The 115,343-nt window shown below is 48.9% G+C and carries 99 protein-coding genes, 1 tRNA gene, 1 pseudogene and 1 riboswitch (2 of these 102 only partly in view); of the genes and pseudogenes, 17 read left to right on the forward strand and 84 right to left on the reverse strand.

Annotated elements, in window-relative coordinates; translation table 11 throughout:
* Positions 1 to 79: 79 nt before the first annotated feature.
* Positions 80 to 1,363, forward strand: a pseudogene (locus tag K331_RS28950) (SpoVR family protein); the annotation flags it as partial.
* 129 nt (positions 1,364 to 1,492) lie between these two features.
* Here the strand turns inward: K331_RS28950 and K331_RS0105215 are convergent.
* The 9 genes from K331_RS0105215 to K331_RS0105255 form a co-directional block, all read right to left on the reverse strand.
* On the reverse strand, positions 1,493 to 2,605 hold the full coding sequence (locus K331_RS0105215) for a glycerol dehydrogenase (RefSeq protein ID WP_028589468.1): 1,113 nt from the start codon (positions 2,603 to 2,605) through the stop codon (positions 1,493 to 1,495).
* A gap of 212 nt (positions 2,606 to 2,817) precedes the next feature.
* Positions 2,818 to 4,029, reverse strand: a complete 1,212-nt coding sequence (locus tag K331_RS0105220; protein WP_028589469.1) for an ABC transporter permease — start codon at positions 4,027 to 4,029, stop codon at positions 2,818 to 2,820.
* Positions 4,026 to 4,748 (reverse strand): ABC transporter ATP-binding protein, encoded by a 723-nt coding sequence (locus K331_RS0105225; protein ID WP_028589470.1) that lies wholly within the window; start codon positions 4,746 to 4,748, stop codon positions 4,026 to 4,028. Before K331_RS0105225 ends, K331_RS0105220 begins: the two co-directional genes overlap by 4 nt.
* Before the next feature lie 2 nt (positions 4,749 to 4,750).
* Positions 4,751 to 6,418: an efflux RND transporter periplasmic adaptor subunit gene (locus K331_RS28955; protein WP_051289643.1), complete on the reverse strand. Its 1,668-nt coding sequence runs from the start codon at positions 6,416 to 6,418 to the stop codon at positions 4,751 to 4,753.
* A 52-nt stretch (positions 6,419 to 6,470) separates the two neighbouring features.
* Positions 6,471 to 7,733: a TolC family protein gene (locus tag K331_RS0105235; RefSeq protein WP_028589471.1), complete on the reverse strand. Its 1,263-nt coding sequence runs from the start codon at positions 7,731 to 7,733 to the stop codon at positions 6,471 to 6,473.
* Positions 7,734 to 7,934: 201 nt separating this feature from the next.
* The gene (locus tag K331_RS0105240; protein ID WP_051289645.1) at positions 7,935 to 9,368 is read right to left on the reverse strand and encodes a HAMP domain-containing sensor histidine kinase; all 1,434 of its coding nucleotides are present in this window, start codon (positions 9,366 to 9,368) and stop codon (positions 7,935 to 7,937) included.
* A gap of 13 nt (positions 9,369 to 9,381) precedes the next feature.
* Positions 9,382 to 10,074, reverse strand: coding sequence for a response regulator transcription factor (locus K331_RS0105245; RefSeq protein ID WP_018887864.1), 693 nt, complete (start codon positions 10,072 to 10,074; stop codon positions 9,382 to 9,384).
* Between the two features lie 108 nt (positions 10,075 to 10,182).
* Positions 10,183 to 11,196 (reverse strand): LacI family DNA-binding transcriptional regulator, encoded by a 1,014-nt coding sequence (locus K331_RS0105250; protein WP_028589473.1) that lies wholly within the window; start codon positions 11,194 to 11,196, stop codon positions 10,183 to 10,185.
* 122 nt (positions 11,197 to 11,318) lie between these two features.
* The gene (locus K331_RS0105255) at positions 11,319 to 13,214 is read right to left on the reverse strand and encodes a PrkA family serine protein kinase (protein ID WP_028589474.1); all 1,896 of its coding nucleotides are present in this window, start codon (positions 13,212 to 13,214) and stop codon (positions 11,319 to 11,321) included.
* Positions 13,215 to 13,420: 206 nt separating this feature from the next.
* Here K331_RS0105255 and K331_RS0105260 point away from each other — a divergent pair, with 206 nt between their 5' ends.
* Entirely contained in the window at positions 13,421 to 14,230 is an 810-nt protein-coding gene (locus tag K331_RS0105260) for a DUF2161 family putative PD-(D/E)XK-type phosphodiesterase (protein WP_028589475.1), read from the forward strand.
* Here the strand turns inward: K331_RS0105260 and K331_RS0105265 are convergent.
* Both K331_RS0105265 and K331_RS0105270 read right to left on the reverse strand, forming a co-directional pair.
* On the reverse strand, positions 14,211 to 15,422 hold the full coding sequence (locus K331_RS0105265; protein ID WP_028589476.1) for an aminotransferase-like domain-containing protein: 1,212 nt from the start codon (positions 15,420 to 15,422) through the stop codon (positions 14,211 to 14,213). The genes K331_RS0105260 and K331_RS0105265 overlap by 20 nt on opposite strands.
* A 160-nt stretch (positions 15,423 to 15,582) precedes the next feature.
* Positions 15,583 to 16,239 (reverse strand): response regulator transcription factor, encoded by a 657-nt coding sequence (locus K331_RS0105270; RefSeq protein WP_028589477.1) that lies wholly within the window; start codon positions 16,237 to 16,239, stop codon positions 15,583 to 15,585.
* Between the two features lie 250 nt (positions 16,240 to 16,489).
* Between K331_RS0105270 and K331_RS0105275 the strand changes: the two genes are divergently transcribed.
* Both K331_RS0105275 and K331_RS0105280 read left to right on the forward strand, forming a co-directional pair.
* Positions 16,490 to 16,900, forward strand: coding sequence for a hypothetical protein (locus K331_RS0105275; RefSeq protein ID WP_028589478.1), 411 nt, complete (start codon positions 16,490 to 16,492; stop codon positions 16,898 to 16,900).
* Positions 16,897 to 17,964, forward strand: coding sequence for a phosphodiester glycosidase family protein (locus K331_RS0105280; protein ID WP_028589479.1), 1,068 nt, complete (start codon positions 16,897 to 16,899; stop codon positions 17,962 to 17,964). Before K331_RS0105275 ends, K331_RS0105280 begins: the two co-directional genes overlap by 4 nt.
* Positions 17,965 to 18,081: 117 nt before the next feature.
* Here K331_RS0105280 and K331_RS0105285 read toward each other — a convergent pair whose 3' ends face one another.
* The 15 genes from K331_RS0105285 to K331_RS28975 all read right to left on the reverse strand — a co-directional run bounded on the left by K331_RS0105285 (position 18,082) and on the right by K331_RS28975 (position 37,050).
* Entirely contained in the window at positions 18,082 to 18,336 is a 255-nt protein-coding gene (locus K331_RS0105285; protein WP_018887856.1) for an AbrB/MazE/SpoVT family DNA-binding domain-containing protein, read from the reverse strand.
* A gap of 265 nt (positions 18,337 to 18,601) precedes the next feature.
* Complete coding sequence (trmL, locus tag K331_RS0105290; RefSeq protein ID WP_018887855.1) at positions 18,602 to 19,066, reverse strand: tRNA (uridine(34)/cytosine(34)/5-carboxymethylaminomethyluridine(34)-2'-O)-methyltransferase TrmL; 465 nt, start codon at positions 19,064 to 19,066, stop codon at positions 18,602 to 18,604.
* A gap of 95 nt (positions 19,067 to 19,161) precedes the next feature.
* Positions 19,162 to 20,253, reverse strand: a complete 1,092-nt coding sequence (gene serC, locus K331_RS0105295; RefSeq protein ID WP_208115244.1) for a 3-phosphoserine/phosphohydroxythreonine transaminase — start codon at positions 20,251 to 20,253, stop codon at positions 19,162 to 19,164.
* 441 nt (positions 20,254 to 20,694) lie between these two features.
* The gene (gene glnA / locus K331_RS0105300) at positions 20,695 to 22,119 is read right to left on the reverse strand and encodes a type I glutamate--ammonia ligase (protein WP_028589481.1); all 1,425 of its coding nucleotides are present in this window, start codon (positions 22,117 to 22,119) and stop codon (positions 20,695 to 20,697) included.
* 243 nt (positions 22,120 to 22,362) lie between these two features.
* Positions 22,363 to 23,427: a 3-deoxy-7-phosphoheptulonate synthase gene (gene aroF, locus K331_RS0105305; RefSeq protein WP_028589482.1), complete on the reverse strand. Its 1,065-nt coding sequence runs from the start codon at positions 23,425 to 23,427 to the stop codon at positions 22,363 to 22,365.
* A gap of 431 nt (positions 23,428 to 23,858) precedes the next feature.
* Positions 23,859 to 24,155 carry a hypothetical protein gene (locus K331_RS0105310; RefSeq protein WP_028589483.1) on the reverse strand — a complete coding sequence of 99 codons (297 nt, stop codon included), beginning with the start codon at positions 24,153 to 24,155 and terminating at the stop codon, positions 23,859 to 23,861.
* A 172-nt stretch (positions 24,156 to 24,327) separates the two neighbouring features.
* Positions 24,328 to 25,884, reverse strand: coding sequence for an ABC-F family ATP-binding cassette domain-containing protein (locus K331_RS0105315; protein ID WP_018887850.1), 1,557 nt, complete (start codon positions 25,882 to 25,884; stop codon positions 24,328 to 24,330).
* Positions 25,885 to 27,208: 1,324 nt separating this feature from the next.
* Positions 27,209 to 28,171 carry a 4-hydroxy-3-methylbut-2-enyl diphosphate reductase gene (locus K331_RS0105320; protein ID WP_025680912.1) on the reverse strand — a complete coding sequence of 321 codons (963 nt, stop codon included), beginning with the start codon at positions 28,169 to 28,171 and terminating at the stop codon, positions 27,209 to 27,211.
* Between the two features lie 179 nt (positions 28,172 to 28,350).
* A complete protein-coding gene (locus K331_RS0105325) occupies positions 28,351 to 29,829 on the reverse strand; it encodes a sensor histidine kinase (protein ID WP_018887848.1) in 1,479 nt (492 codons plus the stop codon).
* A 1-nt stretch (position 29,830) separates the two neighbouring features.
* The gene (locus K331_RS0105330) at positions 29,831 to 30,520 is read right to left on the reverse strand and encodes a response regulator transcription factor (protein ID WP_028589484.1); all 690 of its coding nucleotides are present in this window, start codon (positions 30,518 to 30,520) and stop codon (positions 29,831 to 29,833) included.
* A gap of 116 nt (positions 30,521 to 30,636) precedes the next feature.
* Positions 30,637 to 32,250 carry a S1C family serine protease gene (locus K331_RS28965; protein ID WP_033413718.1) on the reverse strand — a complete coding sequence of 538 codons (1,614 nt, stop codon included), beginning with the start codon at positions 32,248 to 32,250 and terminating at the stop codon, positions 30,637 to 30,639.
* Between the two features lie 214 nt (positions 32,251 to 32,464).
* Positions 32,465 to 32,740 (reverse strand): hypothetical protein, encoded by a 276-nt coding sequence (locus K331_RS0105340; protein ID WP_018887845.1) that lies wholly within the window; start codon positions 32,738 to 32,740, stop codon positions 32,465 to 32,467.
* A gap of 112 nt (positions 32,741 to 32,852) precedes the next feature.
* Positions 32,853 to 33,686 (reverse strand): 3D domain-containing protein, encoded by an 834-nt coding sequence (locus tag K331_RS33020; protein ID WP_318842583.1) that lies wholly within the window; start codon positions 33,684 to 33,686, stop codon positions 32,853 to 32,855.
* 114 nt (positions 33,687 to 33,800) lie between these two features.
* A complete protein-coding gene (gene thrS / locus K331_RS0105350; protein WP_018887843.1) occupies positions 33,801 to 35,738 on the reverse strand; it encodes a threonine--tRNA ligase in 1,938 nt (645 codons plus the stop codon).
* 370 nt (positions 35,739 to 36,108) lie between these two features.
* A complete protein-coding gene (locus K331_RS28975; RefSeq protein ID WP_051289647.1) occupies positions 36,109 to 37,050 on the reverse strand; it encodes a putative sporulation protein YtxC in 942 nt (313 codons plus the stop codon).
* Positions 37,051 to 37,227: 177 nt separating this feature from the next.
* Here K331_RS28975 and K331_RS30905 point away from each other — a divergent pair, with 177 nt between their 5' ends.
* The 4 genes from K331_RS30905 to K331_RS0105375 all read left to right on the forward strand — a co-directional run bounded on the left by K331_RS30905 (position 37,228) and on the right by K331_RS0105375 (position 40,426).
* The gene (locus K331_RS30905; protein WP_051289649.1) at positions 37,228 to 37,590 is read left to right on the forward strand and encodes a hypothetical protein; all 363 of its coding nucleotides are present in this window, start codon (positions 37,228 to 37,230) and stop codon (positions 37,588 to 37,590) included.
* Positions 37,591 to 37,748: 158 nt separating this feature from the next.
* Positions 37,749 to 38,246, forward strand: coding sequence for a cation:proton antiporter regulatory subunit (locus K331_RS0105365; RefSeq protein WP_025680904.1), 498 nt, complete (start codon positions 37,749 to 37,751; stop codon positions 38,244 to 38,246).
* Positions 38,247 to 39,467: a cation:proton antiporter gene (locus K331_RS0105370; protein WP_028589485.1), complete on the forward strand. Its 1,221-nt coding sequence runs from the start codon at positions 38,247 to 38,249 to the stop codon at positions 39,465 to 39,467.
* A 35-nt stretch (positions 39,468 to 39,502) separates the two neighbouring features.
* Positions 39,503 to 40,426: a YitT family protein gene (locus K331_RS0105375; protein WP_051289651.1), complete on the forward strand. Its 924-nt coding sequence runs from the start codon at positions 39,503 to 39,505 to the stop codon at positions 40,424 to 40,426.
* Between the two features lie 298 nt (positions 40,427 to 40,724).
* Here the strand turns inward: K331_RS0105375 and mqnC are convergent, their stop codons facing one another.
* The 4 genes from mqnC to metA form a co-directional block, all read right to left on the reverse strand.
* Positions 40,725 to 41,861: a cyclic dehypoxanthinyl futalosine synthase gene (gene mqnC / locus K331_RS0105380; RefSeq protein ID WP_018887837.1), complete on the reverse strand. Its 1,137-nt coding sequence runs from the start codon at positions 41,859 to 41,861 to the stop codon at positions 40,725 to 40,727.
* 213 nt (positions 41,862 to 42,074) lie between these two features.
* Complete coding sequence (locus K331_RS0105385; RefSeq protein WP_028589487.1) at positions 42,075 to 43,253, reverse strand: aminotransferase class I/II-fold pyridoxal phosphate-dependent enzyme; 1,179 nt, start codon at positions 43,251 to 43,253, stop codon at positions 42,075 to 42,077.
* A complete protein-coding gene (locus K331_RS0105390; protein WP_028589488.1) occupies positions 43,250 to 44,434 on the reverse strand; it encodes an aminotransferase class I/II-fold pyridoxal phosphate-dependent enzyme in 1,185 nt (394 codons plus the stop codon). Before K331_RS0105390 ends, K331_RS0105385 begins: the two co-directional genes overlap by 4 nt.
* 55 nt (positions 44,435 to 44,489) lie before the next feature.
* A complete protein-coding gene (gene metA, locus K331_RS0105395) occupies positions 44,490 to 45,407 on the reverse strand; it encodes a homoserine O-acetyltransferase MetA (protein WP_028589489.1) in 918 nt (305 codons plus the stop codon).
* Positions 45,408 to 45,523: 116 nt separating this feature from the next.
* Positions 45,524 to 45,639, reverse strand: a riboswitch (SAM riboswitch).
* 417 nt (positions 45,640 to 46,056) lie between these two features.
* Here metA and corA point away from each other — a divergent pair.
* A complete protein-coding gene (gene corA / locus K331_RS0105400) occupies positions 46,057 to 46,992 on the forward strand; it encodes a magnesium/cobalt transporter CorA (RefSeq protein WP_018887833.1) in 936 nt (311 codons plus the stop codon).
* 74 nt (positions 46,993 to 47,066) lie between these two features.
* On the opposite strand, the gene K331_RS0105405 is transcribed toward corA, so the two are convergent.
* The 13 genes from K331_RS0105405 to K331_RS0105465 form a co-directional block, all read right to left on the reverse strand.
* Complete coding sequence (locus K331_RS0105405) at positions 47,067 to 48,068, reverse strand: HRDC domain-containing protein (RefSeq protein ID WP_028589490.1); 1,002 nt, start codon at positions 48,066 to 48,068, stop codon at positions 47,067 to 47,069.
* A 152-nt stretch (positions 48,069 to 48,220) separates the two neighbouring features.
* Positions 48,221 to 49,093: an ROK family protein gene (locus K331_RS0105410; protein ID WP_018887831.1), complete on the reverse strand. Its 873-nt coding sequence runs from the start codon at positions 49,091 to 49,093 to the stop codon at positions 48,221 to 48,223.
* Between the two features lies 1 nt (position 49,094).
* On the reverse strand, positions 49,095 to 49,715 hold the full coding sequence (locus K331_RS0105415) for an MOSC domain-containing protein (protein ID WP_051289677.1): 621 nt from the start codon (positions 49,713 to 49,715) through the stop codon (positions 49,095 to 49,097).
* Positions 49,716 to 49,769: 54 nt separating this feature from the next.
* A complete protein-coding gene (locus K331_RS0105420) occupies positions 49,770 to 50,639 on the reverse strand; it encodes a 5'-3' exonuclease (RefSeq protein WP_036634306.1) in 870 nt (289 codons plus the stop codon).
* A gap of 206 nt (positions 50,640 to 50,845) precedes the next feature.
* Positions 50,846 to 51,211, reverse strand: coding sequence for an arsenate reductase family protein (locus tag K331_RS0105425; RefSeq protein ID WP_028589493.1), 366 nt, complete (start codon positions 51,209 to 51,211; stop codon positions 50,846 to 50,848).
* A 52-nt stretch (positions 51,212 to 51,263) separates the two neighbouring features.
* Complete coding sequence (locus K331_RS28985; protein ID WP_051289653.1) at positions 51,264 to 52,268, reverse strand: RluA family pseudouridine synthase; 1,005 nt, start codon at positions 52,266 to 52,268, stop codon at positions 51,264 to 51,266.
* Positions 52,265 to 52,834: a cob(I)yrinic acid a,c-diamide adenosyltransferase gene (locus K331_RS0105435; RefSeq protein ID WP_028589494.1), complete on the reverse strand. Its 570-nt coding sequence runs from the start codon at positions 52,832 to 52,834 to the stop codon at positions 52,265 to 52,267. Before K331_RS0105435 ends, K331_RS28985 begins: the two co-directional genes overlap by 4 nt.
* Before the next feature lie 38 nt (positions 52,835 to 52,872).
* Entirely contained in the window at positions 52,873 to 53,430 is a 558-nt protein-coding gene (locus tag K331_RS0105440) for a hypothetical protein (protein WP_028589495.1), read from the reverse strand.
* A gap of 94 nt (positions 53,431 to 53,524) precedes the next feature.
* Positions 53,525 to 53,749 carry an aspartyl-phosphate phosphatase Spo0E family protein gene (locus tag K331_RS0105445; protein WP_018887824.1) on the reverse strand — a complete coding sequence of 75 codons (225 nt, stop codon included), beginning with the start codon at positions 53,747 to 53,749 and terminating at the stop codon, positions 53,525 to 53,527.
* Positions 53,750 to 53,845: 96 nt separating this feature from the next.
* Positions 53,846 to 55,060, reverse strand: a complete 1,215-nt coding sequence (locus K331_RS0105450; RefSeq protein ID WP_028589496.1) for an aminotransferase class I/II-fold pyridoxal phosphate-dependent enzyme — start codon at positions 55,058 to 55,060, stop codon at positions 53,846 to 53,848.
* A 16-nt stretch (positions 55,061 to 55,076) separates the two neighbouring features.
* Positions 55,077 to 55,577: an Lrp/AsnC family transcriptional regulator gene (locus K331_RS0105455; protein WP_018887822.1), complete on the reverse strand. Its 501-nt coding sequence runs from the start codon at positions 55,575 to 55,577 to the stop codon at positions 55,077 to 55,079.
* A gap of 213 nt (positions 55,578 to 55,790) precedes the next feature.
* Positions 55,791 to 56,180, reverse strand: a complete 390-nt coding sequence (locus K331_RS0105460; protein WP_025680891.1) for a spore coat protein — start codon at positions 56,178 to 56,180, stop codon at positions 55,791 to 55,793.
* A gap of 120 nt (positions 56,181 to 56,300) precedes the next feature.
* A complete protein-coding gene (locus K331_RS0105465; RefSeq protein ID WP_018887820.1) occupies positions 56,301 to 56,534 on the reverse strand; it encodes a hypothetical protein in 234 nt (77 codons plus the stop codon).
* Between the two features lie 268 nt (positions 56,535 to 56,802).
* Between K331_RS0105465 and K331_RS0105470 the strand changes: the two genes are divergently transcribed.
* On the forward strand, positions 56,803 to 58,047 hold the full coding sequence (locus K331_RS0105470; RefSeq protein ID WP_028589497.1) for an NAD(P)/FAD-dependent oxidoreductase: 1,245 nt from the start codon (positions 56,803 to 56,805) through the stop codon (positions 58,045 to 58,047).
* Between the two features lie 26 nt (positions 58,048 to 58,073).
* Here the strand turns inward: K331_RS0105470 and K331_RS0105475 are convergent, their stop codons facing one another.
* The 4 genes from K331_RS0105475 to K331_RS0105490 all read right to left on the reverse strand — a co-directional run bounded on the left by K331_RS0105475 (position 58,074) and on the right by K331_RS0105490 (position 62,931).
* Positions 58,074 to 59,288: an MFS transporter gene (locus tag K331_RS0105475; protein ID WP_028589498.1), complete on the reverse strand. Its 1,215-nt coding sequence runs from the start codon at positions 59,286 to 59,288 to the stop codon at positions 58,074 to 58,076.
* 217 nt (positions 59,289 to 59,505) lie between these two features.
* Complete coding sequence (locus K331_RS0105480; protein WP_028589499.1) at positions 59,506 to 60,048, reverse strand: hypothetical protein; 543 nt, start codon at positions 60,046 to 60,048, stop codon at positions 59,506 to 59,508.
* A gap of 79 nt (positions 60,049 to 60,127) precedes the next feature.
* Positions 60,128 to 60,541, reverse strand: coding sequence for a DUF350 domain-containing protein (locus K331_RS0105485; protein ID WP_025680887.1), 414 nt, complete (start codon positions 60,539 to 60,541; stop codon positions 60,128 to 60,130).
* A 26-nt stretch (positions 60,542 to 60,567) separates the two neighbouring features.
* Positions 60,568 to 62,931, reverse strand: a complete 2,364-nt coding sequence (locus K331_RS0105490) for an endonuclease MutS2 (RefSeq protein WP_028589500.1) — start codon at positions 62,929 to 62,931, stop codon at positions 60,568 to 60,570.
* A gap of 138 nt (positions 62,932 to 63,069) precedes the next feature.
* Between K331_RS0105490 and K331_RS0105495 the strand changes: the two genes are divergently transcribed.
* Positions 63,070 to 63,429, forward strand: a complete 360-nt coding sequence (locus tag K331_RS0105495; RefSeq protein ID WP_018887814.1) for a phage holin family protein — start codon at positions 63,070 to 63,072, stop codon at positions 63,427 to 63,429.
* A 260-nt stretch (positions 63,430 to 63,689) separates the two neighbouring features.
* Here K331_RS0105495 and zapA read toward each other — a convergent pair whose 3' ends face one another.
* The 9 genes from zapA to K331_RS0105555 all read right to left on the reverse strand — a co-directional run bounded on the left by zapA (position 63,690) and on the right by K331_RS0105555 (position 76,952).
* Positions 63,690 to 65,999 (reverse strand): cell division protein ZapA, encoded by a 2,310-nt coding sequence (gene zapA, locus K331_RS28990; protein WP_036634225.1) that lies wholly within the window; start codon positions 65,997 to 65,999, stop codon positions 63,690 to 63,692.
* A gap of 247 nt (positions 66,000 to 66,246) precedes the next feature.
* A complete protein-coding gene (gene pheT / locus K331_RS0105515) occupies positions 66,247 to 68,694 on the reverse strand; it encodes a phenylalanine--tRNA ligase subunit beta (protein ID WP_028589501.1) in 2,448 nt (815 codons plus the stop codon).
* A gap of 55 nt (positions 68,695 to 68,749) precedes the next feature.
* On the reverse strand, positions 68,750 to 69,784 hold the full coding sequence (gene pheS, locus K331_RS0105520) for a phenylalanine--tRNA ligase subunit alpha (protein WP_028589502.1): 1,035 nt from the start codon (positions 69,782 to 69,784) through the stop codon (positions 68,750 to 68,752).
* A 651-nt stretch (positions 69,785 to 70,435) separates the two neighbouring features.
* Complete coding sequence (abc-f, locus tag K331_RS0105530) at positions 70,436 to 72,301, reverse strand: ribosomal protection-like ABC-F family protein (RefSeq protein ID WP_028589503.1); 1,866 nt, start codon at positions 72,299 to 72,301, stop codon at positions 70,436 to 70,438.
* 430 nt (positions 72,302 to 72,731) lie between these two features.
* A tRNA-Gly gene (locus tag K331_RS0105535) sits at positions 72,732 to 72,802 on the reverse strand.
* Between the two features lie 310 nt (positions 72,803 to 73,112).
* Complete coding sequence (locus K331_RS0105540; protein ID WP_025680883.1) at positions 73,113 to 74,072, reverse strand: aldolase catalytic domain-containing protein; 960 nt, start codon at positions 74,070 to 74,072, stop codon at positions 73,113 to 73,115.
* A 170-nt stretch (positions 74,073 to 74,242) separates the two neighbouring features.
* Entirely contained in the window at positions 74,243 to 75,346 is a 1,104-nt protein-coding gene (locus K331_RS0105545) for an ATP-binding protein (protein ID WP_028589504.1), read from the reverse strand.
* 459 nt (positions 75,347 to 75,805) lie between these two features.
* Positions 75,806 to 76,219, reverse strand: a complete 414-nt coding sequence (locus tag K331_RS0105550; RefSeq protein ID WP_018887806.1) for a hypothetical protein — start codon at positions 76,217 to 76,219, stop codon at positions 75,806 to 75,808.
* Positions 76,220 to 76,415: 196 nt separating this feature from the next.
* Complete coding sequence (locus K331_RS0105555; protein ID WP_018887805.1) at positions 76,416 to 76,952, reverse strand: peroxiredoxin; 537 nt, start codon at positions 76,950 to 76,952, stop codon at positions 76,416 to 76,418.
* Positions 76,953 to 77,262: 310 nt separating this feature from the next.
* Between K331_RS0105555 and K331_RS32430 the strand changes: the two genes are divergently transcribed.
* Positions 77,263 to 77,457 carry a DUF5680 domain-containing protein gene (locus K331_RS32430; RefSeq protein WP_028589505.1) on the forward strand — a complete coding sequence of 65 codons (195 nt, stop codon included), beginning with the start codon at positions 77,263 to 77,265 and terminating at the stop codon, positions 77,455 to 77,457.
* A gap of 99 nt (positions 77,458 to 77,556) precedes the next feature.
* Here K331_RS32430 and leuB read toward each other — a convergent pair whose 3' ends face one another.
* Complete coding sequence (leuB, locus tag K331_RS0105565; RefSeq protein WP_028589506.1) at positions 77,557 to 78,633, reverse strand: 3-isopropylmalate dehydrogenase; 1,077 nt, start codon at positions 78,631 to 78,633, stop codon at positions 77,557 to 77,559.
* A 390-nt stretch (positions 78,634 to 79,023) separates the two neighbouring features.
* Here leuB and K331_RS0105570 point away from each other — a divergent pair, with 390 nt between their 5' ends.
* Together K331_RS0105570 and hcp are read left to right on the forward strand one after the other, a co-directional pair.
* Positions 79,024 to 79,533 (forward strand): Crp/Fnr family transcriptional regulator, encoded by a 510-nt coding sequence (locus K331_RS0105570; RefSeq protein ID WP_018887803.1) that lies wholly within the window; start codon positions 79,024 to 79,026, stop codon positions 79,531 to 79,533.
* A 359-nt stretch (positions 79,534 to 79,892) separates the two neighbouring features.
* Positions 79,893 to 81,581 carry a hydroxylamine reductase gene (hcp, locus tag K331_RS0105575; RefSeq protein WP_208115201.1) on the forward strand — a complete coding sequence of 563 codons (1,689 nt, stop codon included), beginning with the start codon at positions 79,893 to 79,895 and terminating at the stop codon, positions 81,579 to 81,581.
* A gap of 258 nt (positions 81,582 to 81,839) precedes the next feature.
* On the opposite strand, the gene K331_RS0105580 is transcribed toward hcp, so the two are convergent.
* The 16 genes from K331_RS0105580 to ilvB all read right to left on the reverse strand — a co-directional run bounded on the left by K331_RS0105580 (position 81,840) and on the right by ilvB (position 102,475).
* Complete coding sequence (locus tag K331_RS0105580; protein ID WP_028589508.1) at positions 81,840 to 84,131, reverse strand: thiamine pyrophosphate-dependent enzyme; 2,292 nt, start codon at positions 84,129 to 84,131, stop codon at positions 81,840 to 81,842.
* A complete protein-coding gene (locus K331_RS0105585) occupies positions 84,128 to 85,144 on the reverse strand; it encodes a 2-oxoacid:acceptor oxidoreductase family protein (protein ID WP_028589509.1) in 1,017 nt (338 codons plus the stop codon). The genes K331_RS0105580 and K331_RS0105585 overlap by 4 nt, the downstream gene beginning before the upstream one ends.
* Positions 85,145 to 85,575: 431 nt before the next feature.
* Positions 85,576 to 86,589, reverse strand: coding sequence for a GTP 3',8-cyclase MoaA (gene moaA, locus K331_RS0105590; protein ID WP_028589510.1), 1,014 nt, complete (start codon positions 86,587 to 86,589; stop codon positions 85,576 to 85,578).
* An 18-nt stretch (positions 86,590 to 86,607) separates the two neighbouring features.
* Positions 86,608 to 88,113 (reverse strand): nitrate/nitrite transporter, encoded by a 1,506-nt coding sequence (locus K331_RS0105595; protein ID WP_028589511.1) that lies wholly within the window; start codon positions 88,111 to 88,113, stop codon positions 86,608 to 86,610.
* A 522-nt stretch (positions 88,114 to 88,635) separates the two neighbouring features.
* Positions 88,636 to 89,286 carry a response regulator gene (locus K331_RS0105600; protein WP_033413230.1) on the reverse strand — a complete coding sequence of 217 codons (651 nt, stop codon included), beginning with the start codon at positions 89,284 to 89,286 and terminating at the stop codon, positions 88,636 to 88,638.
* Positions 89,286 to 90,362, reverse strand: a complete 1,077-nt coding sequence (locus K331_RS0105605; protein ID WP_028589512.1) for a sensor histidine kinase — start codon at positions 90,360 to 90,362, stop codon at positions 89,286 to 89,288. Before K331_RS0105605 ends, K331_RS0105600 begins: the two co-directional genes overlap by 1 nt.
* Complete coding sequence (locus K331_RS0105610; protein WP_018886432.1) at positions 90,359 to 90,817, reverse strand: GAF domain-containing protein; 459 nt, start codon at positions 90,815 to 90,817, stop codon at positions 90,359 to 90,361. Before K331_RS0105610 ends, K331_RS0105605 begins: the two co-directional genes overlap by 4 nt.
* Positions 90,818 to 90,862: 45 nt before the next feature.
* Positions 90,863 to 91,549: a respiratory nitrate reductase subunit gamma gene (narI, locus tag K331_RS0105615; protein WP_028589513.1), complete on the reverse strand. Its 687-nt coding sequence runs from the start codon at positions 91,547 to 91,549 to the stop codon at positions 90,863 to 90,865.
* Positions 91,546 to 92,112, reverse strand: a complete 567-nt coding sequence (gene narJ, locus K331_RS0105620; protein WP_028589514.1) for a nitrate reductase molybdenum cofactor assembly chaperone — start codon at positions 92,110 to 92,112, stop codon at positions 91,546 to 91,548. The genes narI and narJ overlap by 4 nt, the downstream gene beginning before the upstream one ends.
* Positions 92,105 to 93,706, reverse strand: a complete 1,602-nt coding sequence (gene narH, locus K331_RS0105625) for a nitrate reductase subunit beta (protein WP_028589515.1) — start codon at positions 93,704 to 93,706, stop codon at positions 92,105 to 92,107. The genes narJ and narH overlap by 8 nt, the downstream gene beginning before the upstream one ends.
* The gene (locus K331_RS0105630) at positions 93,696 to 97,370 is read right to left on the reverse strand and encodes a nitrate reductase subunit alpha (RefSeq protein ID WP_028589516.1); all 3,675 of its coding nucleotides are present in this window, start codon (positions 97,368 to 97,370) and stop codon (positions 93,696 to 93,698) included. Before K331_RS0105630 ends, narH begins: the two co-directional genes overlap by 11 nt.
* A 328-nt stretch (positions 97,371 to 97,698) precedes the next feature.
* Positions 97,699 to 98,415 carry a YwiC-like family protein gene (locus K331_RS0105635; RefSeq protein ID WP_028589517.1) on the reverse strand — a complete coding sequence of 239 codons (717 nt, stop codon included), beginning with the start codon at positions 98,413 to 98,415 and terminating at the stop codon, positions 97,699 to 97,701.
* A gap of 24 nt (positions 98,416 to 98,439) precedes the next feature.
* Entirely contained in the window at positions 98,440 to 98,778 is a 339-nt protein-coding gene (locus tag K331_RS0105640; protein ID WP_028589518.1) for a cupin domain-containing protein, read from the reverse strand.
* A gap of 258 nt (positions 98,779 to 99,036) precedes the next feature.
* Complete coding sequence (gene ilvC / locus K331_RS0105645) at positions 99,037 to 100,029, reverse strand: ketol-acid reductoisomerase (RefSeq protein ID WP_025681158.1); 993 nt, start codon at positions 100,027 to 100,029, stop codon at positions 99,037 to 99,039.
* 216 nt (positions 100,030 to 100,245) lie between these two features.
* Entirely contained in the window at positions 100,246 to 100,728 is a 483-nt protein-coding gene (gene ilvN / locus K331_RS0105650; RefSeq protein WP_018886441.1) for an acetolactate synthase small subunit, read from the reverse strand.
* Position 100,729: 1 nt separating this feature from the next.
* A complete protein-coding gene (gene ilvB, locus K331_RS0105655; RefSeq protein WP_025681159.1) occupies positions 100,730 to 102,475 on the reverse strand; it encodes a biosynthetic-type acetolactate synthase large subunit in 1,746 nt (581 codons plus the stop codon).
* Positions 102,476 to 103,144: 669 nt separating this feature from the next.
* Between ilvB and K331_RS0105660 the strand changes: the two genes are divergently transcribed.
* Complete coding sequence (locus tag K331_RS0105660; protein ID WP_028589519.1) at positions 103,145 to 103,588, forward strand: GNAT family N-acetyltransferase; 444 nt, start codon at positions 103,145 to 103,147, stop codon at positions 103,586 to 103,588.
* Position 103,589: 1 nt separating this feature from the next.
* Here the strand turns inward: K331_RS0105660 and K331_RS0105665 are convergent, their stop codons facing one another.
* The 9 genes from K331_RS0105665 to K331_RS0105705 form a co-directional block, all read right to left on the reverse strand.
* Positions 103,590 to 103,940 (reverse strand): hypothetical protein, encoded by a 351-nt coding sequence (locus K331_RS0105665; protein WP_018886444.1) that lies wholly within the window; start codon positions 103,938 to 103,940, stop codon positions 103,590 to 103,592.
* Positions 103,941 to 104,144: 204 nt separating this feature from the next.
* Positions 104,145 to 105,104, reverse strand: coding sequence for an ABC transporter permease (locus K331_RS0105670; protein ID WP_028589520.1), 960 nt, complete (start codon positions 105,102 to 105,104; stop codon positions 104,145 to 104,147).
* A gap of 1 nt (position 105,105) precedes the next feature.
* Entirely contained in the window at positions 105,106 to 106,185 is a 1,080-nt protein-coding gene (locus tag K331_RS0105675; protein ID WP_028589521.1) for an ABC transporter permease, read from the reverse strand.
* On the reverse strand, positions 106,178 to 107,716 hold the full coding sequence (locus K331_RS0105680) for an ABC transporter ATP-binding protein (protein WP_018886447.1): 1,539 nt from the start codon (positions 107,714 to 107,716) through the stop codon (positions 106,178 to 106,180). The genes K331_RS0105675 and K331_RS0105680 overlap by 8 nt, the downstream gene beginning before the upstream one ends.
* Positions 107,717 to 107,853: 137 nt before the next feature.
* The gene (locus tag K331_RS0105685; RefSeq protein WP_018886448.1) at positions 107,854 to 108,891 is read right to left on the reverse strand and encodes a BMP family lipoprotein; all 1,038 of its coding nucleotides are present in this window, start codon (positions 108,889 to 108,891) and stop codon (positions 107,854 to 107,856) included.
* Between the two features lie 476 nt (positions 108,892 to 109,367).
* Positions 109,368 to 109,727: a 50S ribosomal protein L20 gene (rplT, locus tag K331_RS0105690; RefSeq protein ID WP_018886449.1), complete on the reverse strand. Its 360-nt coding sequence runs from the start codon at positions 109,725 to 109,727 to the stop codon at positions 109,368 to 109,370.
* Between the two features lie 56 nt (positions 109,728 to 109,783).
* Positions 109,784 to 109,984, reverse strand: a complete 201-nt coding sequence (gene rpmI / locus K331_RS0105695) for a 50S ribosomal protein L35 (RefSeq protein WP_018886450.1) — start codon at positions 109,982 to 109,984, stop codon at positions 109,784 to 109,786.
* 13 nt (positions 109,985 to 109,997) lie between these two features.
* Positions 109,998 to 110,501, reverse strand: coding sequence for a translation initiation factor IF-3 (gene infC / locus K331_RS0105700; RefSeq protein ID WP_018886451.1), 504 nt, complete (start codon positions 110,499 to 110,501; stop codon positions 109,998 to 110,000).
* A 377-nt stretch (positions 110,502 to 110,878) separates the two neighbouring features.
* On the reverse strand, positions 110,879 to 112,117 hold the full coding sequence (locus K331_RS0105705; RefSeq protein ID WP_028589522.1) for a glycosyltransferase family 2 protein: 1,239 nt from the start codon (positions 112,115 to 112,117) through the stop codon (positions 110,879 to 110,881).
* Positions 112,118 to 113,077: 960 nt separating this feature from the next.
* Here K331_RS0105705 and K331_RS0105710 point away from each other — a divergent pair.
* Positions 113,078 to 113,605 carry a phosphatase PAP2 family protein gene (locus tag K331_RS0105710; protein WP_028589523.1) on the forward strand — a complete coding sequence of 176 codons (528 nt, stop codon included), beginning with the start codon at positions 113,078 to 113,080 and terminating at the stop codon, positions 113,603 to 113,605.
* Positions 113,606 to 113,654: 49 nt separating this feature from the next.
* Positions 113,655 to 114,794, forward strand: coding sequence for a UDP-N-acetylglucosamine--LPS N-acetylglucosamine transferase (locus K331_RS0105715; RefSeq protein WP_028589524.1), 1,140 nt, complete (start codon positions 113,655 to 113,657; stop codon positions 114,792 to 114,794).
* 147 nt (positions 114,795 to 114,941) lie between these two features.
* Here the strand turns inward: K331_RS0105715 and K331_RS0105720 are convergent, their stop codons facing one another.
* A protein-coding gene (locus K331_RS0105720; RefSeq protein ID WP_028589525.1) for a DUF350 domain-containing protein crosses the window boundary here: on the reverse strand, positions 114,942 to 115,343 show its 3' portion. It continues 3 nt past the right edge of the window; only the last 402 of its 405 coding nucleotides appear in the window; its start codon lies beyond the right edge, outside the window; the stop codon is at positions 114,942 to 114,944.
* A protein-coding gene (locus K331_RS0105725; protein WP_028589526.1) for a glutathionylspermidine synthase family protein crosses the window boundary here: on the reverse strand, position 115,343 shows a 1-nt sliver of it. Its footprint extends 1,331 nt past the window's final position; just 1 of its 1,332 coding nucleotides falls inside the window; the start codon falls outside the window, past its right edge; the stop codon is cut by the window's right edge — 1 of its three bases falls inside, at position 115,343. The genes K331_RS0105720 and K331_RS0105725 overlap by 4 nt, the downstream gene beginning before the upstream one ends.

The following is a 115,343-nucleotide window of genomic DNA, read 5'->3' on the forward strand; positions in this document are numbered from 1 at the left end:
GTTAACTATGTCACTCTAACCGGCAAAACTAGTGACCCTAAAATTGATTGGCTTTTAGCTTGATTTTTCTTCATTCAGGTGGTTGTTCGCTAAAAATTTTCAAAAAATGAAAATGCAATACGACCTCGGTCTTAGCAAAATTTATGAGCTAGTCATCAATTCCAATCCTTGCTATGCATTTCTCCTGGAGGGCAATTCCCTAATCCAAAACAAGCTGATTGTCGCTCATGTGCTGGCCCACTGTGATTTTTTCAAAAATAACGCTCGTTTCTCGGCCTCTAACCGCAATATGGTAGATAGCATGTCTGCCACCGCAGAACGGATTAACAGCTATGAGCTGGAGTATGGCAAAGAGACGGTTGAAGCCTTCATTGACGCAGCTCTTGCGATCCAGGAGCATGTGGATCCTCAGCTCATCAAGCCTCGCCATCTGGATAAGCAACGTTATCTGGAGCTGAAGGTGAAGGAGCAGAAGAAGCCCTCACAGGAGGATACCTCCACAGGCCGCTATGATGATCTGTGGAATCTAGACGCCCCCGCTCAATCGCAGCACACTACGGATGACATTCAGGTACATCATTTTCCACCAGAGCCCGAGAAGGATGTCGTGTGGTTCATTCAACAATTCTCCGAAGTGCTGGACGACTGGCAACGGGATATTCTGAGTATGCTGCGCGATGAAATGTTATATTTCTGGCCACAGATGGAGACGAAGATCATGAATGAGGGCTGGGCATCGTACTGGCATCAGCGGATCATTCGCGAATTGGATCTGTCCAGCGATGAGACGGTTGAGTTCGCTATGCTGAATGCATCCGTCGTCCAACCATCCAAACAAAGTCTGAACCCTTATTATTTGGGATTGAAGATCTTCGAGGATATCGAACGTCGTTGGGATCAACCCACCGAGGAGGAGCAGAAGCGGCTGGGACGGCTTCCAGGCGAGGGACGTGCCAAAATCTTCGAAGTACGAGAGGTAGACTCGGATACCTCGTTCATACGCAATTACATGACCAAACAACTGACAGAGGACCTGGACCTGTATGTATTCGAAAAGCGTGGACCCGAGTGGAAGATTACCGACAAATCCTGGGAGCACATCCGTGATCAACTCGTGTACGCCCGTTTGAACGGAGGTTCTCCTTATCTGGTCGTCCATGATGCCGATTATCTGCGTACTGGAGAGCTGGTGCTGAAGCATCAGTATGAAGGCGTGGAGCTCGATCTGAAATATATGGAGCGTACACTTCCCTATGTCTATAAACTCTGGGGACGAACGGTCCATCTGGAGACAGTCGTTGAGGATAAGCGGGCCATGTTCTCCTTTGACGGAAAAAAGCATCATCGCAAGTTCCTGCAATAGTATATCCATATATATACGGTGTGCCATACAACATACAATTTTCAATTACATTTGCATTCAATTATATAGCTACACAACGAGACGGTCTCTCCTGCATCATGCGGAGGACCGTCTTATGGATATATCTATTCAGCGTCCCGTCTTCTTCTTATATGCTGTTGCATACTGATCCGCAGCAAGGATCGCATCCAGCATCCGATCGGCGTCGATCGGGAAGGGAAGATTGTGCGAGGTCTCCCCTTCCTTGGTCGCCGCTTGTGCCACCCGGTACAAGTCCTCATGTGAGGCCTTCTTCAGCTTGATATCCTCCAGGGTGACAGGCAGATCAAGCTGAAGATACAATTCCATATATCGCTCAAGCTCCAGCAAAGGACGTTGCTCCAGTGTCAGCTGTACCAAAGTCCCGAATGCGACCTTTTGTCCATGAGTCATATGATGTATGTCGCCTTCAAGTACCGTAAAGCCATTATGCACCGCATGTGCTCCCGCCAGACCACCGCTCTCGAACCCAATTCCGCTTAGGAGCGTATTCGCCTCGACGACGGCCTCCAGAGCAGGAGTAACTACTTTCCGCTTGACTGATTCATAGGCTAGCACACCATAATCGAAGAGCACTTCTTCACAGCGACGGGCAATCGCTTCGGCAGCAATTGTCGGAAGTCCCCCAGCCATTGTTGTCTTGCGTGCTTCAATCACCGCTCTGGCCTCCACCCAGGTAGCGAGCGCATCGGCAATCCCCGAGGTAAGGAACAACGGTGGTGCTTCGGCAATCACCTTGGTATCCACCAGAATCAGGTCCGGGTTCTTTCGATAAAATGCATAAGATTCGAACTCGCCGTTATCCGAGTAAATAACAGATAAAGCACTGGTAGGCGCATCCGTCGAGGCTGCCGTAGGAACGATCACACAGAGAGCCGCCAGCTCGTCATTGACGGCTTTCGCTGTATCCAGCGTCTTTCCTCCGCCTACGCCAATGACGATATCTACTCCGCTCCCTTTTCCTTGCTCGGTAATACGTTCAATCTCATTGCGGGAGGCCTCTCCCTTGAATTCCGCCCTTACAGCTGCAATTCCCTCCTGCTCCAGACTGTTGACGACCCGATTGCCTGCAATCTCCCATACGACCTCATCTGCAATGACGAGTGCAATGCTGCCGAGGCCCTTGACGTAATGTCCAGTCTTGTCCACAACATTTCTGCCTTGTACATATTTGCCCGGACTGATAAAAATTCGATCCGTCATCATTCACCCTCCAATTTTAGATCTCCTTCATGTATTACCCAATTCCTGACTGTTTTGTACGTAATATTTCTCACAAGGATTGATGCGCTTAGGCTATGGCTCAAGCTATGATTAGGAGTTGCTCAATCCAACTGCAAGTGTGCTATACGTTCACCAGTATACGAAAAAGCACAGTCATTCATGCAAATGAACTGTGCTTCTTGAGGATATAATCATTCATAGCGCAAGGCATCAATCGGTTTGAGCTGAGCCGCCTTCCTGGCCGGGTAGACACCGAAGACAATTCCCACCGCCATGGACGACAGGAAGGAATACAGCATCGGTTCCATAGTCAACTCAATAGATAGACCTGCGAATTTCTCCAGCAGTAGCGCCGTTCCCACTCCGATCGCTACCCCAGACAGTCCTCCAATAATACTGAGAATGACCGACTCCACGAGGAATTGGCGTAAAATATCACCACGCTTCGCCCCAATGGCCTTGCGAATGCCAATTTCCCGTGTGCGCTCCGTGACCGACACGAGCATAATATTCATAATGCCGATTCCTCCGACCACCAGCGAGATAGCAGCAATACCGGACAACAGCGTCGTCATCACGCTAGTCACGCTTTCAGCCGTCTCCAGAATCTGGGACTGGTTCGTAATCGAGAAGTCATTATCATTGCTGGACTTCAGCTCATGCGAGGCGCGCAAGGCCTGCGTAATCTCGTTCTGTGCCTGCGTCATGACCTCAGCAGAGGTGGCTGAAGCATAGATTGTCCTGACATTCGTCATGCCAAGTCGTGCTTTGGCGGTGGAGATGGGAACGATGATTTTGTCATCATTGTTTGTCATCCCCGAGCTTCCTTGACTGGCGAGCACACCTACAATGGTGAACGGCACCCGGTTAATTTTGATCGTCTCACCAATGGGATTGACACCTTCGGAGAAGAGGTTCGTAACGATCTCATTACCGACGACGGCAACATTCTCATGGTTATTGTATTCATAATTATTGAAAAATCGTCCCGATTGCACCGATACACTCCGCACCTCCGGAAAAGCCACGCTTGTTCCCTCTACACTGGTATTATAGTTGCTTGACCCATAGATAACCTGAAAATTGGATGACGCACTGGGCACCGCATCGGATACGGTAGATAGCTCACGTATCACTGATATATCATCTAGCGACAATGTATTGGATGAGCCAAAGCCCATATTAATTCCACCAGAGGATTGCTGACCAGGCGAGATAATCAGCAAATTGCTCCCTAGCCCGTTAATCTGCGAGGTGACGCTTGAACTAGAGCCTTTACCAATGGCAACCATCGCGATGACCGCGCTGACTCCAATGATAATACCAAGCATAGTCAGGAAGGAACGCAGCTTGTTCGACAGGATGCTGCGAACCGAGACACGCATAATCTCCATAATGTTCATAAGCGTCCAGCCTCCGATCCAGCGAGAGTACGATTGACCACGCGGTCGTCAGATACGATCTGCCCGTCACGAAAATGAATGTTCCGCTTCGCATAGGCTGCAATCTCCGGCTCATGCGTAACGATAATCACCGTCTTGCCCTTATCGTTCATTCGTTGGAATATCCCCATAATATCCTCCGTTGTCTTGGTATCCAAGGCCCCTGTAGGCTCATCAGCTAGAATAATCACCGGATCATTGACGATAGCGCGAGCAATGGATACCCGCTGCTGCTGCCCCCCGGATAGCTCGTTAGGCTTGTTATGAAGCCGTTCTCCAAGACCTACGCTCTGTAGCGCTTCAACCGCCCGTGTACGACGTTCTCTAGCCGATATTCCTGCATACATCATTGGCAGCTCTACATTAGCTACTGCTGTAGTACGTGGCAGCAGGTTAAAGCTCTGAAAGACAAAACCGATCTTCTGATTGCGAATGATCGCCAACTCATCATCATGAGCATCCAGAATGGAGTAGCCGTCCAGCAGAAAGCTACCGGAAGTCGGTTTATCGAGGCAACCAATCATATTCATCATCGTTGATTTACCTGAGCCAGACGGACCCATAATGGTGACGAAGTCTCCCTCCTCGATCGACAGATTCACACCGCGCAGGGCATAGATTGCTTGCTCCGCAACCTGATAAGTCTTGATCAGATGATCAATTTGAATAACGGGCTTCATACTCATCGACCTCCCGGAGGACCACTAGGGCCGCCACCAAAGCTGCCGCCACCCATGATGCTCTGCTGTGAGCGGGACGATGACGATGTGGATGAGGAGGAGGAAATCTCCGTCTGGGTCGGGATAGTAATTGTATCGTTCTCCTTCAGGCCAGAGGTAATCTCAACACGATCAGCTGTGTAGAGACCGACCTCTACTGGCTGGAATTGCACCCCACCTGCAGCATTTTGCCGATTAGACTGAACACCACCATTTGACTTATTTACATTGTTACCAGAAGTATTGTTATTTTCAGATGGTGTCGTAGCAGCCGGAGGCTCTGTACTGGACTGATTATCCACACTGCCACCAGACGAGTTACTATTCGATGTGCTTGAGCCAGTGCCCGCAAGCTTCATCACACCGTCTTGATCGCCTCTTGTGATAAGAGCTGTCGAAGGAATGTACAGCACATTGCTATGTGTGCCCAAATCCAGCGTGACATCCATCGACATGCCTGTCTTCAGTAGCCCATTCGTATTCGAGATGGACATCTTCACCTCATAGGTTGTAACACCCGAATCCGTCGTCGCTTCCGGCGCGATTGAGGTCACCTTGCCTTCAAAGCTCTCGTTCGGATAGGTATCAGACTTGAAGGTAGCTGATTGGCCGACCTCTACACTCCCGATATCACTTTCACTAACCGCGGCGCTGACACTCAACTCCTCGCTGTTGGAGTCATTCATTACGATAAATGGCGTAGTTGGGCTAGTACCTACATCCCCATTCACCTGCAAAATAATCCCGTCCCACGGAGCGGTCAACACCAGCTTCTCAAGGTCTGCCTGCTTTTGCTCTACCTGAGTCTGAGCTTGCAGCACAGATGCCTTAGCTGACACCAGACTCGCCGCCTTAGGCGGCTCCAGAGTAGCGTTAAGCTGTGCCAGAGAGGACTGGTAGGAGATCTCAGCCTCCTTGATTGCCTTGTCTACCGATTTCTGCTTATTACTTAGCTCTAACTGGGCATTATCATACTCCTCCTGAGCACTGTCCAGCGAATCCTTTGCTTGATTAAGCTCAGACTCGGCAATGGCATTCGCTTCATATAGGTACGCCTGATCCTCGTACTCCTGTTTAGCGGAATCCAATTTCTTTTTGGCAGAATCTACGGTTCGCTGGGCCGTCTCTACATCGGTTGCGGTACGAGCAGACTCCAGCGTCAGCTCCGCTTTACTGACATTCACGCGCTGCACGGCAATCTCGCTCTCCGAGGCAGTCTCCTGCGCTTGCTCCAGTTGAGCCTGGGCCACCTCCAGACTGGCTTGTGACTCCTTCAGTTGTACCAGCCCATCTGATTGGTCCAGCGTCGCCAGTACCTGACCTTTCTTGACCACGTCGCCGACCTTGACATTCACAGCTGTCAGCTTGGTATCGTCAGCGGATGTAAAGTTCAGATTGACCTCCTTGGTAGCCTCCACGGTCCCCGACAGCTCCAGTGTCTTCGTCACATCACCACGCGCCACCTGCACAGTCTGAGCTGTTGGCACGAACGAGGGTGTGCTTTGCATATTGAAATACAGATAGCCACCTGCTCCCAACGCCACGGCCAGTACCCCAACCGTCCAGATTAATCTTTTGCGACGCTTTTTTCTTAATGCGCCTAACGGATTTGTTATTGATGCTTCACCCATATATGTAACCTCCAATTGTCTTGATGGAACCTAATCAACTAATCAATCCAAGCTAATCAATCCAAGGCGCTTCCAGCACACGCTGCACCTCATCCATCTGCAGTAACAAATCCTGAAACTGTACTTCGAGATTGCTCACGCTTTGCTCTGCCTTCATTACATCAATCCGTGTAACAAGTCCACGCTCCCACTTCTTATTAACAATAGTCAGTGCATTGTGTGCAGCGGTTAGCTTCCCCTGGAGCTGCTCGTACTGCTGCTGTAGATTTTGCTGATTGTAATAGGTGCTCCTGAGCGATTCACCCAGCTCCTTTTTGCTGTTCGTCAGTTCACTATTCGCATCGGCAACAGACATCTTGACTAGCTCATACTCACCGTCACTGGAGTTGAACGAGAAGTAGGTGACATTTAGTTCAGCCAGCTCCACACTTCTCTCCTTCTGCCAGATTGTAGGGTCATAAGAGATGACCTTTTGAATATAGGTCTCGATATCAAGCTTCTCTGGCTCCTGATATGCTGGCGTGTCCGATAGCACAAGCGTCTCATTCAGGCCCATACCCAGCATCGTTAGCAAGCTCTCCCTCTTCTGCTTCAGCGTGTCCTGAGCCTGAGTCAAGCTCTGCTCTGCCTCGATTCTCGACTGGACAGCCTCATCCCGGGCTGCTCCAGAGAGCTTCCCCTTGCTGGCCTTCGCCAGCGCAGCTTGCTCCTCAGCACGGGCAATCTCCAGCGAGGTCTCCGTTGTCTGCAGCGCTCTCTCGGAGGACAGCACACTATAGTAGGCGACTACCGTCTTGTATGCGATCTGATCCTTCACCGTATCGATATTCCTAAGTGCCATCAGATAATTCACATTGGATGAGTTATATTGCTTCCAGGCTGAGCGAGAGGTCGCGCCATCTTCACCAGTCCCTGTCCCTGTCGGGATGTAATCCAGATTATCGGCAGCTGTCTCCAGATTAATTCCGCTGCGCTGATAGCTGCTCAGAGCACTCTTCAGGCTGTAACTATTCGTGATAGCTAGCCCGATCGCTTCATCTAAGGACAAGCCTGAGTCCTGCCCAGCCTCCGTTGCACTGGAGGTGGAGCTTTCAGCACTGGATGTACTTGAAATGTATCCATTTGTGACCGTGTCTCCGATTGCTGCGCCCCGGGTAGCATCGTTAGCCGCTTCAGTCGTCAGATTGGCCGCTTCACTCACTTTTGCCGGGTCAGCGGCTCCTCCCACCAGCTCTGTCTCTGCGTACGCAGCCGGAAGCAGGCTGGCTGAACACACGGTCAACATCAGTACGGCAACAGCTGTGTGTCTCTTCATTTCCTTCACTCCTTCATAACTCTCATCTCTGCTAAATCTAGCGTAGCAATGCAATGTGTCAGGCATGTGTCAAGCAACCCAAAAAAGGGACAACCCGAAGCCACGTAGCGGCCCCGAATGTCCCTGGTTCAAGCATATATAATTCAACATGAAGCTATGCTGCATGTGAGCCTTCCTCACCAAGTGCACTAGTTAAGCTATCTAGTTCCCTTCAAGCCGATGATCCGTCACAGGCAACACCAGTCTGAATACCGTCTCTCCTTGCCCACTTCTCAGAAGCAACAGCTCTCCCCCAAGCGAACGAGCCATCATGCGACTGAAGGGTAGTCCAATACCTAGCCCTCGTACCTTGTGCTTCTTCCCTTCTCCCCGATAGAAACGCTCAAATATAAGAGCCTGCTCCGCTGCAGGAATACCGTTTCCCCAATCCTTGACATCGAGGATGATCTCCTGACCCGTCATCATGATGTCCACCTCTATGCGAGGATTGGCCTCCATATCCCCGCTGGAAGCATCACTGGCTTGGCGGGCGTTATTCAGCAGGTTATACATAATTTGCTGCAGCCGCAATGGATCGGTGCACACCTCCAGTTCCTCCTTATTCGAGCTCAGCGATACCCTGACGCATTTGGCCTCCTGCGTAAGCTCCCATTGACGCAAAATATCCTTCACAAGCTCCTGTAGCTGAACCATCTCCTTATGCACCTTGAAATCCCCTACCGCAAAGGAATTGAACTCCAACAAATCCTCTATCATATGCTGCAAGCGATTCGTCTCATGGCGACAAATATCTAGGAACTCCTTCGCCTCCTCACCGCTGACGACATCCTCCTGCACAGCCTGAATCAAGCCGCTAATGGACGTGACCGGAGTCTTCAGCTCATGAGTAACGCCAGCCAGCAGCTGTGTTCTCATCAGCTCCATCTGCTTCAGGCGCTTCGCCATCTCCTCAAATGCATTCATTAGCTCATAGATTTCCTGTTCCTTCACACCTTTATAGAGATTGAGATCATAATTCCCGGCAACAATCTGCTCTGCCGCATTCACTACAACTCCGATCGGACGGTATAATCTGCGTGTGAGCAGATAGATGACTGCCCAGCCGAGCAGTCCGAGACTGAGTACCAGAATGATCAGCAGATGCACCTGCCAAGGAGCGGTGACCAGCAGCTTTTCAGGCTGTAAAATGATTACCCAGCCCAGCGTACGGTCATTATGCTCAACTTCCTTTTGTACAGCATAGAAGCTTAACCCCGGTCCTGGCCCGATCTGGAAGCTATCCGTCCGATCCGCTCCTCCAGCAAAGCGCTGGAGATGGCTCATAATTTCTCCGTTTACATCGTAATACATACTGCTGGAGATGACCCTCTTATTATCGTCAAGCAGGATGAAGCAGGGCTTGTCCTTGAATGGAATCATCTTCTGCTTGCGTTCCACGATACTGAAGAGATCGTAATCCGGCGCCAGCTTCCCATCTACAACGACCAGTTCGGCCGTATCTGCTGCCAGCAGATCCATGTAATCCAGCTGCTTCTGCTTCTCGTAATACTGCAGCCAGAAGAAAGACAATATACCAATGGTTATGAGCCCGATGCACAGCGTTAGCAGATATCTGGTTGTCCAGTATCGAAGCATCGTTGTTCTCTGATTAGACTTCCTCAACACTGAACTGATACCCCAATCCGCGTAAAGTTTTGATTTCTCCCTCTGCATTTGGCCAACGCTCCAATGTTTTGCGTATTCGCTTCACAGCCAGGTCCACCGCCCGATCACTTCCCTCGTAATCAATGCTCCATACCTGCTCTATCAATTGATTTCTGGTGAAGGTCTGATTCGGATGCTTCGCGAGGAACAGCAGCAGGGACAGATCTCTTGGTGTAAAGTAAAGCTCCTCACCACATAAATGCACAGAATGGGCATTAAAATTAAACATCAGACTCCCGTATGTAATAATCTCTTTGGTCGCCACCTGACTATGGGATCGCCTCAGCACCGTGCGGACCCGAGCAGTTACCTCTTCTCCTATGAACGGCTTCGTAATGTAATCATCCGCTCCAAGGTCGAGTCCCTTCAGCTTGTGATCAATGCTCCCCAAGGCTGTTAGCATAATGACCGGGCAGTTATGTCGCTCACGGATCTTCCCGAGCAGATACCACCCGTCATAATCGGGAAGCATGACATCCAGCAGCACCAATGACGGATGTGTCGTGGATGTGCACTTCATCAATGCCTCCATCCCGGAAAAGGCTTGCTCTACCTGATATCCCGATTTCTCCAGATAAGCCTTCAGCACTCGCGAGATGGCTACCTCATCCTCTACGACCAAAATAACTTCTGACATGCGGTTATATTTCCCCCTTGATTCTTAGCGACCCTAATTCGTAATGTTCCCTTTGTCAGCCGTTCTTGTTGCAATACTAACTGCCACTGCCTTGCTCTCAACCTTTCGCTATCCCAGAAGATGCGCCGGAGCGGCAGTCGTCTCGCGTATCACCAGGTCTGGCGGCTCCAGAGCTGCAGGGGGGCGTGCATCAGGCTGCTCAATCATTCTGATCAGATGCTCAATGCAGCGAATACCAATGTTGTGAATATTTTGATTCACCGTCGTCAGCCCCGGTCTGAACACTTGCGCATAATAGGTATTATCGAACCCTACTACCGAAATATCGGTAGGCACGGACAGACCACGACTCATCAGCTCGTGAATGGCGCCGAAGGCAGCCATGTCCGACACGCATACCAATGCCGTTGGCGGATGAACGATGGTTATTAGCTTGGATGCCGACTGTCTTCCACCATCAAAGGTATAGTCACATTCCTCAATATATTCATCCAGACAAGCAAGTCCACATGCTTGCAATCCCTCCACATATCCCTGTTTTCGCAAATGGGCAACCGCCGTCCCCTGGGACCCGGCAATGTAAGCAATTCTACGATGACCAAGCTCATATAAATGCCGTACCACCATTTGAAGGGCCATTCGACTGTCCGTCATGATCGAGCCTGTGCGCTGTCCAATGACATCCTCATCTACAAACATCACTGGAATATCTGAATCAATAAGATCGGATACACCCTTGTTGTCAGGCTCCGCCCCAAAAATCACCACACCGTCCAGACTTCGGCTACGGCAATGCTCATAAAAGGAATAGGACGGATCTTCAAGCCGGGTGGACAGCTTCATCAGATCATAGCCGCTATGCTCCAGCGCTGTCTTGATACCCTCCAGCAATTCAGAGACGAACGGATTTGTGAACGGTACATTGATCAGCACACCTACATTCCACGAGCGCTTCTTCACGAGTCCACGGGCCATGACATTAGGATGGTAGCGAAGCTCTTCAATGATCTTGTTCACTTTTTTACGAGTCTTGTCACTGACATCTGGATAGCCATTAACCACCTTCGACACGGTCGCGACAGATACGCCCGCCGCCTTGGCCACATCATGAATAGAAGCCATATCATCACTCCATTGCTATGGATACTATGGCTCTCATTATACAGACCAAATAGCATCCCTGCCATACTGCCCTGAAGAGGGAAGTCACCGGGATGCTCAAGGCTAATCTATTCATCTGTCATCTATCTATTCAGCAGACTACCCACATATCGCAGTAGCTCGTTCGCACAGATCGGGCAGTAGCCATGTTCGTCAATCAATCGCTTACTCACTTCATTGATACGTTTGAGCTGATTGGCATCAGGGGTCTTGGTAGAGGTCGTAATCTTGACAATGTCCTTCAGATCTGCGAATAGCTTCTTCTCAATCGCTTCCCGCAGTCGGTCGTGGTTATGATACTCGAACTTGCGTCCCTTTCGAGAGTAGGCAGAGATACGGATCAATATTTCCTCGCGGAAGGCTTTTTTGGCATTTTCCGATACTCCGATCTGCTCCTCAATGGATCTCATCAGTCTTTCGTCCGGGTCCAGCTCCTCATCCGTCAGTGGGTCACGGATTTTGGACCAGTTGCAAAAGGCTTCAATGTTATCGAGATAGTTATCGAACAAGGTACGGGCAGACTCCTCGAAGGAGTACACGAAGGCTTTTTGCACTTCCTTCTTCGCCAGCTCATCATATTCTCGCCGCGCAATGGCGATATAGTTCAGATATCGTTCGCGCTCCTCCTTATTGATAGAGGCATGCTGATCGAGGCCATCCTTGATCGCCCGGAGAATATCGAGAGCATTGATGCATTCCAGATCCTGCTTGATCAGTGCACTGGATATCCGGTTAATGACATAACGTGGATCGACGCCTGACATTCCCTCATCCAGATATTCCGTTTGCATCTCTTTAAGGTCGGCTTCCTTGTAGCCCTCGACCTCTTCACCATCATACATCCGCATTTTCTTGACCAGATCCATTCCCTGCTTCTTACTCTCCTTGAGTCTAGTCAGGATGGAGAATATCGCTGCTGCCCGCAGTGCATGCGGTGCAATATGAATATGTCGCATATCGCTCTGTTGAATCAGCTTGCTATATATCTTCTCTTCCTCAGATACCTTGAGATTATAGGGAATTGGCATGACGATCATGCGAGATTGCAGTGCTTCGTTCTTCTTGTTCCCAATGAAGGATTTGTACTCTGCTTCATTCGTATGGGCAATGATTAGCTCATCTGCACTGATTAACGCAAATCTGCCTGCCTTGAAGTTGCCCTCCTGGGTCAAGGAGAGAAGGTTCCACAGGAATTTCTCATCGCATTTGAGCATCTCCTGAAATTCCATCAGACCACGGTTCGCCTTGTTAAGCTCGCCATCGAAGCGATATGCACGTGGGTCGGATTCTGAGCCATATTCCGTTATAGTAGAGAAGTCGATGCTTCCCGTCAGATCAGCAATATCCTGAGATTTGGGGTCAGATGGACTGAAGGTACCAATACCCACCCTTTGATCCTCCGAGATAAGTACGCGTTTCACACGCACCTTCTCAATATCACCGTCATATTCGGTACGCAGCCGCATTTGGCAGGAAGGGCACAGATTGCCCTCAATTCGAACACCGAGCTCTTTCTCTACTTCCGGGCGCAGCTCATGAGGTATCAAATGCAAAGGCTCCTCATACATCGGGCACCCATCAATAGCATATACAGCTCCTTGATCGGTGCGTGAGAACTGCTCCAGCCCCCGCTTCAGCAAAGTGACCAAGGTCGATTTGCCCCCACTCACAGGTCCCATAAGCAGCAGGATTCTTTTTCGCACATCCAGTCTGCGCGCTGCCGAATGGAAATACTCCTCCACCAGCTTCTCTACAGCCCGGTCCAGACCGAACAGCTCCTGCTCAAAGAATTTGTAACGCTTCTGGCCCCCGGAGGTCTCGACTCCAAAGGATTTGATCATCTCATATACCCTTGCATGAGCAGTCATCGCCGGCGAGGGGTCCTTGCTGAGAATCTCCAGATAATCACGGAAGTTCCCACTCCACGCCAAACGCTCGCTTTCCGCCTGGTACTTCGCAACGCGCTCAAAAATCTTCATAACCTGTACCTCCTATGGCTCCTTAGTAGTAACCTCCGCTCCGAATGGTTAAGGATCGCTTAGTTATGCGTTACAAAAGCGTATTACATAACTATGCAGAATCTAATGGATTATTGACCGCTTTTTTTCGTAGCCGTGTACGAAATCCGGGCTTGAAGACCGTGATATACTATTAGCAGATGGAATCAAAAAGGAGCGGAGTTACCATGGCAGTGCAACGGGAGACAGAGCTATATGCACCGATCAAAGCCTTTTTCGAGGGACGGGGCTATATCATTCGTGGAGAGGTGAACAACTGTGATCTGGTGGGTCTCAGGGAGAATTCGCAGCAGCCGCTGATCGTCGAAATCAAGAAAACCTTTAGCCTGGCGCTTCTCCTTCAGGGGCTACAGCGATTGAAGCTGGGAGGCGAGGTCTATCTGGCTGTGGAGAAAAATCGCAGCAAAAAAGGCGCTGTCAATCAGCGCTGGCAAGAGCTGGCGGAGCTGTGCCGCAAGCTGGGCTTGGGCCTGATTACAGTAACGCTATACAAGACGAAGCCTGCGCTTGTTGAGATCATCTGTACCCCGGCAATCATGCAGGGACAAGGACACACCGCAGCAGCCCCGCGAAAAGGCTCACGTAAGGAGCGGCTCATCCGGGAATTTCAAGCACGTAGTGGAGATTATAATGAAGGTGGGAGTACAAGACGCAAGCTGGTAACTGCCTACAGGGAGAAGGCCTTGCGAGTAGCGTCCATACTTGCTTCCCTGAAGGAGGCTTCGCCCGCCCAGATCGCACGCGCAGGGGCTGCAGCTGACGCTGCCTCTGTACTGCAAAAAAACTATTATGGATGGTTCGAACGCGTAGCTCGAGGCAAATATGTCTTAACAGTAGCGGGGCAGGGTGCATTGGAGGAATATGCGGCTGTACTGGAGGCCCATCAAATAGCTCTGTCGGCATCATGTGCGGCTGAAGCCCCGACCCCATACGTGACAGTTCCAGACGATCGCTCACTCAAGAACGCCGAGCAGTGAACTCCGTAATGGTCTCGCCGATGAGATTCATCCCCATAAGCAATTCCTCTCGTCCGGGATGACTGAAGTTCAGCCGGATAAAGCTATTGCCACTGTTCCCCGCAGTACACAGCGCCCCTGGCATGAAGGCTACACCCTTAGGCATTACAGCCTTCAGCAGGGCAGCACTCTCCAGTCCTTCTGGCAGACGTACCCACATATACATGCCCCCCTCAGGAACATGATAGGTGACCTCTTTCCAAAATGGCCGCTTGAGCAGCTCCAGCATCAGCTTGAGTCGCACACGATATTCGCGGTTCAGCAGCTCCAGATGATCATGCCAGCGGAAGCGATGATCTGTAAGCAAGTGATGCAGCAGTCTTTGATTCATTGAGCTGGATTGCATATCGGCGAGCTGCTTAAGAGCTGACATACCCTCAATTAAAGACGGGTGTCCCGTCACCCAACCTGTACGCAGACCTGGAGCAATGGTCTTGCTGAATGAGCCAATGTACAGCACGTGTCCCCCTCTGCCTTCATCATCAAGAGCTGCCACAGAAGGGGGAATCTGTTCATTCTGATGCAGATGCAGCTCACCATAGGAGTCATCCTCTACCAGCAACACATTGTATTTCTGGCACAGGGACAGAATCTGCTGCCTCTGCTCAAGCGTCCACAGAAAGCCTGTCGGATTCGAAAAGGACGGTGCCGCAATGAACAGCTTGGGGCGATCTGCAGCCATCCGCCTTTCCAGCGCCGCAAGGTCAGTTCCCTGTGCATCAGCCTGCACGGGAATTAGTCTCGCTCCTTGCATGGACAGCACCTGCAATGAACCCGGAGAGCCTGGCTGCTCGATCAGCACGGGGTCTTCTGCATTTACCATAAGCCTAACGACGAGATCGATGGCCTGCTGGGTTCCGGTCGTAAGGAGCACCTGACGAGGATCAACACTCATTCCTTTTCTGGATTTCCACTCCGCAGTAAGCCATTCCCGCAGCGGCAGATAGCCTTCCGGATCACCGTATTGCAATACAGCAGGCCCGGAGGTCAGGACCTCATGGGCCGCCTCATCCAGCAGCTTAACGGGAAAAAGCTCCTGCGCAGGGAGCTCCTCCGCAAGAGAAATAAAAGAATGCCGTCTAGCATGGTCCCGAATGTGACGCAATGGTGATGCCAGCAAGGCAGCCGTACGTGTAGCATAGGAATATTGCATGAAGAACCCCCTCATTTACACCCTAACGGGTATTCTGGTATACCTCATGATGCTCCGGTCCTGGCAGCTGTGAAATGTTCAAAAGCTCCTACAACGTATTCGGTTCGTTATCCAATTATGCGCCTTACCTGCCAGGTTCTATGCAAGGAGGACACTTGTGCTAGGCATATAGTGGCTTGGACTGTCTTACATACAAGGCATATCGCTCAATCGCCTGTGCTCTGCTCGACACACCCAGCTTCGCGTAAATTTTTCTCAAGTAATTGTCTATAGAGCGGCGACTGACCTCGATCTCTACAGCAATCTTATCATATGTAATGCCCTGAACTATACGTTCCATTATAAAAATTTCGGTATCTGTCAATTCATCGAACGGTTCCGGTGACACAAGTTGGGTCATGGGCCAGCTCCCTTGCTGAATCCATTCCAAAGGTACGGATACGACCCCCTCACGCAAACCGTTAATCAAATGAATGAGTTGATTGGTGGAAGCTTGCTTGGAGATCACGCCACTTGCCCCGACCTTCGTCGCTTGCTGAAATAAGTTCAGATCGTAAGCATCTGTCATAATGATAATGTGGCTCTCAGGCGAGACCAACTTGATTTCAGTAATGAAAGGAATGGCGGTTCCCTCCGGCAGCTTATAGTCCATCAAAATGAGCTCGGGCTTGATGCTGCCCGCCAGCTGCTGTGCCTCTGTGCCACTTGATGTCATCCCCCGCACAAGCAGATCCTGCTGATCCTCCAGAATCAGCTTGGTTCCGAGCATGCTTGTCGGATGAATATCAACGATAACCACCTGCCACACTTTTTTCATACTGTTGTACCTCCCGATTATGCGACCAATGTTATGTCCCCCGATCCTTGCTGTATGGATATGTACTGTAGGTTTCTTGTTAGAATTCAGGGGCAATCATTTATAATTCAAGCTTGGAAACTATTACATTTTTGCGATTTAGTATAGGCCCGTGATAGAATGAGAACTGGAAAATTGAACTATAAAGAATCAATTCATACTAGCTGTGGCTAAATGGATTATGAATTGGATTCACCACGGGAGTGATTTCATGCAGAACTCTACAGAACCATCCACAGTTCCGGCATCACGCCGTAGCGAACGGATGAAGAGTCCTTCCGTCAAAGCTTTTCTCATACTCTGGGTTGTGCTGATCGTAGCCGGTATAGCCGCAACCTATCTGTACAGCAATCATCTGAAGCAAGAAATGCTGTTCCAGGTGCAGGGCCATGTGGATCAACAAATGGCAGGCCTGCAGGCGGAATATGAACAAAAGTTTGACGTGATGTCCACAGAAATGGACGAGTTGCAGGGCAAGGTTGATTCGTTGAATGAACTGCTCACGTTCACCAAGGACAATGCGAGCGATAAGACGGACAATAGCAACAAGCTCTATACTCAACTAGCCGAGGTTAAGAAGCAGCTGGACACCCTGCAGAAGAAGATGGACTTATTAAAATGAGAATGGAAGCCAAACAACTTAACCGTCTGATGATGATGACGTTAGCACCGTTTATTGGACTTCTGCTCTTCTTGGTCTTCCTGAATCGTCCGCTTGTCTTCCCAGAGACTAACATTAAGTATGGTCCTGTAGGTGATTGGAGTGCCCAGAGCCAGCATATTATGGGCCAGTTGGACGAAGCTGAGAATACAGCCTCCTATACGGTAACATCCATTCAGAAGACCGCCGAATTGTACAAGCAGACGACACAGACCATGAACAGCATTGCCAAGTCAGCTGCCACGCAGTCAAGCCGACCTGAGACCATATATAATCGACGAATAACTGCCAAGCTAGGCACGCCCTATGAGCGAGTGAACAGTGATCGAATTACTATCGCGCTGTTCAAGGTTAATCCCGGTGCCTACAAGGGCTACGCCATGAAAGTGAAGCTGAAGGATCCTACGGCCATGCAGATGTCCCTAGGTACGGGGACGCCTGGCAGTACAGAGACGACAATGCGAGCCGTCTCCCGCAGTGGAGCCGTGGCCGGCATCAATGCAGGCGGCTTTGCCGATGGCGGGGGCAAGCGGTACCCGCTTAGCACCACCGTAATGAACGGTAAATACGTGAACGGCTTTCAGGCCAGCTTCAAGGATCTAACCTTTATCGGCCTGAGCCAGTCAGGTCGGCTGATTGGTGGTAAATTTACAAATCAAGCTGCACTTGACGGCCTTCAGCCCTCATTTGGAGCGACCTTCGTACCTGTTCTCATTCAGAACGGACAGAAGATTGCCATTCCAGCGAAATGGAAGACGACACCCAAACGTGCACCACGTACTGTCATTGGCAATTATAAGGATGACCAATTGCTGATTATTGTCGTTGATGGCTACAATGAACAGGGCAGCTCCGGAGCCACCTTGGAGGAGCTACAAGCCAAAATGTTCAATCTGGGTGTCCAGAACGCTTACAATCTGGACGGTGGCGGTTCCTCCTCCATGATTCTGAACGGACGGGTTGTGAATAAGCCCTCCGACGGAAGGCTTCGTCCAGTGCCCACACACTTCTTGTTCTTCAAATAACATTACAGTTGAGGGCACATCAGCACTCCTCGAAAGTATGAACAGCGTCTGGAGGAAAGCTAATGTACTATACAAAGAGCATCACGAAATACTCGTGATGCTCTTTATCATGAGCTCTTAAGCATGCTTAGGGAGCTGTGTCATATCGCTCATGCATTGACCGCAAATATAACGATCCTTGAATTCACTAACTTCTTCCATAGAGCCACAGAACACACATTTAGGGCGATAACGCTCCAGAATAATATGATCCCCTTGCACCAGAATCTCTACGGGATCTCCTTCATTCATTTGATATCGTTTTCTTAGGGACTTGGGCAAGACGATTCTTCCCAGCTGATCCACTTTCCGAACTACACCAGCAGGCTTCATTTATTTAGACACCTCTCCTGTTAAGATGATTATACTGATGAATGCTAGGTATAAAGACTCTGTTTATACCTCCATTCAACAATTCGCCGAATTCTTGTCGAATCCTACCCGAATTTGTGATTTCGTGCTTAAATATGCACGTCTATAGCACCATTCAGGTGTGTCATTAACAAAAAACAGCAATACCACATACATATGTTATCGTCCGATAGCCCTAATCTGTTTAGGTTTTATGAAAAATAACTATTGTTCCATACAAGTTTTTTCATATTAAACCGGGAAAATCAAGCTGTCTTAACGCTTCATACACCATTATCGCAGCCGAATTCGACAAATTCAAAGACCTGACATCGTTCGACATCGGCATTCGAACACACCATTCTTTATTGGAAGAAATTAACTCTTGGGGTAGGCCTTTTGTCTCCTTGCCAAATACGAAAAAGTCATGATCGCGATAGCTGAAGTCAGAATACCGCTTCTCCGCCTTCGTCGTTGCATAAAAAAACCTGCCATCAGCATATTTTTGCTGAACCTCAGCAAAGGAATCGTGATATTCCACGTGTACAGCATGCCAGTAGTCCAGCCCTGCTCTCTTCAGTGTCGCATCATCTGTACGAAACCCCAGGGGCCTTACCAGGTGCAGGTGGGCTCCCGTGGCCGCACAGGTGCGTGCAATGTTCCCCGTATTCGCGGGAATTTCCGGTTCTACTAATACAATGTGTAGTGCCATGTTTCATTTCTCCTTTTCGATTTCAAGCAAAAACCTTCCTATGCTACCAGCATAGGAAGGTTATCTTGTGCTGCTATATACTTGTTACATTATACTTAACCATGACGCTTCTGGAAATCACCCATGAAATCAGCCAGAGCACTACAGCTCTCATAAGGAACAGCATTATAGATCGACGCTCTAAGTCCCCCTACGCTGCGATGACCCTTGAGGCCGATGAAGCCTGCCTGCTCGGATTCCTTTGCAAACAGCTTCTCTAGCTCCTCTGTAGCCAATCTGAACGTTACGTTCATCAGAGAGCGGCTCTCCGTATCGGCACAGCCCTTATAGAAGCCACCACTGTTGTCAATCGTCTGATACAGCAAGCCGGCCTTATCACGGTTCTTAGCCTCGATACCAGACAGGCCACCTTCTTCCTCAATCCACTTCACGACCTCATTAACCATATAGACGGAGAAGGATGGCGGTGTATTATAGAGAGAATTATTACTCAGGAACGTACTGTAGCGCAGCATGGTAGGAATATGTTTTGGAGAATCCGCAAGCAGCTCCTCACGAGCAATGACTACCGTTACACCTGAAGGACCGAGATTCTTCTGTGCTCCGGCATATACCATACCGAATTGGGTAATATCCAATGGACGGCAGAAAATGTCACTGGACATGTCCGCAATCAGAGGCACATTGCCTGTACTCGGGTACGATTGGAACTGTACGCCTTCAATAGTCTCATTAGAGGTTACATGCAAGTATGCAGATGACTCTGGCAACTCCAGATTGCTTAGGTTCGGAAGACTCATATAGCTTGATTCCTTTGAGGATGCTGCAACATGTGTCTCTCCTACGAGCTTGGCCTCTTTCAACGCCTTGTCCGCCCAGCTTCCAGTCATCACATAGCTACCAGTCTTGCCTTCGCCCAAGAAGTTCATAGGAATCATGGCGAACTGGGTACTGGCACCACCCTGGAGGAACAGTACCTTGTAGCCTTCCGGATTACCCAAGAGGCGAAGAATACGTTCCTGTGCTTCGTTATGAACAGACTCATACACGGCACCACGATGAGACATCTCCATAATAGACATCCCCGTATTACGAAAATCAACGAACTCGGCTTGGGCGCGTTCCAATACCTTCAGCGGCAATGCCGCAGGTCCCGCATTAAAATTATAGGCTCTCTTGCTCAACAGTACTCCCATCCTCTCTACTGGTTAACATGGATTCTTTAACAGGTCACCCATATCTACACAAGATGCAAATATTATCGCTTATAATAGCAGTATTCCATGGCGTGTTCAAGGGCTTCAAGACCGTTTTGCAAAGTTTTTGTGAAATGCTTCACCACTACATCTGGATACCTCGGTTCCGATTATTTACTTTTCTCAGGGATGCTGACACGTGGCTTGTCAGCTTTGCTCTCCTACTCCGGTTACATCTGATGTCAGATTTAATACCTGACATCAGATGTAACATTAACCATGTGAAAAGCGGCTCCTTCTTACATTCATGTAACGCCCGCTCCCCATACGTTCATTCCTATCTTCGGGTGTGCTTCAAGCTCCTTGCTCCAGGCTCGCTCAAGCAAAAGACCTCCAGAGCTCTGGAGGTCCTGAATTGCTGCAAATATCGTATTAGCAGTCGAAGTAGAGGCTGTACTCGTGTGGATGAACACGGATAGATACAGCTTTTGCTTCAGCACGTTTGAATTGTACGTAGTTATCAATGAATTCCTTCGTAAATACGCCACCTTCAGTCAAGAACTCAAAGTCAGCTTCCAGAGCATCCAACGCTTCATCCAGTGTACCTGGAACGCTGCGGATTTTGCCCTTCTCTGCGTCAGACAGCTCATAGATGTTAGTATCCAGTGGACCATAGCCCAGCTCGATTGGGTTCAGCTTGCGCTTGATTCCATCCAGACCAGCCATCAGCATAGCTGCAAATGCCAGGTAAGGGTTCGCTGTGGAATCCGGCGTACGGAACTCGATACGACAGCCCTTAGGTGTAACAGCTGCTACCGGGATACGAACTGCTGCAGAACGGTTACCTTTGGAGAATACCAGATTAACTGGAGCTTCGTAGCCAGGAACCAGACGCTTGAAGGAGTTCGTACTCGGGTTCGTCAGAGCGATCAATGCAGGAGCATGATACAGGATTCCGCCGATGTAGTGCATTGCTGTCTCACTCAGGTTAGCATAAGCGCCTTTTTCGTAGAACAAAGGTGTGTCGCCATCAAAGATGGATTGGTGAACGTGCATGCCGCTTCCGTTATCACCGAACAGTGGTTTTGGCATGAAAGTTGCTACTTTACCATATTGACGAGCAGTGTTATGAACAATGTATTTGTATACCAACAGGTTATCTGCTGTTTTCTTCAGCGTATCGAAACGGAAGTTGATCTCTGCTTGACCTGCTGTAGCTACTTCATGGTGATGACGCTCGATGCTCAGGCCAGCTTCTTCAAGCAGGCGGCACATTTCGCTACGGATATCTTGTTGAGTATCAACTGGAGCTACTGGTACGTATCCGCCCTTCACGCCAACCTTGAAGCCAAGGTTACCGCCCTCTTCCTTACGGTTCGTATTCCAAGCTGCTTCTTCGGAATCCACGAAGTAGGAGGAGCTGTTCATGCTGCTCTCATAGCGAACATCATCAAAGATGAAGAATTCGGACTCAGGAGCGAAGAACGCTGCCGTACCAACACCTGCAGTCTTCAGGAACGCTTCAGCCTTATCTGCGATTCCGCGTGGGTCACGATCATATTGTTCACCGTCAGGAGTGACGATGTTACACATTACATTCAATGTAGGATGCTGTGTGAACGGGTCAATATAAATGGCTTCTGGATCTGGCATCATAACCATGTCAGATTCCTCGATACCACGATAGCCCGGGATGGAAGAACCGTCGAATGCAACACCATTTACAAATGTTTCCTCATCTACTGCAGTAGCCGGAAGCGAGATGTGATGCACGCGTCCAGACAGATCAACAAAACGGAAGTCTACCCACTCAATATTGTTTTCTTGGATCGTTTTCAATACTTTTTCAACGGACATGTCTTCTTCCTCCCAATTTTCCCGAACATTAAGATTACTTGATGAAAGCAATGTTCATGTGCGATTTTTTTCTTTCCGTCATTATAAATCTCATATGTGACATGGGTCAATACTCATGTCAGGTATTTTTTATCCACATGTCAGATATTCTCACGCTTTATAGTGGGTTCAAAATGCTGAAAAAGCCCGTCATGACGGGCTTTTCGCTGGATTCACGTGAAATACTTTTTCACATTATAACGTTTATGCATTAACGCTTGAAGGAAATGCATTCAGAGGTTGTTTTTGGGTTGAAAAGGTTTTACCGACAATCGGTGCGAGCTGTTCAAGCTGCTGCAGCAGCTCAGCGAATTGATCTGGGAACAAAGATTGGACTCCGTCACCTGTCATAGAATTGTCAGGATCTGTATGCATCTCAATGATCAGACCATCTGCTCCCGCAGCCACAGAAGCCTTTGTCATCGGTGCCACGAGCTCTCTTCTGCCTGTACCATGACTCGGATCGGAAATAACCGGGAGATGGCTCAGCTGTTGCAGGACTGGGATGGCAGACAAATCCAGCGTATTGCGAGTGTAAGATTCGAAAGTACGAATACCACGCTCACAGAGCATAACGTTCGGATTTCCCCCAGCAAGGATGTATTCTGCTGCATTCAGGAATTCGTCGTAAGTAGAACTGAAGCCACGTTTCAATAGAACAGGCTTACCACAGGTTCCAAGCTTGCGGAGTAGATCGAAATTCTGCATATTACGGGTTCCGACCTGCAGAATATCTGCATACTCAGCACAAATATCAACATACTCCGGCGTCATGACCTCCGTAATGGTTAATAGTCCATGCTTCTGGCCTGCTTCAGCCATCATGATGAGTCCCTCGACGCCTGTCCCCTGGAAGCTGTAAGGGCCTGTACGAGGCTTAAAGGCACCACCGCGCAGAATCTGCCCACCAGCAGCCTTCACCAATCTGGCGATCTCATCAATCTGCTCTGCCGTCTCTACCGCACAAGGACCACCCATAACGGCTAGCTCACCACCGCCAATTTCTACATTCTTAATGCGAATAACTGTATTTTCCGGGTGGAAATCCCGACTTGCCAGCTTGTAAGACTTTGAAATCTTAACAACCTTCTCTACACCCTTCATCTGGCGCAAATGCTCAGACAGCTTAGGCTCTACCGCCCCAATCAGACCAATGACTGTGCGGTCCGTACCTCTGGAGACGTGGGCTTGCAGCCCTTCTTTTTCTACCACGCGGACAATATCCTGAATTTGTTCTTCGGCAATAAGCTGATTTGTAATAACGATCATCGTAACATCGCTCCCTTAGTGAATGAAATCTATCATGACTCCATGGCGCTACGCCAACTGTGTAGTTCTGATAATAATCATTGAAGTCTCTCTTACACTGAATATTCTGTGAACACCCAAAATACATCTTGTCAGCTAAATACTTAAGTAGTTGCGAACCAAGCACTTATTGCTTACTCACCCATATGCACTTAGTTACTTACACACCCACACGCTTACACGCTTAGACGCTTGTTCGCTTTTAAGCTTTTAATCACTAAAGTAATTATATGCATTTCTACTACCTTCGTCAACCCTGTAATACGTGTAAGGCATGTAAATGCTTGTAATGATTGTAAGAGGTGTAGCTGTGATTGGCTCTGAGAATGCAACTGCAAAAAAAAAGAGACTGCGCACTGCGCAGCCCTTCTCTTGCCCTATTCATGTAAGCTTCAGCTACCTTTAAGCTCGTTGTCATGATTTCCATCAGGCACAGCAGCGTCGTAGACATCCTCTCCAGGATAATTACGGGTCATTCCTTCATGCTGCTCATGATCCTCATAGTCAAATCGACCCGGCGAGCGTTGGTCCTCACGCCATGGCGTGTTTTTCCCCAGCTTAGCGGAGGGAATGGATGAGCCATATGGTCCTTCGGGAAATTCCTCAAAGGCCAGGTCGTTCCGTTGGGACTCCACGGTAGCCATATCCGGGTAACTGGTCTTATCTTCTTTCTCGAACCCTTTGCTCATGACGGCACCTTCCTTTCCGGCAACAAACCCTTCCTCATACACATCAGGTGAAGCTTCTCATGGAGTAGCTGTCCTTTGGGATGAAAATGGATCTGCTGTCCATGAATAGTGTCCGCCAGGAGAGGTTCTATTTATGCGCTACTTCCAGAGCGTTACGCTCAGGGAGCTTTACTTAGAATACCTTCGTTGTCCAAGATTCGCAGTTCCAAGTGTCTGTAACAACATCCTGGTAGAATTCAGGCTCGTGAGAGATCAGTAGAATGCTTCCTTTATAGGCTTTGAGGGCACGCTTCAGCTCATCCTTGGCATCTACATCCAAATGGTTCGTAGGCTCATCGAGCACCAACAGGTTGGTCTCGTTATTAATGAGCTTGCACAGGCGCACTTTCGCCTTCTCGCCACCACTAAGGACAGCAACCTTGCTCTCGATATGCTTGGTGGTTAGACCGCACTTGGCCAGAGCCGCCCGCACTTCAAACTGGGTAAAGGAAGGGAACTCCTGCCAGATTTCTTCGATACAGGTGTTATAGTTAGCTTCCTTGATCTCCTGCTGGAAATACCCGATCTCCAGATGCTCTCCACGTTGGACAGTGCCTTCCAGTGCCGGAATTTCGCCCAAAATACTCCGCATCAATGTCGTCTTACCGATCCCGTTCGCCCCGACCAGCGCAATCTTCTGTCCGCGCTCCATGCGTAGATCCAGCGGTCTGGACAGCGGCTCGTTGTATCCGATCACCAGTCCATTCGTCTCAAAGATCAGCTTGCCTGAAGTTCTCGCATCCTTGAAATTGAACTGCGGCTTCGGCTTCTCTGCTGCCAGCTCAATAATCTCCATCTTGTCCAGCTTCTTCTGCCTCGACATCGCCATGTTGCGGGTAGCGACACTAGCCTTGTTGCGTGCGACAAAATCCTTCAGGTCTGCGATCTCTTGCTGCTGACGCTTGTAGGCAGACTCCAGCTGCTGCTTCTTCATCTCATATACTTCCTGGAAATGATCGTAATCACCGACGTAACGTGTGAGACTCTGATTTTCCATATGATAGATGAGGTTGATAACACTATTCAGGAACGGAATATCGTGCGAGATCAGAATAAAGGCATTCTCATATTCCTGCAGGTAACGCTTCAGCCATTCAATGTGCTGCTCGTCCAGATAGTTCGTCGGCTCATCCAGCAGCAAAATATCGGGCTTCTCTAGAAGCAGCTTCGCCAGCAGTACCTTCGTGCGCTGTCCACCGCTCAGGTCATGGACATCCTTGTCCAGTCCAATATCCGTCAGACCAAGTCCGCGTGCCGTCTCATCTACCTTCGCGTCGATCAGATAGAAATCCTGATTTGTCAGCGTATCCTGGATCGTGCCCACCTCTTCAAGCAGCTTTTCCAGCTCCTCCGGCGTGACATCCCCCATCTTACCGTACATGTCGTTCATTTCCTGCTCCATATCGAACAAGTACTGGAACGCACCGCGCAGCACGTCACGAATGGATTGCCCCTTACTCAGCACCGCATGCTGATCCAGATAACCTACCCGCATACGCTTGGACCACTCTACCTTGCCTTCATCTGGCTGGAGCTTGCCCGTGATAATGTTCATGAAGGTCGATTTACCTTCGCCATTCGCCCCAATGAGGCCGATGTGCTCACCCTTCAGTAGGCGGAAGGATACGTCATTGAAAATAGCACGGTCACCAAAGCCGTGGCTCAATTTTTCTACATTCAATATGCTCATGCATGACACCTTTTCTGTAAAATTTAAATTTTCGGTATTGCCAATCCTGTATATTATAAGCTTCAAAGCAGGTCTGACTCAATGGGGGATTTGAGGATGGAGGCTGCAATTGCAGAATTCTCGACTGTTCGTGGAGATATGCCATGTTAAAAGGTGAAAATGTAGCTGTTGTGCGGGGAAACGACGTGGAAATGCTATGTGCTTGGAACAGCTGATTGGGAAGGCTACGTGGAGAGAGGCTACGGGCTCGGAGATTTCTTTCGATCGCTGTTAAAGCCTGATTCATTCATATTATATAAAAGAATTAGCGGATTAAATCATGCTTTAAATGCGAGCACTCCGTTTCTACAGAAATCCTCCGACCCTCCGCTACTGCCGTGGCTCAAGTTACTTTAAAAATAGATATCCAAAACTGAGCTGTTTCCAGCTATCTTTTGGTGCGAATGCCAAGCTCACATGATTTCCCTGGGACATTCGCACCTCAGATTTTGTCGAAAGCATGTCGAATGTGAACAATTATTGAACACACCTGCATTTCAGGCTGCATGAAGTCTTCCATTTTAACGGATGTACGGTAAAATAAAAGCTAGACGCAGCGTTTATACTCTGTTTTCCGCTGTTGCACTCTACATGGGTGCGTGGATTGAAATTGGCTGAGCCAGGGCTACGTGCCTAAAGAAATGCAGTTGCACTCTACATGGGTGCGTGGATTGAAATATCTTCAATGTGCAGTCTTCCATCCTTCAACGCAGGTCGCACTCTACATGGGTGCGTGGATTGAAATATTTTTTCGGCGATTTCTTGTGGTGCTCTTTCGACGTCGTACTCTACATGGGTGCGTGGATTGAAATAAATGCAAAAAGGACCTGATAATGAAGCCGGCAGCGGTCGCACTCTACATGGGTGCGTAGATTGAAATAACGTCGATACCTTGTGGTATATATACGATGCAGCAAGTCCCACTTTACATGAGTGTGTGCTGTAAAATGAATTACACAATAATATTAGTCGGTGTCTTTGTGTCTTAGAACCTAACTACAAATGCCAAAAGCCCGCGATCCTGACGGATCACGGGCTTGTTTTTTATGCCACTCATTATTCGAAAGCACGGGACATGCACCCACTATAGCGGAGGGTCGAAGGAATTCTGGAGAAACGAAGTGCTCGCATTTAAAGTTCAATTGCAACTGCTAATGCTCTTAGTAAATAAAAGAAATAGGACTTTAACAGCGATCGGAAGAAGCCTTCGAACCCGCAGCGATCTCCACTAACGAACAATTGGTTTTCATGTTACCCGCTACGCATGTCTGCGCCCCCATTACAATTACGTCGTGCTAGAGGCCTTGCTCTTATTCCGCACAGGCGGCAGAATCTTGCTCTTATCAATGGTACGCTTGATCTCCCAAGTCTCAGGCTTCTCATGATCATACTGCTCCAGATACTGTACTACTTCCTTCGTAATCAGAGTAGGCGTAGACGCTCCAGAGGTCACAGCGACACGCTGGATTCCCTGCAGCCATTCCTGCTTCAGCTCAGTCACATCCGCGACTCGATATGCCTTCACTCCTGCAATCTCCTCCGATACTTGAGCGAGACGGTTGGAGTTGTTGCTGCGCGGATCACCGACCACGATGACCAGTTCAGCCTGACCGGCTTGACCAGCGACGGCTTCCTGCCGAACCTGAGTAGCAAGGCAGATCTCGTTATGCACCTCGGCTATCGGGAATTTCTCCTGTAGCTTGTTCATAATGGCCTTGATATCCCACTGACTCATGGTCGTCTGATTCGTGATGATAATTTTGTCAGCAGACAGCTCCAGCCCGGCGATCTCATCCTCTTTCTCGATCAGATGAACTCGATCTGGCGCAATGCCGATGGCGCCTTCCGGCTCAGGATGCCCTTTTTTGCCGACATAGATAATCTCATAGCCTTCTGCAACCTTCTCGCGAATCAGATCATGCGTCTTGGTCACATCAGGACAAGTGGCATCGACCGTAGTCAGGCCCTTCTCCTTGGCCAATCTTCGTACCTCCGGTGACACACCATGTGCCGTGAAGATGACCGTTCCCTGATCTACTTGCTCCAGAATTTCTAGTCGGTTAGGGCCATCCAGCGTAATGACTCCCTCCTCCTCGAACGAAGAGGTGACATGACTGTTATGAACAATCATACCAAGTATATAAATCGGACGCGGAAGATCAGGATTCTTCGCGGCCTGGCGAGCCATAACCATGGCGTCCACCACACCGTAGCAATATCCGCGCGGCGAAATTTTGACGATCTCCAAGATAGCACCTGCTTTCTGACGGCCTCGTGTATACAGTCTAAGAATGTATAGCGCTATTTCCATAATGGCCGCTCTATGATAATTGCTGCAAGATGAGTCGTAAGCATCCCTTGATCATCATCCACTAGCATACTTCCCTGCATCACATAATTGTGATAGAGCTCACGTCACATTATACCCTATTCGAGCGGGGCCGAAAAGCTGACCGGCAGCCAGATCATAAATGTCGTCCCTTCACCGCGTCGTGTCACGACCTCAACTGAGCCGCTATGCTCATCGATAATCCACTTGGCGATCGACAGTCCCAGCCCTATACCTTCCGTCACTCCTCTAGACTCATCAGCCCGATAAAAGCGATCAAAAATATAAGGAACCTCATTCTTATCCATCCCGATCCCGGTATCGCTAATCCGTAGACCGACCTGCCCCTGATACAATGCCACATCAAGGCTGACTCTGCCCTCCGGCGTATACTTGAATGCATTATCTATGAAGATGAATAGCATTTGCTGCAAATAATCCTTGCTCCCATCCGTATATACACCATTCAGCACAGACAGATCTCCTACACTCCACTCAGCGGTCCGGTCCATATACTGAGCGCGACGTGCAACCTCCTTTACTAGTGGCTCCAGCGCAGTAGGCTGCTTATCAATGACCTGGCCTGTATCAGCTCTGGCAAGCGACAGCATATCACTGACTAGGCGACTCATGCGCTTGCCTTCGTCCGCAATATCATTAATTGCCTCCATCGACAGCTCCATTCGCATATGCTCATCCATGTCCGGTCGGTCGCTTTGCTCGGTGGTCCACATTTTCTGCAAAAATTCAATATTACCGCGGATCGTTGTCAATGGTGTCCGCAGCTCATGAGATGCATCTGCCACGAATCGGCGCTGGGCGGCATAAGAATCCTCCAGCTCTTTATAGAAGCCCTCTGTACGAGCTAACATACTGTTCACCGTTCCGATCAGCTGTCCGATCTCATCGGGTGGACCATCATACTCAATGCGTACACTAAGATCATCGCCAGATTGAATCTGGTTGGCCCCCTTGGTTACATTCACCAGAGGCTTCATGGACTTGGTCGCCAGGAACCAGCCCATGGTCGCTGCTGCAAATAACGCAACCAGTGATCCGTATACAAGCACATTTTCCAGTCTGGTCATCAGTCGATCCTGAGACCCCGTGAATTGAGCGATCTGCAGTAGACCTATCACTTGCTGATCTAGCACAATCGGCCTTTGATAGACCATGAAGGGATTGCTGCCTACGCTCACCTTCGTGAAGCCCTGCTCTTGAATCGCCTGCTCTGGTGTAGCTGGAACTGGCAGCTCCATCTGTAGCTCTACCAGATTGTTCGATTTCTTCAGTACATCAGAGGTATAATTATATATTTGCACATAAAGCTGGCTTCTTTCCACACTGGTACCGGTCAGTCTCAGATCCAGATTCGGCTCGGTTCCATGCAAAATACTGCCAGAGTTAATCGTCAGCTTCAGCTGTTCCCGGATGCGCGGTGTCTGCTCCAGGATCAGATTCTTCACTTCGTTGTAGGTATAGAAATTAACCAGAGCATATATAGCTATACCAAATACAAGTAATACAAAAGCAAGAATACTGGAATACCAGGCGGTTAACCGCCAGCGAATCGACATGCTATGAGTCACCTCTCAAGATGTAGCCAGCCCCACGAATGGTCTGAATAATACGCTTCCCACCATACTCCTCTGTCTTCTGACGCAGCATCGCAATGTACACCTCTAATACATTGGATTCACCGCTGTAATCGTACCCCCAGATTTTATCCATGATAAGATCACGAGATAGCACACGCTTGGGATTTTGCATGAATAAATGCAGCAATTCGAACTCCTTGGCCGTCAACTCCAAGCGATGTCCACCCCGAACCACCTCACGGGAATCCATATCCAGCATCAGATCCTCGAACGTCAGCGCCTGTGCTGCACCCGACTGCTGTTCTGATTTGCGACGCAGTAGTGCTCTTACACGGGCCAGCAGCTCCTCCAGTGCGAAAGGCTTGACCAAATAATCATCGGCCCCTGTATCGAGTCCTTTCACCCGATTCTCTACCTCATCCTTGGCCGTCAGCATCAGGATTGGAACCGTACTCCCTGCTGCCCGAAGTCTTCGGCATACCTCAAAGCCATCAACCTGCGGCATCATGACATCCAGCACCAGTAGGTCTGGCTCCTGCGATAGCATCTGGGTCAAGCCCTCTGCACCATTCGAGGCTGTTGCAACCTCATATCCATCAAAGGCAAGACCACGACGAAGCATGGACACAATTTTATCATCATCATCAATAATCAGTATTCTTGAACGCATCAACGATCGGACTCCTTCTTATCATAAGCTACATCTATTGTAGCAGGTTCATCATAAAAAAACGAAGCAAAGGAGATCCGTTGCCAAAAGCCCCTTTGCTTCGCTTAACTCATGTTTTATGGCTGCTGTGTGCTGCCAGGTGTAGTAGTCTGATTCGTATTAAAATCATTCTTATTGCCGATCTTCACCGGCAAGTCGATCTTCTTACCGAAGCGTTCGATATTCAATGTAATGGTCGATCCTACGGATTGCTTCTGAATAAAGTCGATCAGCTCTTGCGTCGTTGCATACTTCGTTCCATTAGCCCCGATGATGATATCATACGAACGCAGGTCCGCTTGATAGGCGGGTGATCTGTAAATGACCTCTCCCACGACAGAGCCTTCTGTCAGGGAAGTATCCATTTCCTTAGCCACCTCAGGTGTCAGATTCATCAATGTAGCGCCAATGAACGGCACAGGCTCTTTCGGAATCTCCTGATTGTTCTTCAGCTTCTCCACGACGGACTTGATCGTATTGGATGGGATGGCGAAGCCAATACCCTGTGCATCCGCACTAACGGCTACGTTCATGCCAATGACTTGCCCCTGCAAGTTCAAGAGCGGGCCACCAGAGTTACCTGGGTTGATGGAGGCATCTGTCTGTATCAGATTCTTATACTGCGTTGGGCGTCCAGTAGATTGGTCGTTGATCGTAATAGTACGTCCTGTCGCACTAAGAACTCCTGCAGTAACGGAATGCTCGAAGCCCTCGGGATTTCCGATCGCAACCATCCATTCACCTACCTGTGCCTGATCCGAATCACCAAGCTGGACGGTCGGGAAGTTGTCCCCTTCAATCTTCAATACAGCAAGATCCAGGTCAGCACTGCTGCCGAGTACCTTCGCCTCGAAAGGCTTGTTGTTGTTCTCCAGTGTTACTTGTACTACATCTGCTCCATCAATTACGTGATTGTTGGTCAGAATATAGCCTGTTTTATCAAAAATAAAACCTGAGCCAATTCCCAGCGGGGTCAATTGGCCATTGCCAGAGTTGGAGTTATTCTGGCTGTTGCTCCCTCCCTGATCTCCAAAGAAATATTGATAGAGCGGATCATTAAAGTAGGGGCTGCTCTGGCGGCTGCGACCACTGGACTGCTTAACAAGTGTCTCAATCTTCACGACCGCTGGACTGGCTGTCTTCACGACGGATTGTACATCCGCTGCCCCGGCTGGCAATGACGCTGTCACTGCATTGGAGCTGTTGCCATTGTTGCTTGAGCCCGATGACTGCTCCTGCTGAACAGCCGGTGCGAGAGCACTCTTGCCTGTGAACAGATTCGTTACATCTGATGTATACATCAACGCGGTAATGACAAGCGCACCAGCCATGAACGAGAGAAACATCGATTTGAAGGATGAGCCTGATTTAGGTTGCTTACTCTGCTTGAAATTCCAATTCCCTTCTCCACGACCATTACCTTCAGGGCGGCCTTGGCTGGATGAATGGGATGAATCACGATAGCCTAATGGAATCGGCTTGATCGGATCTGGTGGGGTCATCTGAACCTCCTCCCGACGGGGCGCATCTGCCTCGGATGAACCAGAACGCTGATCATTGGAATTCATGGATGAGAACGGACCATATGAATAATAGTAGGAAGAGTCATTTTTTCGCTCATTCGATCCATTCCTCTGATCATCCTGCTCTCCGTACCGGGAATTCGAGTTTTTGTTTTTGTAATCGTCCATCATGTATCTCCTCCTCAACCCTTAGAATCAAGGTGTTTGTTAACTGTTTTTATTTTGTACCTTAAACCTTAATTGCACATTAAAAACATTATAAAAGTTGATAAAAGCTAAAAACCCCCGGTCTATATAGACCGAGGGCTTGCTATTCTTCATATGCACATTGCAAAAGTCAGCTTCGCAATACTAAGCTGTCTTTGCTATCGCGTCCTTGCAATTATTGTTGATTTGTGGAGCCAGATCCGAATTTTTCGTTCGGTGTCTTATAGTTGTCCTGTACTTTTTGGCGCTGGGAACCTTGTACTTTTTTGTTGACGCCAGCAGCTGTATCAGCACCAAATTCTGCATCATACTTTTCATTTGGTGTCTGATAATTGTCTTGCACTTTGTTTTGTTGAGCTTGTTTTACTTTTTGAGCAACCTGTTGCGTGTCCTGACCAAATTCCGTACCTTGTGCACCAAGACCCGCTTTAGACGGCTGTTTGTTGTTCACGATAATTCCTCCTGTATAATGAGTTTGGGAACTTGTCTGTCCCGCACATATTATGTGAAGGCGACTCCTACATTATTCAGGTGATCCCAGCCAGCGTTGCCTATGTGCTTCATTAAAGAGACTCGTCAAGCATGGATTCAGGTATCATCTTGTGCACCTGGATGGCCTTCTTGAATTCCGCCATCATTTGCTCAGTGCAGCGGCCACCTCCCCGCTTGATGATCTGGACCTCGACGTCTTTTTTACCCCATTCCTCATAGACCTGCTTGGTCGTGGCAAAATACAAATCAATCTTGCGCCCTTTGATCGCCGAGCCTGTATCTGCAACAATTCCATAGCCGTATCCCGGAATATACAAAATGCTCCCAAGGGGGAATGTACGTGGATCGGCTGCTATCGTAGACAACGTATTCTTGTCCCTCGTAACCTTTACTCCTGAATAAGTAATGCCATATTGCGGATGATTAGGACGTTTGCCTGTAGATTCGAAGCCAGCCGTATAACCGGTGGCCGTCACCTTCATAGTCGTTATGACCTGCTCTGCAGTTGGTGCCAGAACGGGTACTGAATTAAGCTCCAGGTTATCAGGCTTCCGTATGGTCCTTGCCTCAGGTCGGCGGATTGGCTTACCATGTAGCTCTGTCATCCAGCCTACACCACCGCCTTCGTTTGGATGAAGCATGCTCATCATTCCCTGAGTCAGGCCTCCCCATAGTCCTGCATATGCAGGAGCTGGTGCCTGAAAGTCTTCCCACGACAGGCCTGCTTCCTCCTGCCAATGTGCATGATACGAAGTACTATATGGATCATACTCTACTAAGGCCCCTGAAGACTGAACTTGTAGCGCAGATGGCTGCTCAAAGGCATGGGCCTCCGCTATCGGTAGCATAAACAAAGCCCACAACATAACGACAAAAATCCTTTGCCGCAAAATCACTGATTTCATTCAAAAACCTCCCCTTGTTCCAAAGGTTTTCCAGAAATCAGCCGAAATATACGGCAAAGGATTATATTAACCATCACGCATGTGCAAGTTTAATAGTCTTTTAGTGGCTTGAGACTAGATCGTCTTGGAGTCAATTTGCTCCTTCAGAATAGCAATCAGCTCATCCAGTGGCTTCACGCCAAGGTCACCCTCGCCACGCTTACGTACGGATACGGATTTATCATTCTTCTCATTCTCACCAACTACGAGCATATAAGGAATCTTCTCAAGCTGGGCTTCACGAATCTTGTAGCCAAGCTTCTCATTGCGCAGATCCTCATCCACTGCAACTCCAGCCAGACGCAGCTTGTCAGCCACTTCCTTGGCATAGTCATCATAGTTCGTGGAGACTGGAATAATTTTGGCTTGTACCGGAGACAGCCACAGCGGCAGATTGCCCGCAAAATTCTCCAGCAGGAAGGCAGTAAAGCGCTCCATCGTACCCAGAATACCGCGATGCAGCACGACTGGACGGTGTTTTTGTCCATCCTCGCCTACATACTCCAGCTCGAAGCGCTCTGGCAGCAGGAAGTCGATCTGAACCGTCGAGAGCGTCTCTTCTTTACCAAGTGCCGTCTTGACCTGTACATCTAGCTTCGGACCGTAGAAGGCTGCTTCTCCCTCTGCTTCGAAGAACGGCAATCCTGTCTCTTCAACAACCTCACGCAGCATGCTTTGTGCTGTATTCCACATTTCATCATTATCGAAGTACTTCTCGGTATCCTGTGGGTCACGATAGGACAGGCGGAAGCGATAATCGTGAATGCCGAAATCCTTGTAAGCAATCATGATCAGATCAATTACCCGTTTGAATTCGTCCTTGATCTGATCCAGGCGTACGAAAAGGTGAGCATCATTCAGAGTCATGGCGCGCACCCGATGCAGACCTGTCAGTGCACCGGACATCTCGTAGCGATGCATTGTACCAAGCTCCGCAATACGAATCGGCAGATCACGATAGCTGTGCATCTCACTCTTGTATACCATCATGTGGTGAGGACAGTTCATCGGGCGTAATACCAGCGACTCGTTATCCATCTCCATGACTGGGAACATATCCTCCTGATAATGCTCCCAGTGTCCCGAGGTCTTGTACAGCTCCACATTTCCCAGTACAGGTGTGTATACGTGCTGGTAGCCAAGCTTCTCCTCCAGATCTACGATATAACGCTCCAGCGTCCGGCGCAGCTTGGCGCCGTTCGGCAGCCAGATCGGAAGACCTTGTCCAACAAGCTGTGAGAAATTGAACATGCCGAGCTCTTTCCCCAGCTTACGGTGATCCCGCTTTTTGGCTTCCTCCAGAAAATGCAGATGCTCGTCCAGCTGAGCCTTCTTCACGAACGCAGTTCCATATACCCGTTGTAGCATCTTGTTCTTGCTATCTCCGCGCCAGTAAGCTCCAGCGACATTCATCAGCTTGAATACCTTCAGCTTGCTGGTAGAAGGCACATGGGGTCCGCGGCACAAGTCGACGAACTCACCTTGCTCATACAGGCTAATAATGCTGTCCTCAGGCAGGTCACGAATCAACTCCAGCTTATACGGATCGCCCATTTCGCCGAACAAGGCCAGAGCTTCCTCACGGCTAACTTCCTTACGCACGATTGGCAGATTCTCATTTACGATGCGCTCCATTTCCTTCTCGATCTTCTGCAGATCCTCCGGATTCAGGGAATGCTCAAGGTCCATATCGTAGTAGAAGCCATCCTCAATGACAGGCCCTACCCCTAGATGAACTTCATTTTTACCGAATAATCTTTTCACGGCTTGTGCCAGCAAATGAGCGGTACTGTGGCGAATAACCTCCAGTCCCTCTGGAGCATCCTGAGTCACAATCTCAATCTGTGCTCCCTCTGTCAGCTTGGTGGACAGATCCACCACAATTCCGTTTAGCTTGCCCGCTACAGCGTTCTTACGCAGACCGCTGCTAATGGAAGCGGCCACATCCTCAATACTGCTACCTTCTGCATATTCCCGAACAGAGCCGTCCGGCAAATGAATACTTACTGCCATGTTGTGCTTCCTCCTCATTGTTAATAACAGGTTCGCCCGGGACGCCCGGTTCTTATTTGTATACACACAAAAAACACCCGTCCCGGTATCAAGGGACGAGTGTGTGCTCGTGGTTCCACCCTAATTTGGCTGATTTATGCGTCCAATCCAGTAATTCGCTACTAGACCAGCATGCTGCATTCAGCCCTCAATTGGCATCCTGTAACGGGGACGACTCGTCTGTTCCTAAACATCGGATTAGTCTACAGCCGACTTTCAGAACAGCAGCTATGAAGGGGTCAATCACAGGTGGGCTCGTAAGGAAATTTCAGCCTGAGTTTCCTCTCTCTGGGACGTCCAGTCCATGATTGCTGTCTTCATCATCGCTTTTTCAACAGTTATTATAATTGCCCCATTCCTTTCCGTCAAGATGAAGCTCGTAATCCACGGCGTAGTCCAACCCATCCTTGTGCATATCGGCTTTTTCGTAGATCTCCACCTTATTCTCAAAGATGTTCAGCACCGTCTGAATGATAGCTGCACCCGGCTCGTCTGTATACAGCAGAATTCGGGCAGGCGAGATCGATATCAGGCTGCTGACGATCATCTCTTCCATTCCGATCCCAAGCTCCATCTCCGGAAGCTCCACGACGATATCATGAGCAGGCTCCATGCTCACAGGCTCCATCTTGGCATCAAGTATGGTGAATTGGCTGCCTCCCTGATGAATGACATGCACCAGCGGAATCATGCTTTCCTGGAAAAAGACGAAATACTTGAGTAAGCCCATGAATTCCTCGTACTGACGATCCGCCCAAAATTCTTCCAGTGAAAAGTCCACAAGGTCTTGAAGAGCTAGCTTGTATGCCTGTAGTCGAAAGCGAAGTAATCCCTTAAGATGCAAATCAGCATTCTCTCTCAGGGCAGATTCTACACCTAACATCAAAAAATGATGACGCTTTTGGCTCATTTCGTTCGTATGATGAAGAAGAGACATACAGTGCTGCTCAATCCTTAGGTACTCTTCCTCCTCAAGCCCAGCTTGCTGATTGCGAATCAAGCTTGATACCACAGGTCGCTCCAGCGAGTGCTCCATATAATCAGCAAGCAGGCCCGACAAAGCACGAATGAGGCGGGGCAAGCAGGTTAATGAAGATATGGCTGGGTTCGCACTGCTGCATCTCCATACGGCACTATCCTGATTTCGGTTGTAGGAGAACAGCAACTCCTGACCAGGAATATGTAATTCCTTCAGTCGGCCGCGAATCATTTGGTAAAATTGCTCTGCATCCTCAGGGCCTTGGATATCCGTCCAGATCGAGAAAAGCTCCATATGCTCACCCCTTTCATTTTCTGGTTACAGTATATGGTGAGGAAGTGGCGGTTATACGAGGTAGACTGCTGGAAGAGCGGTTATGAATTGAATAAACCTAAATATTTATGGTAAAGTTAAAGTAAGCGTTCCTAGCTATTTGTCTTTATTTGAATTTTTCACAAAAGGAGGGGGAATATGATGATTCGATGGCGTATATCGTTATTTGTTCTTTTAAGTGTAGTCCTGACCTTGTCATTCCCTGCTCCCTTTACAGCTCAGCATAATGAAACTCAGGAACTTATGGAGGCTACAGATATTTCACGAAATGAGCAGCGCGAGACGCATCAGCGTCCTGTCGTTCGTACACCCTCTCATACAGTGTCCATCATCAAGAATATATCGCAAGCCAGCCCTTTATTTATCATCATGACTTGGTTATGTCTGATTACGATTCCCAGACCTTATTTACCTTTTATTCCGATTATTTCGATTAGGAAAAAGCTTGATTTTCTTCAGCCTATAAAATACACGTCAAAGTTCGTGGCGGCTATGGCATAGCCGTACTTAATTTGTCGGTTCAGGAGCTTGACAGTCGTGTAATACATTACTGAATTCAATGTACCACTTCATTTATTTACTGCTGATATGACGTCAAGTATGGCTTGTTATTCATTGTTACAACAACTTACATCACTCTCTAGGAGGCACATTTTATAATGGATATTCGTGAAACTATTTTGCCCGGAATCGGAATGAAGTATCAGTTGGATGGGGCTAGTGGCGACCGGATTGTCGTGATCATTCACGATGACGGAAGACGAGAGCTGTATCACTTCGAATATGAGGATTTGGAGAAAAGCATCTCCATGATTACACTTGAGGACCAAGAGGCCCGTCACCTTGCAGCCATCATAGGTGGCATGACTTATAAGCCAAAGCAGCTTGAAAGTGTCGAGATGGCCTTTAACGATCTGATTATTGAATGGTATAAAATTGAACCACAATACGCTTCTGCTGGTAAATCGATCGGGGAGCTGAACGTTCGTCAGAACTCTGGTGTATCTGTCATTGTCGTGATGGAGGATCAGAAGACCAAGCACATCAATCCGGGACCGGATACGGTACTGAAAGCCAATTCTACAGTACTTGCGGTGGGCGAGCGGGATCAGCAGAAGCGCTTCAAACAAATTCTTATAAGTGGAGCGGGTGATTGAATGGACCATCTGATATTTGAAGTTGGTCTAGCGCTGGCGTTAATAGCGGCATCCGGTCTGCTCGCTGCCAAGCTGCGCTTCTCTGTAATTCCGTTTTATATCCTCATTGGAATGGCTGTCGGTCCCCATGCCATGCAAATCTGGCACCTTGACTTCAGATTCATTGAAAGCGAGCCCTTCATTGCGTTCATGGGCCGTATAGGTATATTGTTCCTGTTGTTCTATCTTGGATTGGAATTCTCGGTGGGACGTCTGATCAAGTCCGGACGTTCCATCGCCGTTGGCGGTACGATCTACATTGCCATTAACTTTACTCTGGGTCTGGCACTGGGCTTTGTAACAGGGTTCCCTGTTGCTGAAACCCTCGTTATAGCTGGTATTACCACGATTTCCTCCAGTGCGATTGCTGCCAAGGTATTGGTTGACCTTAAACGAACCGCGAATCCTGAGACTGAGATGATTCTAGGTATTATCATGTTCGAGGATGTATTCCTCGCCGTGTATATCTCCATTCTTTCCGGGCTCGTTCTGAGTAATTCCTCATCACTTGGGGGTGTGCTCCTGTCCGCATCGATTGCCCTCGGCTTCATGCTTGCACTGATTATCATTGGACGTAAGGCTGTTCCCCTACTAAATAAAGTCCTGAATATTCGGTCCAATGAATTGTTCTTGCTCGTTATTTTCGGCGCACTCTTCCTCGTGGCAGGCTTCTCTGAGACTATTCATGTTGCAGAAGCTATAGGTGCATTGCTCGTAGGACTCGTACTTGCCGAGACAGAGCATGCCAAGCGAATCGAGCATCTCATTATTCCATTTCGCGATTTCTTCGGTGCTGTGTTCTTCTTCAGCTTCGGACTATCCATTGATCCTCTCTCACTCGGAGGAACCGCCGTTTGGCTTGCCCTTGCAGCTGTAGTCGTTACACTGTTCGGAAACTTTACAGCCGGCATGCTGGCTGGACGAACGGCTGCTCTGTCGCCACTAGCCTCGGCAAACATAGGGTTGACCGTTGTAGCTCGCGGTGAATTCTCGATTATTATGGCGAATCTGGGACGTGAAGGTGGGCTTCTAGCTATTTTGCAGCCATTTGCTGCCATATATGTACTAATCCTTGCCATTATGGCACCAATATTGACCAAACAGTCAAAATCAATATTCAATGTCCTTAATAAAGTATTCCGATTCAAGGATCATCGGCCCAAGCGACAGGAAAGGGCCTGATCAGAACCCATCATATTTAACGGGGAGGTAAGGCTATGAAGCATCCTCCTGGGAAAGACGTCGAAGCTTCGTCGAAGTTCACCTCGTCATCCCTGAATCCGTATCCGTTACTGTATGCTATTGTTGGTGGAATTCTCGCTTCTGTCGGTCTGGAGCTATTCCTGCATCCGAATCAGATTGTAGTAGGCGGGATGACAGGTGTCTCCGCATTAATGTCACATGCTGCAGAAGTGAAGCTTGGATTATTTTTATTACTGTTGAATGTACCTCTTGTTAGTCTGTATCTGTACTTTGTTCGCAAATCCGGACCTTGGTATGCCTTTCCGGGATTGCTTGCCTTTGCAGGAACAGCGCTCCTGCTGGAGCCTGTCCCTGCCTTGAGTGAGCATACGATTATCGCTGCAGTCGTGGGCGGTATCACCCTTGGCTTTGGTGCTGGTCTCGTAGCACGTTCAGGAGGACTGCTGGATGCCTTGGAGTTGCGAGATGCTGAATTCCGTAGCAGCAGCCGGCTGATTATACTACATAAGAGTCTATCTATGGAGCAAATCGCGGCCCTGTTTCAAATTCTCGTACTTTCGGCAGCTGGCCTCATGCTGGGCTGGGAGCAGGCCTTATACTCAGCCGTTGCTTGTCTGGCTGCATTCGAGACGGCCCGATTCATGCTAACTGGTCTCTACCGCCATATGTATGTCAGAACTGCAGCCGCGACTGATACGAAGGCAGTTCTGCAAAGGATGCTGCATCTGGTTCCCGTTCCTGCCATCCCAGCAAGTGAGAAGACGGCTCTGATCCAGGATCAGGAGCAACATAACAGCGAATATGCTGCTTCTGGAGGCGAAAGCAACAATATCGTCTATAGGGTGCATGTTCTGGATTTGCCACGCTTCAGGGCGATGATTCGTGACCTGGACCCAGGTGCGGATATCGTTTTTGTGAGAAAGGCAGAGCGATCATAGCATTTTTACCGGGTGAATCAATTTCATATAACTTTAGCTGCTTCAATCAGAACTAGATATAGATCAAAAAAAGGTTTAATTTTGTATATATCTAGTTACAAAAATCAATGTTGAATGAGTTAAGAAATTGATTTGGGTACAGAATAATAGCTGTTCTTGAGTAATTGTAATGGAAGATTAAGTGAACGGAAGCTTAATATTAGAACACAAAAAAGCTTGTGCAGTAAGATGAATGATGATCGTCATTCTCTTACCTGCACAAGCTTTTTGGTATTATTCAGTCCGAAAGTGGTTTGTATTAATTTTGCATGATAAAGTCGCGTTCTGCCTGCTTCGATCCATCAAACATACGCAGGATGTCATAGCGTGTATTCCGTTGAGCCGGAGTATTACCTGTCTCACGAATGAGTTGCAGTATCGAATCGATGTTCACCTTATAGGTAGCGCCCGCGGCCGATACGACATTCTCCTCAATCATGGTGCTGCCAAAGTCATCACAGCCATAGCGCAACGAGAGCTTGCCGATCTCAGGTCCCATCGTGACCCAAGAGGACTGCAGATGCTTGATATTATCAAGAACAATCCGACTGATTGCTACAGTCTTCAAGTATTCCTCGGGTGTCTGTCTCTCCAGCTTCAGGTTCGTATTATCCGGCTGGAACGTCCACGGGATGAATGCGAGGAAGCCCTCGGAATCGTATTTGTTGGCAATGCACTCATCTTGGGCATCACGTACCCGCATCAGATGCAGCGCGCGCTCCTCCATGGATTCGCCCAAGCCAATAACCATCGTAGCAGTCGTGTTCATGCCAATGCGATGAGCTGTCTTCATCACGTCCATCCAATCTGTCCAGGAGCCCTTCAGTCGGCTGATCTTACGCCGCGTCCGGTCATCGAGAATTTCCGCCCCACCACCTGGCAGCGAATCCAGACCCGCTTCATGAATTTGCCGGATCACCTCTTCCAGTGTCAGGCCGTCCGAGACCTCCTTCATTTTCTGAATCTCAGCCGGAGAGAAGGAGTGCATCGTAATATCCGGGAAACGTTCCTTAATTCGTCTCAGTAGATCCGTGTAATAGCTGAACGGCAAATTGGGGTTCGTTCCCCCTTGCATCAGAATTTCGGTTCCATTCACATCCTGTGTCTCTTGAATCTTCTGGAAGATCAATTCATCTGGCAGTACATATCCCTCGTCCGAGCCTGGACGGCGGTAAAAGGCGCAGAATCGGCAGTATACATCACAGACATTGGTATAGTTAATATTACGGCCAATTACGAAGGTCTTGATCGGGTCTGGATGCATCCGATTCATGATGACATTCGCTGCCTCCCCAATCTTCTCTACCTCATTGGATTCAAATAATGCAATGGTGTCCTCTAGATTCATACGCTCGCCCCGCAGAGCTTTATCTAAGATACGATCAATCGTACTCATTCTTAGGTGCCTCCTATCCTGTATTCCATAACTGAAAAATAAATTAGAACTGTGACGCTATCTACAATGCAACCTATGATATATGAAAACTTTCTTACTATTCTCCATCGTAACACAGGTCGAATGTGAAAAACAGCACCTTATCTAGGTGCTGTCCGAAAATTCATAAAATTAATACTATAAATAAATAAGATTCAAATACGCTCAGCACTACTAACTGAGAGCCTGATCCAGGTCCTTGATCAAATCTTCAATACCCTCCAGCCCCACAGAGAAACGAAGTAATCCATCTGTGATGCCGCGTTCCTTGCGAACCTCTGGAGGCATTGCTGCATGGGACATCATTGTCGGATAGGACAGGATACTCTCTACAGCACCCAGACTGACGGCTACAATCGGTAGCTGTACCTTGTTCAGGACCTGCTTGGCTCGCTCACCGCTACCCACATCAAATGATACTACTGCACCATAGCCGCTCGATTGCCGCTCATGAATGTCCCGGCCCGGATGGTTGGCCAGCCCAGGATAGTACACGGCAGAAATATCTGAGCGCTGACTGAGCCACTCAGCCAGCCTTGCCGTACTCTTCTCACTGTGCACCATCCGCGCTTCCAGCGTCTTCATTCCCCGCATCAGCAGCCAGGATTCCTGTGCTCCCAGTACCGTGCCTAGCCCGTTCTGCAGGCGTTTCAGTTCCTTAGCGAGCTCTTCTGTACGAGCTACAGCGAGTCCTGCCAGCACGTCACTGTGACCTCCCAAGAATTTCGTAGCACTGTGCAGTACAATATCTACACCCAATTCCAGCGGCCGCTGATAGTATGGTGTCATAAACGTATTGTCCAGGAACGTAATGAGTCCATATTCCTTCGCCCAGGCAGTTACTGCCGCAATATCGGTAATCTTGAGCGTCGGGTTGGATGGGGTCTCCATATAGACTGCCTTGGTATTCGGTCGATAGGCGGACTTGACCTGATCCAGATTAGTCATGTCCACGAACGTTGTCTCAATATTCATGCGACTCAGAATCGTGGTCAGCAGTCGGTAAGTACCGCCATAGACGTCCTCTGTCACAATGATATGATCTCCCGCCGAGAGCATCATGAAGGAGCTGGAGATTGCAGCCATACCTGAGGCGTACGCGAAGCCCTGAACACCGCCTTCCAGGAGTGCAATATAGTCCTCCAGTGCCTGACGGGTTGGATTGCCCGAACGGCTGTAATCATGTACTGGCGGATTAAAAATATCATGATGATGAAACGTAGACGCTTGATAGATGGGCACACTCGATGCCCCGGTCGTCTTATCAATCTCGGAGCCAAAATGGAGCAGCTTCGTACCGAAATCCAGTGCTGCGCGATCCTTGCCTGTATTTCTGTTATCCTCTGCCGTCATTCCGCATTCCCCTCCTCAACCTCACGACGCGCGGCCTCCAGTGCCTGCCCCAGATCCTGAATCAGATCATCAGCATGCTCAATACCAACGGAGAAGCGCAGCAAGCGATCATCGACCCCAACAGCCTCACGGATCTCCAATGGAATGTCAGCATGCGTCTGAACTGCTGGATAAGTCATCAAGGATTCCACTCCTCCAAGACTCTCTGCGAAGGCAATCAGGCGAATATGTCTCAGGAGTGGTTCTACATGGCGAGCATCGGTTACTTTAAAGGAGAAGATGCCTGTATTGCCACTGGACTGCTTGGACTGGATATCATGTCCTGGATGATCAGCAAGTCCCGGATGGAATACCTCGGCCACAGCCGGGTGTGTAAGCAGATAATTGGCAATCTTCAGAGAGTTGTACTCATGGCGCTCCATACGAAGAGCGAGGGTCTTCATCCCTTTCATGAGCTGATAAGAATCGCTAGGTGACAGCACCGCGCCAATGGAGTTATGAAGGAAGGCCATTTCCTCGGATAGCTCCTTGCCCTTCGTGACGATCAGGCCTGCCAGTACGTCGTTATGTCCACCCAAATATTTGGTTGCACTGTGAATTACAATGTCTGCTCCCAGCTCTAACGGACGTTGGAAATACGGTGTGAGCAGGGTGTTATCCACGATGGTTAATAGCTCATGCCGCTTCGCCCAGGAGGTGACTCTTTCAATATCTGTAATCATCATCAGCGGATTTGTTGGCGTCTCAATGAATACTGCCTTGGTGTTCTCCCGTCTGGATTGCTCCAGAGCATCGATATCATTCGTATCCACATAGGTTGCTGTTACGCCGAACTTGGACAAGATCCGCTCCAACAAACGATAAGTTCCTCCATACAGATCGAGCGATACAATCAGGTGATCACCTTGTCCGAATAACGAGAATATCGTCTGCAGCGCAGCCATCCCAGAAGCACAGGCAAAGCCAGCATCCCCAGACTCCAGCTGTGCAGCCGCCTCCTCCAATACTTTGCGCGTAGGATTGGTCGTACGAATGTAGTCAAAGCCCGTGCTCTGTCCAAGACGTGGGTGGCGAAATGCGGTAGCTTGGTAGATCGGGAAATTCACCGCTCCTGTCTTCGGGTCGTTAATGGAACCAATTTGTGCCAGCCTGCTCTCGATCTTCAACTCTCTGTCATCCATATGAAATCCTCCTGTCACCTGTATGAATTTTCTATGATTATACTATTTATTCTGGTTAAATCTGAGGTCCGATATCGTATGGAGTCTCTTGGTACACATAATAATTCAACCAGTTGGAGAACAGCAAGTTCGCATGGGCACGCCATACAGACGGTGGTGTGCGGGTCGGATCGTCTTTTGGAAAATAGTTATACGGCAGCTTGACCTCAAGCCCTTTGGCCACATCACGGTCATACTCCCACTTCAAGGACAACGGATCATATTCTGAATGACCCGTCACGAAAATCTGCTTGCCGTCCTTGGTGGCAACGATATATACGCCCGCATCCTCCGAGTAGGACAGTAGCTCCAGTTCTTCAATGGATACAATGTCTTCACGCCGAACCTCGGTGTGCCGGGAATGAGGAGCATAGAACAGCTCGTCGAACCCGCGAAGCAGCTTCACATGGGACTTCTCAACACTATGCGAGAATACGCCGAAGCATTTGTCCTCCAGTGGATACTTAGGAACACCAAAATGATGGTATAGACCCGCCTGTGAAGCCCAACATATGTGCATGGTTGATGTCACATTCGTCTTCGTCCAGTCGAAGATTCGCTGGATTTCATCCCAATAGTTCACATCCTCAAAATCAAGCTGTTCCACCGGAGCCCCTGTAATAATCATGCCGTCAAATCGGGTATTGCGAATCTCATCGAAGGTCTTATAGAACATATCCAGATATTCCTGGGACGTATTCTTCGATACGTGCGATTGAGGGTGAACCAGCGTTACATCTACCTGCAACGGGGTATTACCGATCAATCGCAGCAATTGGGTCTCGGTTGTTTCTTTGGTTGGCATCAAATTGAGTATCGCAATGCGGAGCGGACGAATATCCTGATGGTAAGCTAAGCTTTCGTCCATGACGAAAATGTTCTCTCCTGCCAAAATCTCTTTGGCTGGTAACGTGTCGGGAATCTTGATGGGCATGTGCCCTCTCCTCCTTCGTATAATGAAATTAATCTGAGTTGTGAGCTGCGAGGATTAAAAAAAATGACCCTTCCCAAAGTTTCGAGAAAGGTCATGTTTATACTCCATATACGCCTCTCTCATCTCTCAGACATGTCATCATAATGACATGCTGCAAGAATTAGCACCGTGCGACGTATCGCCGGTTGCCGGGCTTCATCGGGCTAGTCCCTCCACCTGCTCTTGATAAGAAATTGACTTGATTCATGCTTATTCAATTAGTAATGCAATCAGTAATTCAATTACATTCATCATACTTGTTCATAATTATACACATATTGTTCTGTTGTGCAAGAAGAACGTGTGATTTGGCCCTTGAAAGCCGCAGGTGTCGAAGGTTATACTATACAAGTGCTATGGACTAGAGTCCTTGTACACATACTAATTCCAGATGAGGGGTGACATCATAATGGAAGGCGACCCGAGCTCGAACAGGCGGACGAACCTAGATAACTATATAGGAATGAGCCTTGCTTGCCGGAGACGGGATACCTATGCCTGCCCAGGCTTCTTAATTGATGTCGGTGCCCGTATGTAATCTGGTCCATGCATCGCTCATTTCTTATGTGATTGACAACCGCTCGTGGCGGGAACATAAGGAGTGATTACGATGAAAATTCGTTTGGTACAGAACGGGGTCTTTACCCCTATTGATGATATTGCTATGACCGTTACACCACCTGAGGAAGGCTTCTTTTGGATCGATGCAGATGTCGATGATCTGATTGTGCTGCAGCCCCTGTTCTCCATGCATGATCTGGCTGTGGAGGACTGTCTCAGCGAAGAGGAACAGCGCCCCAAAATCGAGATTTACGAGAGCCATTATTTTATTGTTGTAAATAGCATTCGCTTTGATGATGAGGAAATCTTCCTGCGTGCACTCAATATTTTTCTCGGAAGACATTTCATAATTACCGTGACCAAGCAGAAGATCAATGAGCTTCGGATGCTGAAGCCGATTCTATGGGAGCAGGAGGTTCATCAGCCTGACCGTTTCATGTACCTGCTCATTGACTTAATCGTTGATAATTACTTCACGGTCGGTGATCGTATCGAGGTGCGCATCGAGAAGCTGGAGGAAGATATCCTCATGCATACGAAGAAGACGCATCTGAATGAAATCATTGGACTCCGAAGTGAGATTTTGTGGTTGAAGAAGGTACTTGGTCCACAGAAGGAAGTTATCAATACCCTGAATAAACGTGATTTGCGTCTCATTGATGATCAATTACAGAAGTATTTCAGCGACATTTATGAAAATGCGGTAAAAATTTCCGAAACCTTTGAAACCTATCGCGATCTGATGGGCAACCTTCGAGAAGCTTATCAGTCAAGTATTGCGAATCGTGCGAATGAAATCATGCGCGTATTTACAGCCATTACGACGATCTTCATCCCATTAACACTGATTACAGGTATATACGGAATGAACTTCGACAACATGCCTGAGCTGCATACACAGCATGGTTATTATGTAGTGATCGGACTTATGGTGCTCTTAGGAACCATCATGTATCTCATCTTCCGCAAGAAGGACTGGATTTGAAAGAAACGATACAGGACGGACAGCTGCTCTAGCTGAATCCGTCCTTTTTATTTAGCTGATCACGCTTGATTCATTCATTGGCAAGCTACAATCGGTCGGCCGGTTCTCCTGTACCGAATCCGAATCAGACGCAATCGCTCATAACGATCACTATTACGCACCTCAGCATGCTGCTCGGTCCCATATACTTTATGCAGTACGGGCTTGAGGTATTGATCCCCCAGCTCTTCGTAGGCTGACCAGACGGCATGCTGCTCATCCTCAGACATCGGTGTCAGCTCCTGCATGATCAATGGCTCCAGATTACAGCCGTCACGTGCCAGCTCCTCTAGTAAATCCAACAGTTCACGCCGTGGCAAGCCCGTGCTCTGCCCGAGCTTCTCCAGTCCCTGACCATCAGCTATTCCTTGTAGCACGCATCTTCGTTGGTTGAATTGATCCAGCTCCAATTTATATTTAAGCTCCTTCTGCTTGTAGCTCCAATTCGCGAATAGCTGCGGATCCAGTTCCTCCTGAACCCAGTCCAGTGGAAATGATCGCAGCTGCTCCGCACGAGCCGTCAGCTCCAGAATTTCCTTGCCATAGGCCACCAGCTTGCTATCTCCCATCCCTGGTAGCTCTAATAGCTCAGAATCCGTTCTCGGGACAAATGCGCTGATCAATCGTAACAGACGGTTGCCAGCAATCATATAGGGGGCACGCTGATCACGTGCAGATCGGCTACGCCGCCAAGCAACTAGCTCTGCGTATAGCTGTTCATTGCTATGCAGCTCACTGTAACAATACAGCTGCTGAATCGCTTTGACACGTCCGCTACTCTCATCATGCTCATGAAAAACTCCCTCTAACAAAGGTCGATATCCAGCTGACAGCTTCTGCGCAAGCTGATAGCGGTAGATGCATAGCAGCTCCGACCAATTCCCACCTTCATACCAGATTTCGTTTTCTTCCTCTCTCGCATCCTCACTCCAGCCTGTACTCCATAGTCCGTCCTGCTCTCCAATCCAGATCTGGGCGAATGCTTCCGCCTCTTGGCCATCGTCCTTGTGCAGCCTGTTCAAGAATACAATCTCCATGTCGTTCGTTCCTCCTGTTCACACATCAAAATATATACAGATAAGCACAAAAAAAGCACCTCCCCTGCCATTGGCAAGAAAGGTGCTTCCCTTATCATTCCGTGCTGTTCTGTTACTGTAATAATACTCTGTTCATGTCCAATCGTCAAACGTTAGCGTGCAAGATTTGCCAGAGCCAATGCCCCGGCCAGTCCAGCGTTGTCGCCAAGGCCTGGAGGTACGATATATTGATCAATATCCGTAGTCAGTGCTGCATGCTGTACATATCCGTTCAACAGCTCCTGCAGCTTGGTGCGGATGAGCGGGAACAACTGCTCCTGCTTCATCACACCACCACCCATAATAATCTTTTGTGGTGACAAAATAAGTACATAATTCATCAATGCCTGTGCCAGGTAATAGGCTTCCATCTCCCAGGCAGGGTGATCTGCAGACAGTTCCGCTCCCTGCACATTCCAACGTCTGCCAAGCGACGGGCCAGCCGCCAGTCCCTCCAGACAATCCTTATGGTATGGGCAAGTTCCTTCATAGGAGTCATCCGGATGACGGCGCACGACAATATGTCCCATCTCCGGATGTGACAGGCCGTGTAGTATCTTGCCGCCGACTACAGCGCCTACACCGATTCCTGTGCCCACCGTAATGTAGATACAGTTGTCCGTGCCCTTGGCTGCTCCCCAAGTGGACTCACCTAGAGCCGCACCGTTAACATCGGTATCGAAATTCATCGGCACGTCAAAATGCTCCTTCAGCTTGCCGATCAGATTGTAATTTCCCCAATGCGGCTTCGGAGTCGTAGTAATGTAACCATATGTATGACTGCCCACAATCGGGTCGATCGGACCGAAGGAGCCAACACCGATGGCTTCGACTTGTTTTCCCGTAAAATAATCAACGACCAGCTTCATCGTCTCTTCCGGTGTAGTCGTCGGAAAGCTGACCCGTTCCAGTACCTCGCCCTGCTCATTTCCAATTCCACACACAAATTTGGTACCGCCTGCTTCAATGGCTCCCAATACCTTCATTCTATCGTTCCCCTTCCCCTGCTACTCGCTTGTACAATGAATCCTTCCAGCTGCCTGACAAGGCATCCAGCTCCATCAGCGCCCTGGCTTGCTCCAGATCATTCTTCTCCAGGTACTTAATTCGGTTGGCTCTCATCACCGTAAATGGATGCTGAGGCCGATCCAATAGATGTAATGAATCTCCCCGCGCGACCTCGCCTTCCTCCAGCACTCTGAAATAATAACCGGTATACCCGGTTGATTGGAAGCGAAGCGGCAGCTCCTTCCAATCATACCGAGCCGCCAGCTTGAAGCAAGGCTGCCTTGGCTGACTCACCTGTACTACGGCTTGTCCAATACGGAAGATATCTCCAATATACACATCGTCCTCAACGGCTCCTTGAAGAGATAAATTCTCCCCGAAAGCACCGAAGGTGAGCTGTCGCCCCATCTCTTGTTCGAATAAGGCATAGCGGTCGATATCGTAGATACATACAGCCTTATCAGGACCTCCATGGTTAATGAGGTCCGCCTGTCCGTCCCCCGCAAGACCAGTATGGGTCAGCATCACCGGATGCTGTACCGGCTTTTTATAAATACCGCTTAGTATCTGCTTATCACCATACTGCAGCGGTGATGGCATACTCACATTCACCGAGATGACTTTAGCATCAAGCCCAGTCACATGCTCCCCTCCCTATGAGCCTACAGCCACGCCCATCAAGCTGCACAAGCTCTTCATTTCCAACTGTTCGAACTTCTCAAGCACCAGTGCTGGATCAAGCTGAAGTACGCTGCTATCCAGTGAACAAGCAACAGGCACCTCACAGTGAATCCGTGCCAGTGTCCGTGAGAGATGCAGCATCTCCAGATCGCTCTCAATCTTCTTTCGAACCGATGGAGTCAGCTCATCAAGGCGGCTTAACAGGACATCAATCGAACCGAATTCCTGTATTAACTTCAGTGCAGTCTTCTCGCCAATGCCGCGGACGCCAGGATAGTTATCGCTGGTATCACCCATGAGTCCTTTCAGATCAATAATTTGCTGCGGCTGAAGTCCCTTCTCCTCTACCAAGGAATCTGGGGTATAGAGCTTATAGTTGCCATGCCCTTTTTTCATAATAATGACCGACACACGCTCATCCACCAGCTGCAGCAGATCATGATCGCCGGAGAGAACCAGCACGTTCATTTCTTCTTCACGGCTGTAGTGCTTCGCCAAGGTACCAATACAGTCATCGGCTTCATAGCCTGCCGCGCTGATGTTGGGAATACCTAGACTGTCCACCACCTCACGAATCAGACTGAATTGAGGGACCAGGTCCTCTGGTGCCGAAGGTCGGTTGCCCTTGTAAGCTGTGAACTGCTCTCCACGAAAGGTCTGTCCTTCCATATCCCAGCAGCAGACCACATGTGAAGGTTCATAGGTCTGAACCGCATCCCAAAAATAACGTATAAAGCCGTAAACGGCATTCGTAGGCACCCCATCACGGGTTCTGCGGATATAACCGCTTGAGGCTGTCGCGTAATACGCACGAAACAGCAGTGCCATACCATCTACGAGCATTACGGATTGCTGTTGCTTCACTTCTTGTTCCGCTCCTATTCCTGTAATATTTCATCCAAGTATAGCATACCTCGTATAAGAACGGCGTGACTTCCAGTAAATGCACTGGGTAAATGCACTGGGTAAATGCACTCGGCTTGCAGCATATGCATAATCAGGCTAGTCAAGCTGGTCAGCAGGCGACTAGCACAGCCTTATAGCTCGAACTATGCCTTGCTCCATACCTCGGTGAAGGTTTCCTCCTTGAAGCCCACCGTAACCTGATCCCCATCTGTGACGATCGGCCTCTTGATCAGCCTTCCATTGGAGGCAAGCAAGGCCAGCTGCTCTTCCCGGCTCATGCCAGGTAGCTTGTCCTTCAGCTGAAGCTCCTTGTAGACCTCTCCACTCGTGTTGAAGAACTTCTTAAGCTCCAGACCGCTCTTGGCAACGAGCAGGGCTAACTCCTCCACACCTGGTGGTTGGTCAAAAATAGGGCGAAGCTCCAGCTCGTGATCCTGCTCCCTCAACCATTTGACTGCCTTCCGACAGGTCCCGCATTTATCATATTGATAGACGATCAAGTTACTCATAATATCCCTCCAGTTACATTCCATCGCTGATCGGGGCCTTCAACAGACCCACTTAATCTTTGCTATTACTATTACTATTACTATTACTATTACTATTACTATTACTATTACTATTCAAATACCGTTCCAGGCTTGCCATGTCCTCGGGTAACGGTGCCTGGAATACGAGTCGCTCTCGGGTAATCGGATGCTCCAGTACCAGCTTGGAGGCATGCAGTGCATGTCTCTCGATGCGCATGTCCAGAACCTCGAACGCCAAGCTCTCCGGTGAATCGGCAGCCATTGGCCTGTGCTTGTACATCTTGTCTCCGATCAGCGAGCACCCCAAATGCGTCATATGCACTCGAATCTGATGTGTACGACCACTCTCCAGCTTCAGAGATACCTTGCTCGCTGCCGCCCACTGCTGCTCTACCTGATATTTGGTCAGCGCAGGATAGCCTGTTGGCGTCACGATGCGTCGATGCGGCTCCTCCGGATCACGATCAATAGGCCCGTCCAGCATTCCGGTAGGATGCGGCGGGCTGCCATGTACGAACGCTGTATACAGCTTATCTACTGTGCCTGCAATCATCTGCTCCGAGATGTGCTGGTGCACATAAGGATTCTTCGCAATCGCAAGCGCCCCGCTCGTCTCCTGATCAAGCCGATGAACCGGTCTGAAGCGGTAAGCAAGCCCCTGTTCACGCCAGTAGTGAACAATTCCATTAGCCAGTGTCCCCGTGTAGTGACCATGCGTCGGATGCACGATCAGACCCGCAGCCTTGTTCACAACCAGCAAATGCTCATCCTCGTACAAAATGTCGAACGGTATGGGCTCAGGCAAAATGTCCTCCGATACCTCCTGTTCCATCCGAAGCTGAATGAGATCCCCCGTAGATACACGCACACTGATGTATACCCGCTCTCCGTTCAGCATAATCCCCTGCTCCGTCATCTTGAGACGGGAGAGGAGCTTGCGGGATACGCCCATACGCTTCTGTAAAATCGTCTTGAGCAGTAATCCGTTCTCCTCCGGGGATACTATATATTCAATTGGCTTGTAATACAGTGTCATTTTTTTCTCCCGAACACCTTTTTGCTCCGCAAGTACTCCACATCGGGAAAACCAAGCCGTACATTCGCAGTACGCGCTAGTACGAAGAAATAATCGGATAGCCGATTCAGATACATTCTTACAGCCGGATTAATGTCGGTATGCGCTCCAAGTGTAACTGCCCGACGTTCCGCACGGCGACACACTGTTCTGCACACATGCAGCGTCGATGAGAGCTGGCTCCCACCAGGAATAATAAAGCGCTCTACCTTCGGATTCTCCTCCTCACAACGGTCAATCCATTGCTCCAGACGTGCTGCCATTTCGTCCTTCACCTTGTACTTGCTCTCATTCAGCTTGACGAACGCCAGATCAGACCCGCAATCGAACAGCTCCTGCTGGATCTCCTGCAGCTGCTCACGCACATCCTGAAACAACTCGCCTTCAGCAAAGCTAATAGCCTGTCCAACAAAGCTGTTCAATTCGTCTATCGTGCCATAAGCCTCGACGCGGTCATCATCCTTGCGGACTCGTCCTCCGATCACCGAGGTCTGTCCTTCATCACCTGTACGTGTATATACTCCCACTGTCCATCATCTCCTTCAGCACTTATCTCGCATTGCCCTTATTCCACGATAGCCTTTATTACTTTGATTGCTTCATCAATATTGGAGGTTCTAGGCGGAACCGTCACGAACAAATTAGGAGAAGTATACTTTAATTCCTGAAATAACGCCGTCTCTGCTGCCGGAATTCCATACAGATGTGTCTCCTGCACGATATCCTCCACTTCCTTGCCATCCCGGTTCACTGGCTTGAAGACACCGCCTTCAAAAACACCGTTCTTGTACGTATCTGCATCAAAATATTCATCAAGAGGCAGGTTACCACCTTGATTTCCATTTATCTTCATATCCTCTTCCGGTAGAATGAACAGGTCATGCTCACCCGCAACATATTCAATTAACAGCTTTTGCCTGTCATAAATTGGACTCGCAGCAACCTCGATCTTGGTCCCCTCTTCCCCCAGCTTCTCCTGTAGCAACTGCTGCATCTGATCCTGGATCTGGCCAGGGTCTCCTTGATTATCAATAATAAATATGGAGAATGTATCCTCCTTCGCTCCACAGCCTGCCAGCAAAATAATAGCAAATACTCCAAGCACCAACCGCATCATTTTCATCTACTTCCAGCCCTCCCATTCATTCTTTCAATATAGCACAAGTGAAGGGTACAACAAAAGAAGACCCCGAAGGGTCCCCCAATTCAAGCTTAAATCACCCAGAGTGCAATGACTTAAAGCTCTTCTTCACATAATATGATTTCATATATTCATTGATCTTCAGATCCAGCTGACAACTGATCTCGACTACCAAATCAGAAGTAAGTGACTCCTCCTGTTGGAACATCCTCACCATTTCATCGCGCAGGTACAGTATTTCGTCTTCCAGAGAAATGCTGCTTGCGACTGACTTAGGCTGTTGTTGTTCGACGCAAATCAAAAACATTCCTCCTTGAAATGATCTTCCCTTAACGATTACAAATTATAACACATATTCCAAAAATGAAAAGCATATTTTGTAAATTTTTCAAACTTCTTATCCTTCTTTTTTAACTTTATACACAAATTGTCCGATTCGATCGAGTGCCTCGGTCAATTGTGCTACTGAAGTCGCATAGGAGCAGCGAAGGTAGCCTTCTCCACCCAATCCAAATACATTCCCTGGCACGGCAGCCACATTGCCTTCTGCGAGAAGTCTCTGGGCGAATTCATCGGAGCTCAAGCCGGTAGACTGAATACTCGGAAAGACATAGAATGCTCCCTGTGGTTCATGGCAATCCAGACCGATATCCTTTAGCCCTTGCACCATTAATCGACGGCGCTGATTATAGGAATCGACCATGCGCTCCTTCTCCTCTTTACCGTTGCGCAATGCTTCAAGGGCGGCTACCTGTCCCATGGACGAAGCACACATGACGGTATACTGGTGAATTTTCAGCATCGCCGAAATCAGCTCCGGATGTCCGCAGGTGTAGCCCACTCTCCAGCCCGTCATAGCGAAGGCTTTGGAGAAGCCACTCACCAGAATGGTACGATCCTTCATGCCAGGAACAGAGGCAAAGCTCGAATGATTCTGACCATAGGTAAGCTCGGCATAGATTTCATCCGAGATCACAATCAGATCATGCTTCTTCACAACCTCGGCGATCGGCAGCCAATCCTCATAGGTCATCGTTCCTCCAGTCGGATTGCTCGGATAGCACAGAATGAGCACCTTCGAGCGAGGTGTAATCTTGGCCTCCAGCGCTTCAGCCGTCAGCTTGAAGTTATTATCAGCGAACATCTCGATGCCGACTGGCACGCCTCCGCCAATATAAGCAATAGGAGAATAGGAAATATAGCTAGGCTCCGGAATGAGAATCTCATCTCCTGGGGTAATAAGGGCACGAAGAGCCAGATCAATGGCTTCGCTTCCCCCAACCGTCACTATTATCTCATCCTTCGCATCATAGCGTACAGAAAACCGCTCATCCAGATAATCGCTGATCGCCTCGCGCAGCTCTGGTGTCCCCGCATTGGAGGTGTAGCTCGTGAAGCCCCGCTCCAGTGAATATACACACGCTTCCCTTACATGCCATGGCGTAACGAAATCCGGCTCACCGACACCCAGTGTGATAATATTTTTGTTGGTGCCTACGAGATCAAAAAATTTGCGGATGCCTGAAGGCGGGATATCACGGACCTGTGGCGCCAGATAAGAGCTCATTGGTTTGCTATGTGTGACAGATTCCTGCTGCTGTTTGAGAGTCATAAGATATCCTTCTTTCTTATGGTGAAATCTTCAGGCGCTTATCTTCTTCCTTGTCTTCGAAGATAATGCCGTCCTGCTTGTATTTTTTCAATGTGAAATTCGTCTTGGTAGATAGTACTGAATCAATTGGGGAGAGCTTCTCGGACACAAAATTCGCAACCTCACGCAAATTGCGACCCTCAACCTCCACAAGCAGATCATAGGCTCCTGACATTAGATAGACAGATTTCACCTGTGGATACAAATAGATTCGCTCGGCAATTCCTTCGAACCCTCTGCCACGCTCTGGTGTAATTTGAACCTCGATCAAGGCAGTTACCTTCTCGTCATCCACCTTGTCCCAGTTGACTACTGCCGCGTATTTAACAATGACATGCTCATCTTCAAGCTCTTGAATGGCGGATTTGACCTCCTCCTCAGTTGCACCCAGCATGGTTGCAAGCAGTGAAGGGGTCCTTCTCGCATCTTCCTTCAAGAGATCCATAATTCTCAGCTTTAATTCATTCACCTGTGTCATGTATAAGCCTCCACGAAAAGAGATTAATATTCATATTACAATAATTCATTAGCTATGCAAAGCAAGCATTTTCAGAAATCGTATAGAGCAATCACCCGACAACAATAATTAGTAATCATAGATAACAATAATTACAAAGTAAAAAAACCGCCTGCTCCATAAAAAGGATACAGGCGGTCTCAAGTATCACTGCTTCAAAGGCACTACACTCGTTTACATATAATAAGAATTGCTTGTATGGCCGTAGTGCCCCTGTTGCTGAGCTTGACCGTACATGCCACTAGTGGAAGCCTGCTTTTGTTGCATGAATTGCTGGCATTTTTGCTGAGTCTTGTGCGCCTCCTGGATCTGCTTGTCCATCTCCTGACGAAGAGCTTTTCCCCCCAATGTATACATCTGATTTTGCTGCATAAGACGGAAGAGATCTCCTTGTTGACGAAGCGTGGCACCAGTCAGGTCGTTGAATAGCTGACGAACGGTAGGACATGCAGATTCTGTCGTGGCCGTCGTATACTCTCGGGATGTGCGCTTCAGATCGGCCAGAATGGTATACAGCAAATCCTCTTCGGGCATAAATGAATTAGTGTTTTGATTGGAATACATGAACGTGTTCCCTCCTTGATCAATTGTTCGAGCTTAGGGACGAATGACCCTGGGCTGCATGCTGAGTGGATGTCATAAAGCCTAATGAGCCAGGCTGCTGACAGATAGACTCTCGAATCGTTATTGGGGCTGGGTAGGAGCCAGCTGCTGATGCTGATGCAGAGCCTGGATCAGCATGTTCAGGTGCTGCTCATGAGTTCGTGCGAACTGCATGCAGGCTTGCTGAATAGCTGGCTGCTGGCTGGAGGCCGCGGTAGCTGTGCACTGCTTCAACAATAGCTCCTCATTGGAAATGGAATCCATAATGTACTCCAGTTCTTTCGTGGTTAAAGGCTGCATTTGCATGGATTGCATGGTATGTCCTCCTTCATCATGTAGATGCTTGCTGGACCAAGCCGCCTGTATAGCTATACGACAAGTGCCCACCGCACAATCGCTCGGGCAGGCCCAAATCTGATATGTAGTCAGGCAGATCAGTCCAGTAACTTCATCGCTAGTTAGATTGTCCTATACTGCGAATTTTATGACACAACAGAAATAATGACCTTTTTTTGAAAAATACAAAAATGCCAGTATCAGTTCTTGCATCTGTTCTTACGACTTTTTAGAAGGGATGATCGAGATGATCTTAACGAATGGACGTTTATATTGGCCAACAACTGTAGGTAACACCTCGCAGCATTCTCCGTTAACCGAAGATATTAGCTGTGATGTATTAATCATAGGTGGCGGTATGGGCGGCTCGTTGATCTCCCGACTGCTGACAGATCGGCAAGTGGACACCGTGCTGATCGACAAGAGAAAGGTTGCTCACGGGAGCTCCTCTGCTAACACAGGGCTATTACAATACAGCAATGACAAGTCGTTGACTTCATTCATGAACACTTTCGGAGAAGAGAACGGGGTATTATTCTATAAATTGTGCCAGCAGTCGCTGGAGCAGCTGGAGATGCTAAGCCAAAATATCCCGACAGACCCGAAGTTCATTCGACGCAGCAGCTTATATTACGCCAGTACGCCGGAGGATGTGTCCAAGCTGCAGACGGAATATGAGCATCTCAGAGCACATGATTTCCCTGTAGACTACTGGAGTGAGCAAGATATAAGCCAGCGTCTACCCTTCACGAAGCCTGCAGCCTTGTACACGAGCGGGGATGCAGAGGTGAACCCGTTCCGCTTCGCGCTGGGTTTACTTCAATCGGCTGTAGAGAAAGGTCTACGTATATATGAGCATACCGAGGCCAAGCGTTTGGAATTTCTGGAGGATGGTGTTCTCTGTCATACTCCAGACGGACGAATCCGTGCACAGCGGGTTGTCTTCTCTACAGGGTATGAGACACAAGAAATCAAACGGGATGCAGGGGCAGTGCTAGAGAGCTCTTATGCCATTGTTACGAAGCCTGTTGACAATCTGGATGACTGGTATGAACGCTGCCTGATCTGGGAGACGGCCAGGCCCTATTTGTACATGCGTACCACGGTAGACAATCGAATCATTTGCGGAGGCTTGGATGAAGAGGTGCTCATACCTGAGGAACGCGAACGGCGTATCGTTCACCAGCAGCAGGTCTTGCTGGAGCGTCTGCAGGAGCATTTTCCGAGGCTGGAGCTACAGATTGATTACGCATGGGGAGCAGTCTTTGGCACTACACATGATGGCTTGCCTTATATAGGGAGTCATCCTCGTTTTTCTCACTGCTATTTTCTGGAGGGATACGGAGGGAATGGTGCCGTGACAAGTATGATGGCTGCACAGCTGCTTACCGATGAGATCACCGGGACATCACGTCCTGAACTGGATCTCTTCTCGCTGACCCGTACAACCAAGCCATCACCGTACCATAGCGCCCCCATGAGATCTACATAGGGGAATGTGTAACGAGCCTGATGCATTCAAGCATCAGGCTTCGACTGCCAGCCTGCAGACTGCAGCACCGGACGTATGCACAGCCACCCAAAGACTGGAGCTGTTCCAAGGCCAATGAGCAGCCAGATGATCACCTGTGGAGCTTGACTGAGTGACAACACACCGATAAATATCAGTGTACCGACCAAGCGCCCCGTCATCAGGCTCAGCTCACGCAGGACGACCAATTCTACCCGCAGCTTGACATCCTCCCCCGATGCCGCCATGAGATCAAAGCCTAAGGAGATCATGGGGATGATATACAGCGGAATGAACAATGCCGTTCCAGCTCCGGCGAGCAGCAGTATCGTGTAGTTCATTTTCCACAGTAATGGGCACATGACAGCCACCAGCAATACAGCGCCGAGCAGCATTCCCGACGTTCGAAATCGCGGCTTTAGCCATTTGCCGACTGCCCAGAAGCTGAACAGGGATACCGCCGAGGTAATTAACGAGAATTGCCCCAGCTTCCATTCCTGATTCGTGACGACATAGACCATCAGGATGAACAAAAACGAATATACACCTTCACGCACACCCTGTGCGATGAGCCCCAAGGAAAGCCATCTCCAGCTCTTCTCTCCCCGCAAGCGATGAACGGGCTCGAGCCAATGATACGTCCCTTCGACTTTGCGTTTTTTCAAGAAAAAGCTCAGCACGACACCACCTACATAGATACCCAGGGAGATTGTGAAAATCACCCGGTAACCAGCATCATCCGACATTTTGGCTATAATCCATGCTGACAGTAGAGGACCGACAATTCCAGCAAAGGAACCAAGTAGCCCTACCCATCCATTGAATTTATCACGACTATCGCGATCCGTTACCTCGAAATACACCACGTTGAATGCCAGCCAGAACAGCCCGAGTGCAGCACCAAGAACTATCCCCAAAGGCCAGATATAATCGATGGACTTGGGCCCTAGCCACAGGATCACCAGATAGAACAATCCTGACAGCGCCGTACCTAGTCGCAAGGCGTTCATCTTGTTGTGCTCCTTGACCCATTTTCCTGCCAGCCAAAAGGTTAATCCAAGGGCCAGCTGCTGACTGACGGTGAACCAGCCAATCATGATATAATCCTGCTTCGCCTTCCATAGGTACACATTCAAAAAAGTACCAGATAAAGCTCCGGCAAATACAAACAGCCCATTCATGCCAAGCAGCAGAATAGACTGTAAGTTGAGGTTAGTCCTCATATGGTTCCCCCTATCCAATAGCTGCCGCCGTTAGATGCCGCTCCACTTTAAGATACCCCTAATTCAGCAAAACATGTCCTTTCATATCATCAGATTTTTTTTGAAAAATAGCAAAAAACGACAGCTCTCATCATTTTCTGATCGAGCTGCCGCTACATGCTTTAGTGCTTGCAATTGAAGTATTCTTAACCAATCATAGTCCTGTGTCCATCCAATATTACCGGTTGTCTCCTGCCGCAAGATGTTTAATCATGCGTACACGATCATTCTCTGCCAAAGCGTGTTGAATGTGGAAGCAGCTAGTGCACACATAGACATTCATGTGAAAAGGAGGCTGCATAACAGGCTTTCCAAGGGAAGCTGGTATTGCAGGCTTGAAGGTATCCGCAGTTACCTCCTGTGTGCCTGTAAGCAGCATATACTCTCTGCATTGTGGACATTCTGGTACTTCCTCCTGTCCATCCAATGCCTGCTGTACACGATCCTGATAAGCTCCAAGGTCTGTCCCCTCTTCCTGCAGTCTCTGCAGGGTATGTGGAACAGGAACGTTGTACATCCCTTCCTCATCCCAGCCCAGATCGTCATCAGCCGCTTCTGTAACGGCTGCCTGCTCTTCCTCGCCCTCATCTTCATCCAAATGCACACTAATGGTGCGATAACCATCCAATTCATTGTGGCAGTAAGGACATTCCTTCTCTGGCCCAATCTCCTCATCCCATACGATCTCAGTATGGCACCACGGGCATACAGTTGCTTCCATCTTATTGCTCCTCCGTTCTTACGTTCAGCTCAAAGTCATTATCATTTACTCGTGAATCCATTTCACATCTCAAGGGCGATTATACAATGCTGGCACCAATAACGAAGGATAGAGATACCGAAATGAGCATAGCGAATAATCCTACAGCCCGATTATCTTCCTTAATCTCCTTGTCGATCGAGAATACAGGGGTCAGAAATTCAAAAAGGAAGTAGGCAGCCAGCAACAGAAAGAAACCAACCGTTGACCAGATCATGGCATCGTAGACACTTGCTTTGGCAAGGATACTGAATCTGAGTACATTGCATATGCCGAATATTTTCCCTCCAGTCGCCATAGCGACCGCTACATTCCCTTTTCGAATCTCGTCCCAGCATTTATACCGCGTCACCAATTCAAAACAATACAAAAACACAATCAGCTGCAATACCGCTACTGAAAAGTAGCCCAGCATCATCCCCAGCGGGTAAGATAACAATTGATCTATCATCAAATATCGTCGCCCCCGTTCAGCCCAGACTATTTGAGCTCAGCTACGGTAACTCCTGTACCGCCTTCGCCATAATTTCCGATACGGAAAGACTTCACATGCTTATGTCTGCGCAAATAATCCTGAATGCCCGTTCGCAGCACGCCCGTCCCTTTCCCGTGAATAATAAAGACCATTCCGAGGTTCGCCAAAAATGCCTCGTCTATGAAGCGATCAACCTCAATCAAGGCTTCCTCTACGTTTGAACCACGCAGATCCAGCTCACTGCGAACATTCTCATCCCGGGTACGCTTCACACCAGCCGAAGCCCGCTGTGTCTTCTGAGGCTGTTTAGGTGTGTCCAGCAGTTCCAGATCATCCAGGCTAACCTTCATTTTCATGATGCCCAGTTGAACGATGGCTTCCTTCGTACCAGACAGCTCTACAACATGACCTTTCTGGTTAAGGCTATGCACTGCAACCTCATCCCCAGGCTGGATACTTCTGCGGCCTCCACCCTGGCGAACAGCAGATTTCTTCTGGCGTTGCTTGGGAGCTGCCTCCTCAAGCTGCTTGCGGGCCGCGATCAATCGGTGCTCCTTCACTGAAGCCCCTTCCTCTTGAGCCATTCTGCGCAGGTCGCCAATGATCTGCTCCGCTTCCTTCCGCGCCTTCTCAATGACATCTCTGGCTTCGCTCTCGGCTTTGTCCAGCATGCGATCACGCTGTCCCTCAAGCTTCTCCATCTCCTGTTGATAACGGGCCTTGAGCTCTTCATGCTCCTGACGCAAGCGTCTCGCTTCCTCGCGCTCCTGCTCTGCACCAAGGCGATTTTCCTCCAAGGAAGCAATCATATGCTCTACGCGCTGATCCTCTTCTGTCACCTCACCACGAGCATAATCCAGGATACGGGAAGGAAGTCCCAGACGCTCAGCAATGGCAAAGGCGTTGCTTCGACCAGGTACACCTACTAACAAACGATATGTCGGACTCAAGGTAGCAACATCGAACTCCATGCTTGCATTAATTACACCTTCACGATCATAGGCGTAAGCCTTAAGTTCACTGTAGTGCGTGGTCGCGACCATACGGCAGCCTGTTGCATGGATATGCTCCAGAATAGCTACCGCAAGCGCAGAGCCTTCTGCCGGATCGGTTCCAGCACCAACCTCATCAAGCAGCACCAGGCTGCGAGAAGTCATTTGCTTAAGAATACTAATGATATTCGTCATATGACTGGAGAAGGTACTCAGATTCTGTTCAATGCTCTGCTCATCCCCAATGTCCGCATAGATCGCATCGAAGACAGACAGCTGGCTCTCATCCTCTGCCGGGACAAATAGTCCAGACATGGCCATAAGGCTCAGCAGACCAATTGTCTTCAAAGTAACCGTCTTACCACCGGTATTCGGACCAGTCACAATAATTGAAGTAAAGGTATCCCCAAGCTCCACATCGATCGGTACAACCTTCTCGAGCGGAATCAACGGGTGACGTCCTCTGCGAATACGCATACGCCCCTGGTCATTCATGAACGGCAGTGTGGCCTTCATATGACGAGCAAGACGGGCCTTCGCGAACATAAAATCAAGACTTGCCAGCATATCCGCATCATACAACAGCAAATCAGCCTGTTCTCCTACAAGAGCAGTTAGCTTCTGGAGAATGATCTCAATCTCCCGCTCCTCCTGCAGTCGCGTCTCACGAAGCTTGTTATTCATCGCTACAATAGACTCAGGCTCAATGAACAGGGTCGCCCCAGAGCCTGATTGGTCGTGAACGATCCCGCCGAAGTAACCTCGATGCTCGGCTTTGACTGGGATGACAAAACGATCACCACGGATCGTAATAAGCTGATCCTGCAGCATCTTGGACACCGTGGAGGAACGAATCATCGCATCCAGCTTCTCCCTAATCCGGACTTCACCGGATCGAAGCTCACGACGGATTTGTCCCAAGGCGGGGCTTGCTGTATCTAATACATCTGCATGCTCATCAATGCAATTCTTGATGGCATTTTCCAGCGCCTTCTGGTCGGAGAGCTGTTCGCTCACTGCCAGCAATGCGCTAATCGGATGCTCTTCATGAATTGCACTGATATACGAACTGATTCTGCGGCCTGCCTGGACCGTTGTACGAATCCCCAAGAGTTCATGAGGGTTCAAGGTGCCCCCGATCCGTGCTCTCTTAATGGCTGGTGACATGTCCACTACCCCGGTAAATGAAGGGGTTCCCTTCAGACGGTCCACCGCAAAGGCTTCATCCGTCTCCCTTAATAGTGCTTCTATATATTGAACATCTGTAAATGGGCGAAGCTCCTCAGCACGCTGCCTTCCCATCGGTGTCTGTGTGTAGCCCGCGAGTGCGGATAGAATTTTACTGTATTCCATTGTCTGCAATATTTTCGGATTCACATTCATACTCCTTCAACGTTATATCCATATTATAACGAAACCAGCTCTCTTTCGCTATTTGTGTTACTGGACACATAAGATTCGAACATGTGAAACACACTAGATGCTGTATCACAAGAAGACCATAGGAGGTTACACATGAGAATTCTGGGACATATCGTTCGATTTATTGTCGCCGCTCTGGTGCTGATGGTCGTGGGCTGGATCGTACCAGGCTTTAGCGTAGGCGGATTCATGAGCGCTCTAATCCTCGCGATCGTCATAGCGCTTATTGGCTGGATCGTCGAGGCCATGTTCGGCAGACGAGTTAATCCATTCGGTAGAGGCATCGTTGGATTCATCGTCAGCGCTCTAGTGATCTATGTTGCGCAGTTTATCGTCGGAGGCGTGGAAGTCTCCATATTGGGAGCCATTCTTGCTGCCTTGGTCATTGGGATTATCGATCTGTTCATTCCTGTTGCGACTCCCTTTGACGCAGGACGAACCGGTAAGAGCTAGTTCCGGAACATAGCAAGAATAGGATAAAACGACTAGAACATCAAGATCATCAAAATCATCAAGAGAACGACAAGAAAAGCTGCCGACCAAGCATGAAGCTTGACGGCAGCCTTTTTGCTATGCTCTAGCTTGAAGCACTTAAGGAACATACTGCACAGAGAATAATGCAGCCTTCCTTTGCAATCCTGATGGCCTTACCTATGGATATGTAGCTTCATACCCGACAATAGTACCTCTGCAAATGGATTCGTACCTAGGAGCTACTGGTCCTGTTCAATAAGTTCAATCCATTCGTTGTACTCCATTTGGAGCTTGGCATACTCTTCCCGAAGCTGGCGATGCTCCTCTGCAAGCTTCTCGTTCTGCTCCTGCTCCAGCTCCCGCTGCACCTGAAGTAATCTCAACTGGTGGGCTGTAAGCTCATAGCGATCGCCTAGCTCCGACAACTGTAGCTGCAGGGCATCTCTGGAATGGATAGCTTCTTCACGTGTGTTGATCAATTCCATGCGAGCTTTTTCTGCCTTCTCAGCCTCATGCTCCAGTTGCCTCTTATCCTCAGATACCGCAGCTACCTCATGCTGCCAAGCGCTAATCTCCTGCTCCCGCAGCTCCTGTTCCGCCTTCAAGTCATGGATCGTGGACAAATGCTCCTCGCATTTCACCTGCCATTCAATGGCCTCTTCCTCCAGTTGCCCCACTTGTACCTGGTACACGCTGAGTTGCTCTTCCAACTGGGCCATCTGTGTATGCAGTTCGTCCATTTCCCGCTGCTGCACAGTGATGGCTGTCTGAAGCTCATCTTGTGAACGCTGCGAGTCCTCCAGCAGACTAGCCGATCGTTCCATCGCAGAGCGTGCCTTGTCCAGTTCGGCTGCACGTACATCCAGCTCTGCCACTAGCTGCTCATAGCGCTCCTGCTCTTCTTCAAGAAGCTGCTCGCCGGTCTTCAGCTCTTCATTCAGTTGAGCGATTGTCTGTTCAAGCAGTTGCTGTCGTTCTTGCTCCCTCTGGAGCTTCTGTTGCTGGCTCTGCAGCTGCTCCTCTCGCTTCGACACTTCCTCCTGAAGGGCTGTCACCTGCGCTCCGTGCTTCTCAGCCAGCTCCTCTGCAGCTCTCAGCTGCTGCAACAGATCCTGCTGGTCTTGCAGCTGCTCTTCTCGCTTCGACACTTCCCCCTGAAGGGCTGCCACCCGCGCTCCGTGCCGCTCAGCCAGCTCCTCTGCGGCTCTCAGCTGCTGCAACAGATCCTGCTGATCCTGCAGCTGCTCTTCTCGCTTCGACACTTCCCCCTGAAGGGCTGCCACCCGCGCTCCGTGCCGCTCAGCCAGCTCCTCTGCGGCTCTCAGCTGCTGCAACAGATCCTGCTGATCCTGCAGTTGCCCTTCTCGCTCAGACAGCTCTTCCTGAAGAGCTGCAATCTCTGTCTGATACTGCTCGACCTGTTCCTCAGCCAATTTCTTATGCTGCAGCAGCTCTGCCAGCTCGCTTTGCAGCTTGCGGGTGGAGGCATGAGCCTGCTCCAGAAGCTTTTGGATTCGTCGCTGCTCCTCCTCCATCTTCTCCCGTTGCTGATGCAACCCTGCCAGCTCCTGCTCCAGACTGCTGTAGCGTACTTGAAGCTCTTCTCGCTCCTGTACGGATTGTTGCTCTCTTGCCTGTACTTCCTTCAGACTCGACACAAGCTGACTACGCGTCTGCTCGGCTTCTTTAAGCTTCTCCAGAACTCCCTTAAGCTCTTTGGAAAGCTGCTCCTTGTCCCCTTTGACATCCAGTAGCTGATCTCGCAGGTCTTGAAGCTGAGCCTCATAATCACGCGACATCTCCTCCTGAAATGCCTCAGACTCTTCCAAGCGCGCCTGCTCCTGCAGAAGCTGGGCCTGAGCCTGCCTGCTGTCATCCTCCAGCTGCTTGGTCAGCTCCGCGAACTTGGCCTCCCAATCCGCTTGTTGCTGAGCATGCTTGGCTTCGAGCTCGGTACGCAACTGTTCCTTCTCCTTCTGAAGCTGCTTGGCATAGGCCTGCTCTGCCTCATTCAGGCGAGATTTCGTCACTTGCTCTGTCTCTGAACGAATCTTATCAGCTCTGCTCTCCGCATTCGCGACGGCTTTGGTCAGCTCTGCTGTCCGCTGCTCCTGCTGCTTCAAGAGACGCTGTAGCTCCTGCAGTTCCTTGGCAGAACGCTGCTGGGCGTCAGCAAGCTCCTTCTGAAGCTTTTGCTTCTCCTCATTCGTCTGATTGTAGCTACCTTGTAGCGAAGTATTCTTTTCCTGCTGCTCTCCAAGCTGTGTCTGCAGCTGAGCAAGCTCATTTCTTAACTCTGTCCGCTCTTGAGATACACGGTTCAGGTTTTTTTGCACATCATTCAATTGAATAGCCTCTTCGGCCATATGGACAGCAGCCAGTACAGCCAGTCGAGGCGTATCGAGATGTGAATGGGCCTGGGCAACAGTGTGCATGCGATCATTGACATAGCTCGCTACTTGCTTCATATATTCGGTGCTGCTACCGACAAGCTTGTAGGAATTACCATATATTTCAACAGCGACGCGTACGCGCTCCGGTGTATTCACAATAACGCCCTCCTCTGATCTGAATGTAGATTCTATGTTGTATGGTGGTAGTCTATTTAGTAGTTTTTCATAGTGTCTTCTGTGGAAGCACAGTGATGACGTTTTTCTAATTGTACTCGTATCACTACAGGATGCAAATCTCGGTTCGGTTGTACAAAAACACGATTCAAGACTACTTGTAGATGCCAAAAAAGCCACATCGAACCTATGCTTCCTTAAGATTCGATGTGGCCTGGCTTATTTCCTGCTATTTTCTTAACTCTGCTCCAAAACTTTGCTCCAATGCTTCTACGACACGGGCATGGGCTACAGAGATCTCCTCATCGGTCAACGTCCGCTCTTGATGGCGATAACGCAGAGCGATGGCTACGCTCTTCTTATGCTCACCGAGCTTGCTGCCCGTGAAGATATCGAACACTTCCGCATGCTGCAGCAGCTCGCCGCCAGATTCCCGGATCGTCTTCAGCAGATCGCCTGATTCTACAGCTTCATCTATAACAACGGCAACATCTCGTTCAACGGATGGATAACGCGGCAGCTCGTGATAACGAATATTGCGATTCATATGTCTTACGATGGCATCAAGTGCGATCTCGGCCACATAGGTATCTTGAAGATCATGCTTGTGCTGAATCTCCGGATGAAGCTGTCCAAGTGTGCCAATCCATACCTGCTGTCCATCCAGCTCAAGGTATACCGACGCTGCACGTCCCGGGTGATAGCCTTGCGGCTGGTTAGCCACATAACGTGCCTGCTCAGCCAGACCTGCATAGGAGAGGACAGCTTCAAGCGCACCCTTGAGGTCGAAGAAATCAACCGGTTCAGCTGCTGCGTTCCATTGCTTCGTACGGCGACTGCCTGTCAGCAGCAAGCTAAGGACAGGAATTTCCTGAGGCTGCTTGGTCAAGGTCTCCTCACCGCTCAGGAAGACACTTCCGATCTCGAAGAAGGACAGATTCTCCTGCTTGCGGTTGCGGTTATAGACAGCTGCATCAATCATGTGCGGAAGCATGCTGGTACGCAGTACACTGCGCTCTTCGCTCATTGGCATCGCCAAGGCTACAGGGCGAGCACCCTCCAGCCAGGAAGGAAATTGTCCGTTCTGTCCTGGATGGGTAAAGGAATAACTGATCATCTCCTGCCATCCACTGTGCACGAGCAGTTGACGAAGCGCTCTCCGCAGCGACTGGGCTGGTGTCAAGGTGCCTTGTGTTGTAGGTCCTTCGATGGATGTCGTTGGGATATTATCATATCCGTACAAGCGAGCAACCTCTTCAATCAGATCAACATCCAGTGTAATATCACCGCGTCTCGTTGGCACTGCAACCTCCAGCACACCGTGCTCAGCATCACCGCAATCAAAATGCAGGCGCCCAAAGATTGTCTTGACCTCCAGCAGTGACAGCTCCGTACCGAGATAACGATTCAGCTTATCCAGGCTCAGGCAGACAATTCGATTCGCAGTCTGAGCTTCTCCCGCTTCGACAATACCTTGCAGCACAGACCCTTGGGCGTGTCGCTCAATCAAGGCTGCTGCCCGGTTCAGCGCAGGAATGACTGCTCCTGGGTCTACCTCTTTCTCGAACCGCAGGCTTGCTTCTGAACGCAGGCCCAATTGTCGAGAAGTCTTACGAACACTACTGCCACTGAATCTTGCAGATTCCAGCACAATGCTCACTGTAGCCTCGCTGACCTCGGAATTGGCGCCGCCCATCACACCAGCAATTGCAATTGGCTTCGCACCATCAGTTACGAGCAGCATATGTGGCTCAAGCTTGCGCTCTTGATCGTCCAGGGTCACCATGGTCTCGCCAGCATTGGCCAGACGTACCGATATCTCCTTCCCTTCCAGCTTATCTGCATCAAATGCATGCAATGGCTGTCCATACTCCAGCATGACATAGTTGGTAATATCGACAATGTTGTTAATTGGACGAATACCAGCAGCCATCAGGCGATTGCGTAACCACAGCGGAGATGGTCCGATCTTCACTCCCTTGATGACACGAGCTGCATAGTGGGAGCATTGCTCGGATGCCGCGATCGACACCTTCAGCTCCTCGGCAGCAGCTTCAGCTACCTCGGCAAGATCGGCTTGTGGGTTAGGCAAAGTAACATCTCGGCCAAAAATGGCACTGACCTCATAGGCTGCCCCAAGCATGCTCAAGCAATCCGAACGATTCGGTGTCAGATCGAATTCCAACACCTGATCCTCCAGACCGAGCAGCTTGGTGATTGGAGTCCCAATTTCCGTCTCCTCAGGCAAGACCAGAATGCCTTCCTGTTGGTCCTTCGGCAGCAATTTGTCGTTCAGACCCAGCTCCTTCGCTGAGCAGATCATACCTTGTGAAAGCACACCACGCAGCTTTGCTTTTTTGATGTCAAGTCCGCCAGGCAGCTTCGCGCCGACCAGAGCTACAGGAACCTTTTGTCCGGCATCTACATTTTTCGCCCCGCAGACGATCTGCAGCTCCTCCTCCAGTCCTGCATCCACAATACATACATTCAGCTTATCTGCATCCGGGTGCTTTTCCTTACTCTTCACATAGCCAACAACGACACCTGTTACGCCCTTATTACGATTCTCGATCTGGTCAATCTCGATGCCAGAGCGCGTAATACGCTCAGCCAGCTCCTCAGCGGACAGCTGATCGAGCGATATATAGTCAGACAACCATTCTGTTGATACTTTCATTTAGGTACACTTCCTTTTTTCCTGAATTCGAACGTATTGCACTCCGTGCAAGGTACTAGATTCGTGAGAACTGCTTGAGGAATGCCATATCGCTATTATAGAAATGACGGATGTCATCGACACCGTACTTCAGCATGGCAATTCGCTCTACGCCCATACCGAACGCAAATCCACTATATTTCTCTGGATCATAGCCGCCCATCTCCAGTACCTTCGGATGAACCATGCCGCAGCCCAGAATCTCCAGCCAGCCCGTCTGCTTGCAGATCCGACAGCCATTTCCGCCACATTTCACACAGGTCACATCTACCTCAGCACTTGGCTCCGTGAACGGGAAGAAGCTTGGACGCAGACGAATCTGGGTGTCAGCACCGAACATCTCTTGCACGAACTGCAGCAACGTCCCCTTCAGATCGCTCATACGAATATTCTCACCGACCACAATGCCTTCAATCTGGTGGAATTGGAAGGAGTGCGTCGCATCATCATCATCACGGCGATATACTTTACCTGGACAGATCACCTTAACAGGGACTTCTCCACGCATAGACTGCATCGTACGAACCTGCACTGGCGAGGTATGTGTGCGCATCAACAGATCCTCGGTAATATAGAAGGAATCCTGCATATCACGCGCAGGGTGATCCTTTGGCAAATTCAACGCCTCGAAGTTAAAGTAATCCATCTCAACCTCTGGACCTTCAGCAACCTGATAGCCCATACCGAGGAAAATATCTTCGATCTCCGTGATAACTTTGTTCAACGGATGTACCGCGCCTTGTGGCATAATACGACCCGGGAGCGTGACATCGACCTTCTCGGCTTGAAGGCGTTGTTCTGTCTCTGCACGCTGGAATGCCTCCTGCTTGGTATCGATGATACTCTCGATCGCAGCGCGCACATCATTGGCTACCTGACCGATGACTGGACGCTCCTCTGCGCTCAGCGAGCCCATCCCACGCAGGATTTCAGTGAGCGCGCCTTTTTTCCCAAGATACTTCACACGTAATTCATTCAGCACCTGTGGCTCACTAACTTGCTCTAGCTGGGCCAGTGCCTCCAATTTCAAAGCCTCGAGTTTTTCCTTCATTCTGGCTGATGCCTCCTTCTTGAATGCATCGGGCTGTCCCCGATATGCTGCACAATGCAAAAAAGGCCTTCTCTCCCATAAGGGACGAGAAGACCGTGGTACCACCCTTGTTAGATGTCTGAAACACTTGAACACTGCGAGTAGCCATACAGTAGGCTGCACTCCTGCCAAGTGAACTGTGAATCGTTCCATCTCACTTATACACGCGATAACGGGCGTGAAGCGATGTCCCCTAATGATCACTGCATGAGCAGACGATGTTCAAGGAATGGCTCAGGAGCGAATTCAGGCAGCTCTGAACTAAGCAAAGACGCTCTCAATCAATGGCGTCTCCTCCCTGTGCAGCAGAAGCGGCTTACTACTCTCCATCATGGCATGTAATATATTCATGAACCAGTGCCTTTATTATATGAGAACTTGCTTAGCTTGGCAAGCCAAGGGCTCTTCCTGCAGGTCAATAGTCCATCATTCCGGTTCAGCAATGCATGTTAACGCCCGCTGTTGCCCTCGGTGAATCGGATGCATACCTATGATATGCCCTCACTGGTAAATTCAGTTCCGTCGATACGTAGCAAGTTCAATTCCCCCTATATTTTCCTAATTTATATTTCGGTTATTCATTAGGTCATATTCAGGAGGGTTAATAATCTGCTACTCTTGTCTATGCAACTCATTCAAGCGAGCACGAATACGGCGAATCTCCTCCAGTAATTCCGTGCCTTGTGCATCCTCAGCTGATACAGGATCGCGTTGCATAAGCTCCGTCAGTCTCAATTCCAGGCGAAGCTGCTCCTCTTGCGCCTCTCTTCCCGCAGGCTGCCCCGCTCGCACCTGACGGGTCTGCTCCAGTTCATCCATGCCTCCGTCGAACCGCTCGTACTCCTCACCATGCCCCAGCAGGAGGAGACGGGTTGCTGTACGGCGTATCAGCTCGCGGTCATGCGAGACAACCACAAGAGCACCATCATAGCTGCTAAGTGCCTCCTCAATGACCTCACGAGTGTCAATATCAAAATAATTCGTAGGCTCATCCAGGACCAACAGATTGGCTCCGCTAAAATACAAGCGCAAGAAAGCCATACGGCATTTTTCCCCCATGCTCAGATTGCCGATCTGTTGATTCACCTTGTCTCTAGAGAACAAGAAGCATCCAAGAATCGTCCTAGCTTCTGTCACTGTCATGGAGGGTAGCCCCAGGAGACTGTCCAGCAAGGTCTGATCCTCGGGAAGATTCTCAAGCTCCTGTGAGAAGTAACCCATGCGAAGCTGAGGATTCCTACGAATACTCCCAGACTGTGGCTGCAGCTCACCTGTAATCAGTCGCAGCAGCGTCGTCTTGCCTGCCCCATTCGGCCCTAGGACAGCCATTCGATCCCCGCGTAACAGTTGCACGTTAAGCTCGTTGATCACCTGCTTGTCACCAAAGGAGAGACTAATCTGCTCCAAGCTAAGCATATGTTTGGCCTGATATTCGCTGGTCTGCAACTCCATGTTCAGGCGCATCTCTTGCCTCGGCTTCTCAACTCGATTCTCCTCCAGTCGCTCCAGCGCCTTCTGCTTCGCATGATAGCGAGAAATATGCTTGTTCGCCTTAGCCTTGTAGTAGCTACCCATAATCTTCACTTCCACCTGCTGATTCGCAGTTGCATGGGCCCGGTGGAACCATTCCCGATAGGTGCGGATGGATGCCTCTAGCGCAGCCTTGGCCTGCTCCTGCTTGCGATACTCCGTCTCCTGCTCTTTGCGCTCTCTTTCTTTGTGGCTACGGTATTCATCATATCCCCCGGTATATCGAACAACTCCGCTGGCGGACAGCTCGCAGATACCGGTAGCCACTCGATTCAAGAACGTTCTGTCATGTGATACAAACAGCAGCGTCCCCTGATAATCTCGCAGCCACTCCTCCAGCCAGATCAAACCCTCCTGATCCATATGATTCGTCGGCTCATCCAGCACCAACACACGCGGCTTGCGCAGCATCAATGCTGCCAGTCTTACCCGCGTCTTCTGTCCACCACTTAATCGGCCATATTCCCGCTGCCAGGTCTCATTCGGCATGCCAACCCGAGTCAGTAACAGCTCCGCCTGTGTCTCCCAGCTATAGCCCTGCAATTCCACATAGCGCTCCAGCCACTCGCTGTATTCAATGGCCGCTTGCTCAGCTTGTGCACCATCAGCAGTCTCAAGGAGCTGTTCCAACCGCTTCAACGCTGCTCTAGTCTGCCACAGCTCCGTACTCTCCAGCAGCATCCGCTCCAGGACTGTTAACCCCGCAGTAGCTGGTTCATCCTGCTGCTTCATCCAGCCCCATTCCTCCAGGGGCAAGACTCGCTCGACCTGTCCGAGAGTCGCTCCCTCCACGCCCATCAATATTCGCAGCAACGTAGTTTTTCCACAGCCATTGCGGCCGTGCAGCGCCACACGCTCACCTTCGTTAATCTCCATATTTACACTCTCGAATAGCCGTCTGCCATTCCAGTCCTTCGTCAGGCCCTTAACACGCAAGATTGTTGCCATACATGATCTTCCTCTCTGTGATCCTGTTCGACTTCATCCTCAGTATCTATCCACTTGGATGAGACAAACACACGGTAATCTGTACAAAAAAACCGCAGACGGTCTGCGGCTTCAGCAAGAATACAGGTATGGAGCATGAGATACGGAAAAAAAGACGACAAACGGCTATAACAAAAAAAGCCGAACTCCGAAAGCTCGAACCCAGACGACCACTAGCAAGGCTTATAAATAGCCTACTATCCTAGTCATATGAGCTCAAGTTGAAGTAGATCTGCGTCCAATACCGATGTCATGTAGACACACCTGTTCCCTGCAGCTTCACAGCCGCCTGCCTTCATGTGCAGTTGACGGGATACAGATGTAATTACTTCATCGGACGCAGGTACCTACCTTTCTACAGAGTTCAAGCTTTATTTATTGCGCTTGTTAAAGCGGGTGATGGGAATCGAACCCACGCTATTAGCTTGGAAGGCTAAAGTTCTACCATTGAACTACACCCGCATATACGAACTACGTATTGATCATTATAACGCAAATACCATATAAATGCAATTCTGGTCCAAGCCCAAACATCTACACAATCAAATTACGAGCTTACACCCGATTTCTGGCGATGCGAATGACCACCTTTGGCTCATCCCATGCTCGCTCTAAAAGAACAATCCCCTTCGAAACAGACACAAGCCATCACTTAGATGAACATCGCATCCATTCCAAAGGGGTGTAACATATTCGCTTTATTTGTGTTGCCACTATATTTGTGTGCTACTGTACTTGGCTAACGGATCATCAGCCTAATTATGACTTATTATCAGGATTTATCAAAAGATACTTCCGGCGTAGTCAGCGTGTCATAGAAATCGACAGCCTTATCCTTGTCCTTGGATGCACGCAGAGCCATTGCCGAACGCGGATGCTCGTCCAACGTACCTGTAATCATGTAAGGGATAATGTACCCCCACTCTTCCTTTTCGCGCAGCGGGATCATCAGGTTCTCGATGACATCCAGTACTGGACGCAGCTTGTAGTTGGTATGCTTCAGATGGGTCACCAGCAGCTCTGTCGGGCAGTTCCCGGCTGCACGGCCCATGCCGTACACCGAAGCATCCAGCAGCTCCACGCCATTCTCGGCAGCAATCAACGTGTTGGAGAACGCCAATTGAAGGTTGTTATGAGCATGAATTCCTAGACGCTTGTTCGGAAGGTGCTTCTTGAATTTCTCGGTCAGATATACGATGTCCTTATGATCCAGGCTGCCGTAGGAATCTACAATGTACACGACATCAACGACACTATCCTTAATCAGCTCGAATGCTTCGATCAGTTCGTTCTCCATGACATTGGAGAGAGCCATAATGTTAATTGTAGTCTCGTAGCCTCTGGCGTGGAAAATGTTGATCAGATCGATGGCCTTGTCCACATCCTTGATGTAGCAGGCTACGCGAATCAGATCCAGCATGCTTTCGCTGCGCGGCAGGATATCATTCTCATCCACACGTCCGATATCTACCAGTGCGGAGAGCTTGGTGTTCCCCTTCTCTGGCAGAACCTTGCGTAGGAACTCATCGTCGAGGAATCTCCACGGGCCCGCTTTATCTGCACCCTTCAGTAGCTTAGGCGAATTTTTGTAGCCAATTTCCATATAGTCAACACCGGCTTCATTAAGTCCGGCATACAACGCTTGAACGAATTCAACGCTGAAATCCCAGTTGTTGACCAGACCTCCGTCGCGGATCGTACAGTCAACAATTTTGGTATGGTTCGTTTTCATCTGTAAATTATCCCTCCAGGCTAACTATTTCTCCTCATCATACTTGAATCTATATTTAAAAGTAAAGGTATCGAAAGCTAACGCATAAAAAAAGAACCGCACATTCCACAGCACTCGGAAATAACGGTTCTTGCAATCACTTGAGCATTGCTTCTCTCAGGCTATATGTCTTATACCAGTGGCAGTAATATCTTGAAATCCGTGCCTTCACCCCGGGAGCTGTCCACACGAATAAACCCTCCGTGATTTTTGATAATCCGGTAGCTGACAGACAGACCAAGTCCCGTACCACTCTCTTTGGTCGTGAAGAATGGATCGAATAAATGAGACAGTGTATTGTGGTCCATGCCTAATCCATTGTCGGAGATGGAAATCTCGACAAAGCTCCCCTCCTGATGAATGGCGATCTGAATAACACCTTTACGATGGTCCTCAATACCCTCGATAGCATCCATGGCATTTTTGATAATATTCAGGATGACCTGCTTGATCTGCTTCACGTCAATGGAGACTCTCATCACACTGGACGTGTCCTCCAGCGATATTTCACAGCCCTTCATAACCGCTTCACTTTCAGTCAGCATCACAACCTCACGCAGCAGATTTCTGACAGGAACGGCCGTCATTTGCGGTGCGGAGGGCTTGGATGAATTCAAAAACTCGTAAATGATATCGTTCGCGCGGTCAATCTCGGTCAGAATAATCTTAGCATATTCGTCCTTGCCGAGTTGTGTAAGGTGGGGTCTAAGGAGTTGAATAAAGCCGCGGATAGCAGTCAGTGGATTGCGAATCTCGTGGGCTATGGAAGCGGATATTTTGCCTAGCATGGCCAATTTGTCGTTCTGATAAGCGGTCTGCTCGATTTGCTTATAGTCTGACACGTCCTTGACACTAAACAGAAAGTCACCTTCCATCTCATCACCAGCGGTTACAGTAACCAGCCAATGGCGACCACACTCGTCAATCACTTCATGATAGCGTTTTCTATGATGGATAGTATCACGGTAGATTCTCAGTATTTTTTTACGTTTATATCGACCTAGCTTGGGGTGAAGAAGAATTTGCATCAACGTACATCCAATGAGTGACTTTCGCGGGAGTTCGAACAGCTTGGCCATTTGCACATTAATAAATGTCAGTACTCCTTCGCTGTCAAACAGCATTATTCCGCTGTCCAAGTGTTCCAGCACTCTTTCATACTTGTCGGTATTGGGCTGTCTCGGATGGAAAGAGCGTATCGATTGAAGCATACTATCTTGAACTTCGCTGATCATGCCAGGCTTCCCCCTCCTATCGGATTGATAAAAACTGGCCAATAGTGTCGTACACCAACTTGCATCAGATAGTTGTCCTATAAGTAATGATAGTCAACTACAAGCTTTATCGCAACGGGGAAACATGTCGAATGCATGTTTTTTTCCAATTTTTTTCAATGATATTTTTGCACACGTATGCAAAACAGGGCCTTTTTTATGCATAACACAACTTGGCTGCAAAGAACATTCAGTATTCATGCGATAATACCACTCCGAAATACCTGTCATTATAGGAGCAGTAGAACATCTGTTATTTAACTGATATGCATCCCCAACTCTCATAATATGCGCGTCAAATTTCTACAATACGCTTACCAAAAAACTACAATATCTGTAACAAAACAGTGCTGAAGCACGCAAAAGCCCCCGGTTTGCGGGGGCTTGATGATGTTAATGTGTACAGTCCAGTGGAGGCGGTCAGGTGCTTTTGTTGTGCTGAAGCCGAGAGCGTCGTTGGCTCATTACGGCAAGTCTGCGCTTGAGCTCCCTTTCCCATTTCTCATCCTGAATCTGTTTTGCGATTGTTAGTAAATCCAGAGACATGTCAATTTGTTTTTTCACGATTTCCAGTGGATCTTCATTCTCGGTATTGACGCAATTCTCAAAGATAGCCTCTTCTTCTTCCAGCACATAGTCCTGAAAATCAATCTCGTTAGCCCCATCGCCATGGGCATATTCAGCTAAAATTTCATATTCATTCTCAACCCTGTAATGCACTTCGATGCGCTGACAGACCGGACAGAACAATAGAGGAACATTATGAACCTGCGTTCGGTAATGCTTCAGCGTCCCTTTGGTTCCCACCATGCTTGCTCCACAGCAATAACTCATCTGGCGCTCACCCTCCTCTGAACATAACCAGTTCGCTTCCGTAATTTATTCTTCCCTTACCTTATTCGTCTTGCGATTATGAAATTCCTTCCAACTCAAACTTTCTTGTTCATCATAATGTAAGAAATGAAGACAAGCAAACCCCCAAAACCTTGTCAAAGGCATTTGGGGGCTGCATATACATGGACTTTATGAATTACAGATTCTTGTCGCCTGGCTTCCAGTTCATTGGGCACAATCCGCCGGATTGCAGAGCTTGAAGCACACGCAGTGTCTCTTCTACGCTACGACCTACATCGTTGTGGTTAACAACTTGATATTTCAATTCGCCTTCTGGGTCGATGATGAACAGACCGCGCAGAGCAATACCTTCTTCCTCGATCAGGACACCATAGTCTCTAGCTACTTGCTTCGTGATGTCGGAAGCCAGTGGGAAGTTCAGCTTGCCAAGTCCGTTGCTTTCCTTCGGTGTGTTGATCCAAGCTTTGTGGCTGTGCTCAGAGTCTACGCTGACGCCGAGGATTTCAGTGTCCAGAGCTTTGAACTGATCAGCAGCATCGCTAAGAGCTGTGATCTCAGTTGGACATACGAATGTGAAATCAAGCGGGTAGAAGAAGAATACGAGCCATTTGCCACGGTAGTCAGACAGCTTAACCGCTCCAAAGTCCTGTCCATCACCAGATACGGTATTCATTGCAAAATCCGGGGCTGCTTTTCCTACTAATCTTTCCATAGTATAAAATCCTCCTTTGAAGTTATGTGAGCACTGTAGCATGTGCTGCACTAAATGCCAGCTCAGTTCCGTTCATCGGACCGAGTATACTACAAGCCTATTGAAGAAGAAGCAAGTTCTTCTCATTAGCATAATCGTGTAATTTCCTTAGCTGCATAGAAAATGTTATCATCCGTCGAAATCAAAGTCAACATTATACTAGTTACTTTTTTATAATTAATATAATCTACATCTGATCTTCATTTAATCTTCATTAGTCCTTGATTTATAAGGGGTTGACATGGAATTACCACTTCGTTGAAGAGGATCATTGCAGGCTGATGGAGCAACCGTTGCTTCCATTTATAGCTTTCTGCGAGAAGCATTAAGATTCGTTGATGAACACATGATCTATCGTGGCCCACATCATTATGAAGCAGGGCAACTATACATAAAGCATGAATATGAAGGCACGCTAGATTATTTTTACGGTCACGCCACTCAAAACAAACAATCCGGCCTGTGAGGAATGTAGATTCGCTCGCCCAGCCGGACTGCAAGAGTTATGTTTTTATTTCATGCTCGTAAAGAGCAGATATTAATGTAGCCTAGATATCAATGTAGCCTATTTCATTGCTGCTGCAATCAAATCGCCCATCTCACTGGTAGAGAGCGCCTGGCTTCTGTCAGCAGCAATATCGGCTGTACGATGACCCGCATCCAGCACCTCGGCAACCGCCTTCTCGATCGCATCAGCAGCCTTATCGTATCCAAAGGTAAGACGGAACATTAGTGCTACCGACAGGATCGTCGCAATCGGGTTCGCCAGACCTTGTCCAGCAATGTCAGGGGCAGAGCCGTGCACAGGCTCATACAAGCCGAAGCTGCCTTCACCCAGTGATGCAGATGCCAGCATACCAATTGATCCAGTCAGCATAGCTGCCTCATCGCTCAGAATGTCGCCGAACATATTCTCGGTAACGATGACGTCGAAGCTTGACGGTCTACGAAGCAACTGCATCGCACAGTTATCGACGAGTACATGCTCCAGCTCTACGTCTGGATATTCCGGTGCTACACGGATGACTACTTCTCTCCAGAGGCGGGAAGTCTCAAGCACGTTCGCTTTATCGACTGAGGCAAGCTTCTTGCGGCGCTTCTGTGCAATTTCGAAAGCTTGGCGTACGATACGCTCTACTTCTGTTACATTATATACGCAAGTATCTACAGCCTCTTCACCTTGCGCTCCTTCACGTCTGAACTTCTCACCGAAATAGATACCACCTGTCAACTCACGCACGACCATCAGGTCCGTCCCGTCCAGCACTTCTGGCTTCAGGGTCGATGCATCCTTCAGGCAGTCAAAGATAACAGCAGGACGCAGGTTGGAGAAGAGTCCCAGCTCCTTGCGGATACCAAGCAATCCTGTCTCTGGGCGCAGCTCCTTCGAGTTATTATCCCATTTCGGTCCGCCCACAGCACCAAGCAATACCGCATCTGCGCTTTTACACACCTTCAGCGTATCTTCAGGCAGTGGTGTTCCTTTCTCATCAATAGCAATACCTCCGAAGAGTGCATGCTCAGTCTCAAAAGAGTAACCGTACAGCTCCTCCGCACGCTTCAGAATTTTTTCCGCCTCGGCTACCACCTCAGGACCGATTCCATCCCCTGCGATTACCGCAATTTTTTTCACATCAGACATTAGGCTCAGCTCCTCTTGTTCTTGGGTTCACATGTCGAACCACTAACTTATTCCGCATGTCACGCAGTTCTTCCTATACATGTTTGTACCATAGGGTGAAGGATTTGACCAAGACGCACATTCTATGGATTCGATAGGCTTAGCCTATAAGTCATGCTGTCCTTGATTCATTCGACTTTGGACATGTCATAAATAGGATATAAATAGAGGCGAGTGACATCTCGCCCTGTTATCCCCTTACGTTCATAAGGGAAATCCCTAATTCATGCAAGGAGATTTCCCTAACCCTCCATGATATACTGTATCCTATGCTATAATTTGATAAACAAAATAGCTCAACTTTCATCTTTATATCACCACTAAAATCACATCGCTTTTGGAGGTCGTGCCATGATATTGCAAAAAGGGGATACCCTGTTCAGGCAAGGAGAATCGGGGCCACTCTACAAGCTTGTCAAGGGCATGCTCAAGATTGTCCGCGTCCACCAGGATGGCTCTCAGTTCATGGTGAATATCATCGTTCCGGGAGATACGATTCCCCATCATTCGCTGATTAGTCCTCACCCGTATTATGGAACGGCGATCGCCCTTGTTCCCAGTGAGGTAGAGGTTATTGCGACCGACCGCTGGTACAAAGAGTTGGCCGAGGAGCCTGAGCGCTACAAAGATGTTGCCATGGCCTTGCAGAACAGTCTGCGAATGATGCAGAAGCGCATTGATCAATTAACAGAAGTCTCTCCTGCAGCCAAGCTGGAACAGCTTCGGATCTGGATTGAAGGATATATCGCCCCTTCTACGATCAGTGATATTCTTACCCAAGACGAGATTGGCCAGTTCATTGGCCTGCGTCGAGAGACGATTAACAGACTCATGCGCAAGACTCACAAGCAGGCTAAATAACCTTTCTCAGCCCGTTCTTAGACCTCTGGTCCAGGGACGGGCTATTGTCTGTTTTCTATATCTGTTTTCTATATCTGTTTTCTATATCTGTTTTCTATATCTGTTTTCTATTTCTGTTTTCTGTTGCAAGCACTGTTCACGCATGCTACGACTCTAATTTCATCATTTTCATGACAAAATCAACTCACAATTAGCGATTATGGTATTGAATTGGCAAAAAGTGATCCCAGTCACCTGAGAGTAAAGGGCTGTACGATATACTCCGGGTATTGAATGTCTATTACAGCGTCATACAGAGGAATTCAGATTAGACATTCATTCTTATCTGTATGATGTTCAATACTCAGGAGGTAATCGAAATGACAACTAATGTGGCAAAAATGGTATCGGAGCAGCCACCCATGTTCTGCTTTCAATGCCAGGAGACGGCCAAGGGGGTAGGCTGTACCGTAGTCGGCGTCTGTGGCAAGACACAGGATGTTGCCAATCTGCAGGATTTGCTAATCTATCTGCTCAAAGGAATTTCTTGGCTCAGCCTTGATATTTCCTTGCCAGAGGCTCAGGACCGCAAGGTATCTCATTTCGTCATGGATGCTTTGTTCGCCACCATTACTAATGCCAATTTTGATCGAGATGTGTTCATCTCCAAAGTACGTGATGCCTTAGCCCTGCGTAATGAAATCAAGAGCTTACGTGACCAGCAACAGCCTTCCTCTACTGCAAGTAATCTTCCTGATGCTGCAACATGGTACTCAGACAGCGAAGCAGAAATGGATATCAAGGCTCACCAGGTTGGTATCCTTGCTACCAAGAATGAAGATATTCGCTCATTGCGGGAGCTGCTCACCTATGGCCTGAAAGGCATGGCTGCATATGCCTATCATGCATGGCAACTCGGACACGGAAATGATGAGATGGATCATTTCATGCGCAAGGTGCTTGCAGCCACACTCGATGACACCCTGGATGTCCAAGCGCTGATCGCTCTCGTTATGGAGACAGGTAAATACGGTGTCGATGCCATGGCGATGCTGGATGCAGCCAACACGGGAACTTATGGACAGCCTGAGGTGACCAAGGTCAATATCGGTGTCAGAAATAATCCAGGCATTCTTATCAGCGGTCATGATCTGAAGGATCTGGAGCAGTTGCTGGAGCAAACAGAGGGAACAGGAGTCGATGTGTACACACATAGCGAGATGCTTCCTGCCCACTACTATCCAGCCTTCAAAAAATACAATAACTTTGTCGGTAACTACGGCAACGCATGGTGGAAGCAAAACACTGAATTCGATGCCTTCAACGGTCCGATCCTGATGACGACGAATTGTATTGTACCGCCAAAAGCCAGCTATATGGATCGCATCTACACGACAGGGAATACAGGCTTCGCTGGAGTCAAGCATATTCCAGAGGGTGAGAACGGAGCTCCAAAGGATTTCTCGGCTATTATTGCCCAAGCACTTACCTGTCCGCCACCGACAGAACTGGAGACTGGTGAGATTGTAGGCGGATTTGCCCATTCAGCAGTCCTGAACGTCGCTGATCAGATCGTAGATTCCGTCAAGACAGGAGCAATTCGTCGTTTCTTCGTCATGGCAGGCTGCGATGGTCGGATGAAATCACGCAATTACTATACTGACTTCGCAAAGGAACTGCCGCAGGATACGATTATTCTGACAGCTGGATGCGCGAAGTACAAATATAACAAGCTGGACCTTGGAGAGATTAACGGCCTGCCGCGCGTGCTTGATGCCGGACAATGCAACGACTCCTACTCGCTTGCCGTAATCGCTCTGAAGCTGAAGGAAGTTTTCGGCCTGGAGGATATCAATGATCTCCCGATCTCCTATAATATTGCATGGTACGAGCAAAAAGCCGTCATCGTTCTGCTGGCCCTCTTATATCTGGGCGTCAAAAATATTCATCTGGGACCAACACTACCTGCCTTCCTGTCGCCGAATGTAGCGAAGGTATTGGTAGAGAACTTCGGCATTGGCGGCATTACCAGCGTCGAAGAGGATATGAACTTGTTCATGACCGTATAAAACTCACAATATTTATGCCAGCAGCACTGGCATTGCATTGTTGGGCCTCGTTCTCTTACTTGAGAATGGGGCTCTTTTCATTCCCCATACTGGAGGAGCAACAGCTGCCAGAGGTTCAAACGTTCACCGCAGTTGCACGGACCCCAAACACTTAACCTCTTCAGTTCAATCTATACTTTTTCGTTTACTACTACCGCCATGATGCAAAAAGAGGCCCACACCTGGTATCCCAGGAATGGACCTGCTGTACATATTCGATTATAGCAACGGATGCTCGTGCTTAGCCTTCAGAATATCCCATCTGCGCTCGACTTCTCGCTCGAATTCATCCAGAATTCCCTTGTTTTCTTCCTTGAGAAGGTGCTTGGTTTTACCCATATATTTGAGCCATTCTGTGAGAGGCACCTTTTTGTTACGAGCTTCCGGGTTGTACGTAATCGTTGTCTGTCCACGTTCTACCTCGTATAACGGGAAGAAGCAGGAATTTACTGCCGCTCCAACAATACTTTCTCCATCACGATCATTGGACTTCCAGTTCAGTGGGCAGGCGATGAGCAGCTTGCCGTAGGCCATACCTTCATGCGTTGCATACCATTGGGCCTTCGCTGCTTTCTTGACTAGATCCTGTCCAAAGGCCTCGGTACCTGTGAACACATACGGAATATGGGTAGCCGCCATGATCTGTGCTGTATCCTTATGATGGTAGGGCTTGCCCTGCTGAGCTTTACCCACACCGGACGTGCTCGTCATATGGCCTAATGGAGTAGAATAGGACAACTGGGCACCCGTATTCATGTAGCCTTCGTTATCATACTCCAGAATGATCATACGGTGGTTACGTAATGCGGTCCCGATCGCAGACCCCATACCAATATCCATACCGCCGTCCCCAGTCACCATCACGAACGTGAAGTCATCAGGAACGTCTATCTCACCCCGACGTTTTTTCTCCCAAAAAGCCTCCAGCGTACCAGACAAGGTAGCTGCACCGTTCTGGAACAGATTGTGAATGAAGCTCTGCTTGTGAGAGTTATACGGATAGCCTGTTGTTGTAATATAAGCACAGCCTGTCTGGAATAGTGTAACGATATTGCCTTCAATCCCCTTGAAGAACAGCTCCAGACCAGGGAAAATACCGCAGCCCGGACACGCTCCATGACCGGCAGCAATTCGCTTAGGCTTGCCAGTGAGAGACCGAAGTGGTGGAACGCGTACTGACAGCTTGGAGGTCTCTTCATCAACCTTGACTGTGATCAATCCTGAGTTGTAAGTATCTGCTCCCTGCAGCTCCACGGACGATTGCAGCCGATCCTTCTCCAGACCTGGCGTATGCCCATAATAATCAAAAGGCTTGTCTGCATATCCTTGTGCTGCTGCCTCTATTGCAAGCTCATAGAATGCCTCTGCATCCTCTGCATAAAAGTCCTTGCCTCCAAGGCCGAAGATACGGGACAGCACAATTGGCTGCTCGCCACGCAGGTCCTGTAAGGCTGATTTGACCTCGTGCGTCAGGTTACCACCTTTAGCCCCGTAAGAGTCCGCCCGCTCGCCTACCAGCAGCGCTTTGACACCTGATAGTGCCTTCCGTATAGCCTCTGCCGGGAATGGCCGAATCACATTCGGACTAATGACCCCAGCCTTGATGCCGCGACTACGCAACTGATCTGCCACATCCTTGGCAGATTCGGCAGCAGAATTAAGCAGGAACAAGGCTACCTCTGCATCCTCCATCTTGTACAAATCAAGCGTCTCATACGTTCTGCCCGACAATGCAGCATACTCTTGTGCTACCTCTTCGAATACACGCCCGGCATGCTCCATCGCAACCGATTGCTGGTAATGGTTATTCATTAGATCATCACCATTCATGTACGCACCCACTACAATAGGATGCTCTGCATCCAGTACATGGGGTGCTTCAGGGGCTTCACCGACGAATGCTCTTACCACATCGCGCTCTTCGAATATTTGAACTCTGCGCTTCTGATGTGAAGTGAAGAACCCGTCATACGCCACGATGACTGGCAATCGAACATCACTATGCTCTGCGACACGCAGCGCTATGATATTCATATCGTATACGGCCTGTGGAGAACGGGCTGTCAGGATGACCCATCCGGTATTCAGTCCGTAATACAGGTCCGAATGATCACCGCGAATATCCAGCGGTCCGCTTACAGCACGTGTGACCAGATTCATGACCATTGGGAAGCGTGTTCCCGCCTGCACAGGAAGCTGCTCGATCATATAGAGGAATCCGTTCGCGCTCGTCGCATTGAAGACGCGTGCTCCAGCCGCCGCTGCTCCATAGCAGATACCAGCGGAGCCATGCTCTCCATCGGCCGGGATCAGCTTGATATCATGCTCACCGCGGGTCCTCATCACATCGAGATATTGGGCAATCTCAGTCGATGGAGTAATAGGGAAGTATCCCATAATATGATAGTTAATCTGAGCCGCAGCCATCGCAGCCATCTCATTGCCGGATTCAAATACAGTAGTCTGGACAGGCATTTCTGTCCGCTCAGCTGTCTCGGTATGGGTACTCATTGCACGGTCTCCTCCTTCATACGAAATGCAGTACGCTGCGGCACTCGGTGCTGATCAGCAAAGCCAGCATCGTCCAAACGCTCCGTGAGTGCTGCACTCGGGCATACCTCCACGCATTTCAGGCAGCCTTTACAGTATTGATAGTCAATGCCCTGCAGGAACATTTGCAGATTCCCCCGCTTGTCAGGCTGACGATCCCATACGAAGCAAAAGTCAGGACATGCCGTGTCACAAGCTGCGCAGTTGATGCACAGATCCTTATGGAATTCTGGCAGCACGCCTTGTCTTGACCCGCTAAGATCCTTCGTTATGCTATTCGCTATAACATTCAGAATACCGCCAGGCTCTTGCGTCTTATAGCCCAACAATGGCTCAGGGCGAGTATACTCTGCCGCCTCATGCTCTGCTGACCCGATCGTCACGAAGCTGACCTCCTCATAGCCTCGATCGAAAGTACGCAAGTTGGGCTCGACCAGATGTGGCAGCTTCTTCTCAAACGTACGCGTGATAACCGCTCGCATGTCATCCGGATTGAGGAAGCTGCAGATCCGAAACAGTGCACCCAGCATCGCTGTATTGACCTTGGTCCGCTCCTGCATCGCAATGCTGAGTGCATCTACTATAGCCAGCGTTCCGTGTGCCATCTTCAGATCACGGGCCACCTCTGCTGAGTCACGTGCAGAATTAACCAATACGACACCACCTGGACGCAGTCCATTCGTCACATCGACGGTCTTGTACAATGCTTCGTGAAAGATACCTACGACATTAGGCCGTTCAATAGGGCTATGATCTCTGATCTCTACCTCGGGTGCGCAAAAGCGTACAAAGCTTTTGACTGGAGAACCTTTCTTCTCGGAGCCATAGCTGGAAAAGTTAGAGCCGTTCAGACCTGCTCCGTTCACCCCGGCTTCCGCTAGCATTTTACCAGCCAGGTTTGCCCCCAATCCCCCGATGGATTCCAGTCGGATTTCATAAAATCCAAGCTCGTTCGTCTGCGGTAACATTGTCACTACGCGTTCCTCCTGTTCTGTTCTAGTTCCATCCATCTCTTGTGTCAAAGTGTATCACACCCACAATAGAATAATGTGATTGCGGTCACATAACTGAAATGCATATAAGAGCCCCAATCCTCGCCTGGAGAATTGGAGCTCCGACTATGATATGAGTAGTGCTGTGAGTGCCTGAATCATTGCTATCTATCGCTTGAGTTACCATCAGATTGATAGTCACAGCAAGGAAGTTCTCACTGTCCTTTTATGCAAAATATGGATTAGGGCATGTCTCCGTTACTCGTCTATATCATTTCAATACTATGTGTATGACAAATATATGAGCAAATACTATGGCATGCGTCGTTAAGCTTGGGCGATTTAATACCACAACTCGCTCTAGACCAAAGCTATACTCGGTACATTAGAAGACTTATATTAGAGTGCTGGTATCAGCCTCCAATATAGGACATCCCAATCTTGCTACGGGCCGAAGTAATCTCTGAGCGTAGATCGGAATAGCGATCTGTTCGCTGCTGCCAGACAGCAGCTATGGTATCGCTTAATTGCTCGTCTGTAGCTCCGTTCCGCAGCATCGTCTTCACGTCAAAGCCAGCCGAAGCAAACAGACAGGTATAGAGCTGCCCATCAGACGACAGACGTGCCCGGGTACAAGAGGAGCAGAAGGAGGCTGACACTGACGGGATAAAGCCGATCTCTCCTTCACCATCAGCATACCTGTAGCGATTGGCTACCTCTCCAAAATACGCTGGCTCAACCGGAACGAGGTCATAGACAGCACTGAGCTGGTCCAGCATTTGCTGCTTGGTGACCACGCTGTCCATACTCCAGCCGTTGTCATTGCCGACATCCATGAATTCAATCAGCCGCAGCGGAACTCCCAAGGCTTTGAAATATGTCGCCATCGGTAGAATCTGAGCATCATTCACTCCCTTTTGCACGACCATGTTCACCTTAATCTCAAAGCCGACCTCTCTTGCAATTTCGATATTTCGCAGAATTACAGCAGGCTCAATGCCACGTCCGTTAATCTGCCCGAACAAGACGGGGTCCAGTGCATCAAGACTAACGTTCAGGCGCCGCAGGCCTGCATTATAGAGTGGCTCTGCCAGTCTGCCCAGCAGAACACCATTAGTCGTCAAGCCCATATCCTCGACTCCTGAAATAGACAACAGATCTGCCACGAGCTCGGGAAGTCCCCCTCGCAGCAGTGGCTCTCCGCCTGTAAGTCGAATCTTGCTCACGCCCAGCGCTACGAACAGCCTAGCTAACCGTACCAGCTCATCGTTGCTCAGCTGCTGCTCTGGCGGGAGAAAGCTGTGCTTAAGACCATATTTCTCTATAGGCATACAATACGTGCAGCGAAAATTGCAGCGGTCCGTCACCGAAATACGCAAATCATGTAAAGGACGCTGCAGACCGTCCCGAAGCCGATGCCTGTCCATGTCCGCTCCCCCTTGATGTCAGCGGCTGGTTGCCGCCTTTAATGTAATATCACTGAATGTACCAACATAACGTACATCCTGCCCAGCTTCATCCTTGACAGAGCTGATCGTCAGCCACTGGAGGTATTCCTCACCATTTTTGCGACGATTCCAGATCTCCCCGTGCCAGGTACCGTGACTACGGATCTCGTTCCACATGCTGCCATAGAATTCGGCATTCTGCCTGCCAGACTTCAGAATACTAGGCTTGGAGCCCAGCACTTCAGACTCGCTATAGCCAGTCAACTGCACAAATGCGGGGTTAACAGCGACGATCTTGCCATCTGCATCTGTGACCAGCATCCCTTGCCCCGTCGAATTGAACACCTCGGATGCCACATGCAGTCGATCCTGATAATGCAGCCACAGGACCAGCAGCAGACTGACTAGTGCTACCTGAGAGAGCAGCATAAAGCCAATAGAGTATTGTCCTGTGATCCCGTGGATCGCAGCAAGCATAATCGGTGGAAAGAAGCCGCCAAGACCACCCATCATGGACACGATTCCGTTCACGATGCCTGCCTGCTTGTCGAAGACCATAGGTACGAGCTTGAAGATGACACCATTGCCTGTGCCTGCACAGACAGCGATAATGATGCAGCCTACTGAATACAGCAGTAGTGAAGGTGAGAATGCCAGCACTAGTGCCGCAATGGTATATACGGCAAAGGTCCCCATCAGCAGGAACAACGGACGATACCGGTCAGCCAGCCAGCCACCAATAGGACGGAACACGGTCGCTACCGCAATGAAGCCTGCGGTGCGCATACCGGCATCTACCTTTCCAAGTTCAAAATTGTTCACCAGAAAGCTTGGAAGATAGACCGTAAAAGCAACAAAAGAACCAAATGTAATAAAGTAAAAGAGCGAGAACATCCACAGCTTCTCATTTTTATATACGCCGCGAATTTGTTCCATTATCGGTGTCTTGATCTTCTTCTCTTGACGATCACCAAAGAAGAAATTCAGCAAAATGAACACGAGCAGTAACCCAAGGTATAGCTTGACTGTGAGTGACCAGCCGACCTGGGAAGCAATGAGCGGCGCAGCGAAGGTGCTGATGGCTGTACCCATGTTACCCACACCGTAGATACCGTTCACCAGACCTAGCTTCTCACGCGGATAGTACTTGGGCAATGAGGTGACACCGACCGAGAAGACAGCTCCGCCTATACCAAGGAATAGACCACCAATGATTAGATCCGTTACCGTGGTAGCCTCACTTAGATAGTAGACAGGGAATAGCAGCAAAATAAAGCTGATTAGAAAGACTAGCCGAGCTCCGATGAGATTGGCATAATAGCCAAGCGGAATGCGAAGCACCGACCCAAGAATGACAGGAATGGCCGTAATCATGGACAGCTGTCCGGCAGGAATGGTAATGTCCTCTGCAATATAAGGCATCAATGAGGAGATAATCACCCATACCATAAAGCCTGTAACCAGATTCATCGTTTGTAGGGGCAGTTGAATTTTTCTGATCAATTCATTCACCTTTTCTTATGTTTAAGTTGGATTTGTCATACTGCTGCCCCTATTGTATGCTCTTCTCCCTTCCCCCATATATAGGGGAGTCCCCTCTCTATCCCAAGGGAATACCCGAAAAAAGAAGCCTCAATTTGTAGGGAACTACGGGTCAGCGCTGCAGCTCTCCTAGTCTCTATTTAAGGTACTGGCATGGTTGTATACATTGTGTGAATTCTTCACGGATTACCTGAATGCCAAAAAGAGCAGCGATTGCCCACGCGGGACATTCGCTGCTCTATGGAATAATGCCAGAATGTAGCTTAGTATTCAATCATACGGTGGCTTGTACCACATCAGATTCTGCTTACAGAGTATCTATGCTTCTAACCGATGCTACTTCTATTTTTATCGTATTTTTATTTGTATTTTCTATTTCTATTTGTTTTTTCTATTTCTGTCTGTATTTGTATCTGTAAATTCCTTATCCAATATATATATCCAATTTCTAAATTGGTATTTCGGATTCTATCATGTGAAGGCTCAGAATTCCAACAGCTTCTTCTTCAGCACATACTCTAGTAGCTCAGGCCGACTCTTCACATTCAACTTTTCCATGATTCGTGCCTTGTGCGCTTCCACTGTCTTGACGGATATAAATACCTTCTCGGCAATCTCTTTATTGCCATAGCCCTTGGCTATCAAGGGCAATAGCTCTAACTCGCGGTTTGAGAGCAGATCGAACGGGTCCTCTGGTCCAGCAGGTGACTTATCCTTATTGAAGAACTCCCTTACGAGGGAAGTAGCCATTTTCGGATGAATATAAGTACCACCTTTGTGAATCGTACGGATTGCCAGTAGTAGCTCCTCATCGGGGGCATTCTTCAGGACGTAGCCTGACGCACCGTTCTTTAATACATGGAAGAGATAATCCTCATCATCATGCATGGTCAGAATAAGGATCTTCGTCTCAGGAAAATCCTCCTTGATCTTCCCCGTAGCAATGAGTCCGCTCTCCCCTGGAGGCATGCTGAGGTCCATAATCAGAATATCCGGCTTGAACTTGGCGGTGATCTGATATGCCTCCAGGCCATCTGCCGCCGTTCCGATGACCTCCATGTCCTCCTGGAAGTTCAGAATCATGGAGAAGCCACTACGCACAATAGCGTGATCATCGGCAATGACAATACGAATCATGCTTCACTCTCCTCATGTCGCTCTCGGGTGGGAATACTTAGCAGTACCCTTGTGCCCAATCCTTCTCTCGACTGTAGGCTAAAGCTCCCACCAGCCAGCTCGGCACGCTCCTGCATGCCATACAGTCCCATTCCTGTGCCGAGTGGATCAGCAGCTGGATTGAACCCAACTCCGCGATCCTCCACAATAAGCTGAAGCAACTCTCCGGAATCCGTAAGCGTAACTTCAACGTTATCCACTTGAGCATACTTCAAGGCATTGAGCAAAGCCTCCTGGCCTACTCGATATATGACCGTCTCGACCTCACTGGGATACCGCTTCTGGGAGATATCCGATGTGAATTGCACCAATAGCCCGTAGCTCTGCTCCAGACGCTTGATATGCGAGCGAAAGGCTGCCTCCAGCCCCAGATCATCCAGCGCAGGAGGACGCAATTCCACCGACAGGTTCCGGATATCATCCAGCAACCGAGTCATGGAGGCTTCCGTCTGCTTCACCTTCTTGAGCAGCTGGTCATCCTCAGTCATATATTTCAGCACTCGCAGATCAACTACAGCACTCATCAGCTCCTGAGCCACGCTATCGTGTAGCTCTCTAGATATACGCCTGCGTTCGTTCTCCTGCGCTTCAATGACATGCTTCATCATCTTGTTCTGATACAGCTTCTCTTGCGTCTGGTACTGGGTCGCTAGGTCACGAAGCATGAACACCCGAATACCTGCTTCCGAATCTATGGTATGAAAAGATGCGGCGTAAGGGACGACTCCTCTACCGCGGGTCTCCAGATAGACCTGAAATGACGGTAGCTCCTCAGACTCTGGCACTTGAAAATAACAATCCAGACAGGTTCGGAATTCCGTATCGCTCATGTACCCCCGACATGTAGAACATAGCGCACGATGCTGACCCTCATACAGACGCTCCTGGACATCGTCGCCCACAATCGCTTCAGCAGCCGGATTCATGGCGAGTGTTCTGCCACTACGATCGAAGAGCAGAATGGCTTCGGTTGTATTTTCGAACAGCTTGGTAATGATTGGGGTGAGGTCTGCTAATTGGGTCGGTGTCGTCACGGGGATACCTCCTCTATGCCATGGATGTTCTGAAATCCGTGCTGAGCCTGTCTTGTCAACTGCTGTAGCATTATTTCTGTCACGCATCTGTCGTCTCTGAATGCTCCCAAGAGCACACCTTCCACGCGTCCTTCTCTCCATAAAGGAACAGCCACCACGCTTCTTAGCTGTTCGGATTGTACAATAGGATAATTGAACAGACTGTCTGCTTCGGCATATTGCTCCATCGACGGAATCAGAAGAGGCTTTCCCGTCTTGAAGACGATTCCGGCGATGCCTTTACCCGACCGCAAGACAATTCTGCGATACCGTTCATTCCGGTTACCGGATACATAGACCCACCGGATTACATAGTGATATTCCGCTGGCTGAACCATCGCAAGCCCCATGAAATCATAGCCACACTGGGCTCGCGCCTCATCAAGCTCCAACTGGAATGCGGACTTGTTATTCATCGCTCATCTCCTGTGAAAACGGGAAAAGAAGGCTGTGCCTTCTCCCTAGCTTGATTTATGTCTCCTATACAGGATATAACTTCTGCCTACATAATTCAACGGTACGCTCCATACATGCACAAGGCGTGTAAACGGCCAGAAGGCCAGAATACCGAAGCCCATGAGCACGTGCAACTTAAAGGATAAAGGTACATCCGTCATCAAGGATGCATCTGGCTGCAAGTAGAATAGCCCACGGAACCAGATCGAGATCGTCTCCCTATAGTCAAATTCAGGCTGTACTGCGTTCGTAACAAGCGTAGCAAACATTCCCATACATACAATCGTCAGTAGCATAACATTTACAGCCATATCGGAAGCTGAGCTCAGGCGCCGAACATTGCGTACAGTGAAGCGTCGAGCAGTTAGCAGCAGCATTCCCAGCAGCGTGATGGCACCGAACAATCCCCCAATATATACGGCTCCGATATGATACATATGGTCATTGACACCCAGTGCGTGCATCCAAGATTTTGGAATACCAAGACCGGCTACGTGACCAAAGAATACTGGAATGATTCCGATGTGGAACAGCATGCTACCCGCTCTTAGATGCTTTTTCTCAATAAATTCGCTGGATTTAGCCGTCCAATTGAACTGATCCTGCCGATAACGATAGATGTGACCAATTACAAATACGGCCAGACAGAGATAAGGGAAAATTACCCATAATAACTGATTCAACATGGTCATTGTGCAGAAGCCTCCTGTCGAGTACACGCCTTGAGCGTCTCCCGCAGCCCCTTGATCAAGGAAGCATATGGGCTATCTTGTTTAACCAGCTCCTGATGCATGGTATACGTCCCATCCTCTATAATGGCTAGCGGCATACGGAAATTGTCTGCTGCATTCGCATCTCCTCGCCAATCGGCCGCATAAAAGAATTCGCACATGAGCGGCAGGAAATCCGGCAGCTCTTCATCAGGCATTTCCAGTCCGAACATTTCGTATAGCATCTTGAGCTTAGCCAGCATCTGCCCGCGCTCTTTGCCGTCCTCATAATGAGAATAGGTCATGTACAATGTGCATTTCTTATCAAAATCAAAGGTCTCTGAGTAGTGCTCCCTTACTTCATCCAGACTCAATTGACGTATGCGTGCTGCATAGGCCCTGATATGGTCAGCAGCGGGGTGATCCGCTGCTACCGCCTCCTCCGGCAGGTCACCGAGAAAGTCTTGTGCCTCCGGGTACATCAGTTGTCTGGAGAAAAAAGCGAGCACAGGCTTGTATTGATACAACAAATCAAGATCAATCACGCCAAATCCCTCCAAAGAAGTTCTCGTCGAATACGCCTTTCTCCGGCTCCTTCGGCGCTGTCTGTGCTTGGAACAGGCCTGCCGCACCGATGCTGCAACCTGTGCATCCGCCACAGTCCGTGCTACTGGAAGCTGTGCCTCCCATAACGGAATTGAAGCCTGTAGACCCCTGATCACGATAAGGGTCCTCCACATACTGCTCACGGTGAGAAGTAGGGATCACGAAGCGATCCTCGTACTTGGCAATCGCCAGCAAGCGATACATCCGCTCAGTCTGACCTGCAGTCAGGCCGACACGAGTCAGACGCTCCACATCGTAATCAGCACCCGTGTTCAATGCTCTCATATAAGATCGCATCATCGCCATCCGTTGCAGTGCTCCCTTCACCGGCTCGACATCCCCAGCGGTCAGCATGTTAGCCAGGTACTGGATCGGTGTCCGCATCTCGTCAATCGCCGGGAAGATGAGGTCTGGATTCGCGATCGAATCCTTACCCTCGAAATAGTTCATGATCGGGCTCAGCGGCGGTACATACCAGACCATAGGCATGGTGCGGTACTCTGGATGAAGCGGGAAGGCCAGTCGATGCTCAATCGCTAGCTGATAGACTGGCGAGTTCTGCGCTGCTTCAATCCAGTCCTCGGAGATGCCGTCTTTACGAGCCTGAGCGATGACCTCAGGATCATTCGGGTTCAAGAACAGATCACATTGTGCTTCATACAGGTCTTTCTCGTCTTCCATGGAGGCAGCTTCCAGTACACGGTCAGCATCGTAGAGCAGTACACCCAGATAACGAATCCGTCCAGTACATGTCTCGGAGCAGACCGTTGGCAGTCCAGCTTCAATTCTTGGGAAGCAGAATGTACATTTTTCGGCTTTATTTGTCTTCCAGTTGAAGTACACTTTCTTGTATGGGCACCCTGTCATGCAATAGCGCCAGCCGCGGCATGCTTCCTGATCCACCAGAACAATGCCGTCCTCATCCCGTTTATACATCGCTCCTGAAGGGCAGGAGGCTACACAACTCGGATTCAGGCAGTGCTCACACAGTCGAGGTAGATACATCATGAAGGATTGCTCGAAGTTCATTCGAATCTCTTCTTCAATCTTCTGGATGTTCGGGTCCAGCGGGCCCGTCACATGGGCACCAGCCAGATCATCCTCCCAGTTCGGTCCCCACTCCAGGTTCATCTTGTCGCCAGATATGGTGGAATGCGGTCTTGCTGTAGGAAAATGCTTCTGTTCCTTCGCATTGGTCAAGTGCTCATAATTGTATGTCCATGGCTCATAGTAGTCTTTCATCTCAGGCATATCCGGATTGTGGAAGATTTTACCGAGAGCGATCTTAGACAGCTTACTGCCCGACTTGAGCTCCAGCTTGCCTTTGCGCAGCTGCCAGCCCCCTTTATAGACCTCCTGATCCTCCCAGCGCTTCGGATAGCCGATACCAGGCTTGGTCTCTACATTGTTGAACCAGATGTACTCCGCGCCTTCACGGTTCGTCCAGGTCGTCTTGCAGGTAACACTGCACGTATGGCAGCCGATGCATTTATCCAGATTCAGGACCATGCCGATTTGTGCTTTAATCTTCAAGCCAGTTGACCTCCTTCATTTTGCGGACCGCTACATATACATCCCGTTGGTTACCGATCGGGCCGTAATAGTTGAATCCATAGCTGAGTTGTGCGTATCCACCTACCATTTGCGTAGGCTTGAGATGAATCCGGGTTGGTGCATTGTGGCTACCACCACGTGTTTCTGTAATCTCGGAGCCCGGCACATTGATGTGCTTATCCTGGGCATGGTACATGAACATCGTACCGCGCGGCATCCGTGGACTGACTACCGCACGAGCCGTTACTACCCCGTTACGGTTATATACTTCGAGCCAATCATTGTCTGCAATCTGATGCTCGGCAGCATCCTCATCGCTGATCCAGACAGTTGGACCTCCACGGAACAGCGTAAGCATATGCTGGTTATCCTGATAGGTGGAGTGAATATTCCATTTCCCGTGCGGTGTCAGATAACGAAGCACCAGCGTATCCTGTCCACCTTTGACCTCGCGATCTCGTGTACCGAATACCATTGGCGGCAATGTTGGCTTGAACACAGGCAACGACTCACCATATTGCAAGAAAATCTCATGATCTATATAGAAGTGCTGTCTTCCCGTCAATGTTCGGAAAGGAACGAGCCGTTCAATGTTGGTCGTGAATGGCGAATACCGACGTCCCGACTTGTTGGAGCCTGTGAACACAGGCGTTGGTATAACCTCTCGCGGCTGAGCCGTGATTCCTTGGAACGTAATCTTCTCCGCAGCCCGGTCAGCCGAAATATCGCGCAGTGGCACACCATGTTCCTTCTCGGCTTCAATATAAGCCTTCTGTGATACTCGACCATTCGTTGCTGAAGACAGATGCAGGATAGCATCAGCTACTTGACGAGCGTTACGGATACGAGGAAGTCCGTTCTTGATGGAGTCGTCTGAATATACTCCGTTAAGCTGCTTCAATTCCTCGTATTCATCAGCCACCGAGAAGCTTACTCCATGTGCTCCAGCCTTGCCTGTCGTCAGCTTCGGACCGAGGGATATGAATTTGTCATAGACCCGGGTGTAGTCGCGCTCTACAATGCTGAAGTTCGGCATTGTGCGTCCTACTACCGCTTCAGTCTCACCTTTGGCCCAATCCTTCACAAGTCCCATTGGCTGCGAGATTTCACTAATCGAATCATGGCCCAGCGGTGTTGTGACCACATCCTTGTATACACCTGGCAGAGAGGTCTTCGCCATCTCTGAGAATACCTCAGCCAGACGACGATAGATATCCCAGTCCGACTTGGATTCCCACAGCGGATTAATCGCCGGGTTAAATGGATGCACGAATGGATGCATATCCGTCGAGGACAGATCCGTCTTCTCATACCATGTAGCTGCTGGCAGAACGATGTCCGCATACAGCGGAGTTGCTGTCATCCGGAAGTCAAGAGCTACCATAAGGTCGAGCTTTCCTTCCACATCCTCACGCCACACAATCTCCTCTGGCTTCTCCTCTTCATTCGGGCGTGCCAGCAGGGCATCAGATGCACCGAGCAGATGCTTCAGGAAGTATTCCTGTCCCTTGGCGGAGCTGGAGATCAGATTAGAACGCCACACGAAGAGTGAGCGCGGGAAGTTCTCTGGTGCACCAGGGTCTTCCACTGCAAAGCGAGTTCGACGTGAGCGCACTTCCTCTGCTGCATAATCCACAATGTCCTGATCCGTTTTGGCACCTTGCTTCGCAGCTTCCTCAGCGAACAGCAGGCTGTTCTTATTGAATTGAGGGTAGGAAGGCAGCCAACCAAGTCGCGCCGCAAGCACGTTGTAGTCAGCAGGGTGATTATATGTGAGCTCGCCTCCAGTAGGCGATTTTAATGAATCCGTTCCACTTTCCTCATACCGCCATTGCTCTGTAGCAAAATAGTAGAAGGAGGTTGCGTTCTGCAAGCGTGGTGGAGCCTGCCAATCTCTCGCAAAGGCAATCGTAGACCAGCCTTCAATCGGACGTAATTTCTCCTGACCGACATAATGCGCCCAGCCGCCGCCGTTCACACCCTGCGAGGCAGTCAGTACCACCAGGTTCAGTACGGAACGATAAATGGTATCGCTGTTGAACCAGTGATTAATACCAGCTCCCATGATGATCATGGAACGACCTGAGGTATCCAGAGAATTTTGAGCGAATTCACGAGCAATCTGTACGACTACAGATGCCTTCACACTGGTGATTTTTTCTTGCCAAGCCGGTGTGTAATGACTCGTAGCATCATCATAGCCCTTCGCATTCGTCTCATGAGGAATACGTTCTACACCATATTGGCTCATCATCAGGTCATAGACTGTAGCTACATAACGCTCGGTTCCATCCGCTAGTTGGATACGGCGTGCAGGAATGACTCTTCTGAACGTGCCATTACCCTGATTATCAAAATACGGGAATACGATATCCTCCCAGGTCTCACCGTGTCCGGCTACTGTCAGTGCTGGCTTCACAGGAGTGCCATCCTCCCGCTCCAGAATGAGATTCCACGCCTTCCCTGGTTCCCAGCGCTGTCCCATAGTTCCATTAGGGACCATGACTTCTCCGATATGCTCGTCATAAATGACTGGCTTCCAATCCGCATGAGGAGACGTTTCTCCCAGATCACTTGCCCGTAAGAAGCGGCCACCTTTCCATGCATCCTCGTGGGTGTCTAGCAAGATCAGGAACGGCATATCTGTGAATTGTTTGGCGTAATCAAGGAAGAAGGGTTCCTGGCGTTCCTTGTAAAATTCATTCAAAATCACATGTGTCATCGCTTGGGCCACGGCTGCGTCCGTACCTGGATGCGGTGCCAGCCAATTATCTGCGAACTTCACATTCTCAGCTTGGTCAGGCGCGATGGATACAACCTTCGTCCCCTTGTACCGTACCTCAGTCATGAAATGGGCATCTGGCGTACGAGTCAGAGGCACATTGGAGCCCCACATAATCAGGTAACCGGCATTGTACCAGTCCGAGGACTCTGGTACATCCGTCTGCTCGCCCCAGATTTGCGGAGATGCAGGTGGTAGATCCGCATACCAGTCATAGAAGCTAAGCATTTCTCCACCCAGAAGCGAGATAAAGCGTGCACCGGAAGCATAGCTGATCATGGACATGGCTGGAATAGGTGTGAAGCCTGCAATACGGTCAGGTCCATAGGTTCGAATGGTATAAATTAATTGTGCGGCAATAAGCTGCAGGGCGTCGTCCCATTGGACCCGAATGTGCCCGCCTTTACCTCTTGCCTTTTTATATATTTGAGCTTGCTCGGGATTCTCTACAATGCTGGCCCATGCCTCTACAGGGTTACTATGCTTGGAGAGCGCATTTTGCCATAGTCGCCACAGCTTCCCACGCATATAGGGGAATTTCACCCGTAGCGGACTATATTCATACCAGGAGAACGAGGCTCCGCGTGGGCATCCACGAGGCTCAAATTCTGGCATATCCGGTCCACAGGAGGGATAATCAATCTGTTGATTCTCCCAAGTAATGATTCCGTTCTTGACGAATACCTTCCAGCTACAGGAGCCGGTACAGTTGACTCCATGTGTGGTGCGGACGACCTTATCATGAGACCAGCGCTGACGATAGACGTTCTCCCACGCTCTGTCTTTCTCTTCAAGAATGGACCAGTTGTCGGAATAACCTTCGATCGGTCTGAAGAAGTTCAGTTTTCCTTTTCTTTTCATCGGGAAGGACGCTCCTTTGGGCAAAAATGATGAAGTAATATAAGATAGAAGCAATAAAATAGAAGCAAAACGCACTTTCAACTGCAAGCCATATCTTGCAGCAGGTGAATACCTTCATTATGCGTGAGCGTAGCCTCTGTTCCCATTAGGGAATATCCTATTGCCAGCAGGGAATTCCCTCATTGTGGTCAAAATCTGTTGAATATGCTCGACTAAGGGTATGGATTCTTCAAAACGACAAAATACTATGAAACACAAAAACTCCACACCATGTGTAAGAGTAGGTGCGGAGTCTTATTATTTTCACTATAGAGTATACTAAATGCTATCATAGCGGGTAGAACAACACTACGGCGGCAAGCATCATCAGAGTGAAGCACAGTTCTGTAACTCCCGTCATCTTGACGGACAGGCCACGTTTAGGGAACACAGCAGCCCTAATGAGCAGCAGTAGTGCTGGAATGGCCAGCAATGGCGTAATCCAGGCCACACCTAGTATGAACAAGGCATGATATAGCAGTGATACTTTATAGTAGCTAGGGTTATTTTTCTCACGGATCATCGTCTTGACATAGAGCGCAGTACCTACGAAATAACCTGCAGCGACAACGAATAACTCATTCGCCGTATGCCACTCCACGATTCCACCCAGATAAGCTACTGGATAAATGAAGGAGCAGAACATCAGAATGGCAATGATATCGTTCAGCAGCGCCCGCTCATTCTTCGTCTTGGCAAAATAAATATTGGGTATAAAAAACAGCATCAACATCGCGCCGTAGCCGATCAATCTCCATTCATGCCATAGCAAGATGACCGCTAGCGGTAGTATGGCCAAGCTATAGACTAGGACAGGGCCTGCATAGCGTTGACGCTTGCCCGTCTTCACCCACTGCAGAACTGGATAGCTGCACAGATAGACGATCACCCAGCATATCAGTAAGGGAATATGTACAAGTCTCACATTGGAGACGTACAGTCCCAGCAGAAAAGGCAGAAATAGCATCGCCCACGCTCCGTGCTGCTTGGGAAGATAACGATTCATCGGTATCCCCTTTCGTGTGGTTAATTATACATTTTGTGCATATTTAGGACTTGGGATATGGCTTAATACGACATATAAGCTAGCAGGCTTGTCCCCTGTATTGCGGAACAGAAAATTCTCCCCCCCTGACAGCTGCAGTGCATCTCCTTTACCGACTTCTACAGCTACATCATCAGCTACAACCTGACCTTCACCCTCCAGAACGAGAATGCTGACCTCCGCCCCAGGATGTCGATGCGCAGGAAGCTCCTGTCCAGGCAAGAAATTGAGTACAAAGACGAGCTGATCTCCTTGATGCAGTACTCTTTTGGTAAAGCGGTCCTCCCGATACTCTAATACATCAGCAAGTGCTGTTTTGTTCATCACGATAACCTCCAAGTCATAGGATTGTACAAACCGAGTATATCGAGAGAAGGTGCTGGTTTTTGTGATTTCAATCACATTTGACAATGCATTAAGTCGGCTAGCCGAAAAAACTATGCTATGTATTCCAGTGGTTATAATCTGTCCAAATAAATCATGAACAAAGAACGAAGCGGCCTAGATCAAGCAGGCCGCTTCGTGAAGAGATGATGCTATTTAGATCCGATGATGCATTCTAGCTCCCGTTAAGGTCCGTTCTTATTTCTTAGTCCAGTGCATCATTTCACGCAATTGTCCGCCTACGACTTCAAGCGGGTGGTTCGCTTCGTTACGGCGAGTAGCTGTCAGGAAAGCACGACCGGATTGATTTTCAAGGATGAAGTCACGTGCAAATTTACCCTGTTGGATATCGGAGAGCACTTCTTTCATCGCTTTCTTCGTATCTTCAGTTACTACGCGAGGACCAGTTACATAGTCACCGTACTCTGCAGTATTACTGATGGAATCACGCATTCCAGCCAGACCACCTTCATACATCAGGTCTACAATCAGCTTCAGCTCATGCAGACACTCGAAGTATGCCATTTCTGGAGCGTAGCCAGCTTCAGTCAGCGTTTCGAATCCGGCTTTAACCAGAGCACTCACGCCACCGCACAGTACAGCTTGCTCACCGAACAGATCCGTCTCTGTTTCTTCACGGAAGGAAGTCTCGATAACCCCTGCACGTGTACAGCCGATACCTTTAGCATAAGCAAGACCCAGTTCTTTAGCAGTGCCTGTAGCATCCTGCTCAATTGCGATCAGACCCGGTACGCCGAAGCCTTCAACATAAGTACGACGAACCATATGACCTGGGGATTTAGGAGCAACGAGCAACACGTCGCTGTCTTTAGGTGCTACGATTTGACCAAAGTGTACGTTGAAGCCGTGGGAGAACATGAGCGCAGCGCCTTTTTTCAGGTTAGGCTCAATTTCGTTTTTGTATACGGACGCTTGAGTCTCATCCGGCATAAGGATTTGTACTACATCTGCTTTGCTAGTAGCGTCTGCAACAGACAATACTTCAAAGCCATCGTTCTTCGCTGCTTCAAAGGACTTCCCTTCACGCAGGCCGATGACAACGTTCAGACCGCTGTCTCGCAGATTTTGCGCCTGTGCATGGCCTTGGCTACCGTAACCGATGACGGCAATTGTTTTTCCTTTAAGTACGCTAAGCTCTGCATCTTTTTCATAATACGTTGTCACTGGCATGATTTAATTCCTCCTTATATTTGGGAACCCTTCATAATGAGCGGGTGCTCTGGAAGCTCAGCTGAATGACATTAGAATCACGTTCAGCTTCCCGAGCCCCCGCTCATTACGGGGTCAATCTTACTTGTTTAATCTTCGACTTTTTAGTCATTTAGCTATTTAATACTGCACTGCTCTTTAAGCGTTGATTCGCTAAAGCTGCACTGTCCCAAACGGCTACAGATTGCCGCGAACCATAGCGGTGACACCTGTTCTGGACAGCTCACGAATTCCGTAAGGCTTCACCAGTTCAATCATAGCATCAATCTTGCTGGTATCTCCAACTACCTGAACCGTTAGGCTTGAGCTTCCAATATCAACAACTGATGCTCTGAAGGTGTCGACGACACCCATAATCTCAGGACGCTGCGGCGGTTCTGCCTTTACCTTGATCAGGGCCAGCTCTCTGGCCACCATTGGCTTGGAGCTAAGATCAATAACCTTGATGACATCAATCAGCTTATACAGCTGCTTCTCAATCTGCTCCAGTGTATGCTCATCCCCTGGTGTGACGATGACCATTCTGGAAAGACCCGCTTCCTCCGACTGACCTACCGTAATACTCTCAATGTTAAACCCGCGGCGTCCGAACAATCCCGCGACACGCTGCAGAACACCGGGCTGGTCGTTCACCAGCACTGCAATCGTATGCTTCATCATGCTACTCGTCCCCCATCAGCATTTGATCAATCGCCGACCCTTGCGTCACCATTGGATATACGTTCTCTTCCTTGCTAACGACGAAATCAATCAGAACCGGGCCTGGTGTATTCATAGCCTCTTGCCATGCTTGTTCTGCTTCAGCCTTCGTCGTCGCACGCAATCCTTTCACGCCATAAGCTTCAGCCAGCTTCACAAAATCCGGACTGCCTGCCAGGTCGATGTGACTATAGCGATTATCATAGATCAATTCCTGCCATTGCCTTACCATGCCCAGCACCTGATTGTTAATAACGACAATCTTGACCGGAATGTTGTTGATCGCACAGATTGCGAGTTCCTGAGAACACATCTGCATCCCACCATCACCGTTAATGGAGATGACGAGTCTGTCTGGATGTGCCATTTGAGCACCGATCGCTGACGGGAAGCCGAAGCCCATCGTTCCGAGCCCACCTGAGGTCACCCATGATCGTGGCTGATTGAATTTGTAGTACTGGGCAGCCCACATCTGATGTTGACCTACGTCAGTAGTGACGATGGCTTCGCCCTTCGTTGTATCGTTCAGCAGTTCGATGACCCATTGCGGCTTAAGGACCTCATCAGAATCCTTGTATGCAAATGGCTTCGCCTGCTTCCATTCCTGGATTTGCTTACGCCATGCGTCTGCCTTGTCCGCCCGCTTCACTTCCTCGTTTGCTTGCGCCAATACAGTCTTCACATCTCCCACAATCGGGATGTCTGTCGGTACATTCTTACCGATCTCTGCCGGATCAATATCGATATGAACAATCTTGGCATGTGGTGCGAATTCGGATAGCTTACCTGTCACACGGTCATCGAAGCGTGCCCCGATGTTAATGAGCAAATCCGCCTTCTGAATCGCATTGTTCGAAGTGTAAGTACCATGCATGCCCGGCATGCCTGTCCACAGCTCATGTCCACTTGGAAATCCGCCCAAGCCAAGCAATGTCGTGGTAATCGGAATTTGTGTCTTATTCACGAATTCGTACAGTTCCTCATGTGCACCCGAGTAGACTACTCCACCACCTGCAAGGATGAATGGGCGTTCTGCTTCGCCGATTGCCTGAACCAGTTTATCCAATTGCAGCTTATTAGGCGTAACCTTCGGATTGTAGCCTCTCATGGCTACTGGCTCAGTCTGTGGTACGAAGAGTGTCTTCGCTGCGGATACATCCTTCGGAATGTCTATTAGCACCGGTCCCTTACGTCCGGAATTCGCAATATGGAAAGCTTCGTGAATGACCTTGGACAGATCAGCCACATCACGAACCAAGTAGCTGTGCTTCGTAATTGGCATCGTAATGCCCGTAATGTCTGCTTCCTGGAAGGCATCTGTTCCGATCAGGGATGACATGACATTACCTGTAATGACCACCATTGGAACAGAATCCATATACGCAGTGGCAATCCCTGTCACCAGATTCGTGGCTCCTGGCCCTGAGGTTGCAATACATACCCCGACCTTGCCGCTTGCACGTGCATAGCCGTCAGCCGCATGAATGGCTCCTTGCTCGTGCCGTGTAAGTACATGCTTGAAGTCCTCGAATCCGTACATCGCATCATAAATGTAAAGCACCGCGCCTCCGGGATAACCGAATACGCAATCTACACCCTCCAGCAGCAAGCTCCGCAGCAGGATTTCTGAGCCAGTAATGACTTCAGGCCGCATCCATTTCTCACGTAATTCTTCAGTTGACCGCACTTCAGGGATTTGAGCGCTCATGGGTCATCCTCCTTCACAAAGATTACATACATCTTACATACAACAGCAACAAAGAAAACAAAAAAACCTTCCATCCCAGAAAGCAGATTATTCCGCTTTACGAGGGACGAAAGGTTGTTCTTCCGTGGTACCACCCATATTTGTTCGCTACCTCACAGTATCGAACCTTGGCAGGTATAAAAAATCATCGATAAATAGGCCAGGCCTTTTTTATACACTGTCGTCTGTAACGTAGACTGTACGATTCCCCCTAATAAGTACAGCTCTCGCTGAATACCTTTCAGGAAAATAGCTCCGAGGTGAGCTCGTATATAAGGGGTATTGGCGGAACTTGCAGCAACATCATTCCACTCTCTGGACAACAGGGCCCTTAAAACTTCGTCCTCATCATTGCTGATTGCATCTGTAGTTCAATCAAATGTTTAGACACATTATATGACCCCTATGTAGGGATAGTCAATACCTTTCACGTAACAAAAAAATGTTTATTTCGATCTTTTTTGTTCCATTGCCTTTCCTGCCTCGGTGTAAACGTTCTCTAAAAGCCAACTTAGCACTAGTATCCCATTCGTGCATATGATACAGCATAGCCAAGATTCCAGAGCTGATTTGTCCTTCCCAGGTATCGAGGTATCGGCTCTCGACTCGCACGTACAGGAGGATGCTCACATGATCCGACACCGCAAATCTGCCCGAGATGACGCAGCCATTCGGTGGCTGATTGATCAGGAGCTAGTACCATTATCTCACTTGTCTCCTCAGGATATTCAACAAGTTAAGAAGGATCTGCCCCGGAGACTTCGCCGGGGCGTCACCTTTGTTAGCTGTGAGGATCAAGATGCTCAGGCGGTTGGTTTTGTTCACCTTTTCGTGTATGGTACTCTCTTGAACATTGATATGCTGGCCATAGATACCTCCAAGCAAAGAAAGGGGCATGGAAGTAGCTTGCTTCGTGCTGCTGAGCAATATGGCCGTCTCAAACAATGTAGTAAGGCTAAGCTGCTAGTCGATGAGGGTAATCAGCGGGCCATACGCTTTTATTTAAGACATGGGTACCACATTGCTCGCTATATCTCAGCAAGTCGTTGCTATGAGCTGGATAAGCTACTGTAATTTAGAAAAATCCTCCACCATAGGGTCCGTACGGGCCAGGACCATACGAATATGGCACAGGTTTGGGCGTATCGCAGCCATCTCCACAGCCTGGATACCCACCACCTGGGTAACCTCCGCCTGGATAGCCACCATAGACATAAGGTGCAGTTCCAATTGCCAAGAGATCGAATAATACCAGCGGGATGATTGCTTTCGTGTGCACTTTTTTACCTTTGTTTCTCTGCAGGATCAGCTTGTTCCCGGAGATACGCAGTAGCTTGCCTGTTACACGCGATCCGTCTTTTTTCATAGCAACAATCTGCTTACCTACCAGTTGCTTCGCTTGTGTTCTGGTCACAGATGATTTCAATGCTAGAACCTCCTTCCCCATGCAGGGACAATGTTGCGATTGGTTGTACCAACCTGCATAACTCACATTATTCAACGGTGGAACTATCGGATTGTTCGTCTGTCCCATGCAGCAGAGATTAGGTGAACGAAGAGCCTCCCAGCAACAAAAAAACAGCAACCCTCCACTATGGAGAATTGCTGTTCGCCTGAATATTTTTTTCTTTTATCGTTTGCCCGGATCATAAGGCTGTCCAAGTGCCGCAGGCGCATGTGAGCGTCCTACAGCTGCTACCAGCACAATTATTGTGAGCAAATAAGGCATCATATAGATAATTTCCTGGGGAATACTCTTGGACCAATCGAACAAGGTTACATAGTTACGAATGGCCTGGGAGAACCCGAAGAACACAGCGGCCCAGAAAGCTCCGACAGGGTTCCATTTCCCGAAGATCATGGCAGCAATTGCGATAAAGCCCTGACCTGAAATCGTATTGTGAGAGAACGTATTGGTCGTCGTCAATGTAATCGTAGCACCACCGATCCCAGCGAGCGCACCACTGATCATTACACCCAGGTAGCGCAGACGATTAACCTTGACCCCAACCGTATCCGCTGCACTTGGATGCTCACCGACAGCGCGTAGACGAAGACCAAAAGGCGTCTTGTTCAGCACATAGTAGCTTGCGAATACCAGAATTACGGCTAAGTAGGTTGTCGGATAAGCGTTGAAGAAGACACTTCCGATGAATGGAATGTTCGTCAACCCATCAATATTCAGCTTGGCGAAGCCTTGCACCAAGTCGGTCTCACCTGAGCCGTTAAAGAGCAGCTTCACAAGATATAGTGTGCTTCCTGCTGCCAGGAAGTTAATAACGATACCACTGATAATCTGATCTGCCTTGAAGGTGATGGACGCAACAGCGTGAATCAGGGATACGATAATCCCGAAGACAGCAGCGGCCAGTACTCCTACGCAGGCGGCAGCAAAGCCACTCAGTCCAGCAGACTCGGCATAGTAAGCCCCAATGCCTGCGGCAAAGGCGCCGAATACCATTAGACCCTCGATCCCCAGATTGGTGACACCAGAACGTTCTGAGAAGATGCCGCCGAGTGAGGCGAATATGAGCGCTGTAGCAAACACAAGCGTCGTATTGATGATCTGACCCAAGGTTACTAAATCCATATTACAACACCTTCTCTTTCTTGCGCTTCATGTAGAACGGCTTCAGGACCCAACGTACGATCCCTTGTGCCGCAATGAAGAAGATAATGGACCCGATTACGATACGTGTAATCTCTGGCGGTACATCTGCTGTAAAGCTCATCCCTGCAGAGCCATACGTCAATGTACCGAAGAGTACCGAGCCCAGCAAAATGCCGAATGGATTATTCATTCCAATAAGAGCCACGGCGATGCCGTCAAAGCCCGTTCCTGGTGAACCAGCCATAACAGATTGATAATGGAACACGCCGAGCACCTCGAAGGCACCAGCAAGTCCAGCAAAGGTTCCACTGATGAACATCGCCTTCACCACATTGCGATTCACATTCATCCCTGCATAGCGTGACGCATCCTGGTTAAAGCCTACTGCACGTAGCTCGAAGCCTTGCTTTGTCTTCCAGAGGAAAATATAGAAGAAGATCGCAGCCAATACAGCTATCAATGTACCCCAGTGAACACGTGCATTCCCCATCATTTGCGACAACCAATCAATAGAGATCGAAGCGGACGGCTCAATATCGAGCGATCTGTTCTGTCCTGACATCAGCATGGTGCGGTTCACTACAAGGTTCGCAGTAAATAATCCGATCCAGTTCAACATGATACAGGTAATAACCTCGTTAACGCCTCGTGTTGATTTGAGGATACCGGCAATAGAAGCCCACAGACCACCAAATACCGCACCAGCGATGATAGCCAGAGGCGCATGAATGAACGGTGGCAAGCCCTTAAACTGAATGGCGACTACGGAAGCTGCCGTCATGCCGATCAGGAACTGTCCCTCACCACCGATATTGAACAAGCCTGCACGCGCAGCAAAAGCGAACGCCAGCCCCGTCATAATAAGCGGCGTCATCTCACGAATCGCTTCTCCGAAATTGTACGAATCTCCGTACACGCGCGTGAATAATGCCCCATAGGCCGTAATTGGATTATAACCACCGACCATCATGACAAGAGCTCCCAATATAAAGCCCATAATAATGGCAACTATGACGAGGATAAAGGAATCCTTCGTAAAAAATTTAAGAATGTTAGCCATGCTCCGCACCTCTCTTCGCCGTGCTGCCTGCCATCATCATACCAAGCTCTTGGTCATTGGTATGCTCCGGAAGCACTTCACCTACAATATGACCTTCATAAATGACTGCGATGCGGTCCGACACATTCATAATTTCATCCAATTCAAAAGAAATCAACAGAACAGCCTTACCCTGATCACGCTGTGCAATAAGCTGCTGCTGCACGAACTCGATGGCTCCTACGTCAAGTCCGCGTGTAGGCTGGGCAGCAATCAGTACATCAGGATTCTTGTCAATCTCCCGCGCAATGATAGCTTTCTGCTGGTTACCACCAGACAAGGAGCGTGCTTTGGTACTAATACTTGGTGTACGCACGTCAAACCGCTCAATCAGACGCTTCGCTTGGGCATAGATCGCCTCGAAATTCAAGAAGCCCTTATTGTTGTAGGGCTTCTGGTAATACGTCTCCAGAACCATGTTCTCGCTCATATCAAAATCGAGCACCAGACCATGCTTATGACGATCCTCAGGAATGTGGGCAACTCCTGCCTCAGAGATATGACGCGGGGACTGATTCGTGATTTCCTTGCCCAGAAGCATTACATTCCCGCTATCTACCTTACGCAGTCCTGTCAAAGCCTCAATCAGTTCACTCTGCCCGTTGCCATCGACGCCAGCAATCCCTAGAATTTCACCAGCCTTCACCTGCAGGCTAAGCTTGTCCAGCACAGAGATGCCATCTTTATTCTTGGAGACCAGATCCTTGATGTCCATAACGACTTGACCCGGCTCGGCCGCTTTCTTGTCTACCTTGAAGGAGACACGACGTCCCACCATTTTTTCGGCAAGCTCATTCGGAGAGGTCTCCGAAGTGGTAACTGTATCAATAACCTTCCCGCGGCGAATAATCGTCACCGTATCGGAAATGTGCATAATTTCCTTCAGCTTGTGCGTGATTAGAATGATGGACTTGCCTTCAGCTACGAGGCGCTTCATAATGTCCATCAGCTCGCTGATTTCTTGAGGTGTCAGAACGGCTGTAGGCTCATCAAATATGAGAATGTCCGCTCCACGGTACAATGTCTTGATAATTTCTACCCGCTGTTGCATACCTACTGAAATATCCTGAATCTTGGCATTCGGGTCCACACTAAGTCCATATTGCTCAGACAATCTGCGCACCTCGGCAGCAGCTTGCTTGTAGTCAATATTGACCCCCTTGCGCGGCTCCGAGCCAAGAATTATATTCTCGGTTACGGTGAATGGCTGTACAAGCTTGAAATGCTGGTGCACCATACCAATGCCCAATTCAATAGCCTTATTGGGCGTATCAATGGTTACCGTTTTGCCATTCATTTCGATCGTGCCTTCTTCCGGCTGATACAAGCCGAATAGAATGTTCATCAGCGTAGACTTACCCGCTCCATTCTCTCCAAGCAGTGCATGAATCTCACCTTTAAACAGCTTCAAGCTAATGGAGTCGTTGGCAACGATGCCGGGGAATCGCTTTGTAATTTGCTTTAACTCAACGACTGGAGTCGCTGCATCCATGAGATCACCCTTACATTAAGATTGTTGGCTTGAATATTTACATGCTGTAGACGTAAGAACAAGGCTAGTCTTGGGAACCAGCCTTGTCATTTTACAATCCTGTTGTACCTTTTCCTTGTTCTGATCGAACTCAGTTATTATTCAGCAGGAACCGTAATTTCACCATTTACGATCTTTTGTTTGTACTCCTCAACTTTATCCAGTACATCCTGGCTGAGGTTCTTGTTAGTCTCAGGAAGACCTACACCGTTCTCCTTCAGCGTCAGTGTCTCGATGCCGCCTTTGAACGTACCATCAACAACTTCTTGAGATACTCTCTTCACCGCTTCATCTACACGCTTGATCATGGAAGTCAGTGTAACTTCGTCACCGAATTCAAGAGATTGGTCTTTATCAACACCAATAACCCATACTTGTTGTCCTGCTTTCACACGGGACAGAGCTTCATTGAACACCCCGTTACCTGTAGCGCCAGCTGCGTGGAAGATAATATCTGCGCCATCATTGTACAATGTTGCAGCAGCAGCTTTACCTTGGTCAGGCTTGTCAAAAGCACCTGTGTAGTTCGAGATCAGCTTAGCATCTGGATTGGCAGCCTCGATACCCGCTTTGAAGCCAATTTCAAAACGCTTGATCAGTGGGCTGTCTTGTCCACCTACGAAACCAATTTTGTTTGTTTTTGTTGTCAGACCAGCAACAACACCTACGAGGAAGGAACCTTCATTCTCAGCAAAAGTCACTGATTTAACATTAGGAAGATCTACAACGCTATCGATGATACCCAAGTTACTGTCCGGGTTCTCTTTAGCAGCTTTCTCGATGGCGTTAGCCAGGTTGAAGCCGATACCCCAAGTCAGAGCGTAACCATCCTTAATGAACTGGTTCAGGTTCGGATCATAGTCCTGGTCGTTTTTACTTTGCAAGTATTTAACGGTTGCACCGCCTTCTGCTTGAACAGCCTCAAGAGCTTCCCATGCAGATTGGTTAAAGGATTTGTCGTTTACCCCACCAACGTCAGTTACCATACCGATCTTCAATTCGGATTTTGGAGCTTCGCCGCCGGAAGCGTTGCCGCCACCTTCATTGCTTGCGCCTTGACCGTTGTTACCGCAACCAGCCAGAATTACGGAGATAGCCAGAAGCATTACCAAAGACATACTGAATAGTTTCTTCATTCTGAATATGTTCCCCCTTAATGTTAAATCCTTAACTGCCTGACTCACTTTGACATATCCTGTCTATATCTGTTGAGAAAGCTGTTATGGACGCTTACTGTAGAGATTATACAATTAAGCCCGTACAAAATCCAGTTGAAACGTGACCTTTGGTCAATTTTTTTTAAGCACCGCACAATGAAAGCGTTATAATTTGGCGAAAAACAAACAATATTACACGTAATGGAATATTCATTCGTGTTTCAATGATATTTTAACGATTTCCCCGTGTATATTTGTAGTTTTCACTTGAACTTCATTTAACATACCTAAGAACCCTTTTCGCCCTATATGGATATTATTGTAATTAATATTATAGGCACAAGAAAGCCCCCATCGTGAACTCCAAGAACGGTCACGTTACAGAGGCATTTGTTCTTAAGATTAGTAGTCATAGAAAAACCGCCGGAGACCGGCGGCTTATTCGATTGCATGACTTATGCGTTGATTTTTTCTTTTGCTACGCCAGCCAGCGAGTTGAACGCGTTGATATCGTTCACAGCCAGGTCAGCCAGCATTTTGCGGTTCATGTCGATACCAGCCAGCTTCAGACCATGGATCAACTTGCTGTAGGACAGACCGTTCATACGAGCAGCTGCATTGATACGTACGATCCACAGCTTACGGAAGTTACGCTTAGTTTGACGACGGTCACGGTAAGCGTATACCAGGGATTTCATTACCTGCTCATTAGCAGTTTTAAAAATGCGGTGTTTGGAACCAAAATAACCTTTAGCAAGCTTCAATACTTTTTTATGACGACGACGAACAACGAATCCGCCCTTTACTCTAGCCATATTCAAAGACCTCCCAAATAATGTTTATGCTTGTTGTACTTCCAAATAATCCGATACTATTTCAGGTTAGCCAATCCTTGCTTCAGGCGTCTTACATCACCTGGAGCCATAACAGGATTAGTGCCCAATACGCGCTTAGCACGCTTCGATTTGTGGGAAAGCAAGTGGTTCTTGTAAGCTTTGTAACGAGTCACTTTACCGGATCCGGTAATTTTGAAGCGGCCTTTGAGGCTGCTGTGAGTTTTCATTTTAGGCATTGTTACTTCCTCCTCAATTTTCCTTAAGCTTTGGAGCCAATATCATAATCATGCTGCGCCCTTCCAGCTTAGGCTGGCGCTCCACGGTGCAAATGTCTGCAACTTCAACCTTTACGCGTTCCAGAATCCGCTGACCGACATTGGCATGTGCAATCTCACGACCGCGGAAGCGGACAGAGCATTTAACCTTGTCGCCGGCTTTCAGGAATTTCACGACATTGCGGAATTTGGTCTGATAGTCATTTTCCTCAATGTTGGAACGGAACCATACTTCTTTCACATCAACGATTTTCTGGTTTTTACGGGCTTCCTTGTCTTTCTTCTGCTGCTCATAACGGAATTTGCCGTAATCCATAATGCGACATACCGGCGGCTTCGCCTGAGGTGCCACATTTACCAGATCCAAGTTCAGATCAATCGCCATCTGCAGTGCCTCTCGGGTCGGCTTGATGCCGATTTGTTCCCCATTGGCACCAACCAAACGAACTTCACGTACCCGAATCTCATCATTGATCATATGTTCCTTACTAATAACCTTCCACCTCCAGAAACTGAATGGATATAATCAAAAAAAGGGATGCAGGCTCGACAGCCGACATCCCTTCTAAATCACAATTCTTCATGAAGATAAAGCATCTCATAAATGATTGGATGAAGACCAGCCGATAGGATTATCGGTCAGGTGAGAAGTCGACCTTCTACTTGATCAATCCATGCTCAATAGCATACTCGATTATTATATATCATAATCTTGTGCAGAGTCAAGTCTTTTTACAAGAAAAAAATTCGAAGCCATGCGAGCAATTATCCTCAGCATGACTTCGAGCCTTGACTAATCGCCACTGGAAAATGGGACACACTACATCAGCGCCCCAACTGCTTACATAGCGTTGATTAGCCTTGCTTGCTTTGAACCTCTTCCAGTCGTACTACACGGGTATGCTGTGTATGGCTCCATTGCTTGTTGTTCTGCGTGAAGAACGCATAGAACGTAATCGGGTACCAAGAGATCAGATACACCGGGAACAGGAGCAGATACAGATACACCTTTTTGTAGGTCACCTTTTCCAGTGCCATCGCTGTTAAGAAGGTAACGATATTCAAGCCGACAGCAGCTACACCGATCCACAGCGGGAAGTGCTGATAGATATTTGCGATATTTGGTCCTTTGAAAAACACGTTATCCACCCACATTGCTGCCGTCATGAGGAAGGTGAACAAGACGATATACACATTCAGCCCGTAAAGAGCCATATCGAACTTGGTCAGACTCCGTTCTTTAAGCGCCTGCCAGAACAGTGGGAAGAAATAACGACGGGCCACCGTAAAGTGTCCCTGCATCCAGCGCAGTCTTTGTCTCGATGAAGCCTTGAATGTCAGTGGCTTCTCGTCATATACCTTGGCTTCGTAGTTGAATCTCGGATATACGTTACGCTGCGTACAACGCATTGTGAACTCAAGATCCTCTACCAGGCTGGTCGCGCCCCAGCCCATTTCCTTCAGCAGGTTGGTCTCAAAGCACATTCCCGTACCACCAAGGAAATTCGCCATTTTCAAATTACTACGGGACAACTGCCACAGGCGATTGATATACCAGTAGGAAATGCCGTAGGCAGCTGTAATCCAGGAATCCTCAGGATTCTTCGTATCAATGTATCCCTGAATGACACGTGCACCGTCGCACAGGTCATTATTCATTTCCTTCAGGAAGTCAGGATGGGCAAGATTATCAGCATCGAACATAACGATGGCGTCATATTGACGCGGCATCTTCCACAGCTCCTTGAGCATCCATTCTATAGCGTAGCCTTTACCTCTCAGATTCGGGTTCGTACGAACGCAGGCATTCATGCCATGACTACGGACGATGTCCGGAGTGCGATCCGTGCAGTTGTCGCAGATGACGAACACATCGTACAGCTCTTTCGGATAATTCAATTGCTTGAGATTCTCCATGAGAGCCCCAACTACCTGTTCTTCATTGTGTGCCGCTACCAGTACGGCAAAAGTTTTGACTGGCTCCGCATGCTTCTTTTTCTTCGTGCGATACAAGCCAAATAGTGAGAAACCAAACTGATAGACTGCGATTAGCGCAAGCAGAAGCTGCACCGTAATAAATATTGCGTCCAGCATGTTCTCCTAGAACCCCCTTTTTATACCCTTCCAATCATCATGAAACCTGTCTGTCTTTTTCTTTCTCTTGTTTCTGTTTCTTTTTTTATCTTTGTGTTCAAGCTTTCATGACAGGTTGCCCTGTCAAAGACCCCTGTGTTTCATTTTACTGGATGTTGAAGAATGCTGCTGAACCTCCCATCGGAATGCCATCTCGATTTTCCTTGGTTTTCATTCTTTTGTCAAAACCTTTAATTTGCTTCTTATGGCAGAAAAACCGTCTGGAATCTCCGATTATGGGGATGTTAAGCCTTCACTCTTTCAATCGTGCCTGTTATTGCTTATTCTCATCCATTTGCTTACTTTTTATTTCTTTGGTCCCTCCTTCGACAAACTACAGTAGACCCGATGCCTATCTGAAAGAGGATTGGACAAAGTTGGTGCGTGAACAGTTATTTCCGATTTCATTAGTTTATATAACTTAATTCACCTATCTTGAATCACTCGCTGCATGAGTCCCAGGTATGATTCAAGTTTTATTCAAGACGAAGTTATCGAGGAATTTGTTGCCATCCATTATGATTTTGCACGGTTTTAACATTTACCTGCCATTATGTTTCTTGAAAAAGTGCACAATAGAAAATATGATGAATGAGTGCCTAATTATCTCTCCCTAAAAAAGGATAAGGTACAGCAAAAAGGCCCCAGCGAATTTTGTTGAATCAGAGTGCTTCATAGGGAATTTTCCCTTCGTGGCTTAGAAGCGTGTATAATATGTATTCTTGGTATATATTCCATAAGTCCACGATTGGCTAACTTATACGAGTTGCACACCGCTCCATTGGCTAAAAAATGATCTGTGACTCAGCACCAGAAATTATATTATGTAAATGTTGGAGAAAGGGCCTGATAAGCTGGCCATCATTATAAGCTTAAATAAACTGCCGCGTCGCCAAGCGAAGCGGTTGCCGGAGGAAAGCCATGAATCGCTTAGTTATCAAATTGCTCCAATGGGAGCATGGAGTATTCAAGTTCATAAACGGAAGGCTGCACAACCGTTTTCTGAACTTCTGGCTGTACTATCTCACCCACTTGGGGGGAGCTACGTTTACGATTTCTTGTTCCTTATTATTATGGTTCGCTGCACCAGCTCCTTGGGGAAATGTAGCTTTCAAGTCGCTTGTAGCACTGGCCGTCAGCCATATTCCCGTAGCGATTGCCAAAAAGCTGTACCCTAGAGTCAGACCTTACATCAAGCTACCTGGTACAAAAACCTTTCGCAATCCTTTGACCGATCATTCTTTTCCGTCAGGGCATACTACAGCTATCTTTTCAGTAACCGTGCCATTCATGGCGCAGGCCCCGATTCTCATGGTCGTGCTTCTGCCCATTGCCATGATCGTAGGGGTCTCCCGAATCTATCTCGGATTGCATTATCCATCTGATGTACTGGCAGGCGCCACACTCGGCTCCTCCGCTGCGCTGGGTACAGTTGCATTCTGGCCATAAACCTTATATGTTAAGACTGAGTAAATCCTGCAGGAACAGGTGAACAGATGTGACAAAAAAACGTGTCTTGTTGTTATCAGAGGGCTTCGGGGCCGGGCACACGCAGGCTGCCCATGCACTCTCAAGTAGTCTGCGCAGGCTGTCACCACATGTCCAGACCAAGGTAATGGAGCTGGGCACCTTTCTAAATCCCAGGATGGCTCCATGGATCATTACAGCCTATAAGAAAACACTTACCTCTCAGCCTCGTCTGGTCGGCATGGTGTATCGTCATCAGTACAAGAAATCGCTTAATCGGTTAACAACCATGGCTCTTCATCGATTGTTCTATACCCATACAAGAAGCATCATTCGCCAGCTTAGACCTGATATGATTGTATGTACCCACCCCATCCCTAGTGCAGTAATCTCAAGACTGAAGCGGCTGGGATTAAATGTGCCGCTCTGTACAGTCATCACCGACTATGATGCACACGGTACCTGGATCACGCCGGAGGTAGACAAATATTTTGTCTCAACGCCAGAGGTCATGCGCAAGCTTCGCACCAGAGGAGTTCCGTTCATGAAGATACAGGTGACCGGAATCCCCGTACACCCGGACTTCTGGGAGCATCCCAGTCACGAGGAGATTCGGGAACAGTTCGGACTTAAGGCCATCCCTACAGTGCTTGTGATGGGAGGCGGCTGGGGGATGCTGAATGATACGCAGCTTCATGAGTTCATTTCCCGCTGGAAGAAGGACATCCAGATTATCTTTTGCCTAGGTAACAATCATAAAATGCTACAGAAGCTGCAGCAGGACAGCCGCTACAGGCATCCCCATATCCACCTGCTCGGCTTCACCCGCGAGATTGATAAGCTGATGGAAGTGTCGGACCTTCTGATTACCAAGCCTGGAGGAATGACTTGCTCTGAAGGTCTGGCCAAAGGGATTCCGATGCTGTTTCATAACCCACTGCCAGGACAAGAGGAAGAGAACAGCCAATACTTCACTGCCCTAGGCTTGGGGGAGACGATCTCTTCCACAGATGTCATCGTCAAATGGATGAATCGGATGGTTCACCATTATCCAGAGGTGCAGCAAAAGCGTAAGGCCCAGGCCGCCCGTATCGCCATGTATCACCCACTGCAAAGCGCACAAAGCATTATCGACATGCTGGAGCGTAGCCAGCAAGGAGTCATCCACTAGATCATTTCTGACAGTCATGCTCACGCAGAGCTACGATCATCAGGACTTATAACTAACAAACCGCCTCCGAAGTGAAAGAAGAGTCTTCCACCTCGGAGGCGGTTTTCTTTACCCAATATTATTGACGGAGCTCTCTACACGCACAGCTCACATCAAAAAGGTGCCGATGACGATGGACACACCAAGAATGATTGAGCGCAGCAGCTGTGCTACTGCCATATTGCCCTGAGCAATCTGGTCACATACACGCGTCTTAGGAGTCAGGAAGTCAAATACAATATAGACCAGACATAATACAGCGATGCCCACGACGGACCACAGTAGCATTTCCAGCCACGAATGGCTTGAGAAGGACACCATCCCCACGATAATGCACAACCCAAGCATTTTACTACCCATATACATCCCTGCAGCCTCATTGCCCTTGGCTATCTCTTCACTATCGTTATAGCGGGTCAATTTACTGAACACAAAGTAGCTACACACAAGGACAACCAGCAGAATGCCTAAACCTGTCAAGACATTAAGCAGGTTCACTCCCAAATTATT

It is taken from the genome of Paenibacillus massiliensis subsp. panacisoli DSM 21345, from assembly GCF_000426545.1.
Classification (GTDB): domain Bacteria; phylum Bacillota; class Bacilli; order Paenibacillales; family Paenibacillaceae; genus Paenibacillus; species Paenibacillus panacisoli.

Excerpts from the sequence above, each read along its gene's own strand:
- ilvB (WP_025681159.1), bottom strand. The coding sequence starts at position 102,475 with ATGAGCGCTCAAATCCCTGAAGTGCGGTCAACTGAAGAATTACGTGAG.
- K331_RS28975 (WP_051289647.1), bottom strand. The coding sequence starts at position 37,050 with ATGGAGCTTTTCTCGATCTGGACGGATATCCAAGGCCCTGAGGATGCA.
- K331_RS0105480 (WP_028589499.1), bottom strand. The coding sequence starts at position 60,048 with ATGGAAGCAACTGTATGCCCGTGGTGCCATACTGAGATCGTATGGGAT.
- K331_RS0105315 (WP_018887850.1), bottom strand. The coding sequence starts at position 25,884 with ATGAGCATATTGAATGTAGAAAAATTGAGCCACGGCTTTGGTGACCGT.
- K331_RS0105555 (WP_018887805.1), bottom strand. The coding sequence starts at position 76,952 with ATGGAAAGATTAGTAGGAAAAGCAGCCCCGGATTTTGCAATGAATACC.
- K331_RS0105415 (WP_051289677.1), bottom strand. The coding sequence starts at position 49,715 with ATGCCATCACCGCTGCAGTATGGTGATAAGCAGATACTAAGCGGTATT.
- K331_RS0105375 (WP_051289651.1), top strand. The coding sequence starts at position 39,503 with ATGAAGCATCCTCCTGGGAAAGACGTCGAAGCTTCGTCGAAGTTCACC.
- rplT (WP_018886449.1), bottom strand. The coding sequence starts at position 109,727 with ATGGCTAGAGTAAAGGGCGGATTCGTTGTTCGTCGTCGTCATAAAAAA.
- K331_RS0105330 (WP_028589484.1), bottom strand. The coding sequence starts at position 30,520 with ATGCGTTCAAGAATACTGATTATTGATGATGATGATAAAATTGTGTCC.
- K331_RS0105675 (WP_028589521.1), bottom strand. The coding sequence starts at position 106,185 with ATGGCTAACATTCTTAAATTTTTTACGAAGGATTCCTTTATCCTCGTC.
- K331_RS30905 (WP_051289649.1), top strand. The coding sequence starts at position 37,228 with ATGATGATTCGATGGCGTATATCGTTATTTGTTCTTTTAAGTGTAGTC.
- K331_RS28955 (WP_051289643.1), bottom strand. The coding sequence starts at position 6,418 with ATGGGTGAAGCATCAATAACAAATCCGTTAGGCGCATTAAGAAAAAAG.
- K331_RS0105245 (WP_018887864.1), bottom strand. The coding sequence starts at position 10,074 with ATGTCAGAAGTTATTTTGGTCGTAGAGGATGAGGTAGCCATCTCGCGA.
- K331_RS0105660 (WP_028589519.1), top strand. The coding sequence starts at position 103,145 with ATGATCCGACACCGCAAATCTGCCCGAGATGACGCAGCCATTCGGTGG.
- K331_RS0105685 (WP_018886448.1), bottom strand. The coding sequence starts at position 108,891 with ATGAAGAAACTATTCAGTATGTCTTTGGTAATGCTTCTGGCTATCTCC.
- corA (WP_018887833.1), top strand. The coding sequence starts at position 46,057 with ATGAAAATTCGTTTGGTACAGAACGGGGTCTTTACCCCTATTGATGAT.
- K331_RS0105285 (WP_018887856.1), bottom strand. The coding sequence starts at position 18,336 with ATGAAGCCTGCTGGTGTAGTTCGGAAAGTGGATCAGCTGGGAAGAATC.
- K331_RS0105705 (WP_028589522.1), bottom strand. The coding sequence starts at position 112,117 with ATGCTGGACGCAATATTTATTACGGTGCAGCTTCTGCTTGCGCTAATC.
- pheS (WP_028589502.1), bottom strand. The coding sequence starts at position 69,784 with ATGAAGGAAAAACTCGAGGCTTTGAAATTGGAGGCACTGGCCCAGCTA.
- K331_RS0105470 (WP_028589497.1), top strand. The coding sequence starts at position 56,803 with ATGATCTTAACGAATGGACGTTTATATTGGCCAACAACTGTAGGTAAC.
- K331_RS0105495 (WP_018887814.1), top strand. The coding sequence starts at position 63,070 with ATGAGAATTCTGGGACATATCGTTCGATTTATTGTCGCCGCTCTGGTG.
- K331_RS0105630 (WP_028589516.1), bottom strand. The coding sequence starts at position 97,370 with ATGAAAAGAAAAGGAAAACTGAACTTCTTCAGACCGATCGAAGGTTAT.
- hcp (WP_208115201.1), top strand. The coding sequence starts at position 79,893 with ATGACAACTAATGTGGCAAAAATGGTATCGGAGCAGCCACCCATGTTC.
- K331_RS0105460 (WP_025680891.1), bottom strand. The coding sequence starts at position 56,180 with ATGTATTCCAATCAAAACACTAATTCATTTATGCCCGAAGAGGATTTG.
- K331_RS0105235 (WP_028589471.1), bottom strand. The coding sequence starts at position 7,733 with ATGAAGAGACACACAGCTGTTGCCGTACTGATGTTGACCGTGTGTTCA.
- K331_RS0105450 (WP_028589496.1), bottom strand. The coding sequence starts at position 55,060 with ATGACTCTCAAACAGCAGCAGGAATCTGTCACACATAGCAAACCAATG.
- mqnC (WP_018887837.1), bottom strand. The coding sequence starts at position 41,861 with ATGAGTACGATTGATCGTATCTTAGATAAAGCTCTGCGGGGCGAGCGT.
- K331_RS0105215 (WP_028589468.1), bottom strand. The coding sequence starts at position 2,605 with ATGACGGATCGAATTTTTATCAGTCCGGGCAAATATGTACAAGGCAGA.
- infC (WP_018886451.1), bottom strand. The coding sequence starts at position 110,501 with ATGATCAATGATGAGATTCGGGTACGTGAAGTTCGTTTGGTTGGTGCC.
- K331_RS0105635 (WP_028589517.1), bottom strand. The coding sequence starts at position 98,415 with ATGAATCGTTATCTTCCCAAGCAGCACGGAGCGTGGGCGATGCTATTT.
- K331_RS0105710 (WP_028589523.1), top strand. The coding sequence starts at position 113,078 with ATGAATCGCTTAGTTATCAAATTGCTCCAATGGGAGCATGGAGTATTC.
- K331_RS0105255 (WP_028589474.1), bottom strand. The coding sequence starts at position 13,214 with ATGAAGATTTTTGAGCGCGTTGCGAAGTACCAGGCGGAAAGCGAGCGT.
- K331_RS0105410 (WP_018887831.1), bottom strand. The coding sequence starts at position 49,093 with ATGAAGGTATTGGGAGCCATTGAAGCAGGCGGTACCAAATTTGTGTGT.
- K331_RS0105610 (WP_018886432.1), bottom strand. The coding sequence starts at position 90,817 with ATGAATAACAAGTCCGCATTCCAGTTGGAGCTTGATGAGGCGCGAGCC.
- abc-f (WP_028589503.1), bottom strand. The coding sequence starts at position 72,301 with ATGGCAACAATCTTGCGTGTTAAGGGCCTGACGAAGGACTGGAATGGC.
- K331_RS28965 (WP_033413718.1), bottom strand. The coding sequence starts at position 32,250 with ATGGACGATTACAAAAACAAAAACTCGAATTCCCGGTACGGAGAGCAG.
- K331_RS0105540 (WP_025680883.1), bottom strand. The coding sequence starts at position 74,072 with ATGAAAACGAACCATACCAAAATTGTTGACTGTACGATCCGCGACGGA.
- K331_RS0105265 (WP_028589476.1), bottom strand. The coding sequence starts at position 15,422 with ATGCAATATTCCTATGCTACACGTACGGCTGCCTTGCTGGCATCACCA.
- thrS (WP_018887843.1), bottom strand. The coding sequence starts at position 35,738 with ATGGCAGTAAGTATTCATTTGCCGGACGGCTCTGTTCGGGAATATGCA.
- K331_RS0105550 (WP_018887806.1), bottom strand. The coding sequence starts at position 76,219 with ATGAGTTATTGCTGTGGAGCAAGCATGGTGGGAACCAAAGGGACGCTG.
- K331_RS0105225 (WP_028589470.1), bottom strand. The coding sequence starts at position 4,748 with ATGAAGCCCGTTATTCAAATTGATCATCTGATCAAGACTTATCAGGTT.
- K331_RS28985 (WP_051289653.1), bottom strand. The coding sequence starts at position 52,268 with ATGACACTGTATTACAAGCCAATTGAATATATAGTATCCCCGGAGGAG.
- K331_RS0105570 (WP_018887803.1), top strand. The coding sequence starts at position 79,024 with ATGATATTGCAAAAAGGGGATACCCTGTTCAGGCAAGGAGAATCGGGG.
- K331_RS0105640 (WP_028589518.1), bottom strand. The coding sequence starts at position 98,778 with ATGAACAAAACAGCACTTGCTGATGTATTAGAGTATCGGGAGGACCGC.
- aroF (WP_028589482.1), bottom strand. The coding sequence starts at position 23,427 with ATGATCGTTATTACAAATCAGCTTATTGCCGAAGAACAAATTCAGGAT.
- K331_RS0105240 (WP_051289645.1), bottom strand. The coding sequence starts at position 9,368 with ATGCTTCGATACTGGACAACCAGATATCTGCTAACGCTGTGCATCGGG.
- ilvN (WP_018886441.1), bottom strand. The coding sequence starts at position 100,728 with ATGATGAAGCATACGATTGCAGTGCTGGTGAACGACCAGCCCGGTGTT.
- K331_RS0105310 (WP_028589483.1), bottom strand. The coding sequence starts at position 24,155 with ATGAGCAAAGGGTTCGAGAAAGAAGATAAGACCAGTTACCCGGATATG.
- moaA (WP_028589510.1), bottom strand. The coding sequence starts at position 86,589 with ATGGACAGGCATCGGCTTCGGGACGGTCTGCAGCGTCCTTTACATGAT.
- K331_RS0105390 (WP_028589488.1), bottom strand. The coding sequence starts at position 44,434 with ATGGATGACAGAGAGTTGAAGATCGAGAGCAGGCTGGCACAAATTGGT.
- K331_RS0105365 (WP_025680904.1), top strand. The coding sequence starts at position 37,749 with ATGGATATTCGTGAAACTATTTTGCCCGGAATCGGAATGAAGTATCAG.
- K331_RS33020 (WP_318842583.1), bottom strand. The coding sequence starts at position 33,686 with ATGAAATCAGTGATTTTGCGGCAAAGGATTTTTGTCGTTATGTTGTGG.
- glnA (WP_028589481.1), bottom strand. The coding sequence starts at position 22,119 with ATGTCCGTTGAAAAAGTATTGAAAACGATCCAAGAAAACAATATTGAG.
- K331_RS0105440 (WP_028589495.1), bottom strand. The coding sequence starts at position 53,430 with ATGAAAATGATGCGGTTGGTGCTTGGAGTATTTGCTATTATTTTGCTG.
- metA (WP_028589489.1), bottom strand. The coding sequence starts at position 45,407 with ATGCCCATCAAGATTCCCGACACGTTACCAGCCAAAGAGATTTTGGCA.
- K331_RS0105545 (WP_028589504.1), bottom strand. The coding sequence starts at position 75,346 with ATGATCAGCGAAGTTCAAGATAGTATGCTTCAATCGATACGCTCTTTC.
- trmL (WP_018887855.1), bottom strand. The coding sequence starts at position 19,066 with ATGGCACTACACATTGTATTAGTAGAACCGGAAATTCCCGCGAATACG.
- ilvC (WP_025681158.1), bottom strand. The coding sequence starts at position 100,029 with ATGCCAGTGACAACGTATTATGAAAAAGATGCAGAGCTTAGCGTACTT.
- K331_RS0105475 (WP_028589498.1), bottom strand. The coding sequence starts at position 59,288 with ATGAGGACTAACCTCAACTTACAGTCTATTCTGCTGCTTGGCATGAAT.
- K331_RS0105275 (WP_028589478.1), top strand. The coding sequence starts at position 16,490 with ATGCAGAACTCTACAGAACCATCCACAGTTCCGGCATCACGCCGTAGC.
- K331_RS0105580 (WP_028589508.1), bottom strand. The coding sequence starts at position 84,131 with ATGAGTACCCATACCGAGACAGCTGAGCGGACAGAAATGCCTGTCCAG.
- K331_RS0105270 (WP_028589477.1), bottom strand. The coding sequence starts at position 16,239 with ATGAAAAAAGTGTGGCAGGTGGTTATCGTTGATATTCATCCGACAAGC.
- K331_RS0105220 (WP_028589469.1), bottom strand. The coding sequence starts at position 4,029 with ATGAACATTATGGAGATTATGCGTGTCTCGGTTCGCAGCATCCTGTCG.
- K331_RS0105250 (WP_028589473.1), bottom strand. The coding sequence starts at position 11,196 with ATGGCTTCTATTCATGATGTGGCCAAGGCGGCGGGCGTATCTGTCGCG.
- K331_RS0105280 (WP_028589479.1), top strand. The coding sequence starts at position 16,897 with ATGAGAATGGAAGCCAAACAACTTAACCGTCTGATGATGATGACGTTA.
- leuB (WP_028589506.1), bottom strand. The coding sequence starts at position 78,633 with ATGTCTGATGTGAAAAAAATTGCGGTAATCGCAGGGGATGGAATCGGT.
- narI (WP_028589513.1), bottom strand. The coding sequence starts at position 91,549 with ATGACCATGTTGAATCAGTTATTATGGGTAATTTTCCCTTATCTCTGT.
- K331_RS0105465 (WP_018887820.1), bottom strand. The coding sequence starts at position 56,534 with ATGCAATCCATGCAAATGCAGCCTTTAACCACGAAAGAACTGGAGTAC.
- K331_RS0105370 (WP_028589485.1), top strand. The coding sequence starts at position 38,247 with ATGGACCATCTGATATTTGAAGTTGGTCTAGCGCTGGCGTTAATAGCG.
- K331_RS0105680 (WP_018886447.1), bottom strand. The coding sequence starts at position 107,716 with ATGGATGCAGCGACTCCAGTCGTTGAGTTAAAGCAAATTACAAAGCGA.
- K331_RS0105325 (WP_018887848.1), bottom strand. The coding sequence starts at position 29,829 with ATGTCGATTCGCTGGCGGTTAACCGCCTGGTATTCCAGTATTCTTGCT.
- K331_RS0105260 (WP_028589475.1), top strand. The coding sequence starts at position 13,421 with ATGGCAGTGCAACGGGAGACAGAGCTATATGCACCGATCAAAGCCTTT.
- rpmI (WP_018886450.1), bottom strand. The coding sequence starts at position 109,984 with ATGCCTAAAATGAAAACTCACAGCAGCCTCAAAGGCCGCTTCAAAATT.
- pheT (WP_028589501.1), bottom strand. The coding sequence starts at position 68,694 with ATGAAAGTATCAACAGAATGGTTGTCTGACTATATATCGCTCGATCAG.
- K331_RS0105385 (WP_028589487.1), bottom strand. The coding sequence starts at position 43,253 with ATGACGGCAGAGGATAACAGAAATACAGGCAAGGATCGCGCAGCACTG.
- K331_RS0105405 (WP_028589490.1), bottom strand. The coding sequence starts at position 48,068 with ATGGAGATTGTATTCTTGAACAGGCTGCACAAGGACGATGGCCAAGAG.
- K331_RS0105670 (WP_028589520.1), bottom strand. The coding sequence starts at position 105,104 with ATGGATTTAGTAACCTTGGGTCAGATCATCAATACGACGCTTGTGTTT.
- K331_RS0105425 (WP_028589493.1), bottom strand. The coding sequence starts at position 51,211 with ATGAGTAACTTGATCGTCTATCAATATGATAAATGCGGGACCTGTCGG.
- K331_RS0105455 (WP_018887822.1), bottom strand. The coding sequence starts at position 55,577 with ATGACACAGGTGAATGAATTAAAGCTGAGAATTATGGATCTCTTGAAG.
- K331_RS0105420 (WP_036634306.1), bottom strand. The coding sequence starts at position 50,639 with ATGCTCGTAGATGGTATGGCACTGCTGTTTCGTGCGTATTACGCGACA.